Raw genomic sequence first — 111,465 nt, 5'->3', positions numbered from 1 at the left:
CCTATGCGCCGGTCGGAGGTATTTAGGAACCTTCCCCCACTGATTCGGGACTCGCAATAGCGTTCGGAACACCCTAAATGGCCAACCCGGGTCCAAAGAGACCCTTCGGAACAAAAATCAGAACAGCGGCATTGATCGATAACAGACAGGGCTAAGGCGTAAGACCATGATGGATCAGCAGAATCTCGGGACGATGCGGCCCGCTTCAGCCGATCCTGCAGCCATTGCCCTGGCCAAGGCCCTCGGACAATGGCCGAAACCGACCGGTTTCAGGCGCCCGAGCCCGAAGAAGACCTACGACACGGCGCCTGCGGCGACGGTCGAGGCCCTCGCCAAGGAGCTGGGCTTGCGGCTCGGCGACCAGAACGAGCTGACCATCCGCCGTATCAAGCGCGGCAAGGGCTATTCCTTCGTCCGTCCCAACGGCGCGCATATCCGCGACGCCCGCACCATCCGCCGGCTGCACGCCATGGCGGTGCCGCCGGCCTATCGCGAGGTGCGCTACTCCGCCGATCCCAACTCGCACCTTCAGGCGGTGGGCCGCGATGCCGCGGGCCGGCTGCAATATCGCTATCACGCCGATTGGGAGAAGGTCCGCGAGCAGCGCAAGGCGCATCGCCTGGCAAAGCTCGTCGGCGCGCTGCCGAAAATCCGGCGCAAGGTCTCGGCGTTCCTGTCCGGTGACGAGCCAACACGCGAGTTCGCGCTCTCGGCCGTGATCGAGCTGATCGCGCGTACCGCGATCCGTCCCGGCAATGAATCCTACGCCCGCCTCAACGGCACCCGCGGCGCGACCACGCTGCTGAAGTCCAACGTCACGCTGGAAGACGATTGCTTCGTGCTGACCTTCAAGGCCAAGGGCGGCAAGGCGGTGCGCAAGGAGTGCGACGCCGCCAAGCTGGTGCGCGCCATCGGCATTTTGCAGAGCGTTCCCGGCAAGCGTATGTTCCAGTATCGCGATGCCTACGGCATCGTGCGCGCGGTCAACACCACCCAGGTGAACGCGTTTCTGCGCGAGATCGCCGGCATCAAGATTTCGCTGAAGGATTTCCGTACGCTGATGGCGTCCGCCGTCGTGGTGGAATCGCTGTCGCGGATCACGCCGGCGAGCAGCCAGCGCGGCCGCAAGAAGCAGGTGCTGGACGCGATCCGCGCCGCCGCCGACCAGCTCTCCAACACGCCGGCGATCTGCCGCAAGAGCTACGTCCACGACACCATCGTCACCGCCTTCGAGGAGGGCATCCTCGAGCGCTTCGCCGCGACCATGAAGGGCCAGCGCTCGCAGGCGAGGCGTGAACAGCTGCTAGCGCAGGTGGTGGCGACCGCAGCGGTGTAACGGCGCGCCGCACTCTCGTAGGGTGGGCAAAGCGAAGCGTGCCCACCATTTGCTCATGGTGAAAGGTGGTGGGCACGGCGCGAAGGGCGCGCCTTTGCCCACCCTACCGAGCGCTACTTCTTTTCTGACACACCCTTGTCCGGACCGGGATCTCCGCCCGCGGCTGCGATCGTGAGCCGCTCCAGATAGTGCGCCCATCCCGTCGCATGCGCGGCGGCCTGCGCTTCGTTCGGCAGGCCGCTATGGGTCATGCGCAGCAGCGTGCCGCCGTCCTGCTCGATCAGGTCGATCTCGATCAGGCTCGAGCCGGGCGGAACTTCCTGGCCGCCCTCCCAGCCGAACGTGTAGGCCAGACGATGCACCGGCACGACCTCGCGGAAGACACCGCGGGCGACACCGCCGCGCGGGCTGACGCCCTTGAGCAAATAGAGCCCGCCGGGATACGGCTCGGTGGTCGCATCCGAGCCCATCCAGCTCAGGATCTTCTCGGGGTCGGTGAGATAGGCGAAGACGGTGGCGCGCGGGGCCGCGATCTGGGTCTCGCGTCGCACTATGAACGGCTCGGGCATCGGCGATCATCCCTGGTCTGACGATGGGACATGGCGGCGGCCCGGCGCTCCGTCAAGGATTGCCCGTGACAAAGACAGCCCGGCTTCGTCATCATCGGGCCATGCACCTCTCTTCGACCCTCGCCTGGCTCCTCGATGCCGCCTCGGATTGTCCCGGGGCCGACCGCCTGCTCGCGGAACTCGGCGCGCATCTGGTCGCCGACGGCGTGCCGCTCGCGGCAGGCGCCTTGACGCTGGCGGTGCCGCATCCCCTGATCGCGAAACGGACCTGGCTGTGGCGTGCCGATAGCGGCCAGGTGATCGAAGCGCTCGGCTTCGCGCCGGGCGGCCTCGCGCCCGATCCACCCAACGACGCCGGCCGTCGCTGGCTGCGCGACAGCGCGCGCGGGCAGGTGCATGAAGATGTCGCCGGACGGTCCGATGGGCCGCTGCTCGGCTGGATCGGGCCGCGTCCGTTCACGGCGGATGAGATCGAGCAACTACGTCAGGCCGCGCGTTTCGCCGCGACGCCGCTTGCCGTGCTCGCCGCGCGCGCCACCTTGCGGGCGACGCTCGATGCTTACCTCGGCACGCGCAGCGCGGAGCGGGTGCTCGCGGCGCCTCTGCGCCGCGATCTCGGCGAGACCATCCAGGCCGCGCTGCTCTATGCGGATTTGCGCAATTTCACGAGCCTGTCGGAGACCACACCGCCGGCCGACGTCATCGCGGCGCTCGACGCCTGGTTCGATCGCATCGCCGGCGCGGTTCACGCCTTCGGCGGGGAGGTGCTGAAATTCATCGGCGACGGCGTGCTCGCGATCTTTCCGGTGCTCGAGGCGTCGCCGCGCCGCGCCTGTGACGCGGCTCTGCGTGCTGCAGGCGCAGCCGAGGCCGGGATGGCGTACCTCAACAAGGAGCGCCGCGCGCAAGGATTGCCGCCGCTGTCGTTTGGCGCCGCGCTCCATCTCGGCGAGATGCTCTGGGGCAATATTGGCGCCGCCAACCGGCTCGACTTCACCGCGATCGGCCCCGCGGTCAATCTCGCCAGCCGCCTGGAGGGATTGTGCAAGCCGCTGGGCCGGACCGTGCTGGTCTCAGGCGCGGTCGCTGCAGAGACGGAGATGCCGCTGGTCGCGCTCGGGACGCATAAGCTCCGCGGCATTGCCGCGCCGTGCGAGGTGTTTGCGTTGCCAGATATGTAGGATGGGCAAAGGCGCGCTTTACGCGCTTTCATCCTGAATGGTGGGCACGCTGCGCTTTGCCCATCCTACAGATCCAGGGCAAGATGCGACTAAATCCCACCCATCTTGCAGACGAGCTTCCACTCCTCGGCCGTCACCGGCTGCACCGAGAGGCGCGAATATTTCACCAGCGCCATGTCCGCGAGCTTCTTCTCGGCCTTGATTGCGGCCATCGTCACCGGTGTCTTCAGGGGCTTGTCGGCCTTGATGTCGACGCAGACGAATTTGCCGGTCTTGTCGGTCGGATCGGGATAGGCCTCCTTGATGATCTCGGCGATGCCGACGATCTCCTTGCCCTCGTTGGAATGATAGAAGAACGCCTTGTCGCCCTTCTTCATGTTCACGAGGTTCTGGCGTGCGGTGAAATTGCGCACGCCGGTCCAGGCTTCGCCTTTGGCGCCCTTTGCAACCTGCTGGTCCCAGGACCACACCGACGGTTCGGATTTCACGAGCCAGTACGCCATGCTTATTCCTCTGCCTTGAAGGGGCGCGTCATCAGCCCCGAGATCGCGGCATCGATCGTGCTCCGGCCGCTCAGGATGGATGCGACCGCCTCCGATACCGGCAACTCGATGTTTTGCGAAGCGGCGAGCTCGATCAGCACAGGGGCGGTGAACTCGCCCTCGGCGAGCTTGCCGGCGGGAGGCTGCTCGCCGCGCCCGAGCGCGAGGCCGAGGGCGAAGTTGCGCGATTGCGGGCTCGAGCAGGTCAGAATGAGATCACCGAGGCCAGAGAGGCCGGTGAGCGTCTCCCTGCGTGCGCCGAGCGCGCGGCCGAGGCGCGTCAGCTCGGCAAAGCCGCGGGTCGTGAGCGCCGCCTGCGCGGAGGCGCCTAGCTTGCGTCCGACCGCGATGCCGACCGCGATCGCCAGCACGTTCTTGGCGGCGCCGCCGATCTCGACGCCGCGGATGTCGGTGGAGTGATAGGGGCGGAATGTCGGCGAGCCCAGCGCCTGCACCAGGCTGCTGGCCAGCGCCTCATCGCTTGCCGCCAGGGTCACTGCCGTCGGCAGGCCACGTGCGACGTCGTCGGCAAAGCTCGGCCCCGACAGGATCGCCGGCTGCGCGTGCGGCGCGGCCTCGGCGATCACCTCGGTCATGAACTTGTGGGTGCCGTGCTCGATGCCCTTGGCGCAGGCGATGATCGGCATTGGCTTCGTGATGTGCGAGGCCAGCATGTTGACCGCGCCGCGCAAATGTTGCGCCGGTGTTGCGATCAGCAGCATGTCCGCACGCGCGGCAAGCGACAGATCGCTCGTGACGACGATCTCAGGCGCGATCCGCACGTCGGGCAGCCGCGGATTGTCGCGCGTCGATGCGATCCGCGCGGCATGCTCGGCATTGCGTGCCCACAGCGTCACGTTTCGCCCGGCTCGCGCCGCCACCGCCGCCAGCGCCGTGCCCCAGGCGCCCGCGCCGATTACTGCGACGGATTGCGGCGCGGTCATCGCTAATATCCCGCCCGCGTCTTGCCGTAACCCGCGGGCGCCGTCGCGTTGGCGTCGAGCAGCCAGCGTGCGCGCGGCTGCGCGTCCATCGTGTCGGTCAGGCCGAGCGCGAGGCGCTCGGCGCCGGCCCAGCCGATCATGGCGCCGTTGTCGGTGCAAAGCGCGGGCGGCGGCATGATCAGCTGCGTCCCGGCCTGCCTTGCGACATCATCAAGGGCGCCGCGGATCGCCTGATTGGCGGCGACGCCGCCGGCGGCGACCAGCGCGCGCGGTGCGCCGAACTGCTCGCGGAAAAGCCTGAGGCCGACGCTCAGCCGGTCGGCCGTCGAATCCAGCACGGCGGCCTGGAAGCTCGCGCAGAGATCGCTGATGTCCTGCGGCGTGAGCTCGGTCAGCCGGCTCGCTTCGGTGCGCACCGCCGTCTTCAGTCCCGACAGCGAGAAATTGGCATCCGGGCGTCCCTGCATCGGCCGCGGAAACGCAAAGCGCGTGGCATCGCCGCCTGCCGCCGCGCGCTCGACCTGCGGGCCGCCGGGATAGGGCAGGCCCAGCATCTTCGCGACCTTGTCGAAGGCCTCGCCGATGGCGTCGTCGACCGTGGTGCCGAGCCGCACATATTGGCCGACGCCGGTGACCGCGACGATCTGGGTATGGCCGCCGGAGGCGAGGAAGAGGCAATAGGGAAATTCGATACCGTCGGTGAGGCGCGGCGTCAGCGCATGCGCTTCGAGATGGTTCACGGCGACCAGCGGCGTGTCGTGCACCATCGCGATCGCCTTCGCGGTGGTGAGCCCGACGATGACGCCGCCGATCAGCCCGGGCCCCGCGGCCGCCGCGACGCCGTCGAGCTGGGCATAATCGATGCCGGCCTCGGCCATGGCACGGTCGATGATCCCGTCGAGCACGTCGACATGCGCGCGCGCGGCGATCTCCGGCACCACGCCGCCGAAACGGGCATGCTCCTCGATCTGCGACCGCACGATGTTGGACAGGATCTTGCCGCTGCCGTCGGCCGCGCGTTCGATCACGGCCGCAGCGGTCTCGTCGCAGGTGGTTTCGATGCCCAGCACCAGCATTGGCGAATTGTTATCCAATTTGCGCCCTTGCGCTCATCCGTAAAGCAGAGTTCTGGTACGTCCGGTAGCATCCCGGGGTCGTCTTGCGCAATCGTCACGCGCAGCCGTTCTGGTCAATGCGTCACCGCCAAATGGTCCGGGAACACCAGCGATGTCCATTCTCGTCACACGGCCGCATCCCGACAACGAGGCGACGGCGGACAATCTGCGCGCACGCGGGCATGCGGTGCTGCTTGCGCCGGCGCTCAAGCTCGAGCCGGTCGCCTTCCATGGCGAGAGTGACGTTTCCTATGATGCCGTTCTCGTCACCTCGGCCAACGCGATCCGCACCGTGGCGCTGCAATTGCCCGACCTCGGTCTATTGCAGCTGCCTTTGTTCGCGGTCGGCGAGCATACGGCTGCTGCGGCGCGCGAGGCCGGTTTTGCCGAGGTGATCGTCGCCAGCGGCGATGCCGCGTCCTTGCGCGACAAGGTGATGCAGAGCGCGCGCGCCAAGGTGCTGAAGAAAAAGAGCGCGCTGCTGTATCTCGCCGGCGCGGATCTGTCGCGCGACCTCGGCGGCGAGCTCGGTGCGGAAGGTTTTCGCGTGGTGACGCGGACGACCTATCGCATGGCGCCGGTGAAGCATTTGCCGCGCGAGGTCTGCGAAGGCTTTGCCGCCCATGGGATCGAGGCGGTGCTGCACTACTCCCGGCGTAGCGCGCGTGCGTTCCTCGATGCGGCGCGGGACGAAGGTGTTGAAATTTCGGCGCTGGCGATTCCGCATTGCTGCCTGTCCGAGACCGTTGCGGGTGTGCTGCGCGAGGCCGGCGCGTCGCAGGTTCTGGTGGCCGCAACGCCGGACGAAACTGCCTTATTCGACTCCTTGGAGCGTGCGTTGCGCACCCGTTTGGCGTAAAGGTCGGGCCGAATCCGACGCAATCTGATCCACCCTGGTATGGAAGTGTGAGGAACCGTCACGATGGCCGACGACAAGCCTGAAGACGCTGGATTGGCGCCCGATCCGGGTCGTGCCAAGCGCACCCCGCCCACCATCGACCTCGAGGCGACGGAAGTCTCGACCCAGCCGCAGCAGGTCGCCGGCGAGCCCGAGCCGTCCGAGCATGTCGCGCAGGAGCAGGCCAGGGTGGAAGAGCCCGGCTCGGAAGAGCTCAAGGCCGAGCCTCAGCCCGAATCGGCAGAGCAGCGGGCGTCGGCGGCGGCGCCCGTATCGGCGCCGATCTCCCCCTGGGTCGTTGCACCGTTCTCCGGCGCGGTCGCAGCTGCGGTCGTGATCGCGGTCGGCTGGATGCTGGGCTGGCCGGCGGTACAGGCCCCGCCGGCCGCGCCGCAGGTCACCAGTGCGACCGTCGATGCGCTGAGCGGACGCGTTGCCGCGGTCGAAGCCAAGGCCGCCAAGCCCGCGGCCGATCCGGCCCAAGTGGCGCGAATCGATGCGTTGGAGAAAGCGGCGAGCGCCCTGCGCGGCGACATCGCCAATTTGCGCGCGCAGTTCGACAAGACGGCGAGCGCGCTGAACGATACGAAATCCGCGCCGCCGACTGCCGCGCCCGATCTTGCCGCGCTCACCGACCGCATCGCTCAGCTCGAGCGCGCCAGCAAGACCGAGCGGGCCGAGCTCGCGCAGCAGGGCGAGAAGATCGCCGAGGCCAAGACGATGGACGACAAGCCGCTCCGTTATGTGGTGGCGGCGTCGCTGCTCGACGTTGCCGTTCGCCACGGCGATCCCTATCAATCGCAATTGGCCGCGGCGCGGTCGCTGACGGCCAAGCCCGACATGCTCAAGCCGCTTGAGGCGTTTGCATCGTCCGGCATCCCGACGTCGGCTGCGCTGAGCCGCGAGCTCCTCAACATCGTGCCGAAGCTGTCGCCGCCGGCTGAAGCTCCGTCGAGCGAGGCCGGCATTGTCGAGCGTCTCCAGGCCGGCGCCTCAAAGCTCGTGCGGATCGAGCGCACCGACGGCGTCGGCAACGATCGCGGCGCCATCGTGTCGCGCGTGACGGCGGCGGCGCTCCGCAGCGATTTCGCCGAGGCGCGGCGCGAGCTGAAGACGCTGCCCGTGGCAGATCGCGCCGCGGCACAGGCCTGGCTCGACAAGGCCGACGCCCGCGACGCCGCGCTCGCCGCGTCCCGCAAATTCGCCGACGATGCCATGGCGGATCTCGCCAAATCTACTCAATAAGATTCGCGCAACAATCGGCGCGTATAGGGATCGACCATGCTTCGCATCGTCCTCTTCCTCGTCTTGATCGCTCTGGCGGCGGCCGGCGCGGCCTGGGTTGCCGACCAGCCCGGCGATCTCGTCCTGACCGCGGGCAGCTTCCGCATCTCGACGACACTGCCGAGGTTCGTGTTCCTGCTCGGCCTCTTTGCCGCTTCCGTCGTGCTGGTCTGGAGCGTCCTGACGATGGTCTGGCGCATGCCAGGGCGCATGCGCCGCCGGCGTCATGACAAGCGCCATGCCCGCGGCCGTCACGCCATCACCCATGGCCTGCTCGCGATCGGCCACGGCGATCCCGCGCTCGCGCGGCGGCACGCCGAGGCGGCACGGCGGCATGCACCGAACGATCCGCTCGCGCTGCTCTTGCACGCGCAGTCGGCGCAGCTCGAAGGCAATCGCGACGAGGCGCAGCGCGTCTTCCGCGTCATGGCCGAGCGCGAGGATACGCGGCTGCTCGGCCTGCGCGGTCTGTTCATCGAGGCGCAGCGCGCCGATGATGCGGTCGGCGCCGTGATGATCGCGGAGGAGGCGATCAAGCTGTCGCCGTCCGCGACCTGGGCCTCGCACGCGGTGCTCGGCTTCCGCTGCGCGCGCGGCGACTGGAGCGGCGCGCTCGCGATCCTCGATTCGAATCTCTCCGCGGGCCTGATCGACAAGCAGACCTATCGCCGGCAGCGCGGCGTGCTGCTCACCGCGCGTGCGCTGGAGCTGGAAACGATGGACCGCGACGTCGCGCGGGAGAGCGCGATGGAAGCGGTCAAGCTCGCCCCGACCCTGGTGCCGGCGGCCGTGCTCGCGGCAAAATTCGAGAGCGAGGCGCATCAGGTGCGCCGCGCCATGAAGATGGTGGAAGCCGCCTGGCTCGCCAATCCGCATCCCGATCTTGCGGAAGCCTATGCGCATGTGAAGCTCGGCGATACCGCATGGCACCGCTTGCAGCGGGTGGAGACTCTCGCCGCGAAGACCCCCGCCGACAAGCCCGGTTATGTCGAAGGGCAGCTCGCCATCGCGCGCGCTGCGATCGAGGCCTCGGAGTTCGCCCGCGCGCGCGAGGTGCTCGCGCCTTATCTCAAGGATCCGACCCAGCGCGTCGCGCTGCTGATGGCCGAGCTCGAGCGCACCGAGTATGGTGACGGCGGCCGAGCCCGCGCCTGGACCTTGCGCGCGGTGCGCGCCCGCCTCGATCCCGCCTGGACCGCGGACGGCTATGTCAGCGACCGCTGGCGTCCGGTCTCCCCGGTCACCGGCCGCCTCGATGCGTTCCAATGGCAGACGCCGGTCGCGAGCCTGCCCTCGGACAGGGGCCCCACGCTCGAATCCTCGGCGTTCGAGGAAGCCATGCTGGCCGCTCCGCCGCCGAGGCGGGTGACTGCGGTTCCCAGCGAGGCCTCGGTGGAACCGCCGGAGGTGGCCCCGGTGCCGGCACCGGCCGCGCAGGACAATTCACCCCCTCCGGCCAAGGAGGCCGCGAAGGAGGTTGTCAAGGAAGCTGCCAAGGAAGCTCCCAAGGAAACCGCGGAGCAAGCTGCGAAGGAAACTGCGGAGGTCGACGAGCCGGCCGTCACACCCGCTGAGCCGGCGAATCCGGCTCCGCCGCCCGCCGAATCATCGCCTCCGGCGGCAACGCCCGTCTTCCGAACCCGGGCCGACCTCAGTAAGCCCGCATCGGCGCCGATCCAGACCGTCATTCCGATCGTCCGTGCACCCGACGATCCCGGGATCGACGACGAGGGCCCAAGCGATGAATTTACGGAACAAATCGGCACGCCCAAAGCCCACGCAAAGGCGCAGGCGGGCGGCTGGCGCGGATTCTGGTCCCGCTGGGGCGCGTGAGCCGCATTTCGCCCCCGGCTTGTCCTTGCCAATTCGGGCCATGCCCGATATCAGGAGCGCGCGTATCGGGGCCGGCATTGCTTCGGTCTCGGCAGGTTCGCCGCAATAGCTCAGTCGGTAGAGCACGTCATTCGTAATGACGGGGTCGGGGGTTCGAATCCCTCTTGCGGCACCAGCGCCCGATTCGGATCCCGCAATCTTGCTGTCATGCCTGGGCTTGGGCATCCACGTCTTCGCCTGATCCAGACACGCAAATGGCCGGGACAAGCCCGGCCATGACGCAAGAGTTTGGATTGATCGCGCTTACTGCGAGACCGTCTGCACCACGCTCGCGATCGGGCGGGTGTTCGTGCCCGCGGTCGGCACCTTCATGTCCTTCATCAGCGCCTCGTCATATTCCGGCAGCGTCTGGAAGGTCGTCTTGGCCTTCATCTGCACGACCTTGTAGCCGCCGGCCTTCAGCCGCGCGAGCAGCGTCGGCAGGGCGAGGCCCGTGTTCTTCTGGAAGTCGTGCATCAGGATGATGCCCTTGCCGAGCTTGTCCAGCCTCGTCATCACGGTCTCGACGATCTTCTCCGGCGTCGCGCCCTTCCTGAAGTCGAAGGAATCGATTTCGGTCGAGAACATCGCGACGTTGCGGGTGCCGAAATAGCTCACCATCGCGGGATTGTGCTGCAGCTGCGGAAAGCGGAAGAACGGCGCCGGATTGGTGCCGAGCGCGAATTTCACCGCGCTGAAGCCTTTCTCGACCTCGTCCTTGACCTGCTGCTCCGTCAACTTCTTGCTGTTCAGATTGACATGCGACCAGGTGTGCGTGCCGACCGTGTGGCCCTGGGCCAGCACCTGCTTCAGGATCTCCGGATGGTAGGTCGCGTGCTTGCCGACCGAGAAGAACAGGCCCTTGGTGCATTCGTCCGCGAGCGCCTTCAGCACCGTAGGGGTGTTGACCGGCCATGGACCGTCGTCGAAGGTCAGCACGACCTCCTTCTCGGTCAGGAAATCGAACTGCTTGAAATGCTCGAAGCCGAAGCCGGGGCCGCCCGTCGTGTCGATCTCGACGACGCGGGACACACCCAGCGCGTTCGGATTGGCGCAGACCTGTTTCGGCTGCATCGGCATGACCGGCGCAGGTGCCGGAGCGGCTGGCTTGGCCGCGACGGTCGCGGTGGTCTCGACGTCGTCCTTCGCGGCGAGCTTCGCCTGTGCCGGCAATGGGTCGGCGACACGGGCGGCAACTGTCTTCGGAGCGCCTTGGTCGGCGCGCGTGGAATAATAAAACCAACCGCCGGCGGCGATCACGACCGCCGCAACTACACTGGCCAGCATCAGGCCCAACGCATTACGCATCGCTAATCTTTCCAATTACGCAACCAAACCGGCGGAATTTCCCGCGCGACGAGCCATTAATGCGAACCAAGAGTTAACGTGACACCAACACGACAGCGGTTGCGGTGGAATTTCAGTAGGGTGCGCCAAAGTGACCGAGATCACAGAGGGTGGGTCTCCCGTGACTGTCATCACAGTGGAAACGGTTTTGCCGGAGCATCGTAGCTCCCATCGATAACGGGCCCGCTGAGGCGGTGCCAATGGGAGCTTCAAATGACCAAGTCGTTTACCAGCAAGATCCGCGACACCAGCCTGGCCCTGGGCTTTGCCGCCATCGTCTCGATCGCTTCGACGAGCGCGAGCTTCGCCTTCACGGCTGAGGCGCAGCAGATGTGCACGGGCGATGCCTTCCGTCTCTGCTCGGCGGAGATCCCCAACATCCCGAAGATCACGGCGTGCATGATCAAGCATCGCTCGGACCTCAGCGCCGGCTGCCGCGCGGTGATGGACAAGGACCTCGCCAAGGGCGCCTCGCGCAAGGTCGCTGACGTCCGGGACAGCCAGTAAGAGCGCACGCAACAACGATCGTCGCGCTGGTCAGCTCCCCCTCGCGATGTGCCCCGGTGTCACGCCGGGGCCACGCGGTGGCTTGCCTCCAGCCCGGCAATAAAGCCGTTGCAGCCTCCGGATCGTCGCACTAGCTTCGCCCGCACTTTCTTCCGGGTAGAGGCATTCCGCGATGACCAGGTTTCTTTTCATTCTTCCTTTGCTCTTGTGCGCATCGGCAGCATCAGCGCAACAGCAGCCCGGCCATGATGCCTGCGCGCGCGATGTCAGCCGCTTCTGCCGCGCCGTGATGAACAATGGCGACGGCGCCGTGCTCGCCTGCCTGAAGCAGAATCGCACCCGGCTCAGCAAGGGCTGCGACAAGGTGCTGACGGATCACGGGCAGTAGTCATCCCCATCTACGGATCGGCAAAAACCTACGTACTGCTCCCGGCCGCGACCACCGGCAGCACCTCGCTGTTGGCACGGTCCGGCGTCTCGTCCTTCCAGCGCACCGAACCGAATGGCCGCTCCAGCATGCGGCGGATCCGCACCGGCTCGGGGCCGATGTGAAAATCGATCGCCTGCTGATGCAGCGCGCGTTCGGATTGGGTCGAGCGGTTGCGCTGACGCAAATAGTCGAGCCAGGTCGGGCAGTGATAGCGCTCGGTCCACAGCTCGGGGTCGGCGATGTCGCGCGCGATCGACCAGCCATAGGCGCCGTTCCGCTGGCGGGAGAGCTGCACGTCCTGCATGACGTTGTGGAACGCGCGCGCATTCTCTTGCGCGACCCGGTATTCGATCTCGACCACCAGCGGCCCGCTGCGTCCGGTCAGCGACAGCTTCACCTCGGGATCGGCCAGCACGTCCGCATCCTCGTTGCGCGCGCCGACGCGTGGCATCGCTAGCCAGATGCCGAGCAGCGGCGAGATCAGCATCAGGCCTGCCGCGGTCAGCAGCGCGATCTCGACGCCGGCATAATCGGTGAGATGGCCCCAGCCCCAGGCGCCGATCGCAATGCCGCCGGAGATCGAGGCCTGGAACGCGGCGAGCGAGCGGCCCGCGACCCAGCGCGGCGCCGAGAGCTGCACGCCGATGTTGAACAGCGCGATCGCAGCCATCCAGACCGCGCCGGCCAGGACCAGCGCGGTTGCCGTCAGCACCGGCTCCGTGCTCAAAGCGAGGGCGGCCATGGCGAAGGCCATCGAGATGGTGCATGCACGGATCGCGGCCTCGCCGCTCATGCGCTTGCGCAATTCGTGGATATTGAGTGCGCCGATCACTGCGCCCATGCCGAAGGCGCCCAGCATGATGCCGTAGGTCTGTGCGCCGCCATGCAGGAGGTCGCGCGCGACCAGCGGCATCAGCGCCATCACCGCGCCGCCGATCAGGCCCATCACCAGCGTGCGCAACAGCACGATCTTGATCGGCGGCGAATTCGTGATGTAACGCACGCCCGAGACCATGGCGCGGTTGAGCTTTTCCCGCGGCAGGCGCGACGGCTCGTTGCTGCGGCGCCAGAGCAGTAGCACCACAAGCAGCGGCAGATAGAGAATCGCATTGCAGGCGAACGCGGCCACCGCGCCGAGTGCAGCGACGATGACGCCGCCGACCGCCGGACCGAAGCTGCGCGCGATGTTGTAGCTGATGCCGTTGAGCGCCACCGCGGACGCCAATGCCTCGGGCGGCACCTGTTCGCTGACCGAGGACTGCCAAGCCGGGCCGAACAGCGCATTGCCGCTGCCGACGACGAAGCAGAAGGCGAGCAGCAATTCGGGGGTGATCAGGTTGAAGCCGGCCAGCACGGTGAGCGCGCTCGCGCCGATCAACGCGACCGACAGCGAAATCACGCTGACGATGCGACGGTCATACATGTCGGCGATGGCGCCGGCGGGCATCGAGATCAGCATGATCGGCAGCATCAAGGCGGTCTGCACCAGGGCCACCTTGTCTGCCGAGGCCGCCATCTGCGTCATCGCCCAGGCCGCGCCCACGCCCTGGATCAGGAGGCCGAGATTGGAGAGCAGGCTGGCGAGCCAGATCCGCCGGAACACGGTGTACCGCAGGGGCGCAGTGATGCCGTCGGCGGCCATTTTCGGGCGGTTCGGCTGCTCGGTCATATCCCCTTCCATGTCGGATGGCAGAAGTGGTCGTGGTGATTCCGGCCAATTCAGTGATGCCCGCGAAAGTCCTTCGCTGTCCAGTGCTTAGGCCGCTATAAGCAGTGCAAAGAGGCGGGCTGCCGGGAGGAACAGATGAAGCTGTCGCGACGGACGATTTTGCAAGGGGCTGCGAGCGTGCCTTTCGCACTTGCGAGCTTGCGGACGGACGCGCTTGCCCAGACCGCGCCCGTCGCCGCGGCGGGCACCGAGCTGCCGCCGATTCTGTTCGTCCACGGCAATGGCGATTACGGCGCGCTCTGGATGACCACCTTGTGGCGGATGGAGTCGAATGGCGTCGCACGCGATCGCATGATGGCGATCAATTTCACCGACCCCCTGGCGCGCAACGACGACAAGGTCGAGCAGGCGGGCCGCTCCTCGACCGAGGACCAGCGCCGTGAGCTTGCTGCCGCCATCGCTGAACTGAAGCGCCGCACCGGCGCGCCTCGCGTGGCGCTGGTCGGCAGCTCGCGCGGCGGCAACGCCATCCGCAACGTCACCAGGAGCGGCGGCGCCGGCGATGTCAGCCATGCCGTGCTGTGCGGCACGCCCAATCACGGCGTGTTCGCGACCGACGACCAGCCCAACAACGAGTTCAACGGCCGCGGCACGTTCCTGCGCAGCCTGAACGAGGGCGAGAGCGAGGTGACGCCGGGCGTTGCTTTCCTCACGCTGCGCAGCGATGGCATGGACAAATATGCGCAGAGCGACGGCCGCTTCATCGGCAAGCCCGGCACGCCGACCAATGTCACGGTCGAAGGACCGGAGCTGAAGGGCGCCACCAATCTCGTGCTCGGCGCGCTCGACCATCGCGAGGTGGCTTTCCACCCGCGCGCGTTCCGGGAGATCTACAAGTTCATCGCCGGCCGTGAGCCTGCGCGCATCGCGATCGCGCCGGAGACCAGTGTGACATTGAGCGGCCTGGTCACCGGCACGCCCGGCGGCGCGCCGACCAATCGCCCGGTCGCGGGTGCAACTGTCGATGTCTTCCGTGTCGATCCTGATACCGGTGAGCGCAAAGCCGGTGTGCTGCACAACTCGAAGACGGGCTCCGATGGCCGCTGGGGGCCGGCGCAGGTCGATCCCGCCTGGTCGCTCGAATTCGTGCTGACCTCGCCGGATGCGCCGACGACGCACATTTATCGCTCGCCCTTCCCGCGCTCGTCCGAGGTCGTGCATCTGCGGCCTGCGCGCCCGCTCGGGCCGGCCGACAAGGACGCCGGCGCCGTCGTGATCATGTCGCGTCCGCGCGGCTATTTCGGCCTGCCGCGCGACGTGGTGCTGCTTGACGGCAAGGAGCCGGCCGACGTCAAGCCGGGCGTGCCCACGGATGCGGCAGCAACCCTGCGGCTTCCCGCCAGCGAGGTTGGACGTAACATCGTCGCCCAATTCGGCGAAGAACGAATTGTGGCACGCGCCTGGCCTGCGTCCGAGAACCGGATTGCCATTGCCGAGCTGACTTACTAGCTATTTACCTGCGTCCCACCCTGCGGGAGAGAGCCATGAACATCGCCAGCGTGCGTCGGCCCATCATCCCTCCGGCTCCCCCGCGTGCGCCCGACGATATGTCGTTCTTCGGCCGGCTCGCGGTTATCCGGCAGAACATGATCGCGACCTGGGGGCAGCGCGCCTATGAGGAAGAGGTCATCCCGGGCCGATTCTTCTTTCGCAACAGCTTCATCTTGAACCAGCCGGACGCGATCCGGCACGTCCTGCTCAGCAATTACGAGAACTACACGCGCACGCCGGCCGGCATCCGCATGCTGCGCCCCGTGCTCGGCGACGGCCTTCTGATCGCGGAAGGTCATTCCTGGACGTTCCAGCGCCGCACACTCGCGCCGGCCTTCACGCCGCGCGCGACCGCGAACCTCGTTCCGCATATGACGGCGGTGCTCGACGAGACCATCGCCAGGCTGGACGCGAAAACCGGGGAGCCGGTCGACCTGCGCCAGATCATGCAGCGCATGACGCTGGAGATCGCCGGGCGCACGATGTTCTCGTTCGGCATGGACCAGCACGGCGCGACGCTGCGCGACTTCATCATCGAATATGCCGCGCGGTTGGGACGTCCCTATTTCCTCGACATGGTGCTGCCGGTGTCCTGGCCGAGCCCGATGGATTTTGCCCGCGCCCGTTTCCGCAAGCGCTGGACCGAGTTCGTGGCCATGCTGATCGCCGAGCGGCGTAAGGCCGGCAAGAAGGACGGCGCGCCACCGCGCGACCTGTTCGATCTCATGGACGAGGCACGCGATCCCGAAACGGGCAAGGGCTTCTCGGACGAGCAGCTCGTCGACGAGGTCGCGACCATGATCCTCGCCGGCCACGAGACCACGGCAACGGCGCTGTTCTGGGCGCTCTACCTGCTCGCGCTCGATCCTGAAACGCAGGAGGAGGTGGCGTCCGAGACCCGCGGCGAGCATCTCGACAGCATGGCCGACATCGATCGCCAGAAATTCACCCGCGCGGTGATCGACGAGACGATGCGGCTCTATCCGCCGGCCTTCCTGGTCGCGCGTGCCGCGCGCGACAAGGACAACGCGGCGGGCGTCGAGATCGGCAAGGGCGACATCATCATGATCGCGCCCTGGCTGTTGCACCGGCACGAGAAGCTGTGGGATCAGCCGAACGCCTTCATTCCAAAGCGCTTCATGTCGAAGGAGGCACCGGACCGTTTTGCTTACCTGCCGTTCGGCGCGGGTCCGCGCGTCTGCATCGGCGCGCCGTTCGCCCAGGCCGAATCCGTGCTGGCGCTGGCGCGGCTGATCGGCGCATTCCGTGTCGAGCTCGCCGACCCCGCGACCGCCGTGATCCCGCTTGGCGTCGTCACCACCCAGCCGGACCACTCACCCATGTTCCGCATCACGCGTCGGTGACAGGCGCGCGTCTGGCCGTTGGCGTGACCCACCCTAGATAGAGTTTCGCCATGAGCGACATCCAGGCCCAGTTCTCCGTTCTGAAGCAGACCGCCGACCCAGAGGTGGTCGATGCGATCGCGCAGCTGATCGCCAATGGTGATGATCGCGATCTCAACCGTATCAATGTGCTCGATTTTGCCGATCGTACCGGGCTCGATCAGGAGAAGGTCATTTCCGGATTCCTGCATGCCTCACGGCTCGGCCTGTTTGACATGAGCTGGAACGTGCTGTGTCCGGGCTGCGGTGGTGTCTTGGGCGCGCATGCAACGTTGAAATCGCTGAAGCACGAGGACTACAACTGCGCTCTCTGTGCGGCCGGATACGAGGCGTCCGTCGACGAGATGGTCGAAGTCGCCTTCACCGTCAGTCCGCGGGTCCGCCGCATCGGGGCTCACGATCCCGACACGCTGCCGATCTGGGAATATGTGCGACAGATGTTCTGGAGCTCCGGTGTCGACATCAACGAGGAATCGTTTTCACGCCTGATCAACGAAGTGACGCTTGAAGCGCTCGAACTGCCTGCGGGAGAAAAGGCGATCCTCTCGCTGAACCTGCCCAGCCAGTTCATCATCGTTTTCGAGCCGGTCACCCATTCCGCCCACTTCCTGGATGTCCAGGGTGAGCCGACCAGCGAACGCCAGCAGCTTTCGATCATGTTCAACAAGCTGGAGGCGCCCACGGGGACCACCGTGATGCGTCCCGGACCGCTGCGTCTCACGCTCGAGAACCAATCAGGCAATCGCGTGTTGCCGTCGGTCTGGATTGCCGCCGACGCGTTGCATGAGATGATCGGCAAGCGCAAGCCGATCCTGACCGCCAAGCGGATGCTTTCCAATCAGACCTTCCGTGACGTCTTCAAGGCCGACAATCTCAACGTCGACCAGCGGCTGAAGATCACGTCCCTGACGTTCCTGTTCACCGACCTGAAGGGCTCGACGGCCTTGTACGAGCGCGTCGGCGATCTCAGTGCCTTCGATCTCGTGTGAGCGCATTTCCGTGCGCTGCTGGAGATCATCGCGGCCGAGAAGGGCGCGGTGGTGAAGACGATCGGCGATGCCGTCATGGCGACCTTCGTCAGGCCCGAGCACGCCATCACCGCGGGACTGCACATGCGTGCAGCCATGGACGAATTGAACAAGCAACGCGGCGCCAACGATCTCGTTCTCAAGATCGGCATCCATGAAGGCCCCTGCCTTGCGGTGATGCTCAACGAGCGGCAGGATTATTTCGGCCAGACCGTCAACATCGCCGCCCGCGTGCAGAGCCTGTCGACCGCGCAGGAGATCCACATCACCGGCCCGGTGCTCGACGTGCCGGCGGTTGCCGAAATCCTTCAACAGCGCGAGATCAAGCCGATTCAGAAACAGGCCGCGCTCCGCGGCATCGCCGACAAGATGGTGGTGTACGAGATACCGTGAGACCAGCGGAATTTGCCACCATCTCCGTCATTGCGAGGAGCTCGCGACAAAATTGCGAAGCAATTTTGCGCTGATGCGACGAAGCAGTCCAGGCTGTCTCCGCGGAAAGAGTTCTGGATTGCTTCGCTGCGCTCGCAATGACGCTGTAGACGCAGATGGGTGATACATCCTCCATCGTCATGGCCGGGTCGGCCCTTGTCATGAGGCCGAAGGCACCTCCCAGATTGCCGAAACGTAATGCGCGCGCGGAACTGACGCACGTTGCGGCGGTTGAGTTTCCCGCTCATATAATGCTGGTAACGGCCGCGCTCCTTGCGGCGTCATCGATCTCGGTAGGACCTATGCTCGACGGCTTGCGCCAATTCATCGCCGACATTGTCGGTCCCCAAGCCCAGGACCGCGCCTTCGGCGACAGCGATTATCGGCTCGCCGCGACCGCGCTGCTGGTCCATGTGGTCTCGCTGGACGGCCAGCCCAGCGCGGTCGAGCAGCGCAAGCTGCACAGCCTGATCGAAAGCCATTTCGGGCTCGACCGCGGCACCGCTGACCGTCTGATCGCGGATGCCATCCAGGTCGAGGGTGAGGCCGTCGACCTCTATCACTTCACCAGCGTCATCATGCGCTCGCTCGACGAAGCGGGCCGCAAGCGGATCGTGCAGATGATGTGGGAGCTGGTCTATGCCGACGGAGAGGTCAGCGAGTTCGAGGACAATGTAGTCTGGCGCGCGTCCGATCTGCTCGGCATTTCCCAGCGCGACCGCATCGAGCTGAAGCACGCCGTTGCGGAGCGTGCCGGTGGCCAGGTCAAGGATCGCGCCGTCGGACCCGTCCCCGGCGGATTGCCTGGCCTGCGCGCCACATGACGAAACTTTAATGTAAGCCGGGCGGCCCCGCTTTTGTGGATTCGGCTGCAAATACCGGTCTTTCCTGATCCCCTGTCGCCTTCTCAAGCAGCCATGCTGCCTGCGCCGCTTGCATGGCGCGCACGGCCTATGCTCTCGTTCAGCCATTGCCGGGGCCACAGACTTCAATTCAAGAGACTTCGATCGTGACTGAGCGGGTAACGTTGATCACCGGTGCCTCGGCGGGCATCGGGATGGAGCTGGCGCGTGTGTTTGCCGCCAATGGACATCGCCTCGCATTGACCGCGAGACGGGTGGATCGGCTCGAAGCGCTCGCGAGCGAGCTCGCCGCCAGGGGCGGCAAGAAGCCGATCGTGATCGCCTGCGACCTCGAGAACGCGGATGCCGGCGAGAGGATCGCCGCAGCACTTGCCGCCGAAGGCGTCGAGCTCGATCATCTCGTCAACAATGCCGGTTTCGGCGTGTTCGGCGATGCCATCGAGCGCGATCACGACACGCAGCTCGGCATCGTCGACGTCAACGTCCGGGCCCTGACGGATCTGTCGCTGCGCTTCGCCGATCAACTCGTCCGGAACAAGGGCGGTCTTCTCAACGTCGGCTCGGTTGCAGGCTTCCTGCCCGGCCCCGGCATGGCCGTCTACTACGCGTCCAAGGCCTATGTGATCTCCTTCACCGAAGCATTGCGGGCGGAGCTCGCGCCCCGCGGCGTCCGCGTCACCGTGCTCTGCCCGGGCCCGGTGCCCACGGAATTCCAGGCCCGCGCTGGTGTTGGCTCGCAACATGATACGGCCATGCTCAACGTTTCTGCCGCCGAAGTTGCGCGGGAGGCGTATCGCGGCCTGATGGCCAACAAACGGGCAGTGCTGCCGGGTTTCGGCATCAAGATTGTGCCGCTCGCGCTGCGCTTCTTTCCGCGTGGCTTCATCCTGGCCGCCACCAGCCGGTTCCAGAGGCAGCGGCGCTGAATAACGCCGCCCGCGTCCGTAGTGGCCCGGAGCTTGCTTCAAGCACGCGGCGTGTGTGCGCAAACTCACACGATGTTAACTATCGCTTAGCTATGCTGGCGGTCTGAACCGATAGCACTCGCAGAGGCCATGTCGTTCCGGACGGACAGGTTTGGTGGCGCAGAGGTGGTCGCCTTCCCTCAGAGGGCGCCGCGCGCCGCCGCCGCTGAAACCCGGCTGCCGGTTCTGATCGTCCTGCATCAGGAGTGCTCGACGCCCGGCCGCGTCGGCAATGCGCTGCGCGCGCTCGGCCATCGCCTCGACATCCGCCGTCCCCGCTTCGGCGATCCCCTGCCCGAGACGCTCGATCAGCACGCCGGCGCCGTGATCTTCGGCGGCCCGATGAGCGCCAACGATCCCGACGATTACATCCGTCGCGAGATCGACTGGATCGAAATTCCGCTCCGCGAACAGCGGCCGTTGCTCGGCATTTGCCTCGGTGCGCAGATGTTGGCGATGCAGCTCGGGGCCCGTGTCGCGCCGCATGCGCAGGCGCTGACCCAGATCGGCTACTATCCGATCAGGCCGACCGCCGCAGGCCGCGCGCTCTGCCCGCATTGGCCGGCGCAGGTCTATCATTGGCATCGCGAGGGCTTTGAGCTGCCGCTCGGTGCCGACTTGCTCGCCGAAGGCGATGATTTCCCGGTGCAGGCGTTCCGCGCCGGCAATGCTTTCGGTGTGCAGTTCCACCCCGATGTGACCTTCGCGATGATGTGCCGCTGGACCACGCGCGGCTACGACGGCTTCAGCGCGCCTGGGGCGCGGCAGCGGCATCATCATTTCGCGGATCGTGCCGTCTACGATGTCGCCGAACGCGCCTGGCTCGATCATTTCATCGACGGCTGGCTGGAGCGCCGGCCGGTGCTGGCGCAAGCCGCCGAGTGATCGCGCCTTCGCGCAAGTCCTTGCCTCTTCCCTGGATATGCTAGGCTCTCTTCAAACGATCGCGCACCAATGCGTGCCGGCAAGCAAGGGAGAGCGCCGTGGCCTACGAACACATTCTCTATGAGGTGAGCGACAAGATCGCGACCATCACGCTCAATCGCCCCGATCGAATGAATGCATGGACGCCGATCATGGAGCGCGACGTGCGCCACGCGATGGAGGCGTCGAACGCCGACGACAATGTCCGCGTCATCGTCCTCACCGGCGCGGGCCGCGCCTTCTGCGCCGGCGCCGACATGGATGCGCTGAAGGGCCTCGATCCCAACGACGTCAGGCGTGCCTCGAACCTGCCGCCGTTCGACATGAATCGCCGGCCGGACTGGCAGACGCGGTACGGCTACTATCCTTCGATCAAGAAGCCGGTCATCGCGATGCTGAATGGCGCCACGGCCGGCATCGGTCTCGTGCATGCGCTCTATTGCGACCTGCGCTTTGCCGCCGACAACACCGTGTTCACCACCGCCTTCGCGCGGCGCGGCCTGATCGCCGAGCACGGCATCAGCTGGATGCTGCCGCGCATCGTCGGCCACGCCAATGCGCTGGATCTGTTGCTCTCGGCGCGGCGCGTCTCCAGCGATGAGGCGTTGCGGATGGGCTTGGTCAACCGGCTGTGTTCGCCGGAGAAGCTGCGCGAGGAAACCTATGCTTACGCACGCGATCTCGCCGATTTCGTCTCGCCGAGCGCGATGGCCGTGATCAAGCGCCAGCTCTACGAGGTGCCGTTCCAGACGCTGGCCGAGGCGACGATCGAGGCCAACCGCGAGATGATGGTGGCACTGAACGGGAGCGATTTCCGCGAGGGTGTAGCGAGCTTCATGGAGAAGCGGCCGCCGAGGTTTACGGGGAGGTAGGGGGAGCAATCTGGCGTCTTCGCCCTTTGGGCTACGCCGGACACCACGCTTCGTCCTTCGGGCTCCGACGTGGCTGCGCCAAGCGTAGCCCGAAGGGCGAAGCGTGGTGGAGCCAGGCGGGATCGAACCGCCGACCTCGTCATTGCGAACGACGCGCTCTCCCAGCTGAGCTATGGCCCCTTTGCTGGCCGCTCTGGTGAACGCGGCCGACAACCGGGCGCCATTTAAGTCTCCGCCAAGGTCAAGTCAAGGACGCGTGTAACCGGGTTTTAGCCATCCGGGCGCCGACTTCCCTTGTTTGGGCCGGGGGGAACCGATATCTAGCAAACGGGGCGTCAATCCCGACCGAGCCAGAGTTTTCAAAAGCCAGAGGCCTCAAAAGCCATGCGTGCCGTTCTCGACATCGTCATCATCGTGCTCGATCTCTACGTCTGGCTGCTGATCGCCTCCGCGATCCTGTCCTGGCTGATCGCCTTCAACGTGGTCAACACCCGCAACCAGTTCGTCTCGGCGGTGGCGGAGTTCCTGTACCGGATCACCGAGCCGCTGCTCGCGCCGATTCGCAATTTCCTGCCCAGTCTCGGCGGTCTCGACATCTCGCCGATCATCCTGATCCTGATCATCATGTTCATCGAGCGGGTGATTCTGTACTACATCTACCCGAACGTGATCTAAGCGGGCGGGAGCGCCTTGGTTGCCAACAAGGAGCCTTGTTGTCAGGAGGCTTGGCGCTACTCGGCCGCAGGGATCAGCATTGCGCTGCGGGTGACGCCGCGCGGCGGCCGCGACGACATCGACGGGATCGAGCAACTTTCGGATGGCCGCAGCGTGCTCAAGGTGCGGGTGCGCGCCATCGCCGATGGCGGCGAGGCCAACAAGGCCGTTCTGCTGCTGCTGGCGAAATCACTCGACGTGCCCAAGGCCAGCGTGAAATTGCTATCCGGAGCCACGTCGCGGCTGAAGCAGATCGCAGTCGACGGCGATCCGGCGCGGCTCGGCGAAGCCCTGCGCCAGCTTGTATCGGCCAAATCGAAGGACTGAGGGAACTGACATGACCGCTGAGATCATCGATGGAAAAGTCATTGCGGCAGAACTCCGTGGCCGCGTCACTGAGGAGGTCGCCCGCGTCAAGCGCGAGCACAACCTGGTGCCGGGCCTTGCTGTGGTCCTGGTCGGCAATGACCCCGCCAGCGAGGTCTATGTCCGCTCAAAACACACCCAGACTCAGGCCGCGGGCATGGCCTCGTTCGAGCACAAGCTGCCGGCCGACGTCTCGCAGGCAGATCTGCTGGCGCTGGTCGCAAAGCTCAACCGCGATCCCGCCGTGCACGGCATTCTCGTGCAATTGCCGTTGCCGAAGGGATTGAACACCGAGGCCGTCATCAACGCCATCGATCCCGGCAAGGACGTCGACGGGCTGCATCCGAACAATGCTGGCCGGCTCGCCGGCGGCTTCGATGCGCTGTCGCCCTGCACGCCGCTCGGCTGCATTATCTTGACCAAGAGCGTGCATGCCTCGCTGGAGGGCATGAACGCGATCGTCATCGGCCGCTCGAACCTGGTCGGCCGCCCGCTCGTGCAATTGCTGCTGAACGAGAACGCCACGGTAACGATCGCGCATTCGCGCTCGCGCGATCTGCCCGGCCTCGTGAAGAAAGCGGACCTCGTCTATGCCGCGGTTGGAAGACCAGAGATGGTGCGCGGCGACTGGCTGAAGCCGGGCGCGACCGTGATCGATGTCGGCATCAACCGCATTCCGAAGGAGGACGGCAAGACGCGCCTCGTCGGCGACGTCGCCTATCAGGAAGCGCTTGCCGTTGCCGGCGCGATCACGCCGGTGCCGGGCGGCGTCGGCCAGATGACGGTGGCGTGCCTCCTGGTGAACACGCTGCGCGCGGCGTGCGCCATCGCAGGGCTGCCGAAGCCGGCGGTGTAAGCAAGCTCTCGCGTCCCGGACGCGGCGCGGCATAAAGTGACGCGACGCTGAGCCGGGACCCATGGCGCCGCTGTGCTGGGCCCCGGCTCAGCAGCGCATCGTTTCACGCTGCGCTGCGTCCGGGGCACGGAAGCCTAGCCCTTCTTCTTCTTCTCGCGCTCGATGCCTTCTTGGATCAGCTTGTGCGCCTCCTCCGGGCCGCCCCAGCGCAGGATCTTCACCCACTTGCCCTTCTCGAGATCCTTGTAGTGCTCGAAGAAGTGCTGGATCTGCTGCAGCGTGATGTCGGGCAGGTCGGAGTACGATTTCACCTTGTCGTAGCGCTGCGTCAGCTTGGACGACGGCACCGCCAGGATCTTCTCGTCGCCGCCGGCTTCGTCTTCCATGAACAGCACCCCGACCGGGCGCACGCTCATGACGGCGCCGGGGATGATGGCGCGGGTGTTGATGATCAGCACGTCGCAAGGGTCGCCGTCATCCGACAACGTGTGCGGGATGAAGCCGTAATTACCGGGGTAACGCATCGGCGTGTAGAGGAAGCGGTCGACCACCAGCGTGCCGGCCTCCTTGTCCATCTCGTACTTGATCGGTTCGCCGCCCACGGGGACCTCGATGATGACGTTGACATCGTGGGGGACGTTTTTTCCGATCGAGACCGCATCGATACGCATTCAAGGCTCCGTTGTTGCCGAGGATAAATCGCGCCCGGCAGCGATTTTGGCGCTGTCATACGCGGGCTTGGCCCGCTGATCCATCGCGTTTTTGTGAAATAATGAATCCGGCGATCACCGGCTCGAGCGGCCGGCGGTATCGACGGATGGGAACGCTGCCCGATTAGGGTTTCAGCAGCTCAATTGGTCCAAGCGAAGGCAACCTTGTCGAGCGCCTTCGGCCCGAACCGCTCCGACGAGCGTGCCACCATGCGGCCACCCAAGGCCCGGTAGAACTCGGTGGCGGGGTCGTTGTCCGAGAGCGCCCACACCACCATGCTCTTCAGGCCGCTCTGCATGAGGTCGCGGCGGGCGGCGGCGAACAGGCGGCGGCCGAAGCCGAGGCCCTGAAATTCGGGCCGCAGATACAGCTCGTAGATCTCGCCGTCGAAATGCAGGCTGCGGGCCCGGTTGCGACCGTAATTGGCGTAGCCTGCGATCTTGTCGCCGAACACCAGCACGCTGACGCGGCTGCCTTTGCGGATCGCGCTGTCCCACCACTGCGGACCGCGGCGGTTGATCAGCTTCTCCAGCTCGGCCCCGGGAATGATGCCCTGATAGGCCGAACGCCAGGCTTCGTCATGGGTCGACGCCACCGCAGTTGCATCTGCGGCTTTGGCCGGCCGGACCTCGATCAGGGTTGTGCTCATGGACGCGATCAAACCAAGTCGCCGCGTCGGCGGCAAGACCTATCGTTAATTATCGGTTAACCTGTGGACTTTCTGCATCAGTATTTCGGCCATGTTGTGCCGAAAGAGGACAAGCCGCCATGTCAAACGCCAACCGCAGGGCCGGCGTCGGTGCAAAACTACGTCGCGGCAACGAGGGGACGGCAATGGCACCGCAGAAAGTCGGCCGATAATGATTCGTTCCTACTAATCTGGCTGTCGCTGTTCGCGCTCGCTCTCGGCAATTCATGCGGCTCCTCAACATCATCGCGCTCCTGCCTCTGCTGGCTTTGCTGACTGCGCCGCCTCTGTGTGCGCAGGTCAGGTTTGGTCCATCGGGAGAGGAGGGCGCGCCGTTGCGTCGGCAGGACTGGCGCGTGCCCACGCCGGATACCGACCTTGCCGCGCATGCCGTGCTGTTTCGCCCCTCCGGCCCAGGTCCGTTCCGGCTCGCGGTGATCGCCCACGCCTCGACGCAGAACACGTTGCGTCGGGCGCAAATGCCGCAGCCGGAATACCGTCCGCTTGCCGCCTATCTCGTCGCGCGCGGCTTTGCCGTGCTGGTGCCGGAGCGGCCCGGCCATGGTGCAACCGGCGGCCGCTACCTCGAGGATCAGGGCGGTTGCGACGAAGCCGATTACGCACGCTCGGGCCGCGCAACGGCCGACGCAATCTCGCGGGCGCTGGTTCATCTGCAAAAGCAGGATTTCATCCGCAAGGATGGCGCGATCGTGATCGGCCATTCCGCCGGCGGATGGGGTGCGCTGGCGCTTGCCAATGCCGATCCGAAGGTGATCTCCGCCATCACGGTGTTTGCTCCGGGACGCGGCGGCCATGCCAATGATGAGCCGAACAGAATCTGCGCGCCGCATACGCTGCTCGCCGCGGCAGCGGAGTTCGGCAAGACCGCGCGCATTCCCGTCACCTGGCTTGTTGCGCGCAATGACAGCTATTTTGCGCCTGCATTCTCGCACAAACTCGTCGATGCGTTTCGCGGCACTGGCGGCAAGGCCGAGTTTCGCCCGCTGCCGGCCGTCGGCAGCGAAGGCCATTGGCTGATCGAAACCGAAGCCGGCGTCAAAGCCGCCGGCAGCGAGCTCGCGCGCGTGCTGAACCCGCCCAAGCCTGTGGCGACCAAGAAGCCATGACGCTGTATTTCCTGGTCAAATTTGTTCACGTGCTCGGCGCCATCGTCATTCTCGGCACCGGGACCGGCATCGCCTTCTTCATGCTGATGGCGCATCGCACGCAGGATCCGGAGTTCATCGCCCGTACCGCTTCGGTCGTCGTCATCGCGGACGCGATCTTCACGCTGTCGGCCGTGATCCTCCAGCCGGTCAGCGGCGGCGTGCTGATGATGCTGTCGGCGACGTCGGTCGCGGAGCGCTGGCTGCTGGCCTCACTCGCGCTCTATGCGATTGCCGGGTTGTTCTGGGTGCCGGTGGTGTTCATGCAGATCGAGATGCGCGACCTCGCGCGCAAGGCTGCTGCGCAGCGCAGTGCGCTGCCACAGCGCTATTTCGTGCTGTTCTGCCGTTGGTTCGCGTTCGGCTTCCCCGGCTTCGGCGCGACCGTGCTGATCCTGTGGCTGATGATCGCGAAACCGTTTTGAGACACGTGATGAACCAGCGCACCATTCTCGTGCTCGGCGCCTCCGGCCTGATCGGCCGCTTCGTCACCGACGATCTGCGCACGCGGGGCTTTCGCGTCGTCGGCGTGGCGCGGAGCCTGTCGCCGGCGCAGAGGATGAGCGCGCTGGACATCGAGCTGCCGATCCTCATCCTCGACGCGGCCGCGCTGATGCGTTTCCTCAGCGAGCATGCGGTGGACGTCGTCGTGAACTGCCTCGGCGTGCTCCAGGATGGCCCCGGCAGCAACACGAGCGCGGTGCATCGCGATTTCGTCGCGCGGCTGCTTCAGGCGATCGGCGGCTGCGGCCGCGCAATCCGACTGGTGCACATCTCGATCCCCGGCGCCGCGGAGGCGGATCGCACCGCCTTCGCCACGACCAAGCGCGAGGCCGAGCGCCTGATCGGGGCTAGCGGCATTCCCCATGCCATCCTGCGGCCCGGCTTCGTGGTCGCACCCTCAGCCTATGGCGGCAGCGCCATGCTCCGCACGCTTGCTGCCTTTCCGATCGATTTGCCGGCCAAGGAAATGGCAACGCCATTCCAGCCCGTGGCGATCGAGGATATTTCGGTGACCATCGCCTGGCTCGCGGCATGCGACATCGACGGTGCCTCGTTAAGGGCGGTGAGCTGGGACCTGATGGCGGCCGAACCGGTCACCATGGCCGGCGTCATCAAGCCGTTTCGCCTTGCATTCGGCACGGCCGGCTGGCCGCGCATCGCGATGCCGCGCCTCATGCTCGATCTCGGCGCGAAACTCGGTGATATCGCCAGCCATCTCGGCTGGATGCCGCCGATGCGCTCCACCGCCATTGCCGAGCTCCGTCGCGGCGTGACAGGCGATCCGTCAGCGTGGATCGCCGCGACGGGCATCGCGCCGAAGACGCTGCCTGAGACGATCGGACGCCATCCTGCCAGCATCCAGGACAAATGGTTCGCGCGCCTGTTTCTGGTCAAGGCACTGATCTTCGCAAGCCTGGTCGCGTTCTGGGTCGTCTCCGGTTTCATCGCCTTGTTCGTGTCCTATCCTGCCGCCGCCGGCATCTTGAGCGCGCACAATTTTCCGCCCGCGCTGGTCGATCCCATCACCATCGGCACCAGCCTGATGGACATGAGCATCGGCGTATTGATCGCCTTCCGCCGCACCGCGGCGGTCGGGCTCGTCACGGGAATCGTCGCCTCGCTCGGGTATATGGTGGGCGCGGCGATCCTGACGCCCGACCTGTGGATCGAACCGCTCGGCGCGCTGGTGAAAACCGGGCCGGCGATCGTGCTGATGCTCGTTGCGTTGCTCATCCTGGATAATCGATAGCGTTTTCGAGCGAAGTGGATTCCGGTTCGCATGAAGAAAACGCGTCAAAAAGAGAGTCTGATGCCAAAATGGCCCGACGATGACGTTATCCTGTTCGACGGCATCTGCATCTTCTGCTCACGCTGGGTACGGTTCGTTGCGGCGCGCGATGAGGCGAGGCGCTTTCGCTTCACGCCGATCCAGTCGGACTATGGGGCGCGGTTGGCGCGCACGTTCGGTATCGACCCCGATGATCCCGATACCAATGCGGTGATCCATGGCGGCGAAGTGTTCATGAAGTCGGATGCTGCGCTGACGGTGCTGTCGCAACTCCCCGGCTGGGGCTGGGTGCGTGGGCTGTTCGCCGTGCCGAAGCCGCTGCGGGACTTCGTGTACAGTCTCGTCGCGCGCAACCGCTATCGCATCTTCGGCAAGTACGATGCCTGCTTCGTGCCCGACGCGGATTTGCGGGCGCGGGTGATCGAATAATTCGTCATTGCGAGCGCAGCGAAGCAATCCAGAATCTCTCCGCGGTGGCAGTCTGGATTGCTTCGCTACGCTCGCAATGACGGAAGTGTGGAGCTACGACTTGCCCAGAGTCGCGAGCACTTCCCCCGCCGCCCGCTCGCCACTGTCCCGCGCGCCATGCGCCGTCGTGAAGAACGTTGGGGACGTCGCTTCCCCCGCAAAAAATAATCGCCCATCCACCGGCGCGGCCAGCACAGCGCGATCTCCGGCATGCCCCGGCAATGCATGCGAATACGACCCCCGCGCAAAGGGATCGCGAGCCCAGCGGGACTCGCAGAGCGGCTTCAGCTTGCGCCGGATATCGTTGCCGAGGAAACCCGCGATCTCGTTGATAGCTTGCGCGGCGATGGCGCCGTCACCGGCATCTTCCAGCTCGCGGGCAAAGCTGCCGCCGAAAAAGCCCTCGATGCAGGGCTGGCCGAACGGGCGGATGTGGTAGGTGCCCATGTCGGTGCGCATGGTGGCGCCGCGTAAGTTGCCCTCCTTCGGGAAAGCCTCGGCGTCGTCGAGCCCCAGTGTCACCTTGTCGTCGACGCCGAGCGGCAGGCCGGCCGCTGCGTTCACCTTTGCGGGGAGCGGCGGTGAGAAGCGGATCGCTTCATCGGCGATCAGATTGGTCGGCACGGTGACGATCACCTTGTCCGCGGTCAGCGTGCCCTGGGACGTCTCGATGCGGATGCGCTTGTCCGAGTGATCGATCAGCGTGACGTTGCAGTTCAGCGCCACCGGGCAGGGCGCACCATAAGCCGCAATCAGCGCGCCGTAGCCGCGGCGAACGCGCCAATTGAAGTTCGTATCCTCATAAGCGTCCCAGTCCAGCGTCGACATATCCTTCAGCTCGCAGCCGTTGATATAGGTCGAGATCGCGTCGATCATCGGATTCCAGCGATTGCCAGGCTCCAAATGCGAGCTCGTGGGCTCGTCCTTGCCCGTTTGCGCGGCCTTCCACACGCGCTGGTAAAAGGCGTCCATCGCACGCATGAAATCGTCGCGCTCGCTTTCCGGAAAGGCGTTGCCATAGGCACGCTCGCGCCAGGGCGGCAGGTCCTTGTTCAGCTCGAAACCGAGCTGTCGCGCGATCGGCACGAAGGAGTTCTTGTCCGCCGAATGCAGCCAGCCGCAGCCGACGTCGAAGGTCACCTCGGGCGAGGCTTGCACCGTCCAGGCCCGGCCGCCGAGCCGGTCACGGGCCTCCAGCACGATGACGGAGAGGCCGGAGCCGTGCAACGCATGGGCTGCGCCGAGACCGGCGGCACCAGCGCCGATGATCGCAACGTCGACGGAGGAGGGGAGAGAGGTCATGGACGGGCTCTAGCACGTTCGCCGGGTGTGCTGAAGCCGCCACAAGTCGGCTGTCATCACCCGCGCAGGCGGGTGATCCAGTCTTCCAGAGGCAGTCGTTATAGAGCCGAGAAGCCGCGGCGTACTGGATGCCCCGGTCAAGCCGGGGCATGACAGTCGTTGGGTTTCGTAGGGTGGGCAAAGGCGCCCTTGCGCCGTGCCCACCATTGCCTATGGGGATCTCGATTGGTGGGCACGCTTGCGCTTTGCCCACCCTACGGCACTGGATTCCCCGCCTTCGCGGGGAATGACAGTTAGAGCAGCGACCTTACGCCACCGCTTCCTTGGCCTTTTCTGCGCGCTTGCGCTCGTTCGGGTCGAGGTGCTTCTTGCGCAGACGGATCGACTTGGGGGTGACCTCGACCAGCTCGTCGTCCTCGATATAGGCGAGCGCCTTTTCCAGCGTCATGCGGATCGGCGGGGTCAGGCGCACCGCTTCGTCCTTCGAGGTCGTGCGGATGTTGGTGAGCTGCTTGCCCTTGAGCACGTTGATCTCGAGATCGTTGTCGCGGGTGTGCTCGCCGACGATCATGCCGCGATAGACCTTCCAGCCCGGCTCGATCATCATCGGGCCGCGGTCTTCCAGCTTGAACATGGCATAGGCCACCGCCTCGCCCTGGTCGTTGGAGATCAAGACGCCGTTGCGGCGGCCCTGGATCTCGCCCTTGTACGGGGCATAGCCGTGGAACAGGCGGTTCATGATCGCCGTGCCGCGGGTGTCGGTGAGCAGTTCGCCCTGGTAGCCGATCAGGCCGCGGGTCGGCGCGTAGAACACCAGGCGCTGGCGGTTGCCGCCCGAGGGCTTCATCTCGATCAGCTCGGATTTACGCTCGCTCATCTTCTGCACGACGACGCCGGAATGCTCCTCGTCGACGTCGATCACGACCTCCTCGATCGGCTCCATGGTGGCGCCGGTCGCTTCGTCCTTCTGGTAGACGACGCGCGGACGCGACACCGAGAGCTCAAAACCCTCGCGGCGCATGGTCTCGATCAGGATTGCGAGCTGGAGTTCGCCACGGCCCGACACTTCCATCGCGTCCTTGTCGGCGGATTCGACGACGCGCAGCGCGACATTGCCCTCGGCCTCGCGGAGCAGACGGTCGCGGATCATGCGGCTCGTCACCTTGTCGCCTTCGGTGCCGGCGAGCGGGGAGTTGTTGACGATGAACGACATCGACACGGTCGGCGGGTCGATCGGCTGCGCCGGCAGCGGCACCTCGACGGTCGGATCGCAGAAGGTGTCGGCGACGGTGCCCTTGGTCAGGCCCGCAATCGCAACGATGTCGCCGGCTTCGGCTTCGTCGAGCGGGGTGCGCTCGAGGCCGCGGAACGCCAGGATCTTGGTGATGCGCCCGGACTCGACCAGCTTGCCGTCGGCATGCAGCACCTTGACCTGCTGGTTCGGCTTGAGCACGCCCGATGAGATGCGGCCGGTGATGATGCGGCCGAGATAGGGGTTGGCCTCGAGAATGGTGCCGATCATCCGGAACGGACCTTCCTCGACCTTCGGCGGGGCGACGTGGCGCAGGATCAGGTCGAACAGCGGCTCCATGCCCTTGTCCTGTGGACCTTCGGGGCTGTCCGCCATCCAGCCCTGCTTGGCCGACCCGTAGAGGATCGGGAAATCGAGCTGCTCCTCGCTGGCATCGAGCGCAGCGAACAGGTCGAACACCTCGTTGATGACTTCGGTCGGGCGCGCGTCGGGGCGGTCGACCTTGTTGATGACGACGATCGGCTTGAGGCCGACCTTGAGCGCCTTGGAGACCACGAATTTGGTCTGCGGCAGCGGGCCTTCGGCGGCGTCGACCAGCACCAGGGCGCCGTCCACCATGTTCAGGATGCGCTCGACCTCACCGCCGAAATCGGCGTGGCCAGGGGTGTCGACGATGTTGATGCGGGTGTCCTTCCACTGCACCGAGGCCGCCTTGGCCAGGATGGTGATGCCGCGCTCGCGCTCCAGATCGTTGGAGTCCATGGCGCGATCGGTCACCTTCTGGTTCTCGCGGAACGTGCCGGACTGCTGCAGGAGTTTGTCGACCAGGGTCGTCTTGCCGTGGTCGACGTGGGCGATGATGGCGACGTTACGAAGATTCATGAGTGAGCTTCTTTGCGGTCGAACAATGGGTTAAGCGCGATCTCGCCGGTCGGACCGGGACCTCTTCTCGAAACAACGCTGGAAGACTGGAAACGGGGCGCTTTGCGCCCAAAAAGGAAGCCCGGCCATCGGACCGGGCGCCCTGCGCGTTGCGGCGCAATATATGCAAAAACGGCCAAAAAACAATGTGTTCTTTGGCCGTTGGTTGACTGAATTTTGTCCGGGAATCCCCGGGGCTTAGGGCTGGTTCGGGGGATGGGCGGGGGCCTTGCGCCCCTTGATCGCCGCCCAGATCATGGCGACCCCGCCGATGCCGATGACTAGTCCCAAAAAGACCAGCGACGCGATGTCGGAGGGGATCTTGCCGTCCTCGACCACCGACATTCCGCCGAACAGCAGTGCGCAGAGGCCCGGTAGCAGCATGAAGATCCCGGCGATCGCCATCAGGGCGGTGAGGCAGCCGCCGCGCTGTTGCGGGGCCTGCGGAGGCACTGCAGGTGGGTTGGCGCTGGAATCGCTCATGATTTCTTTCTCGCGGCCCCAATCAGCAACACGCCGGCGAATGCCGCCAGTAGTGCAAGGACGAGGACGGGGATGAAACGGCTATCGACGTGGAACGACGAGTCGGCGACGAAAATCAAGGCGCAGATGCCCGGCAACAGCAGAATCACCCCGAACATCACCATGAGCGCGGTGGCGCATCCGCTTCGCGACGGTGGAGGTGACGACGTCTCGCTCAACGAGGCATCTCCTCGCTCTGCCTGGCGTCTCGATAAGTGTGGCCGGCCAGCGCGGCACGGATGCCGTCGATCTGCCCGTTGCGGTAGAACAGATTGTAGGTGTCGAACGGAATGATCGCGCCTTGCTCGGTCACGAAATGGATGCAGCTGCGCTTGACGTTGCCGACGCAGAAATTGAAGCGGTCGAGAAACTGCACGATGGTGACGCGGAAGACGTTCTCGTAGGTGAGCCCGTCCGGCACCTGAAAGCTCGGCAGGCAGCACAACAATTCGCAGACGCGCTCGGACGTGTTGAGGGGGCCTGAGGACAGCGAGAACAGGTCGATGAACTTTTCCCGCAGCATCGGATATTTTTCCGGGCTGATGGTGTTGGGCATCACCGCCACCAGCTGCTCCTGCGGGATCAGTGACGTCAGCGGCAGCACCTTCTCGCCGTTGCGCAGGCCATAGCCTATCGAGATGCTCTCGGGGTTGCAGGGCAGCGGGATCATGTCCTTGTCGCCGAACACGCCGGTTTCGACGACGCGCTTGCGGATCTCCGACAGCATGATGCGGTCGGTATTCTTGTCGAAACTCTCGTTGCGGCCGGCATCCTGGACCGGCTGAAGGGTCACGCCGCGCACGCATGTCCAGGTCAGTGCGTGGCGCACGATGTCGCCGATCTCGGCATCGTTGACGCCGCGCTTGATGGTCGCGACCAGCGTGGTCGAGATGCCGTAATGCTCGAGATTCTCCAGCGCCTGCTGGCGGATTTTTCGCAAGTCGGCGCCGCGGAGGTTGATCAGCGCATCGCGCTGCAGCGAATCGAACTGGAGGTAGACCTCCAGCCCGCGCCTGTTCTCGGCAAGCCGTGCCACGAAATCCTTCTCGCGGGCGATGCGCAGGCCGTTGGTGTTGATCATGACATGGCGAATCGGGCGGGCGCGTACCGCGTCCAGGATCTCGAAGAAGTCAGGATGCAGCGTCGGCTCGCCGCCGGAAATCTGCACGAGATCGGGCTCGCCTTCGCTCGCAACCAGCGCGTCGAGCATCTTCTCGACCGTCGCGAGCGGCGTGAATTTCGTTCGTGCCGGCGAGGATTCGGCGAAGCAGACCGGGCAGGTGAGATTGCAGTGCTCGGTGATCTCGATCAGCGCCAGGCAGGAATGCTGCTCGTGGTCGGGACAGAGGCCGCAATCATAGGGGCAGCCGAATTGGGTGCGCTCCTGGAATTGCAGCGGCCGGTCGCCCGGCTTGATGAAATCCTTGCACAGCCGCCAATAGGCGGCATCCGTCGACACCAGCGTCGATTGCACGCCGTGCTCCCGGCAGCGCTTTTCGTACCAGACCTCGTTGTCCTGGATCTGGATCTTGGTCGGCACCAGCTTCAGGCAGGTCTCGCACAGGGATTGGGTCTGGCCCCAGAAGATGTAGGGACGCGACTTACGCAACGGCGCGTTCATGCACGGGTCTCGCTTTGGGTGCCGTCGCCAGCATGAAAGCGGCGTAGAGCAGGATCGACAGCGACAGCAGGTGAAACAGGGTCAGGGGCCCGACCAGCGTGCCATAGGGCTTGAGGAATTCCCATAGGAAGCGTTGCGCTCCGTAATAGGCGAGCACCAGGTAGAAACCATTGGTGATCGCGAACGCGTTCCGGTTCAAAACCGCCAGCGCATAGACGAGCGCGAACAGAGCCATGGCCGCGCTCTCGTAGAGCTGCACGGGATGGCGGCGAACGCCATCGCCGAAATCATGGCCGAAGGGCAGGGCCGTCGGCGTGCCATAGGTGAAATCGTCGAGACCCGCGAGGTAACAGCCGATCCGGCCGATCGCGATGCCGAGCGCCAGCGGCAACGCGAACCGCGCGCCGGTTCGCACCGTGATCCCTGCGGACCATTTGTAGAGCTCGATTGCCACGATGCCGCCGGCCAGCGCGCCCTCGACCGAGCGCGCAATGCCGTTTTGCCCTGACAGCCACAGATTGGCGGAGCCGAACAGATAGGCGCCAAGGCCTGCGCCAAACACCAGCGCGGCGACATAGGGCAGCACGAAGGATTGCGCCGGAAACTGCAAGCCCCGTCGCGACAGCCAATAGACGGCGGCCGCCGCCGCCAGCCAGGCCAGGATGTCGAAGAGAGTGTGAAGGAAAGCCCCGCTCATGCGGGGGCAGTATAGCACGACCGCGGTTAGAACGGCGCGCCGCGCATTATCGCGCCACAAGGGAGAAGCAAGAAGCTACCCGGCCTCCCGCTCCTCGGTCGGATAAACCCCGCGCAGCACCTCCTCGAAATGCATCTTCACGGCATCGTTGCACAGGCAGGCGCGCAGCCTCAGGCCGTCGCGGCTGCGGACCAGGATCGAGCCGCGCCTCGTGTCGAGCACGCCTTCGGCCTTGAACGACTGAAGCACGCGGCTGGCATAGGAGCGGCCCACCCCGAGCAGCGTCGCGAGCTGTTCATGGGTCAGCGGCACGCTGGTCTCGTCGCCGGTCCGCTCCATCGCAGCCAAAATCCATTTGGCGGTGCGCTGCTCGATCGAATGGATCGCGTTGCAGGCGGTCGACTGGAAGATCTGGGCCAGCATGCAATCGGCATAGCGGGCGAAGACGTTGCGCAGTGATGCCGAGCGCAGCTTGGCTGCTTCCAGCTTGGCGACGTGAATGCGCGCAAACGGTCCGCCGAATTTCACGCAGATCCGGGTATAGGCCGGCAGAAACCCCTCGCTGACGATGCCGCCGACCGCGCCTTCGCGGCCGACCAGAATGGTTTCGACGTCGCGGCCGTCCTCGTTGGGGACGAGGAAAGTCGCGAGCGACGGGCCGCAGGGGAAGTGGACGACCTGCACGTCATCGCCGGGATTGTAGAGCAAGTGGCCTGCTGCAGACTCCTCGACGGTCACGTGCGGTGCCAGGAGGCCGTAATCGACCTGGCTCAAGCGCCGCAGCAGATTGTTGGCCGGCCGGCTCTCAACCTCGGTGACCTTGCCGATACGCGCATCCATCCTGAACTCCTACCCTTCAATTCACCTTAGCGAGTTCCATCCGTTTCCTGTGTGCACAAGTGGACAGACCAGAGAACGACGATGTGGTGAGTTTCGTTCCGGGAACCCTCCGATGCGCTGGGCGCAGGCATCGTGTCGCGGCAGTCCTGATCCAAAAACCCCCAAACCAAGATGCGATCATGGCACCCGCACCCTCCAATGGCACAGGCTTGCCGGCCGATGTTCTAATCGTCGAGGACGATCCGATCATCGCGATCGATTTCGAGGATCGCCTGCTCGGATTTGGTGTGGCTGCCGTGCGGACCGTGGGTTCGGTGACGCAGGCGCTAAACGCCATCGCGAAACGGACACCCGATTTCGCGCTGCTCGATGTCGAGCTGATCCGGGAGACGAGCTTTGCGATCGCCGAGCGGCTGATCGCGCTGAAGATTCCGTTCGTCTTCGTCACCGGCTACGGCGCCGAAGCGCGTATTCCGTCCGAATTGGCGGGCCGGCCGCGGCTGCAGAAGCCGTGCTCCAGCGAGGCGCTGGAAGCGGCGCTTCAGGCGCGCGCCGCCGATTAGCGGTCAGCTCTGCTTCGGGTCGAGCGTGGTCGACCACAGCGCGACGTCGGCGCGGTCGCGCAGGGTCACCGTCATCTGGCCGGAGGCGCCGTCGATCTTGACGTGGCCGAAGAACTGCATGCCCGCTGACGGCGGCAGGTTCTGGCTGTCTTTGCCCGGCGCCTTGACGAAGCGCACCTCGGGGCCAAAGGTGTTGTCGAGCGCGTTCGGACCGAACGTGCCGGCATGCAGCGGGCCCGAGACGAATTCCCAGAACGGCTCGAACTCCTGGAATTGCGCCTTGTTCGGATCGTAATAGTGCGCGGCGGCGTAATGCACGTCTGCCGTCAGCCACACCGTGTTGCTGATCGGCGCCATCTTGATGAAGCACAGGATGTCGGCGAGCTCGAGCTCGCGGCCGCGCACCGGGCCGTCGCCCTGCGCAACGGCTTCCGAGCCGCCGTTCGGCGTGTCCGAGACGATCAGGCTGATCGGCATGTCGGACGCGATCACCTTCCAAGTCGCGCGCGAGTTCAGCAGGCCGCGCTTGAGCCAGGCAATCTGGTCCGGGCCGAGGAAATAGCTGGCAGGGCCATAGGCGGTTTCGAGATTGGCGCCGTTCGGCCCGCGATAGCTGCGCTCGTCGAGCACGAACACGTCGAGATGCGGGCCGTAGGAGATCTGGCGATAGACGCGACCGGGCTCGGTGATGCTCTCCCGCAGCGGGTACATCTCGTGGAAGGCGCGGCCTGCGCGGGCCGCGAGCAGCGAGATGTCGCGCACTTTGTAGGCGGCCGGCAAGTCTTTCGACAGCGACCAGTTGTTGGTGACCTCGTGGTCGTCCCACTGCACGAAGATCGGCACCTCGGCATTGAAGGCGCGGAGATTGTCGTCGGTGAGATTGTATTTGTGCGCCGCGCGGAACTCGTCCAGCGTCTCGGCGACCTTGGCCTTCTCCGGGATGGTGAGGTTCTTCCAGATCTTGCCGTCGGCGAGCTTCACCTCGGGTTGGATCGGGCCATCGGCATAGATCGTGTCACCCGAATGCAGGAAGAAGTCCGGCCGGTGCTTGCGCATGGTTGAGAAGGTGAACATGCCGCCGTCGTCGGGATTGATGCCCCAGCCCTGCCCTGCGACGTCGCCGCTCCAGACGAAGCTGACGTCGCGGCGGTCGGCGGGCGCGGTGCGGAAGCGGCCGGTCACCGGCTCGCCCTCGATCGCGCTGTGGGAGAAATCGCGAAAGCGGACGCGGTAAAAGATGTCCTGGCCGGCCGGACAATTTTCGACCAGCAGCTTCGCGGTGAAGTCGCTCTCGGGCAGCGCCGCGATCGGCGGCAGCGCGCGGGCATCCTTGAACGACTCGGTGGTCGCCACCTCGACCAGCATCTGCGATGGACGGTCGGCGCGCGCCCACACCACGCCGCCGTCCACGGTGACGTCGCCCGATTGCACGCCGTGGGTGACCACCGGCCGGTCGGCCGCGCGGGAAAGATATGGCATCGCCATCGTGCCGAGTGCACCCGCGCCGGTGGCGAGGAAGCGGCGGCGGGAGAACCTAATGTTCATGAAGATGGCTCCGAACCCGAGCTTGCAGGAAGGCACCTCATTCCGGGGTTCGCGCGTTACGCGCCCGGGACGACGGGGCAAGCTATATTGAGACAATGTGACGCAGCAATAACGCGCAAGCGCAGGCTCAGGCGTTGCCGGCGGCCCGGAATTGCGCGCCGGCGCGCTGCAGGTTCTGCGGCAGGCTCATCAGCAGGGCCTTGCGGTCGGCGACCGCCGAATGAAACTGGTCGAGGGCAATGTTGAAGGCGGTGAGCGCGCCTTCCTCGATCGCGCCGTGATCGTAACAGCGCAGCGTATCGCGCAGGATGTCGTCGGCTTCGGTCTGCATCTGGTCGAGCTCTTCGGTGGTCTCGCACTTGCGCGCGGCCGCGATCATGTCCAACAGCCGATCACGCAGATGGTTGTTGTTGTCGCGCTCGTCCTTCTTCAGATAGCCCGCAAACCACGCGCCGATCGAGCCCATGGCGGACAGCGCCATCAAGCCCCACCAGATGTAATCGCTGTATTTGTCGAGGAAGGTCTTCTCCTCGCCGTCGACGAAGGCGGCTGCACCGGGATGCACCGGGATCACGGCGTCCTTGTCGGTATCGGGCGTTTCGATCTTTGCCGCCAGCGGGAATTCCGTCACCAATTGCTGCCGCACGGCGAACAGCTGGCGCGTGAACGCCGCGATGGTGGTCTCGGACACGCCTTTGCGCGCCACGATGTGATGCGAAAAGCTGATGGTCTTGACCTCGTCCTCGGGTCGGGCGGGCGAGCCGCCATAGGTGCCGGCAGGGATCTCCGAGGCTTCGTAGACCGGGTGGTTCTGTGCGATTGCGTCCGCCGAATCGATCTCGAGGAAGGTCGGCGTGCCGCCTTCCTTGATAGATGCCGCGATCGCGTCGGCCGTGATCTTGCTGTTGACCGGGCCGGCCGCGAGATAGACGTCGGCCTTCTGCGCCTTGATCGCGTCGGCAACCTCGTTCGCTGGGAATTGCACGATCTCGACCTTGGCGGAATCGACGCCGTATTGCTGCAGGATCACCTTGAGGAGGTTGACGTTGGCTTGGGTGCGGCCGACGACGCCGATGCGATGGCCGGCGAGCTGCGCGATCTTGGTGATCTTCGCGCCCTTCTTCTTGCCCTTGGCGGGCACGGACCACAGCACCACGACGTTCTTGCGCAGGGTCGCGACCGCCTGTGCGTTCTTCGGCACCTCGAGGTCGCCGCGCACGATGGCGAGGTCGACCTTGCCGTCCGCGAGCGCACTGGCGCTGGCGATGGCACTGTCGGTCTGGATCGGGCGCAGCCGCACCTGGCTCTTGTGTTGCGCGAAGCCTTGCGTCAGCGTCTGCACGACCTTGACGTCGTCGCTGTTGGCAGGGCCGACCGCGATCCTCAGCGTCACCGGTCGCATCGCGAAATAGTAGCCGCCGGCTAGCGCGCCGATGATCGCGAGCACCAGGGCCAGAGACACGAGGGCCGTCTTCCGCGCCGCGGATCGCGGCGAAGGCGGAGGGGGCGCTTCGGCCAGGTCCAATCCCCCGGTCATAGATCTCCCAAACAGGCGCTTCAGGCTCAGTTTCATCTTGGCCGGCGATTTACGCCCGCAATTGTAGCAAATTTCTTGTCCGGCGGGGTTACATCTCCGTCATGGTTAGCGGATCGAGGAAATCCCCGTGTGAACCCGGGCGTCAGCGCGGTGCTAGGGTAAAGTTCCCCTGAAGGACGGAGATGGTCATGTCAGAACGGCTCTCGGCAGAGGCGCGCAGGCAGGCGCTGGGCGGACTACCCGGCTGGACCGACGTCCAAGGCCGCGACGCCATCGGGAAAACCTTTGTCTTCAAGGATTTCAACGAGGCGTTCGGCTTCATGAGCCGCGCCGCGCTGGTCGCCGAGAAGATGGACCATCACCCCGAATGGCGTAACGTCTACAAGACCGTGGAGGTGGTGCTGTCGACCCATGATGCCGGCGGCGTCACGGCGCGCGACATCGAGCTCGCCAAGGCGATGAACGCCATCGCCAAGCCGACGGCTTAGCTGACACCTAGCTGACATCTTGCAGCGCCCGGCCGCATCCCCATCTTGTGATCAGCAGGGCATGCGGCGATCCGCCGCCCCTTGCTGAACGGGGAGTTGCAGCATGGCTGCCGAGCACAGTGTTGGCTTTGAGCCGGCCGATCGGCTTGCGGAAGATCGCGAGAGCGTGCGCCGCCGCTTCTGGCGCAAGCTGAAGCGCGTCGCCGCACAACTGCCGTTCGCCGAGGATCTGCTTGCGGCCTATTACTGCGCGTTCGACCGGCAGACGCCGCGCCACGTCCAGGCCTCGCTGTTAGGCGCGATCGCCTATTTCATCCTGCCGTTCGACTTCGTCGCCGACGTCATGCCGATGCTCGGCTTCGCCGATGACGCCGCCGTGCTCGCCACCGCCATCCGCATGGTTGCCGGCCACATCACGAACGAGCACCGCGAAGCCGCCCGCGCCGCGCTGAAGCGCGGGGTGAGCGAGGCGGACGTGGAAGCGGCGTAGTCAAGGCGGATTCAACCACACGTTCCGCTGTCATGCCCCGGCTTGACCGGGGCATCCAGTACGCTGCGGCCTCTCGATTCAATCACTGACGTCACGGAGTACTGGATCGCCCGGTCAAGCCGGGCGATGACAGTGAGTGTGTGGCTGCTGCTGCCGCGAGCATCGTCATTGCGAGCGAAGCGAAGCAATCCAGACTCTTTCCGCGGAGGGATTCTGGATTGCTTCGTCGCTCCGCTCCTCGCAATGACGGCCGCTATTTCTTCTCCGCCCGCGCCTTCTCCGCGTCCCACGCCTGGAATTGCCTGAACAGCGTCTCCTTGTCCGCATCAGACACGGTTGCTGCCGCAGGGCTCTGCTTCAAGAACGCCTCGAAGCGCTGCCGTGTCACCGGCTCGATGCCGTGCTTGTCGAGCCATTGCTGCGCCACCGGCAATCTGTTCCAGCCGGAAAGCGGCGCCGCCAGCGAGACCTCCTTCCACTTGGGATGGAAGGGCGGGTTCTGCAGTGCCGTGAATTTCGTGAAGAACGCGTCCACGAACAGTGCGAGCTTGCGATAACGCTCGGTGTTGGGCGCCCAATTGTAGGCCGCGAGCACCGCGGGCACCGCGATCGTGTCGACGCTCTCACCCTCCTTGATGAGATTCGGGTAGTCCTTGGCGGTCAGGGTTGCCGGCAGATAGTCGCTCTGCAGCGGCTTTGCATAGTCCACCTTCGCGAGATGGAAGCGGCCGTCATTGCCGAAGGTCGAGACCGATTTGTACGGCTTGCCTCCGACCACGATGACGGCATCGATCTGCCCGGCCTTCAGCTTCTCCATCGCGATGCGTTGCTCGACATAGACGAAGTTCGCCTTGATCCCGAGCCGCTCGAACACCGTCAGTGCGGTGACGAAGGTCCCGCCATTGGGCAGATCGACGCTGACCTTCTTGCCCTCGAGGTCCTTCAGCGTTGCGATCGATTTCGGCGCGATGACCTGCATCTCTTCATTGTAGAGCTTGGTCACGTAAGTGAACTGTTTCTTGATGTCCTTGGCGAAGCCCTTGCGCTCGAGATAGTCGAGCGTGTCTGCGCGCACGATGCCGAGATCGACGCCCTGCAGGAACAGGATGTCGGCGACGCTCTGCACCGAGCCGCGGCCGACGATCGGCAGCACGCGGATCTTGTTGCCGTCGTCGAGCACCGAGGCGAGGTCGGCGCCGAACTGCACATAAGTCCCGCCGATCGTGCCCGTGATCAGCGTGACGGTGTTGGCGTTCAGCGCCTGCTTGGTCGAGTTCGAGCCGAACTGGAAGATGGCCTTCAGGCTGTCCGAGACCTTGGCCGGATCATATTCGGCCTGCTCGGCGTGGGCGGCGAAGGCACAGATGGTCGTGATGGCGGCAAGCGCCATTTTCAAAGTATTACGCATGATGTCCCCTCTGAATTGGCCTAATTCGAGAATTGGGCGAGGCGCTGGCGCGCTTCCGCCGATCCGAGACTGGCAGCCTTTTGATACCAGTCGCGCGCGGCGGTCGCGTCAGCGGCGATGCGCCGCGAGTCGCTGGTGCCAAGCACGGCCGGGTCATAACTCTGCGCCAGCAGAAACGCAGCCGTGGCATCCTGTGCATTGGCCGCGCGTTCAAGCAGCAGGCGGGCAGCAACAATATCGCCGACGCCCAACAGGCTCTTCGCGCGCGTCATCAGCGCGGCCAGCGTGTCAGCATCGAGCGTCTTCGCGGGCGCAGGCGGTGCGGGCGGCGCCGCGACGGGCGCGGGCGCTGGTTGGGTTTGTTCTTGGGCTTGCAGCGCGGTCTGATAGGCGGTCGCGATTGCCTCTCGGCTCGGTGTGGCAGGTGCAGAGAGAGCCTGCATGTCGGCGCTCGCCAGCCTCGTGTCGCTCACGCGAGCCGCATCCTTGGGCGGGATCTGCGGTGTGGTCGGTGCGCTGGCCGACGCCATAGCTGGGTCCGCCATGATGCGGACCCAGCTATCGGCATGAGTGGCGAAGAGGCCGCGCAAGTCGGACTGAAACAGTGTGACCAGAACTGCCAGAGTGGATGCCGCCAGAACGGCCGCGAGCACACTTGGGACCATTCTGGAGCGCAATGTCACCGGTGCATATTCGCTCGGGTCCGGCGCACCGAGCGGATCGGACAGAAACAGTGGAATTGGATCGTCCTGCGCGAGCTCGGCGCGCTTGGCGCGTGCACGGATATAGGACGCGATGGGCGGATGTGATGCCGATCGATCGGAATCGTGCGCGTGCGATTCCTTCGACAGACGGTAGGCCGTCGTCTCCATGGTGTGATGCTCCCCTTTACTGACGCAACGCAGGGGCAGTCCCGGCTTCAGTCTTCTTGTTGTTGTCCAGAGGTCCCCGCTAACTGGAACCGGTAAATCGCCGTCCGATTCAGCCCAAAAAACGACGGCGGTTTGCGCGAATCTGGAAATATTTGGGTTTGATTACGGCGGCGCGGCGGAATGCACCGCAATTTTGCTCGCGATGGTTGAGAGGATTTTACGATGCGGCGGCAGGCGCAGCTTTGCGATGTCGCGGTCGTCGACGCTGCCCGTCTCGCCCGCCGCTGTCATTCCCCGCGACCCGGCTACGCCAAGGCTTCGCCGAGGTTTCGGTCTTGGGCACGCCGAAGCTTGAGCGTAGGCGGCAAGCGGGGAATCCAGTACACCGCGGCGTCTCGGCTAGATCACTAACGTCTCTGGAATAATGGATCGCCCGGTCGAGCCGGGCGATGACAGCTGTGGATGTTGAAACAGCGTCGCGATGACATCGCGATCACGGATGCAGGATCACCTTGCCCATAGCCTGACGGCCCGCGAGCACCTTCAACGCATCCGCGGTCTGGGCCAGCGGGAAGGTGCGGTCGACATGCGATGAGATCTTGCCTTCCGCGGTCCACTTCACCAGCTTCTCGAGATTGGCGCGATTTTTCGCCGGGTTGAGCCGCGTCCAGGCGCCCCAGAACACGCCGCGGATGTCGCAGCCCTTCAGCAGCGCGAGGTTCAGCGGCATCTTGGGAATGTCGCCGGCCGCAAAGCCGATGACGAGGAAGCGGCCTTCCCATGCGATCGAGCGCAGCGCCTGTTCGGCGTAAGCACCACCCACCGGATCGAAGATGATGTCGACGCCCTTGCCATTGGTGAGCTTGCGCAGGCCTTCCTTCAGATCTTCCTTGGCGTAGTTCAGCGTCAGCTCGGCGCCATGCGCTTTGGCGAATTCGAGCTTCTCGTCCGACGAGGCGCAGGCGATCACCTTCAAGCCCATCAGCTTGCCGAGCTCGCAGGCCGCAAGGCCGGTGCCGCCAGCTGCACCCAGCACGGCGAGCGTCTCGCCCGGCTTGGGGCTGGCGCGATCCTCCAGCGCGTGCAGCGCGGTGCCGTAGATGATGATGATGCCGGCCGCGCGGTCGTAGTCGAGACTGTCGGGGATCTTCACGATCGATGCCGCCGGCAGCGCGATCTTCTCGCGGGCGCCGTTGTGGCCGCAGGAGGCGACGACGCGGTCGCCGACCTTGAGGTCAGTGACGCCGGCGCCGATGCTCTCGATCACCCCGGCAACTTCCGCCGCCGGCGAGAACGGGAATGGCGGCTTGATCTGGTACTTGCCCTGGATCATCAGGATGTCGAAGAAATTCAGCGCCGCCGCCTTGATCGCGATGACGGCTTCGCCGGGCCCTGCCACCGGATCCGGCACCTCAGTCAGAACGAGGTCGTCGGGCTGGCAATATTGCGAGCAGAGGATGGCTTTCATGGCGGCACCTTGAGAGCGTTTCGAGTGGAATTATAGTTGGGTCGTTTCTGCCGGATTTACTGCGGCCGGACAATCCGGATTCTTTGTCTCGGACCACGCGACGGCCTAACCTCCCGTCATTGCGAGCGCAGCGAAGCAATCCAGAGTCCGCACCGCGGAAATAGTCTGGATTGCTTCGCTGCGCTCGCAATGACGAAATTCGCGGAGAAAGGATTCAAACGATGTTTGAAACAAGCCTGCTCGAGACCAAGCGCATCCTCATCACCGGCGGCGGCTCGGGCCTGGGCGCCGCGATGGGCCGCCGCTTCCTCGCGCTCGGCGCCGAGCTCGTGATCTGCGGCCGCAAGCTCGATCGCCTCGAGGCAACGGCGCGCGAGATGCGCGAAGAGACCGGCGGCAGGGTCACCGCGATCGCCTGCGATATCCGCGACGGTGCGGCCGTCGACAACATGATGGATGCGATCTGGCGCGAGGCGCCGCTCGACATTCTCGTCAACAATGCCGCTGCCACCTTCATCGCACAAAGCGAGCATCTCTCCTTCCGCGCCGCGGATGCGATCCTGGCGCCGACGCTGCACGGCGCGATGTATTGCACGCTCGCCGCCGGCCGGCGCTGGATCGAGGCCAAGCATGCCGGCGTCGTGCTGTCGATCCTGTCGACCTCCACCATCACCGGCCGCGCCTTCACGGTTCCCTCGGCAATGGCGAAGTCGGCGCTGCTGGCGATGACCAGGAGCCTTGCGGTGGAATGGGGCCCGAAGCGCATCCGCACCGTCGCGATCGCGCCGGGCCCGTTTCCGACCGCAGGGGCCACCGGGCAGCTCCGTCCCGAAGGCCGCGACGAGGGCTGGTCCTCGCGCAACCCGCTTGGGCGCACCGGCGAGCACAGCGAGCTGGCCGATCTCGCCAGCTTTCTGGTCTCGGACCGTGCCGCCTACATCAATGGCGAGATGGTGGTGATCGACGGCGGCGCGCATTTGCGCAGTTCCGGTGCCGAGGATCTGCTCGGCTGGACCGAGGCGCAATGGGCCGCTCAACGCGCCGCCAGATCCAAGGCGTAACCGCCGCCGATACCGCTAACTGCCTTCCCAAATTGGACTTTCCCGGCTATCCCTGGCCGGGGACAACGCGCGCTCGGGCCATCTTCCAGTCACAATATTGAGGGAACCACTGCGGCATGTGGCGGGTGCTGATTTTAGCTTTGACGACTGGCGTGGCGGCCGGGGGAATCGCCGTTTCTGCGCGGGCGCAGACGGCGCAACCGGCGCCCAAGTCCGGTTCTGCTCCGAAAGAGGCGACCCCCAAGCCGGCGGCGCCGCCGGCCAACACCAACGCAAAGGCGACCCCGAAGCCCGAGAGCAAACCGGCGGCCCCGGCTGCGGCAGTTGCGGGGGGCGCGGAGCCGACCCTGATCGGGCAGTTCGGCACCTGGGGCGCCTATTCGGCGACGCCGAACGGCAAGAAGGTCTGCTTCGCGCTGGCCAAGCCGTCGTCGTCGAAAACCAACCCGCCGAACCGGCCGCGCGATCCCGCCTATGCCTTCGTCTCGACCCGGCCGGCCGAGAAGGTCAACAACGAAGTCTCGGTCATGATCGGCTATGCGCTGAAGCCCGGCTCGGAATCGACCGTCGAGGTCGGCGGCGCCTCCTTCGCCATGTACACGCAGGGCGACGGGCTCTGGATCAAGAACGCGGCCGAGGAGGAGCGGATGGTCGAAGCCATGCGCAAATCCGCCGATCTCGTCGTCAAGGGCGTCTCGGCCAAGGGCACCGAGACGACCGACACGTTTTCGCTGAAGGGCCTCGCCCAGGCGCTCGACAAGATCGCGCAGGACTGCAGGCGTTAAGACTGCGGGCGTTAAGTCTGCTGGCGATAAGGTCGCAATCGGCGGTTCCGGTTGCTATATAGGGGTATCCCAAAGGTGCTGCCGTCATGGCCGGGCTTGTCCCGGCCATCCACGCGCTGGTTCCGGCGGGGAGAACGTGGATGCCCGGGACAAGCCCGGGCATGACGAGACAGCAGCAATCTCAGGCAACCGATGACCGAGCCGCACAACGCCATCCTGGTGGAGAAGACTCCGCTCGAAACCTATGTGCCGCCGGCAAAACCGTCGCTGATCGGCCTGTCGCGCGCCGAGCTTGCCGATCGCCTCGGCGAGATCGGCGTCGCACCGGCCCAGCGCAAGATGCGGGTGCAGCAGCTGTGGCACTGGATCTATTTCCGCGGCGCCCAGAGCTTCGATGACATGACCTCGATCTCGAAGGGCATCCGCGCCGATCTCGCCCAGCATTTCACCGTGGACCGGCCCGAGGTCGTGGCCGAGCAGATCTCCAACGATGGCACCCGCAAATGGCTGCTGCGTCTGCCGAGCGGCGACAATGTTCAAAAGGCGCACGAAGTCGAATGCGTCTACATCCCCGAGACCGACCGCGGCACGCTGTGCGTCTCCTCGCAGGTGGGGTGCACGCTGAACTGCGCCTTCTGCCACACCGGCACCCAGCGCCTGGTGCGCAATCTCACCGCCGGCGAGATCGTAGGCCAGGTGATGGTCGCGCGCGATCGCCTCAACGACTGGGCCGATCGCGAGGACGGCACGCGCCGCGTCACCAACATCGTGATGATGGGCATGGGCGAGCCGCTCTACAATTTCGACGCGGTGCGCGATGCGCTTCTGATCGTCGGCGACAACGAAGGCATCGGCATCTCCCGCCGCCGCATCACGCTGTCGACCTCGGGCGTGGTGCCGAACATCGTGCGCGCCGGCGAGGAGATCGGCGTCATGCTCGCGATCTCGCTGCACGCGGTGCGCGACGAGCTGCGCAACGAGCTGGTGCCGCTCAACCGCAAATATCCGATCAAGGAGCTGCTGCAGGCCTGCCGCGACTATCCCGGCGCCTCCAACGCGCGCCGCATCACCTTCGAATATGTCATGCTCAAGGGCGTCAACGATTCGCTCGACGATGCCAAGCTGCTGGTGAAGATGCTCAAGGGCATTCCGGCCAAGATCAATCTGATCCCGTTCAATCCCTGGCCCGGCACCGCCTATGAATGCTCGGACTGGGACCAGATCGAAAGGTTCTCCGAATACATCTTCAACGCCGGCTATTCCTCGCCCGTGCGCACCCCGCGCGGCCGCGACATCCTCGCCGCCTGCGGCCAGCTCAAGTCGGAGACCGAAAAGCTCTCGGCGCGCGAACGCCAGGCGCTGCGCGCCATGGCGATGACGGATTGAGTTGTTCATGCCGTCGCTCTCGCATTCCTGTCATTGCGAGCGCAGCGAAGCAATCCAGACTGTCTCCGCGGCGGCAGTCTGGATTGCTTCGTCGCTGCGCTCCTCGCAATGACGACTGAGTTGGCATTTTCGTCATGTCCCTGATCGGCCGCCTCGTCGTCATCTTCATCGGCTTTCTCGCCGCCTGTTTCGTCGGCGGCATGATCGTCGTCGTCGCGCTGCTGTTTCCGGAATTCGCCGATCTCGGCGCCGGTCCGGTCGATCAGGGCACGATCGACATCCTGCTCGGCTTCGGCTTCATCTTCGTCTCCGGCTTCGCGCTGGTGCCGGCGGCGGTGATCGTCGCGATCACCGAAGCGCTCTACATCCGCAGTGCGATCGCCTATGCCGTCGGCGGGGGCCTCGTCGGGCTCGCCTGCTATCTCGGCCTTATTCCCTTCCACGCCGACACGCTGCAGTTCGAGGGCATCGTGCGGCGTCACCTGGAAATCATGACGGGTGCCGGCATCGTTGCCGGCGTGGTCTACTGGCTGATCGCCGGCCGCAATGCCGGCGCCTGGCGCATCCCGCCGCCCCCGCGCAAACCGCCGCCGCCATTGCCGTCGAATTCGCGGCCGGATTGAGACGCCGTCATTGCGAGGAGCGAAGCGACGAAGCAATCCAGGGTCCTCTGCGGAAAGATTCTGGATTGCTTCGCTTCTGCCTTCGCTCTTCGAGCTACGGCGGACAAGTCGCTCGCAATGACGGATTCCGGGGTTTCCATCCCCTTCCCACTCCGCTAAACCGCGCGCCATGAACCGGACTGGACTCTTCATTGCCCTGGCGCTGTGGCTCGTCATCGGCGTCGCCTTCGGCCTTTATCCCGAGCTCGACCTCAAGCTCGCTTCGCTGTTCTTCGACCCCGAGACCAGGACTTTTCCGCTCAAGCTGAACGAGTGGGCCGGCTTTGCGCGCGATGCGGCGATGTGGATCGCCTGGGCGTTCGCCCTTCCCTCGATCGTCGCGCTCGTGGTCAAGATGGTCCGGCCCGACCGGCCGCTGATGGTGCCCGGGCGCACGATCATTTTCCTGCTGGTCACGCTGATCATGTCGGCCGGCATTTTGACCAACCTGACGTTCAAGACTTATTGGGGCCGCCCGCGCCCGGTGGTGGTGACCGAGTTCGCGGGCGACCAGCAATTCGTGCCGTGGTGGGATCCGCGCGGCGGCTGCGGGCGCAATTGCTCGTTCTTCTCCGGCGAAGGGGCAACGGCATTCTGGACGCTGGCGCCGGCCGCGCTGGCGCCGCCGGCGTGGCGGCCGCTCGCCTATGCTGCCGCCGTGGTGTTCGGTGCCGTCACCAGCACCCTGCGCATGGCCTTCGGCGGGCACTTCTTTACCGATGTCTCGATCGCCGGCCTCGTCACCTTCGTCGTGATCTGGTTCGCCTACGCGCTGATTTACCGCTGGCCGCGGACGCGGTTCTCGGACGAGGCGGTGGATGCCGCCTTGACCCGGCTGAACATGCCCGCCTACCGGCTCCGCCAGCGCCTGTTCGGCCGCAAGACCGGCCCCGAACCCTCGGTTTGAGCCATTAAAGGGGTGCCGAGCCCCGCGAAATTTGATATTCGCGCGGTCAAACCCGCCTGTCACCTCAGCTTGAGACCCGATTGGAAGCCCCATGACCACGATCCTGAAAAGCCTGCCCAAGGGTGAGAAAGTCGGCATCGCTTTTTCGGGCGGCCTCGACACCTCTGCGGCGCTGCTCTGGATGAAGCAGAAGGGCGCGCGCTGCTACGCCTACACCGCCAATCTCGGCCAGCCCGACGAGGCCGACTACAACGAGATCCCGCGCAAGGCGATGGAGTTCGGCGCCGAGAAGGCGCGCCTGGTCGACTGCCGCACGCAGCTGGTCCATGAAGGCATCGCCGCGATCCAGTCCGGCGCCTTCCATATCTCGACCGGCGGCATCACCTATTTCAACACCACGCCGCTCGGCCGCGCCGTGACCGGCACGATGCTGGTCGCGGCCATGAAGGAGGACGGCGTCAACATCTGGGGCGACGGCTCGACCTTCAAGGGTAACGACATCGAGCGCTTCTACCGCTACGGCCTGCTCACCAATCCCGGCCTGAAGATCTACAAGCCCTGGCTCGACCAGCAGTTCATCGACGAGCTCGGCGGCCGCGCCGAGATGTCGGCGTTCATGACCGCGCAGGGCTTCGCCTACAAGATGAGCGCCGAAAAGGCGTATTCGACCGACAGCAATCTGCTCGGCGCCACGCACGAGGCCAAGGATCTCGAAAGCCTCGACAGCGGCATCAAGATCGTCAACCCGATCATGGGCGTGCCGTTCTGGCGCGACGATTGCGCCGTCAAGGCCGAGAAGGTTGTGGTGCGCTTCGAGGAAGGTCAGCCGACGGCTCTCAACGGCCAGACCTTCTCCGATCCAGTCGCGCTGTTCCTCGAAGCCAATGCGATCGGCGGCCGCCACGGCCTCGGCATGAGCGACCAGATCGAGAACCGCATCATCGAGGCCAAGAGCCGCGGCATCTATGAGGCGCCCGGCATGGCGCTGCTGCACATCGCCTATGAGCGCCTCGTCACCGGCATCCACAACGAGGACACGATCGAGCAGTACCGCATCAGCGGCATGCGCCTGGGCCGCCTGCTCTATCAGGGCCGCTGGTTCGATTCGCAGGCCCTGATGCTGCGCGAAACCGCGCAGCGCTGGGTTGCCCGCGCCGTCACCGGCGAGGTGACGCTGGAGCTGCGCCGCGGCAACGATTATTCGATCCTCAACACCGAGAGCCCCAACCTCACCTATGCGCCGGAGCGGCTCAGCATGGAGAAGGTCGAGGACGCCGCCTTCACGCCGGCCGACCGCATCGGCCAGCTCACCATGCGCAACCTCGACATCGCCGACACCCGCACCAAGCTCGGTCTCTATTCGAAGACCGGCCTGTTGTCGGGCACTGAAGGCTCGCAGATATTCCGGCTCGAGAGCGACAAGGGCTGACGCTCTCGCTGTCGTAGGCTGGGCAAAGCGAAAGCGTGCCCACCATCTTTCCGCAACCGAGATAGTGGTGGGCACGGCGCTCTCGCGCCTTTGCCACCCTACGATTACTGACGTCCCGTAGCCCGGATCGAGCGAAGCGAAATCCGGGGCCGCTGCCAAGCCGATGAGATTCCCGGATTGCGCTTCGATCGATCCGGGCTACGGGCTTAATGACGGTGTCATGCTCGATCGCTAGCTTCCTGTGTCCATCGGAACGGAATTGCGGAGCATCAAACATGGTCACGAGATCGGCACTCGCCTCTCTCATCGTCCTTTGCTGGACATCGTCGCTGCAGGCGCAGACGATCTATCCGATCGATCGTGCCGAGATCCTCACTGGAGCCAAATTCGACTTCAAGGTCGAGCTTCCCGGTCTGGTCGATCCCGCCAAGTTGAAGGTGACGGTGAACGGCGCGGATTATGCGGCCGCGTTCGGCCGTTCCGGGAGCTTCATCGAGCGCGAGGACGGCAAGGAGCAGTCGGCCCTGATCCTGCGCGACGTCACGCTGACCAAGCCCGGCAGCATCGTGGTCGACGTGAACGACGGCACGCGCCAGCGCAGCGTCACATGGACGGTCTACGACACCGGCGCGCGCAAGGCGAAGAACGTCATCCTGTTCATCGGCGACGGCATGTCGCCGGCGCATCGGGTCGCCGCGCGAATCCTGTCCAAGGGGATTTCGGAAGGCAAGAGCCGCGGCAAGCTCGCCATCGACGACATGCCGCATATGGCGCTGGTGGCAACCGCCGGCTCGGACTCGATCATCACGGATTCCGCCAACTCGGCGAGCGCCTATGCGACCGGGCACAAGAGCGCCGTCAATGCCCTCGGCGTCTATGCCGACCGCACCGCAAGCCCGCTCGACGATCCCAAGGTCGAAACCATCACGAGCCTTGCCAAAAGGCAGCTCGGCATGGCGATCGGTATCGTCACCAATACCGAGATCGAAGACGCGACGCCGGCGGCGATGGTCGCGCACACCCGTCGGCGCGCCGCCTATGACGACATCGTCGAGCAGTTCTTCGCGGCGAAGCCGGATGTGATGATGGGCGGCGGCAGCGCGAATTTTCTGCCGAAGTCGGCTACCGGCTCCAAGCGCAAGGACGAGACCGACTACATCGCGAAGTTTCGCGATGCCGGCTATCAGATGGCGACCACCGCGGGCGAGCTCAGCGCCGCTGCCGCAAAACAGGAGACGAGCCGGCTGCTCGGCCTGTTCGCCACCGGCAACATGGACGGTGTGCTCGACCGCAAATTCCTGAAGGGCGGCGGCGTCAGGAAATTCCCCGAGCAGCCAGACCTGACCGAGCAGGTGCAGGCGGCGCTGAAGATCCTCGCGAAGAACGAGAGCGGCTTTTTCCTGATGGTCGAATCCGGAATGATCGACAAATACGCGCATTTGCTCGACATGGAGCGCGCCGTCTACGACACGATCATGCTCGACAACGCCGTGCGTCAGACGCGCGAATGGGCGCGCGCACGCGGCGACGATACTCTCATCCTGGTGCTGGCCGATCATAATCATCCCAACAGCCTCGTCGGCACGGTGAATGACGACATGGGCACGACGCCCAACGTGCCCTTGCGCGAGCGCGTCGGAGTCTACGATCAGGCCGGATTTCCCAACTATCCCGCGCCGGATGCGGAAGGTTATCCGTCACGCGTCGACGTGAGCCGGCGGCTTGCCATCTTCTCGGCGAGCCTGCCCGACCACTACGAGACGTTCCGTCCGAAGCTCGACAATCCCAACGAGCCGACCGTCAAGGCCGGCGACGACGGCACCTACAAGGCCAACGACAAATACAAGGAGGTCCCGGGCGCGGTGCTGCGCCCCGGCAATCTGTCGGCGCTGGTCGGCGCCAGCGTGCATTCGGGCGAGGACGTCATCCTGACCGCGACCGGACCGGGCAGCGAGCGCGTGCACGGCTCGATGGACAATACCGACGTGTTCCGTGTCATGGCCGATGCGCTGGGATTGGCTGCGCGACAATGATGACGGGTCGACTGCCAATCTGGGCACAACTACATGCCTGCCGCACGCGAGCGCGGCAGGGCGGCCGCCCTGGTTCGCTCACGCTCTATGAATTTACGACGAGTGAGGCGGCGTGAAGACCAGCTTCACAAAGCTGCGGAAGAGCAGGATCTGTCGCTCCAGCCGCTTCGGGTCGTTGAGCGTCTTCGACATGATGATTGCGCCGTCGACCACGCACGAGATCATCTCCGCGAGATCGTCAAGGTCCATCGGCTCGCGGGGCGGATAGACGGCGGCGATCCCGTCGAGAATTTCGCGGAAGTGCGCATTCCAGCTCCGGACCGATTGCGCGGTCAGATTGCGAACATCGCGGTCGAACAAGCGCTCCTGATAGCAGATGCTGGCGATCAGGCAGCCGGGATGGCCGTTCGGCAGATCGGCCATGACTTCGGCGAGCAGTTTCAGCGAGATCAGGAACGACTGCAGCGGGTCGTCGGAGAGCTCACGTCCGCGCCTGAAGATCTCGTCGAACAGGCGATCATTCGTATCCACGTAGCGGCGCAGCATCTCCCGTGCGAGCGCGTTCTTGTCCTTGAAGTGATAGAAGAAGCCGCTCTTGGTCAGTCCGGCCTCGGCAATGACCTCCTCGATCGAGGTGGCGCCGAAGCCCTTTGCGAGCACCGCCGCTTCCGCGATTTCGAGAATGCGCTCGCGCGTCGCATCGCCCTTTCCCATCGATGTCTCCAGAACTGTACCGACGGTGCGGAAATTGGCCCTTGGGACCAAGCACCTCTCCGAGTGACTCGTGCAAATCTTTGATTTGTCTACGCTTGCCGGTGGAAGTTCAGCCGCACCACGGGGCTTCTAGAGCGACGCGACATTATGCGGCACCAAATGCCGCGACCGAACACGGGCATGGCGCGACCGAATGAAGAGAGCGGGCCCGTCCAAATGATGGAGCGATCAATGGCCAGATACAGGCATGGTCTGCCGCAGCGCGGCGGCGGCATTTTCCTGACCGACGGCGGCATGGAAACAACCCTTATCTTTCACCACGGGCTGGAGCTGCCCCACTTTGCGGCATTCGTGCTGCTCGACAGCGCGGATGGCCGCGCGCACTTGAGGCAGTACTACGAAGCCTATCTGCGTATCGCGCGGCAGCATGGGCTCGGCTTCGTGCTCGACAGTCCGACTTGGCGCGCCAACCCTGATTGGGGCGCCAAGCTCGGCTATGATGCGGCCAGGCTCGAGGCCATCAACATGCGCGCCATCCGCTTCCTCGACGAATTGCGCGGTGCTTGGGAGGCCCCCGGCACGCCTTGCGTCATCAACGGCGCGATCGGTCCGCGAGGCGACGGCTACAAGGCCGGCAACATGGACGCGGCGGAGGCGGAAGCCTACCACTTGGGCCAGATCGCGGCCTTTGCCGAGGCCGGCGCCGACATGGTGACTGCATTCACGCTGAACAGCATCAACGAAGCCGTGGGCGTGGTCCGTGCAGCCCAGAGACAGAACATTCCGGTCGCGATCTCTTTCACGGTCGAAACCGATGGCCGCCTCGTCCGGGGAGAGTCGCTGCGCGAGGCGATCGAGGCGGTCGACGACGCAACGGAGCGGGCTTGCGAATACTTCCTGATCAATTGCGCACACCCAACGCACTTCGAGAGTGCACTCGCTACAGGCGAGGCTTGGGTCCAGCGCATCCACGGCATTAGAGCCAATGCATCGGTCAAGAGCCACGCCGAGCTCGATGAATCGGAGGCGCTAGACAGTGGTGATCCCGCAGATCTCGGCCGCCGCTACCATTTGCTCAGGCGCGCATTCCCCGGCATGCGCATTCTCGGCGGCTGTTGCGGCACTGATCACCGGCATGTTGCCGCGGTTTGTGAGGCATGTCTGCCGTCGGAAGCAATGACGGCGTGATAAGAAAAATGGCCGGGATTGCTCCCGGCCATTTTCTTTTTGCGAAGGTCCTACTGGCGCGGCGGAGGCGCCGCATTGGCCTGGCCGCCGTTGAGCAACGGCGTGATACGTCGGACGGTGACGCGCCGGTTGATCAGGCTCGGCCCCTGCGTCTGCTCCTTCAGGTATTGCTCGCCATAGCCCTGCGACGTCAGGTTTTCCGCGGGCACATTGAACTGCTGCGTCAGCAATTCGGCTGCGGCCTGCGCGCGGCGGTCCGACAGCGACAGATTGTCGACCTCGTTGCCGACCGCATCGGTGTGGCCCTCGATCAGGAACACCTCCTGCGGGTTGGCCTGGAGCGCCTGGTTGATGCCGTCGGCGATCACTTGAAGCCGCGCCGCCTGGTCCGGCGGAATGGTCCACGATCCCGTCTCGAAGTTGATCGTGTTGACGTCGATGCTCGGCATCTGCATGCGAACGTTCGGGCTGTAGCGGATCTCGTCGAGCGAGTAGCGCCGATCGATCCGCTGCACCGGCGGAGCCCGCATCGTTTCGTAGATCACCTGCGGCGGCGCCTCCTGGGCGTCGACGATGTAGCGATCGTAGGGAATGCTGACCACCGGCGGCGGCACGTCGACGTAGAAGCCGCCGACCGCCCGCGGATCGCGGTAGGTGTTGTCGATGATCACGATCTCGCGTCCGCGCGGGTCCCTGCGGATACGACGGAGCAGCGAGCCGTCCGGCCCGACCACGGTGATCACCTCGCTGCCATCGGGACGGATCACGACGGTGCGGGTTTCGCCGCCGACGGTGTCGGTGCGGATGTCGCGGGCGCCGTAGCGGAAGCGATAGAGATCGTTGCCGCGGACATAGGCCTGGCCGCCCGGATCGCGGATGATGATGCGGTCCGGCTCGGTGTAGACGGTGCGGCCGCCTTCGACGACCTCGCGTCGCTGGCTATGGAGATCGGCGATGGTGGCGCCGATCACGGCGCCGGCCACCACGCCGGCACCGATCGCGAGCGGCGTCAGGTCACGCTGTTGCGGACGCGGCGGCGGCGGCAAGGGCGCTGCGACCGTCGGCGCGGCGCGGAACGCGGGCGCGACCGTCGGCGGTCTGTATTGTGCCCTGTCGGGCGGCGGTGCTGCGGCGGGCGTGCCGGGGACCACGGTCGGAGCCGCGGCGCCGGCGGGAGGTGCCGGCGGCCGGGCAGGGGCACCCGCCTGCGGGGGCGCAGCCGGAGTCCCGGCGGCGGGCGCGCCGGCAGGAGGCGTTCCACCCTGTTGTCCCGGGGCTGGCGTCGCCGTCGGAGCCGGGGTGGCGCCGGGTGCGGGCGTTGCCGACCCCGGTCGTCCGGCCGGCGGCGGAGTGCTGCCGGGCGCCGGCGTGGCCGTTGGCGCGGGCGTGGCGCCGGGGGCCGGTGATCCTTGCGGGGGTGGCGGCGCGCCAGGACGTACGCCGGGCGGAGGTGCGCCGGGGCGACCAGCCGGCGGTGCGCCGGGCGTGCTGCCCGGAGCCGGCGTTGCGGTCGGTGCGGGTGTCGCCGTCGGAGCCGGCGTTGCTGCCGGCGCGGGCGCGCCGGGGCGTGCCGTGGGCGCAGCTGTCGGAGCAGGCGGTGTTGCCGTCGGCGCAGGCGCGGGCGTCGGCCGGGCCGGCGGAGCCGCTGCCGGAGGCGGCGGCGGAGGGGGCGGGGTCGGGCGAGCCGAAGGCGGCGGCGTGGTCGGGGCCTGCTGCTGCGGCGCCGCCGCGGGAGGCGGCGGGGGAGCCGGGCGTGCGGCAGGCGGCGGCGCCGGCGGTGTGGGAGCGGGCCGCGCGGCAGGGGGCGGCGGAGGCGGCGGTGTCGGGGCGTGCTGCTGCGGCGCCGCGGCCGGAGGCGGCGAAGGCTGCTTCGGAGCAGCAGGCGGCGGCGGGGGCGGCGGAGGTGCCGGACGGGCCGCAGGGGGAGGCGGAGGCGGTGGCGGCGCTGCCGGGCGCGGCGGGGCAGCTGCCGGCGGGGGCGCCGCAGGCGGGTGCGGCGGTGCTGCCGCGGGCGGCGGAGCCGCGGGGCGCGCGGGTGCTGCAGGCGGCGGGGCTGCGGGCGGTCCCTTCGGCGGCTGCTTCGGTTTTCCGTCAGGGCCCGTGTCTTGCGGCTGGGCCTGCGCGACCACGAGCGGCGCGGCGTCTTGCGCATGCGATGCGGTGTTGGCCAATTGCATCGCGGTCAGAGCCGTCGTCGCAAGCAGCACGAAACGAAGGTTGGTCATGGTGGTGAACTTCCCCGGAAGGTTCTTTGTCGAAGTGTCGTGATGAACGGCTACGCGTTAGGCCGCATTGTGGCGGGCGATGCAACCGCGGCTCGATTTATTTCTGCACGCAAATCATCTCACTATGGCAACGTTCATTGCGCATTCAGAAGCTGGTTGCAATCGCCTTGCACTCGTTGGCCCTTTCACACGTGATCCCGCGGCGGAATTGCATCCGTCGCAGGATTGGGCGTAAGCGGTCCATGCGGGCCGCGCGATGGAATCTCTTCAGGCATGCGGCCCGGCAATTCGTCGGGCCGCGGCGGCGAGCCGGGCTCGCGCACCGGCGGCGTGATTTCGGGCTGCGGATTGCCGGGCGGGATTCCGGGCGGTGGCTCAGTTGGCGTACCGGGCGTCGAGGGCGGAATCTCGGGCGGTTCGATCGGCATCGGCACCATCGGGATCGTTGTGCAGAGAACAACAACGACGGCGCAGCGCCGATGTTCCGCGCCACCCGCTTCGAAGCCCGGTTTATTCCGGCGTGTGGCAGACCGCCTCGATATTGTGGCCGTCGGGATCGAGCACGAAGGCGCCGTAATAGTTCGCGTGATAATGCGGGCGGATGCCGGGCGGACCGTTGTCGCGGCCGCCGGCCGCCATCGCCGTCTTGTAGAATGCATCGACCGTGCCGCGGTCCTTGGCGCGAATAGCGACATGCACGGGCTTGTTCATCGCGCCCTCGCCGCCGATCCAGAAATCGGGCTTGCCCTCGGCGCCGAAGCCCGCGGCCGCAGCGTGACCGGTCTGCTCGGCCGTGACTTCCATGATCAGGCTGTAGCCGAGCGGCGCCAGCGCATTCACGTAGAACGCTTTGGCGCGCTCATAGTCGGAGACGGAGAAACCCAGATGGTCGATCATCGCTAACCTCCCTTGTTCGTCCCTGTCAGCGGGACAGAAACGTATTGCTTCGTGTCTTCCGCACGATCGTAAAGCCGCGCCCGACCATGTCGGCAATACAATCCTGCTGCCATTCGTTTTGTGACAGATGCTCGATCACCACCGCACGCGGCCACAGCGATTGTGGCGCGTCGCGGAAGAAGCCGATCAGCACGCGGTCCTCGAAGCCCTCGACGTCGATCTTGAGCGAATCGACCTGCCCGACGCCGGCCTCCTCCAGAATGCGCATCAAGCGCAGCGACGGCACCTTGATCGCCTCGGCACTGGCCGTGCCGGTGACGACGTGGGTGGCGCCGAGATTGCCGCCGCCGCTCTCGATCATCAGCTCGCCGTCGCTGTCGCCCGCGGCGGCCTGGACCAGGCGAACCTGCGGCGTCTTCGATGCGGCGTGGTTGAAGGAGAGCCGTGCGAAGGTCAGCGGATGCGGCTCGATCGCCACCACTTTTCCTGATGGCCCGACCTGCCGTGCCATCACCAGTGCGAACGTGCCGACATTGGCGCCGACATCGACGAACACGCCGCCCGCGGGGGTGTGCTGGCGCAGGAAGTCGAGCTCGTCGAGATTGTAGTCCGGATTGAACAGCGCGCCGCGCTCGGTCGCGCTGCCCTGGTGATGGAGGCGGAACGAGGCGCCCTGGTATTGCACGTCGACAGGGCCGCTGCGCAGCAGGTTGACCAGCCGCGACATCCAGGGCCGGAACGCGCCGCGCTTCAGCCCGGATCGTTGAGCGAGGCGGATGATTGCGGCCTGCGCCGCATTGGGCGCGAACGCGCCGAACGGCGCGGACGAAGGGGCATTGTCGGACGTCAAGCAGCAGATCCTCGTTGCAGGCGCATGCATAGCCGGTTTTGCGGGGGACTCCAACGCTCGATCACCGGTGTCGTCCCGGGGCGCGAAGCGAATCCGGGACCCATAACCCCAGGGAGGAGTGTGATGCGACACGCTCACTCCGAGTCTTCGTCAAACTTCCTTCCTGTGGGTATCGGTCCCGGATCTGCGCGCTTGGGGCGCGCTTGTCCGGGACGACGGAGAGAGCCTCACGCCGCCTTCCTTGGAGCCTTGCGCTGCCGCAAGAATCGCCCGAGCAGCCGGCGCCTGCCCTTGCGCGGAATCAGGTCGATATCGCTGACGAGCTTGGCGCCGCCCTTGCGCCGCTCCAGCACGATCTTGCGGCTGTGGAAAGCCTCCAGCTCGGCGCGGTGCGCGACGCTGACGATGGTCGCCTTGGGCAACGCGTCGGTGACCATCTTCATCATCTTGTCCTGGCTCTTCTCGTCGAGCGCGGAGGTCGCCTCATCGAGCACGACGATATCGGGGTTGTGCAGCAGCAGCCGCGCAAAGGCGAGGCGCTGCTTCTCGCCGCCCGACAAGGTCTGGTCCCATGGTCCTTCCTCCTCGATCTTTTCCTTGAGATGATCGAGGCCGACCTTGTGCAGGGCTTCGCCGATTTCGTCCAAGGTCCAGTGGTCGGCCGCGCCGGGATAGGCGACCGCCCGCCGCAACGAGCCGGAGGGCACATAGGGCCGCTGCGGCAGCATGAACAGTCGGCGGTCGGCATGGAAATTCACGCTGCCGCCGCCCCAGGGCCATAGGCCGGCGATGGCGCGCACCAGCGTGCTCTTGCCGGTGCCGGATTCGCCGGCGACCAGGAGCCGCTCGCCGGGCTCGATCACCACCTCGGTCTCGCCGACCACCGCGGTGCCGTCGTCGAGCGTGACCGAGAGATCCTTCAGCTCCAGCATGGCCTCGCTGCTGGTCTCGCCGCGCTTGATGCGGCCGAGGCCATCGCCCTGCTCGGCGCGCTCGAGGCCGTCGAGCGACATCATCAATGAGGCGATGCGGCGCGCGCAGGCGTTCCAGTCGGCGAGCCGCGGATAATTGTCGACGAGCCAGCCGAACGCGCTCTGCACGATGGTGAAGGCGGATGCGGCCTGCATCACCTGCCCCAGCGTCATGGAGCCGTCGAGGAATTTTGGCGCGCAGAGCAGAAGCGGCACGACCGGCGCAACGAGGCTCGATCCTTGCGACACCAGCGTGGTGCGCATGTGCTGGCCGGCGAGCCGCGCCCATTGCCGCAGCACGTTCGTGAAGTTGCGATCGAGGCCGTCGCGCTCCTCCTCTTCGCCGCCGAGCAGTGCGATGCTTTCGCCGTTCTCGCGTACGCGTGTCAGGGTGTAGCGGAAATCGGCCTCGGCCTGGTTCTTATCCTCCGAGACTTGCACGAAGCGCCGGCCGATCACGGTGATCGATCCGGATGCGATCGCGGCGTAGAGCATCGCGGCGATCACGAGGAAGCCGGGAATGGTCACCGACGAGCCGCCGAGCGTGACGGTGAGCGCGCCGCCGATGGTCCAGAGCACGACGATGAAGGTCGCGGCCGACAGCAGCGCGGAGGTGACGCCGGCAATGAAATCGACCGGCGCGTCGGTGGCAATGCGAAGATCCTCCGCGATCCGGTATTCCGGATTCCCGTGATCGCCGCCGACGAGGTTGAGCTGGTAGTAGCGCCCGTTCTTGAGCCACCGTGTCAGCACGCTCGCGGTCAGCCAGGCGCGCCAGCGCCGCTGGATGCCCATGCGCGCGAACACCTGCACGACTGCGAGCACGATGCTGCCGATCGCGAGCGGGAAGAACATTGCGGTGAGATGGAAGACACTCGCCGCATCGCGCTTCTCGATGGCGTCGAAGATCGCACGATTCCAGACATTGATGCCGTATTGGAAGCCGACGGTCAGCACGATCAGCAGGACGAGACCGATCGAGAACGGCCAGGCTAGGCGGTCGCCGTTGCGGCCCCAGAAACCGCGGGCGCTGATCCAGAACCGCGTCAGCAGATAATCCTTGCGGACCTGCTCGGCTTCCTCCGGTGACAGTTCGGGGTCGGGTTCGACCAGCTCGGGCGGCGGCGGTGTCACGTCGTCGCCGTTCTCGCCTTGGATATCGATGATGGGCGGCTTCTTGCCCTGTTCGCGCGTCGCGGCCGGTTTGTGCATGAGCGGACAACGCGAAGGGAACTCAGCCGGTTCCCGTGAGGTTCCGCGGGCCCCTATTCGGCGGCGCCGTCCCTGACGCGCCTGATCCGGGCTGCCCGATGCAGAACGCGCGACAATTCCTCGATCGAATAGGGCTTTTGCACGAGATCGAAGCCGGCAACGCCCTCTTGCGACAGGGCTTGGCTGTAGCCGGTGGTCAGCACGACCGGCACGCCGATGCTGCGGTCGCGGATCGCCTGCGCCAGATCGAGCCCGGTCATCCCGGGCATCACCACGTCCGAGAACACGACGTCGAAGCGGTCGGCGTCCACGACGAGCTCGGCGAGCGCATCGGTCGCGTTGTCGATCAGAGTGATGCTGTAGCCGAGCTCGGTGAGGCCGTCGGCGGCGAAATTCGCCAGCTCGATATTGTCCTCGACCACCAGGACCGACATGCCGCTGCCGGCCACCGCCGGCGCCGTGTTGGGCGCCTGGCGCTGCGGCAGCAGGTCCGGCGGCACGCGCGGTAGATAGAGCGAGAAGGTGCTGCCGCGCCCCACCTCGCTCGTGACAGTCACTTCGCCGCCGGACTGTCTGGCGAAGCCGAACACCTGGGACAGGCCAAGGCCGGTGCCGTGGCCGACCTGCTTGGTGGTGAAGAACGGCTCGAAGATGCGCCCGAGCCGCGCGGCGGGAATGCCGACACCGGTGTCGCTGACGGTTACGCGGACGAAGCCGTGGCCTGCCATGCCCGGGCCAGTCGATGCCAGCGTGTCCGGAACGGCCGTCGTGGCCTCGACCTTGAAGACGATTCGTCCCTGGCCCTGCATGGCATCGCGCGCATTGGTCGCCATGTTGATCAGCGCCGTCTCGAACTGGCTGGCATCGGCATTGACGAGGCACGGCTCCGCCGGCGGCTGCATGACGATCTCGATCGCGGGGCCCAGCAGCGTGGCGAGCATGTCGTGCAGCGACTGCACCCGCGCGCCGACGTCGAACACCTCCGGCTTGAGGGTCTGGCGCCGCGCGAAGGCGAGCAGCTGCGAGGTCAGCTTGGCCGCGCGCGCCACCGAATCCGCAATGGCCGTGATGTAGCGCTGTCGCCGCTCCTCCGTCAGCTGCGGGCGGTTCAGGAGATCGACGGAAGCGCGGATCACCGTCAGGAGATTGTTGAAGTCGTGCGCGACGCCGCCGGTGAGCTGGCCGAGCGCTTCCAGGCGCTGGCTGTGCTTCAGCGCCTCCTCGGCCTCGCGCCGCTTTGCAGCCTCCGCCTGGAGGTGCTGGGTGCGCCGCAGAGCGAGCGCCAGCAGCAGGAACAACAGCGCGGTGGCGGGAATGCCGAACACCAGATGCTGGCCGATGGTCGCGAGCCAGCGGGCGCGGATCGCCGAGGTCTCGAGTCCGGCGCTGACATAGATCGGATATTCGGCGACGCGCCGGTAGGCGATGCGCCGCTCGATCCCGTCCGAGGGCCAGGCGACGGTGATCAGGCCGTGCTGGGGCTGGGCCGCGATTTTCTGGCCCACCGGTCCGGTCGGATCGAGCCGAAGCTCGTGGTCGAGTCGGGGAAAATGCGTGAGCATCGCGCCGTCGGTGCGGCCCATCGCAAGGAAGCTGCCGGGATCGGACCCGATTCTGGCGTAGAAGCTCTCGAAATATTCCGGCAGCACCGAAGCCTGGATCACGCCGATGAAGCGGCCGTCGTCGGACTCGCGGCGGCGGCTGACCCCGAAGAAGCGGGCGCCCTGATAGGGCGGCCGTGGCGTCAGGGCCGTGCCGATGAACGTGCCGATGCTCTGGTCGACATGGGCATAGAAGTAATCGCGGTCGGCAAAGCTCAGGTCCGGCGGCGGCGAGACGAGGCTGTTGACCAGCGCCTTCCCGTTCGCATCGAAGATCCAGGCCGATTTGAGCTGCGGCAGCGAATCGCTCAGCCGCTTCAGCCGGCGATGCAGCGTCGGCTCCCGGGCGCGGATGACGTCGTCGGGCAGGCCGCGCACGACCTCGTTGAGCTCGGCGAGGCTGCGATCGATGGTCTCGAACACCTTGAGCGCGTGCTCATGGGCGACATCGACCGTGCGCTCGATCTCGCGGTCGGCGGTATCCTTGGTCGATGTGTAGGAGATCGCAGCGGCGACGGCGAACAGCGCAATCGGCAGCGCCAGGGATGCCGCCATCATCCACTGCAACAGCCTCAGCGAGTTGCGTTGCGCCCTCTGCACAGTCGCTCCGTCCCTGACGGGAGCTTAACTGAATCCCGCGTGAGGAAGGAAGCAGCTTGTGCTGGAACCGCTGGTTGTGAGCCGGAAACTTGCGCGCCCAGCGGGTCAGAGAAAATTCTGCTCGAATTGACGGCAAATGCAGGACACCCCGGCCGGTTTGGCCGGGGCGCAAAGGGGGGACTTCGCCTCAGATTTGCCGTTCGACCATCTTGAGCTTGAGCTCGGCGATGGCTTCGGCCGGGTTGAGGCCCTTCGGGCAGGCCTTGGCGCAGTTCATGATGGTGTGGCAGCGGTAGAGCCGGAACGGATCCTCGAGATTGTCGAGCCGCTCGCCAGTCGCCTCATCCCGCGAATCCGACACCCAGCGGTTGGCCTGGAGCAGCGCGGCGGGGCCGAGATAGCGCTCGCTGTTCCACCAATAGCTCGGGCAGGAGGTCGAGCAGCAGGCGCAGAGGATGCACTCGTAGAGACCGTCGAGCTTCTCGCGGTCCTCGTGGCTCTGGCGCCATTCCTTCTGCGGCGTCGGCGAGGTGGTCTTCAGCCAGGGCTCGACCGAGGCGTACTGCGCGTAGAAATTGGTGAGGTCAGGGACGAGGTCCTTCACCACCGGCTGGTGCGGCAGCGGGTTGATCTTCACCGCGCCGTCCTTCACGTCGTGCATCGACTTGGTGCAGGCCAGCGTGTTCTGGCCGTCGATGTTCATCGCGCAGGAGCCGCAGACGCCTTCGCGGCAGGAGCGGCGGAAGGTCAGCGACGGGTCGATGTGGTTCTTGATCCAGATCAGGCCGTCCAGCACCATCGGACCGCAATCATTGGTGTCGACGTAATAGGTGTCGACGCTCGGATTCTTGCCGTCATCCGGATTCCAGCGATAGACCTTGAACTCGCGGAGCTCGGTCGCGCCCGCAGGCTTCGGCCAGGTCTTGCCGCCTGATATCTTGGAGTTCTTCGGAAGTGCGAATTCAACCATTCGATTAAGGCCTTCGCTGTTCGATCAATACAAGCGCGACGTTTAGTAAACGCGAGCTTTGGGCGGGATGTACTGAACGTCGTTGGTCATGGTGTAGTTGTGAACCGGGCGATACTCGATCCTGACCTTGCCGGCATCGTCCAGCCAGGCCAGCGTGTGCTTCATCCAGTTCTTGTCGTCGCGCTCCGAGAAGTCCTCGCGGGCATGGGCGCCGCGGCTCTCGGTGCGGTTGGCGGCCGAGTTCATCGTCACCACCGCCTGCGAGATCAGGTTGTCGAATTCCAGCGTCTCGACGAGGTCCGAATTCCACACCAGCGAGCGGTCGGACACGGCGATGTCGGTGATGCCGCTGTGGACCTTCGCGATCAGGTTCTGGCCTTCGCTCAGCACCTCGCCGGTGCGGAACACCGCGCAATTGTTCTGCATCACGTGCTGCATGCCTTCGCGCAGCTTTGCGGTCGGCGTGCCGCCCGAGGCGTAGCGGTAATGGTCGAGACGGCCGAGCGCCATCTCGGCCGAGTTCGCCGGCAGCTCGGGCTGCTCGGCGTTGGGCGTGAGCTTTTCCGCAAGGCGCAGCGCGGCGGCGCGGCCGAACACGACGAGGTCGATCAGCGAGTTGGAGCCGAGGCGGTTGGCGCCGTGCACGGAGACGCAGGCGGCTTCGCCGATTGCCATCAGGCCGGGGATCACCGCGTTGTCGTCGCCGTCCTTCTTGGTCAGCACCTCGCCGTGATAGTTCGTGGGGATGCCGCCCATGTTGTAATGCACGGTCGGCACGATCGGGATGGGCTCGCGGGTCACGTCGACATTGGCGAAGATCTTGGCCGATTCCGAGATGCCCGGCAGGCGCTCGGCGAGCACGGCGGGATCGAGATGGTCGAGATGCAGGAAGATATGGTCCTTCTTCTTGCCGACGCCGCGCCCTTCGCGGATCTCGATGGTCATCGCGCGCGAGACCACGTCGCGCGAGGCGAGGTCCTTGGCCGACGGCGCGTAGCGCTCCATGAAGCGCTCGCCCTCGGAGTTGACGAGATAGCCGCCTTCGCCGCGCGCACCCTCGGTGACGAGACAGCCCGAGCCGTAGATGCCGGTCGGATGGAACTGCACGAACTCCATGTCCTGCATCGGCAGGCCGGCGCGCAGCACCATGCCGCCGCCGTCGCCGGTGCAGGTGTGCGCCGAGGTGCAGGAGGCATAGGCGCGGCCGTAGCCGCCGGTCGCCAGGATCGTGGTCTGGGCGCGGAAGCGATGCAGCGTGCCGTCGTCGAGCTTGAGCGCGATGACGCCGCGGCAGGTGCCCTGGTCGTCCATGATCAGGTCGATGGCGAAGAACTCGATGAAGAACTCGGCCGCGTGGCGCAGCGACTGACCGTACATCGTGTGCAGCATGGCGTGGCCGGTGCGGTCGGCGGCGGCGCAGGTGCGCTGCGCCTGGCTCTTGCCGAACTCGGTGGTCATGCCGCCGAACGGACGCTGGTAGATCTTGCCGTCCTCGGTGCGCGAGAACGGCACGCCCCAATGCTCGAGCTCGTAGACCGCGTCGGGCGCGTTGCGCACCATGTATTCGATCGCGTCCTGGTCACCGAGCCAGTCCGACCCCTTCACGGTGTCGTACATGTGCCAGCGCCAGTCGTCCTTGTGCATGTTGCCGAGCGAAGCGGAGATGCCGCCCTGCGCCGCGACCGTGTGCGACCGGGTCGGAAACACTTTCGTAATGCAGGCGGTGCGGAGGCCGGCCTCGCTGCAGCCGACGACCGCGCGCAGGCCTGCGCCGCCGGCGCCGACCACGACGACGTCGTAGGTGTGGTCTTCGATCGGATAGGCTTTTCCGTTGGTGGCGGGAGCGCCGTTGCCCTTGCCATTCGTCTCAGCGGCCATGGGTTACACTCCGGAAGAAAGCTTCAGGATCGCATAGGTCGAGGCGAGCGCCACGGCGACCGAGAAGAAATTGTTGAGCATGATCGCGGTGAGCTTCAGCTTCTCGTTATGGACGTAGTCCTCGATCACCACCTGCATGCCGATCTTCATGTGCCAGGCGCTGGCGAAGATGAAGAGGAGCAGGATCACCGCAACGGGAATGGAGCTCAGGGTCTGCGCCGCGTAGACCTGGTTGCGGCCGAGCAGCATCATGATGATCACCAGCGCGGGGATCATCAACAGCGTCATGGCAACGCCGGTGATGCGCTGGCGCCAGAAATCGGTCGTGCCGGAATGCGCGGCGCCGAGATTGCGGACGCGCCCGAGCGGCGTGCGCATCGAGGGCCGCTTCGGAGAGCCGTGGGATTCGTCGAAGCTCATCGGCCGCCTCCGTTCGCATAGGCGATGATCCAGATCAGCACCGTCAGCGCGATGCCGCCGATCAGGGCGCCCCAGGTCAGCGCTTCGCGCTCATTGGCCTTGAAGCCGTAGCCGAGATCCCAGACGAAATGCCGGATGCCGCTGAGCATATGGTGCATCAGGGCCCAGGTGTAGCCGAACACGATCAGCCGGCCGATGATGCTGCCGGAGAAGGCCTGGACATGGGCATAGGCGGCCGGGCCGGAGGCCGCGGCAACCAGCCACCAGACCAGCAGCAGGGTTCCGACATAGAGGGCGATACCGGTGGCACGATGGACGATGGACAGGGCCATCGTCAGCGTCCAGCGATAGGTTTGGATGTGCGGCGAAAGCGGTCGTTCGATCCGTGCGGTCATGGGCGGCTTTTGATGTTTGTTGCGGCCCAGCATGGGGCGCGCGGGGATCGCGAGAGGTTGGCTCTATTTACGGAGTCGATTTGGCCTGCGCAATCACCAATTCGCCATAAACGGAACCCGGGTTCAGCTCTATGGCCTTGATGAACCAAGGCCAATCAAGGTCTTGGTATACCAGCATATGGGTCCGCCAACGAAAGTGTGAATATAAGTTCGCTCTTTGATCCCGAGCGTATGGCGCATTGAAATCACTATTGGAACGCCTCTAAGCCGCCTCGGGCCCTCGTGATCGCAACTCGCGAGGGGCATCGCCGAGGGTGAACCAGCCCGGCTGCCGCCCCATCGCGATGCTCGCCGCGCGCCACGGTTCCTGCAGCGCGGGCGGATATGCGCAGCCTGCATTCCACCCCAGCCGGGCCCCGCGACGCGTCGACCGCCGAAATCGGATCGCCTACAGCTGCCGATGCGGCCGTGCTCCGAACGTGAGTATCGGGCGGGCAGACCGGGCGCCGGGCAGGTCTGAGGTGATTGCAGGTCTTGATATCAGGGACATTGTCGAGCTCGCGCTGTTGCTGATCGCAACCGGCGCGCTCTCGGGATTTCTGGCCGGCGTGTTCGGCATCGGCGGCGGCGCGATTCTCGTGCCGGTGTTCTACGAATGCTTCCGCATCGCCGGCGTGCCGCTGGAGGTGCGGATGCCGCTCTGTGTCGGCACTTCGCTCGCCGTGATCATCCCCACCTCGATCCGCTCGTTCCAGGCGCATTACAAGCGCGGCGCCGTCGACATGGCGATCCTGCGGGTCTGGTGGCTGCCGATCCTGATCGGCGTCATCGCCGGCAGCGTGGTCGCGCGCTTCGCGCCGGAGCGGCTGTTCAAGATCGTATTCGTCGCCGTCGCCTGGTCAGCCGCGGTCCGGCTGATCTTCGCCCGCGAGATCTGGAAGCTCGGCGATGATCTGCCGAAGGGCGGATTGATGCGCGTCTACGGCTTCTGTGTCGGCATCCTCTCGACCCTGATGGGCATCGGCGGCGGCCTGTTCTCGAACCTGCTGATGACCTTCTACAGCCGTCCCATTCATCAGGCGGTCGCGACCTCCTCGGCGCTCGCGGTGCTGATCTCCATCCCCGGCGCGCTCGGCTACATCTATGCCGGCCGGCCTGCTGCCGCGAACTATCCGGCCGTCGCAGCGCTGCAAGTGCCATTCGCGCTCGGCTACGTCTCGCTGATCGGCGCCGTGCTGGTGATGCCGATGAGCCTCGTCACGGCGCCGCTCGGTGTGAGAGCAGCGCATGCGATGTCGAAGCGCGCGCTGGAGATGGCGTTCGGGTGCTATCTGTTGATCGTCGGCAGCCGGTTTGCGCTGAGCTTGATCGGCGGGCTGTAAGGGGTTGGGGCGCGCGCCCCACACACTCAGTGTCATTCCCCGCGAAGGCGGGGAATCCAGTATTCCAGAGGCGACAGTGATTGAACGAGAGGTCGAGGCGTACTGGATGCCCCGCCTTCGCGGGGCATGACAGCGAGCGGGTGGCGCGCCTAAAGCCCGCGCCCCTCACTTCCTCGCGTAGATATCCTTGTACGTCTCGCGCAAGACGTTCTTCTGCACCTTGCCCATCGTGTTGCGCGGCAGCTCGTCGACCACGAACACCCGCTTCGGCATCTTGAATTTCGCGAGGCGCCCTTCGAGGCCCTTCAGCACGGCTGCTTCATCGATGCTCGCGCCGGGCTGGCGCACCAGCACCGCGGTGACGCCCTCGCCGAAATCGGCATGCGGCACGCCGATCACGGCGGACTCCACCACGCCGGGCATGGCGTCGATCTCGCTCTCGATTTCCTTCGGGTAGACGTTGAAGCCGCCCGAGATCACGAGATCCTTGCCGCGGCCGAGGATGTGCACGTAACCCTTCGCATCGATCTTGCCGAGATCGCCGGTGATGAAGAAGCCATCAGGCCGGAACTCGGCCTTGGTCTTCTCCGGCATGCGCCAATAGCCCTTGAAGACGTTCGGCCCCTTCACCTCGATCATGCCGATTTCGTCGCGCGGCAGCTCTTTCCCCGTCTCGGGATCAGTGACGCGCACAGAGACGCCCGGCAGCGGGAAGCCGACCGCGCCGGGCACGCGCTCGCCGTCATAGGGATTCGACGTGTTCATGTTGGTTTCGGTCATGCCGTAGCGCTCGAGCACGGCATGTCCCGTGCGCGCCGACCATTCGCGATGCGTCTCGGCCAAGAGCGGCGCCGAGCCCGAGATGAACAGCCGCATGTGCTTGGTCGTCTCATGCGACAGCGCGGGGCTCTGCAGCAGGCGGGTGTAGAAGGTCGGCACGCCCATCAGCACCGTGGCGCGCGCCATCAGCTTGATGATTAGGTCCGGATCGAGCTTCGGCAGGAAGATCATCGATGCGCGCGCGAACAGCGTCACGTTGGTCGCCACGAACAGGCCGTGGGTGTGGTAGATTGGCAGCGCGTGGATCAGGACGTCCCTATCGGTGAAGCGCCAATAGTCGACGAGCGAAAGCGAGTTGGACGCCAGATTGTCATGCGTCAGCATCGCGCCCTTGGAGCGGCCGGTGGTGCCCGAGGTGTAGAGGATCGCGGCGAGATCGTCGTTTTCACGCGGCACCGTCGTGAACTCGCGGCTCGCTCTGTCGGCGGCCTCCGTCAGCGAGCCCTTGCCGTCAGCCCCGAGCGTCTCGACCTTCGCCTTCACTTTGGCGGCGATCGGGGCGAGCCCTTCCGCCTTGGCGGGATCGCAGACCACGAGCGACGGCTCGGCATCGCCGATGAAGTAGTCGAGCTCGTTGAGCGTATAGGCCGTGTTAAGCGGCAGATAGACCGCGCCGGCGCGCACCGTGCCGAGATAGAGCACGATGTTGGCGACCGACTTCTCCACCTGCACCGCGACGCGGTCGCCGGGTTTCACGCCACGGGCGACCAGCACGTTCGCCATCTGGCCCGCGCGCGCGATCAGATCGCCATAGCTGATATGGGCGCCGTCATGCGTCTCGATCGCGAGCCGCTTCTGATCGGCGAGGGCCTCGAACAGGCGGGAAAACAGGTTGGCGTTGGCAGCTTGGTTCATGCAACATTCCTCGCCGGCACAGGCCGGTCAAAACCGAGGGCTGGATTAGCAAAAACCGCCCCGATGAAGCAACGGAGACAGTTTGCATGTCAAAAAGCGGAAAACGCGTGGCCTGGGTCACGGGCGGTGGCAGCGGGATCGGGGAGGCCGGCGCCGAAGCGCTAGCGGCCGACGGCTGGATCGTTGTGGTCTCGGGCCGGCGCAAAGACGCCCTGGAGACCGTGGTGGCGAAGATCACTGGGGAAGGTGGGGCGGCCGAGGCCCTTGCGCTCGACGTCTCCAGCGCGGCCGCAGCCCAGAAGGCAGCCGACCAGATCGTCGCAAAGCACGGCCGCATCGACCTCCTCGTCAACAATGCCGGCATCAATGTTCCCAAGCGCAGCTGGAAGGACATGGAGCTGGAAGGCTGGGACAGACTGGTCCAGGTCAATCTCAACGGCGTGCTCTATTGCATGCGCGCGGTGCTGCCGACGATGCGCAAGCAGCAAGACGGCGCAATCATCAACGTCTCGTCCTGGGCCGGCCGCCACGTCTCGAAGATGCCGGGCCCGGCCTACACCACTACCAAACATGCGGTGCTGGCGCTGACGCATTCCTTCAACATGGACGAATGCGTCAACGGCCTGCGCGCCTGCTGCCTGATGCCGGGCGAGGTGGCGACGCCGATCCTGAAGCTGCGTCCGGTGGTGCCGAGCGAAGCGGAGCAGGCGAAGATGCTGCAATCGGAAGACCTCGGCCGCACCATCGCCTTCATCGCGGGCATGCCGGCCAGAGTCTGCATCAACGAAGTGCTGATCAGCCCGACGCATAATCGCGGATTCATCCAGACCCCGAACAACAGGGATTGAGGCGAGGCGGAGCCGCAAACTCGTCATTGCGAGCGAAGCGAAGCAATCCAGAAATGTGCCCGCGGAGACAGTCTGGATTGCTTCGTCGCAAGGGCTCCTCGCAATGACGGCGGATGGGCCCCCACGAACATCCCCGCCGATAGTTTCACCCATCACAAAGAATTTTTCCTCGAAACCGCACCACAAACCCTCCCGTAGTTCGGTCCAACGACGGCACTGCTGCATCACCCCTCGACTGTCACAGGCGCCGTTGTTGCCCCAACTCAACGCCGGCCATCGCCGGTCTCAATTCAATCGGGAGACTTTCTCATGTCGAAGCGCATTGCCTATCTCGCTGCCGCCGCCTTCAGCGCCCTGGCCATCACTGCGACCGTCGTCGCGCCCGCAAGCGCCGAGGAAAAGACCGTCATGGTCGGCGGCGCCGCGATGTTCCCCTCGAAGAACATCGTCCAGAACGCGGTCAACTCCAAGGACCACACCACGCTGGTGGCGGCGGTGAAGGCCGCGGGCCTCGTGCCGACGCTCGAAAGCAAGGGCCCGTTCACCGTGTTCGCGCCGACCAACGCCGCCTTCGGCAAGCTGCCGGCCGGCACCGTCGACAGCCTCGTCAAGCCCGAGAACAAGGCGACGCTGACCAAGATCCTCACCTACCATGTCGTGCCCGGCAAGCTCGAAGCCTCCGACCTCACCGACGGCAAGAAGCTGAAGACGGCGGAAGGCGAGGAGCTGACGGTGAAGAAGATGGACGGCAAGGTCTGGATCGTCGACGCCAAGGGCGGCACCTCCATGGTGACGATCTCCAACGTCAACCAGTCCAACGGCGTGATCCATGTGGTCGACACCGTGCTGATGCCGGCCTCGTAACACCGCGCGATCCTGTTTCATCCCCGAACAGGATGGTCTCAGACCGCGAGCCGGGGATACCCGGCTCGCTTTTTTGTGACCACAATAGCCTCGCGGCATCGATTCGATGGCGGGCGGGATGTAACGAAAGCCGAAACACCGGCGTATAATTGCTGTCACACGACCTCAGAATGGAACCCGCCATGGCGAGCCTCACAGTCACCGACGAGCAGGTCACGGCTATCAAGTCCAAAGTGATCCAGCCGACCTGGGTGCGGGTCATGCACTGGGTCAACGCTTTCGCCATGATCCTGATGATCCTGTCGGGCTGGCAGATCTACAACGCCTCGCCGCTGTTCGACTTCCGCTTTCCGCGCGAGTACACGCTCGGCGGCTGGCTCGGTGGCGGCCTGCTCTGGCACTTTGCGGCGATGTGGCTCTTGATGATCAACGGCCTCGCCTATCTCATCACCGGCTTCGCCACCGGCCGCTTCCGCAAGAAACTGCTGCCGATCACGCCGTCGGGCGTGCTCCACGACGTCAGGGCTGCCCTGACCTTCAAGCTCGGCCATGACGATCTCACCGTCTACAATTACGTGCAGCGCCTGCTCTATGCCGGCATCATCGTGGTCGGCGTGCTGATCGTGCTCTCAGGCCTCGGCATGTGGAAGCCGGTGCAGCTCTATTATCTCGTGATGTTGTTCGGCGACTATCCGACCGCGCGCTACGTGCACTTCTTCTGCATGGCCGCGATCTGCGCCTTCCTCGTCGTTCACGTCCTGCTCGCGCTGCTGGTGCCGAAGAGCCTGCGCGCGATGATCATTGGCCGCTGATTAGGAGAATTATCATGGCCAAGCGTCCGTTTCTGATCCCCGGCGTCGACAAACGATTGCTGATCAAGGACTCCATCAAGACCATGCCCGACGTCACCCGCCGCCGCTTCATCGCCGGCGGCGCCAGCCTGGGCGCGCTGACGCTGCTGACAGGCTGCGACGTCGTCGACTCGTCCTCGGCCGAGGAGATGCTGAAGAGCGTCTCGAAGTTCAACGACGCGGTGCAGGCCTTCATCTTCAATCCCGACGCGCTGGCGCCGACCTTCCCCGAGAGCGCGATCACAAAACCGTTCCCGTTCAACGCCTATTACGATCTCGACGACGCGCCCGAGGTCTCGGCCGCGGACTGGAAGCTCGAGGTGCGCGGCCTCGTCGACAACAAGAAGTCCTGGACGCTGGAGGAGCTCTACAAGCTGCCGCAGGTGACGCAGATCACGCGACACATCTGTGTGGAGGGCTGGAGCGCGATCGGCAGCTGGACCGGCACGCCCTTGCGCGATTTCCTGAAACTGGTCGGCGCCGACACGCGCGCGAAATATGTCTGGTTCCAGTGCGCCGACAAGGACGGCTACAACTCGCCGCTGGACATGCGCGGCGCGCTGCATCCGCAGACGCAGATGACGTTCAAATACGCAAACGAGATCCTGCCGCGCGCCTACGGCTTCCCGATGAAGATCCGCGTGCCGACCAAGCTCGGCTTCAAGAACCCGAAATACGTGGTCTCGATGGAAGTCACCAACGACTACAAGGGCGGCTATTGGGAAGACCAGGGGTATAATTCGTTCAGTGGGAGTTGAGGCGAACTCCACTGCCGTAGGGCGGATTAGCGAAGCGTAATCCGCCATGCGTCCGCGCTTGCCGAACGAAGTTGGTGGATTACGCTTCGCTAATCCACCCTACGGCACCGTCTATTTGGCTGGGCCCACCTTGCGCTGGCACAGCGCCGCTACCGCCCCCAGCGCCAGCAGCGCCGCCGACACATTCAGCGCGTAGCTCAAGCTCCCCAGCGCATCGGTGATCGCGCCGACCACGATCGGCCCGAGCGTCTGGCCGACGCCGAACGAGATGGTCATCGCCGCGATGGCGGTCGGCCACACAGGCGGCGCATAGTTGAAGCGGACGAAGGCGGTGGTCGAGCCGACCACGGCGAAGAAGGCGACGCCGAATACAACCGCGGAGACCGCGAGCCAAGCCGGCGAATGCCCGAGCATCGGCAGGGCTGCGCCCAGCGCGTTGGTGCCGAGGATGATGGCGGTGGCAAGTCCGCCGCGATCGAGCGCCAGCACGGCGCGCCAGGCCCAGGGCGTCACGAAGGCGGACAGGCCGATCAGGCTCCAGAACGCCGCCTGCGCCGCGGCTCCGCCGCCGCCGTCGCGCACATAGGCGATCATGAAGGTCATGTAGGCGATGTAGCCCGCGCCGAACAGGAAATAGGCGGCGAGATAAATCAGCACGGGCAGGATCGCGAACGCGGTGTGGCCGCCTTCCGAGAAGCGCGCGCCGCTCTCGATGCGGATCAGGAACAGCGGCACGGTCATCGCGACCGACAGCAGCGTCAGCGCCCACCAGACGATCCACCACGAGCCCGGCCCGAAATATTGCAGCGTGAACGGAGCGATCAGCCCCGAGGACAGAATGCCGATGCCGGGCCCGGCATAGAACAGGCTCAGCAGGAAATTGGCCCGCTCCGGACGCGACTGGGCGATGGTGGCGGCAAGCGCGCCGCCGGCGACGAAGCCGGCCGCCGCGCCCAGGCCCAGCACGAGGCGCGCCAGGCTCAGTGCCACGAAATTGCCGGTCAGTGCGCAGGTCGCGAGCGCGGCGACGCAGGCGAGGGTTCCGCCGCGGATCGCGGCGGCCCAGCCGACGCGCTGGATCAGGCGGGAGGCCACCAGCGCGCCGACGAGATAGCCGACGGCGTTGATCGTGTTCATGAAACCGGCCGCCGAGTAGGACCAGCCGAGGTCCTCCCGCATATCCGGCAGCACCAGCGCATAGGCAAAGCGGCCGATGCCGAGCCCGACCGTCGCTGCCAGCGACAGGGTCAGGATCAGCCGCGCGGGATGCGCGTCGGGCAGGGGGCGATCAGGCGCGTGCAAGGGGTACTCCGGCCTGCCCAGTGTGGCAGGCCCCGCCCCCCTTGCACAGCCGCACCCCGGCAATGGTGTCTTGCCAAGCGTGCAACGCCGCTCTAGCACTCCGGCCGACCTGTCATTCCGGGGCGCACGCGAAGCGGGCGAGCCCGGAATCCATAACCCCGGCTGGTGGTTATGGATTCCGGGCCCGCGCATCCAAGTCGGCTGTTGCCGACTTGGACAACCAAGATGCCGAACTCGGGTAAACCCGAGGTCGGCGGCGCGTCCCGGAATGACGAGAGAGGATCAAGAAGGACACGACCATGGCGACCCACAAATTGCTGCTGCTCCCCGGCGACGGTATCGGCCCCGAGGTGATGGGCGAGGTGAAGCGGCTGATCGACTGGCTCAATGCGGCCGGGATCGCCAAGTTCGAGACCGACACCGGCCTCGTCGGCGGCTCCGCCTATGACGCGCACAAGGTCTCGATCTCCGAGGGCGACATGGCCAAGGCCAAGGACGCCGACGCTGTGATTTTTGGTGCGGTCGGCGGCCCGAAGTGGGATGCCGTGCCTTACGAGGTGCGCCCGGAAGCCGGCCTCTTGCGCCTGCGCAAGGATCTCGCTTTGTTCGCCAACCTCCGCCCGGCCGTGTGCTACCCGGCGCTGGCGGATGCCTCGAGCCTGAAGCGCGAGGCGGTCGAGGGCCTCGACATCGTCATCGTGCGCGAGCTCACCGGCGGCGTCTATTTCGGCGAGCCGAAGACCATCACCGATCTCGGCAACGGCCAGAAGCGCGCCATCGATACCCAGGTCTACGACACCTATGAGATCGAGCGCATCGGCCGCGTCGCCTTCGAGCTTGCCAGAAAGCGCAAGAACAAGGTGACGTCGATGGAGAAGCGCAACGTCATGAAGTCGGGCGTGCTCTGGAACGAGGTCATGACCCAGGTCCACAAGCGCGAATATCCCGACGTCACGCTCGAGCATCAGCTCGCCGATTCCGGCGGCATGATGCTGGTGAAGTGGCCGAAGCAGTTCGACGTCATCGTCACCGACAATCTGTTCGGCGACATGCTGTCCGACATCGCGGCGATGCTCACCGGCTCGCTCGGCATGCTGCCCTCGGCCTCGCTCGGCGAGGTCGACGTCAAGACCAAGAAGCGCAAGGCGCTGTACGAGCCCGTGCACGGCTCGGCCCCCGACATCGCCGGCAAGGGCCTCGCCAATCCCATCGCGATGATCTCGTCCTTCGGCATGGCGCTGCGCTATTCCTTCGACATGGGCGATCTCGCCGACAAGGTCGACCAGGCGATCGCCGCCGTGCTCGCCAGCGGCCTGCGCACCGCCGACATCAAGTCGGAAGGTACCACGTCCGCCTCGACCACGCAGATGGGCGAAGCGATCCTGAAGGAATTGCAGAAGCTGCACGCGTAAGCGGAAAGCACAGAAACGTAGGGTGGGTTAGCCATGCGGCCTGCGCGAAGCGCAGACTGCAAGGCGTAACCCACCTCTTCTGTTCTCCGCGGAAACCAGAGTGGTGGGTTACGCTGCGCTAACCCATCCTACGCACCTGTTCTCGGAGCCCGCTCATGGATGCCTCACCCCGCCCCAAGATCGCGGAAACCATCATCCATGAGACGGTGCGCTTGCGCGAGGCGCAGATCGGGCGGCGCTGCGAGGTGCTCGCGGGCACGCGCATCGAATATGCTTCGCTCGGCGACTACTCCTATCTCGGCGAGAATTGCGACGTCGCCGACGCCGTGATCGGCAAGTTCACGGCGATCGCCAATTCGGTGCGGATCGGTGCGCCGAACCATCCGATGGGCCGTCCCTCGCAGCACCGCTTCACCTATGTCCCCGAATATTACGAGGCGGGCGCGACGCGCGACCGCGACTTCTTCGCAGGTAGGCGCGGCGACCGGGTGATCGTCGGCAACGATGTCTGGATCGGCCACGCCGCCATCCTGCTGCCGGGCGTGAGCGTCGGCGACGGCGCGGTGATCGCCGCGGGCGCGGTCGTCAGCCGCGATGTCGCGCCCTACACCATTGTCGGCGGCGTTCCCGCCCGTCCCATCCGCAAGCGCTTTGACGATTCCGTTGCCGCAAGCCTGCGCCGCATTGCCTGGTGGGATTGGCCGGATGAGCTGATCTTCGAGGTCCTCGGCGATTTCCGCTCGGAAGCGATCGAGGAGTTTTGCAGGCGCTACGATCCGGCTGCGAAAGCGTAGCCTCAAGCCGTCATTGCGAGGAGCGAAGCGACGAAGCAATCCGGAATCTGCCCGCAGAGAGTTCTGGATTGCTTCGCTGCGCTCGCAATGACGAGGGAGAGGCAGGTGTGCCCTACGGCATCTCGCCAAAACAAAAATGGCCGGACTTCGGCCCGGCCATTTTGACTTCAAGTCGACCCGCCTCAGTACAGCGGGAAGTTCTGCGGATAGCCGCCGACATCCTGCGGCGGCGAGAGCGGCTGGCGGTCGATCGGACGGTTGAGGTTCTCGCGGGCGAAGGACGGATAGCCCACGGCCGGCGGGAAGGCGTAGTCGGTGAACTTGCGGTCGCCCGGATTGACCTCGGTGCCGCCGTCGAGCCAGGAGCGCTTGCTCACATAGATGCGGGTGCGGCCCTGCTGGTAGACCGCGTTGGGGCCGCTCGGGCCGTAATAGGGCCGGCCGCGCTCGTCATAGCGCTGCTTGGTCCTGGTCTCGGCGGAAGCCGGGGTCGCGAACGCGATGGCAATCGCGGCGCCCGCCGCAAGCAATGTCGCCAGTTTGTTCGCGGCAGAAAATTTCAAGCTCATCACGTCCCCTTCAGGCGGCAGGCCGCCAGTCGATTTCACCCCATACTAGCCCGGCCAGGGCGGATGCAACTAGGTCAATTGGGTCACACCAGCGCGGAATAATCGTGCGCGCCGGCAAAAGTTGCATGCAAACCAGCCACTTGAGCTTGATGCAGAATCCTTGATGCAGGTCAAAGCGCTCCGCGCAATTGCGCGTTCGCGGCGCCGAGCAGCCAGTCCGGCGAGCCCTGCGGGGCACAGCCGCGGCGCCTGAGCTCGGCATGGGCGAACAATTCGGCCAGCTTCGGCTCGTTGCCCGAGGCCAGCAGCGTGAGCCGGTTCAGCGTGCAGGCGATCGCCGCGCGGCGGGCGGGCAAGCTGTCGCCCTGGCAAGAGAAGCCGGAGATCTGCAAGCCTGGCTCCTCATAGCGCTTGAGATAGCCGAGGCAGGCCCGCGTCCCCTCCGCCGCGCCGACCGGTCGGAACAGGGCAACGGGGCCTAATTTGGTGTCGATCAGGCCGGCCTGCTCGAGCGGGGCATCCGCACCCAAACCCATCTGAGCGGCCAAGCCTGCGGCTGCCGGCCGCGTCACGTCGAATTCGGCGCCCTGGCGGTAGATTTCGAGCTCGGCCACCGGCTTGTCCGCCGCGTCGGTCCAGCGCAGCACGTCCCTGCGGCCGCCTTCGGGATGCCGAAAGATGGTGTAAGAGGCTGTTTTCTCTGATGAATCGATCCGACTGACGGCGAAGCGCGGATGCGAGCGGTCTGCCGTAGTCCAGCTTGGCTTGTCCGCGGGACCGTCACCGCGCAGGTCAGGCAGCTGTCCCAGGCCTGCGAGGGCGAGGATGGCAAACAGGGCGAGCGCCCCCACATACACGACCAGATGCGCGAGCGTGCCGACCACCTCATCGGCGATAGCCAAAAGCCTCAGCTGGATCTGGGTAGGGCTAACGGCCGTGCTGGCCTCAGGCGACTGCATCCACGTCCCTAAGGCATGGTCTTGACGTTGTCTTGAGGCCGGTTCTCGCATAGAAGCGCTGCTCTTCCTGTTTAAGCGTCAGCTTCGGGAACGGGCTTTTTCATCGGAGAGTGAACGATGGGTTACAAAGTCGCAGTCGTCGGCGCGACCGGCAATGTCGGTCGGGAAATGCTCAACATCCTGGATGAGCGCAAATTCCCCGCGGACGAGGTCGTGGCCCTGGCGTCGCGCCGCAGCGTCGGCGTCGAGGTCTCCTATGGCGACCGCACCCTGAAGGTCAAAGCGCTCGAGCATTACGACTTCTCCGACGTCGACATCTGCCTGATGTCGGCGGGCGGGTCGGTGTCGAAGGAATGGTCGCCGAAGATCGGCGCCGCCGGCGCCGTGGTGATCGACAATTCCTCGGCCTGGCGCATGGACCCGGACGTGCCGCTGATCGTGCCCGAGGTGAATGCGGCCGCGACCGAAGGCTTCAAGAAGAAGAACATCATCGCCAACCCGAACTGCTCGACCGCGCAGCTCGTGGTCGCGCTCAAGCCGCTGCACGAGAAGGCGACGATCAAGCGCGTCGTGGTCTCGACCTATCAATCGGTGTCGGGCGCCGGCAAGGACGCGATGGACGAATTGTTCTCCCAGACCAAGGCCGTCTACACCAATGACGAGCTGGTCGCGAAGAAATTCCCCAAGCGCATCGCCTTCAACGTCATTCCCCACATCGACGTCTTCATGGAGGACGGATACACCAAGGAAGAGTGGAAGATGATGGCGGAGACCAAGAAGATCCTGGATCCCAAGATCAAGCTCTCCGCCACCTGCGTGCGCGTGCCTGTGTTCGTCGGCCATTCCGAGGCCGTCAACATCGAGTTCGAGAATCCGATCACCGCCGATGAAGCGCGCAACATCCTGCGCGTGGCGCCGGGCTGCCTCGTCATCGACAAGCAGGAGCCCGGCGGCTACGCCACGCCGTATGAAGCGGCCGGCGAGGACGCGACTTACATCAGCCGCATCCGCGAGGACGCGACGGTGGAGAACGGCCTCGTGCTCTGGTGCGTGTCCGACAACTTACGCAAAGGCGCTGCCCTCAACGCGATCCAGATCGCGGAAGTGCTGATCAACCGCAAGCTGATCACCGCGAAGCAGAAGGCAGCGTAAGGGGCTTACATCGGCCGGACTTCGACCACGTCAGGCACGAAGTGCTTGAGCAGGTTCTGGATGCCGTGCTGGAGCGTCGCCGTCGATGACGGGCAGCCGGAGCAGGCGCCCTTCATGTTGAGATAGACGACGCCGTCCTTGAAGCCGCGGAAGGTGATGTCGCCGCCGTCATTGGCGACCGCCGGCCGCACCCGGGTCTCGATCAGGTCCTTGATCATGTCCACGGTCTCGGCGTCGGCTTCGTCGAAGAACACGTCCTCGTCGTCGAGATCGGACTCGCTTGTGGCCGTGCCGTCGGCCAGCAGCGGCGCGCCCGACATGTAGTGCTCCATGATGGCACCGAGGATTGCGGGCTTGAGCTGCTGCCATTCACCGCTCGCTTTGGTCACGGTGATGAAGTCCGATCCGTAGAACACGCCGGTGACGCCGGGCACCTCGAACAGCTTTTCGGCCAGCGGCGAACGCACGGCTGATTCGCGGCTCGAAAATTCCATGGGGTTGCCGTCGGTCACGACGCGGCCGGGAATGAACTTCAGCGTGGCGGGATTGGGGGTCGCTTCGGTTTGAATGAACATGATTTTCTCCAGACGTCGCCGGTTCAAGGCCGGCGCGTGCTCTATCCCCTAGCAGATGGCGACGGCGAACGCACGGTCAAGGGGAGGCAGGATATTAGCTCATAAAAATCAGAGGGTTGGCCCGACCTCTCCTGGAGGGGGAGGGTCGATCGCGCGCAGCGCGAGCGGGGTGGGGTGATCTCTCCCCACGGGCAGCGTTCGAGGTGGAGAGACTGTCACCCCACCCCGTCTCATGTCTCGCTTCGCTCGACACGAGCCGACCCTCCCCCTCCAGGGGAGGGTAAGAGCAGCGCAGCTACGACAGCGAATCCACGCTTTGGTCGCTGAGGGCGCCCGAGATGATCGTGACCGGCACCGGGAACGTGCCGAGCGCATGGGCGAGCAGCGAAACCAAAGGACCGGGTCCTTCCGCGCCGGGATTGGCGGCGAGCACCAGCATGGCGATATCGGGGTCCTCGTCGATGACAGCGAGCAGCTGCTCCAACGCTTCGCCTTCGCGGATCACCCGTTCCGGCGTGATGGCGGCGATGCCGTTGGCGCGCCCGGCGGCGCGGTCGAGCGCGGCTTCGGCGGCTTCCTGCGCCTCGGCGCGCATGATGTCGGCCACTCCGAGCCATTCCTGGCTCTGCTGTTCCGGCTCGATGATGCGCAGCATGACCACGCCGCCGCCGGCGCGGATCGCCCAGCGGCTGGCGTAATAGACGGCGCGATCCCATTCGGCGCTGTCGTCGACGATGACGAGGCATTTGGGCTTGTGACCCGGCTCGTAGCAAAGTCGCTTGCTGGTCATGCATGTCCCGGATTGTGCACGGCAAGCATGCTGCCACACTCCCGCAACGTTTGGGAGAGGAGAAGCGGCCGGCGCCGTGGCGCCAGCCGGTCTTGCAATGGCGGCTCTAGCGCCGGCGGATGAAGCCGACGATGTCCTTGGAGAGCTTCATGGTCTCGTCGGCGATCGCGCGCGCCCGGTCGGATCCCTCGTTCAGGATCGCGTCGATATGGCCGGGATCGGCGACGAGGCGCTTCATCTCGCCGGCGATCGGCGCGAGTTTTGTCACGCACAGCTCCGCCAGCGCGTTCTTGAAGCTGGAGAACTGGCCGTTGCCGAATTCACGCAGCACGTCCGCCTTCGACCGGCCGGACAGCGCGGCGAAGATGCCGACGAGATTGTCGGCCTCGGGCCGCGCTTCCAGGCCCTTTTCTTCCGTCGGCAGCGGCTCCGGATCGGTCTTCGCCTTGCGGATCTTCTGCGCGATGGTGTCGGCGTCGTCGGTGAGATTGATGCGCGAATTGTCGGAGGCATCCGACTTCGACATCTTCTTGGTGCCGTCGCGCAGGCTCATCACGCGCGTCGCCGGACCCGTGATCAAGGGTTCCGGCAGCGGGAAGAACAGGCCGTCATTGGTGCCCTGCGCGCGGATGGAGTCACCAAAGTCGTTGTTGAACTTCTGCGCGATGTCGCGGGAGAGCTCGAGATGCTGCTTCTGGTCCTCGCCCACGGGAACGTGGGTGGCGCGATAGAGCAGGATGTCGGCGGCCATCAGCACGGGATAGTCGAACAGGCCCACGGAGGCGTTCTCGCGGTCCTTGCCGGCCTTCTCCTTGAACTGGGTCATGCGGCCGAGCCAGCCCATGCGCGCGACGCAGTTGAAGATCCAGGCGAGCTCGGCGTGGCCCGAGACCTGGCTCTGGTTGAACACGATGTGCTTCTTGGGATCGATGCCGGCCGCGATGAACGCCGCGGTCACCTCGCGGGTGTTGCGCGCGAGCTCGACCGGTCCGCCCCAGACGTCCACCCCTTGCGTGATCGCGTGCATGTCGACGACGCAATAGATGCAATTGTGGGTTTCCTGCATCTTCACGAAGTTGACGATCGCGCCGAGGTAATTGCCGAGGTGCAGATTGCCCGTCGGCTGGACGCCGGAAAAGACCCGTTCAACGAATGGCATGGTCAGCCTTCCCATAGGTATTCGGCCGTCGTTTCCAACAGCGGCGCTGCCCCGTCAAGGGTCTTTCGCGCGGGCCGTGGGTCAGCCGGGTCGTTTCAGCGCGTTAACCGCCTCGCGCCAGGAGGCGGCACCGAGGATCTGCAGCAGCAGGCCGTAGACCGCGATCCCGGCCGCGATCTGCGCACCCAGCACGACGAAGCGGATCAGGCCATGCGCCTCCGCAGGCATCAGATCCGCGGACAGCCAGAGCAGGGCGCCCATCGCGGCCGCGGCGAGCACGATCCGCGGCAGCCGTCTTCGCGCGGCATCGTCCACCGAGAAGCCGAACTCGCGCGTGCCCTTTCGGAGCAACGAGAGCGCGCTGCTCCAGGCGCCCGCCGCGATGCTCGCCGCGATCCCGCTCGCGCCGAAGAGATGGCCGAGCAGGACCGCGAGGGCGACCGCGACCACAAAGCCTTTGGCCGTGGCCATGAGCGGCGTCATCGTGTCGCCGCGGGCATAGAACGCCGGCGACAGCGCCTTGATCAGCACATGGGCCGGCAAGCCCAGCGCCAGCCACATCAGCGCGCGCGCGGTGGCCGTGCTGTCCTCCGCACCGAACGCGCCATGTTCGAACAACAGCCGCACGATCGGCTCGGCCAGCACGATCAGGCCGAGCGTCGCCGGCAGCGCCAGCCCGGTCGCAAGCTCCAGCGCACGGGATTCGGCGTGCGCCACCGCGTCGCGATCGGAGCTAGCCACCGCGCGCGTCAGCTCCGGCACCAGCACCGTACCCATGGCGACGCCGACGATGCCGAGCGGCAGCTCGATCAAGCGGTTGGCGAAATAGAGCCAGGACACGGCGGACGGCGTCGCGGAAGCGATGATCGCGCCCGCCACCATCAGCCATTGCGGCCCTGAACTTGCGATCATGCCGGGGATCGCCTCGGCGAAGAAGCCGCGCATCTCCTTGTCGAAACTGGCGCGCAGCGGTGTCGCAAGCCGCCCGCTTCGCTGCGACAGCAGCATCAGCAGCTGCAGCAGGCCGGCGAGGCCGACGGTCGCCGCCAGGATCCATGCGGCGAAGCTGGCCTCTGCCCGCCCGACCAGCAGCACCGCGATCGCGGCGATCAGCGCGATGTTGAACAGCAGCGGCGAGAACGCCGTCAGCGCGAAACGTCCCTGCGCGTTGAGCAGCCCCATCAGCACGGTGACGGGACCGGCGAAGGCGAGATAGGGCAGCATCAGCCGCGCGTTCTGAACGGCGAGATCGAGCGTGCCGCTGCCGAGGAATCCCGGCGCGATGACCGTCATGATCAGCGGCATCAACAATGCGATCAGGAGCGAGATCGCGACCAGCGCTGCGCTGACCGTGCCGAGCACGCGCCCGGCGAACGCCGCGGCTTCCGCCACCCCGTCGCGGTCCCGCACCCGCAACCAGGCCGGGATCAGCGCCGCGTTCAGCGCGCCCTCGCTGAGCAGCCGCCGCACCACGTTGACGAGCTGGAACGCCGCCAGAAACGCGTCCGCCACGGCGCCGGTGCCGAGCAGCGCCGCAATCAGGGAATCGCGGGCAAAACCCAGGAGGCGCGAGGCCAGCGTTCCCGTCGAGACGGTCAGGAAGGAGCGGATCATGCTCTCGAAAATACCGTTGCTTGCCCGCCAAGGCCCGGTCGTGATAGGCCGCGAGCTTCGATTTCAGGCCGACAGGAAGCGGATTTCCGTAAGGTCCGCAATCCGGCAAACAGGATCAAGGTGAATGGCTGACGTGAAATATGACGTTCTCGGCATCGGCAACGCGCTGTTCGACGTGCTGGTTCGGACCGACGAGGCCTTTCTGGCCAAGCATGGCATGACCAAGGGCAGCATGTCGCTGATCGACGAGGCGCGGGCGGCGGCCATCTACAAGGACATGGGGCCGGCCACCGAAGTCTCGGGCGGCTCGGCCGCCAACACCATCGTCGGCATCGGCAGCCTGGGGGCACGCGCCGCCTATGTCGGCAAGGTCAAGGACGACCAGATCGGCAAGCTCTACGTTCACGACATCCGCTCAGCCGGCGTCGCCTTCAACACGCCCGCCGCCAAGGACGGCCCCGCCACCGGCTGCTCCTACATCCTGGTCACCGGCGACGGCGAGCGCACCATGAACACCTATCTCGGTGCGGCGCAGGATTTGTCGCCCGCCGACATCGATCCGGACGAGATTGCTGCTGCCGGCATCGTTTATCTCGAAGGCTATCTCTGGGACCCCAAGAACGCCAAGGAGGCCTTCGTCAAGGCGGCCAAGATCGTCCATGACGCCAAGCGCAAGGTGGCACTGACGCTGTCGGATTCCTTCTGCGTCGATCGCTATCGCGACGAGTTTCTCTCGTTGATGCGGGGCGGCACCGTCGACATCGTGTTCGCCAATGAGTCCGAGCTGCACTCGCTCTACATGACCTCGGACTTCGACACCGCGCTGAAGCAGCTGCGCAACGACGTCAATCTCGGAATCGTCACTCGCAGCGAGAAGGGCTGCATGGTCGTGTCCGTGGAAGACGCGGTCGCAGCGCCGGCCTTCCCGGTCGAGAAGGTGGTCGACACCACCGGCGCCGGCGATCTCTTCGCTGCCGGTTTCCTCTACGGCCTCGCGCGCAACTTCGGCTACAAGCAGTGCGGCGAGCTCGGCGCGCTCGCCGCTGCCGAAGTCATCCAGCACATCGGCGCCCGCCCGCTCGTGTCGCTTAAGGAGCTGGCGGAGCAGCGCGGGTTGACGGGGTAGAGCAAGGCTCTCTCCCCGTCATTGCGAGGAGCGCAGCGACGAAGCAATCCAGAGTCTCTCCATGGCGGCAGACTGGATTGCTTCGCGGAGCCTGTCATCGGGCCGCGCTTCGCGCGGACCCGGTGGCTCGCAATGACGATGGTGATGCAGATGCGCGCCTTGGACTCTGCTGTCTGCATGGCGTTCCTCGGGTTTGATTATTGTTTGAAGTAATCGACTGCCTTCCCGCGCGGCAAGCGCATCCATGCAGCTGCGCCGGTCGCGATGTCGTGACTTGACCGCCTTGGTCCCAGGCACGACGACAGCGGGACTGAACGGCGACGCTCTCTCACAATCTGCGGTGGATTGCCGGACGTCGCCTCACCTCGGAAGGGCTCGAGGCGATATAGTTTCGGCAGCTTGAAACATTTCGTGAGCTGCCGCGTTCAGCACCCGGCCCGGCTCATGGGCTGATTAAGATTTGATGCAATGTCGCCGCCCGCGCATGGGCGGCGAGGGGGGGACCTCAGATGATATCGACCTGGAGCGAATGGAAACGCTATCCCCGTGCCGGACGGGGCGAGAACCTGGAGGCGCCGATTTCGCCCGGGATTTACGAGGTCCGCATTGCCGGCACCGGCGCGCTCTATTCTTTCGGCGCGGTCGACAATCTGGCGCAGGCGCTGGCGCTGCTGCCGGTCGGCTCGAAGTCGTGGTTCGGCCGTCGCGACACCTCCCACGTTCCCGATCTCGAATACCGGACCTGCGCGACGTCCTCCAAGGCCGACGCCAAGGCGGCCGCCGAGCGCATGATCGGCCGGCGCGAGACCTATATGAGCGGCGCGGCGTAACCTCGCGGCTCCGAGTTTAATTCCCATCAGATGTGCGTTGCGGGGCGGTGCATTGCGCGCCGCCTGTCCCTATATTCCGGGCCAATCCGATCGCCCGCAGGGAGAACGCCATGACCCCGACCGCCGCCGCCCGCGCCACTCAATCCACCGCCACCCTGCGCGACCGGTTGAAGGACCCCTCGCTGCTGAAGGAGGCCTGCTATATCGACGGCGCCTGGGTCGGTGCGCCGGTCTTCGCCGTCAACAATCCCGCCACGGGCGTCGAGCTGGCAAAGGTGCCGCAGCTTGGTGCTGACGACACCACCAGAGCGGTCGAAGCCGCAGAGCGTGCCTTTCCGGGTTGGGCCAAGCACACGGCCAAGCAGCGTTCCAACATCCTGCGCAAATGGTTCGAGCTGATCACCGCCAATCGCGAGGATCTCGCGCTGATCCTCACCTCCGAGCAGGGCAAGCCGCTCACCGAGGCGCTCGGCGAGGTCGATATCGGCGCCGCCTATATCGAGTTCTTTGCGGAAGAAGCCCGCCGCGTCTATGGCGAGACCATTCCGAGCCAGCGGCCTGATGCGCGCCTGCTCGCCATCAAGCAGCCGATCGGCGTCTGCGGCGCGATCACGCCGTGGAATTTCCCGAACTCGATGATCACGCGCAAAGTGTCTCCGGCGCTGGCCGCCGGCTGCACCGTGGTGCTGAAGCCCGCCAACGAGACGCCGCTGTCGGCGCTGGCGCTGGCCGTGCTCGCCGAGAGGGCAGGCATCCCCAAGGGGGTGCTCAACATCATCACGGGTGACGCACCGCCGATCGGCAAGGTGCTGTGCGAGCATCCGGCGGTGCGCTTTGTCGGCTTCACCGGCTCGACCGCGGTCGGCAAGATTCTCTATCAGCAGGCCTCGGTCGGCGTGAAGCGGCTCGGCCTCGAGCTCGGCGGCAACGCCCCCTTCATCGTGTTTGATGACGCCGACATCGAGGCTGCCGTCGAAGGCGCGATCGTCTCGAAGTATCGCAACATGGGCCAGACCTGCGTCTGCGCCAACCGCATCTACGCCCAGGACAAGATCTACGACGAGTTCGTGCAGAAGCTGTCGAAGAAGGTCGCGGCGATGAAGATCGGCGACGGCACCGAGAGCGGCGTCACGCAGGGCCCGCTGATCAACATGAAGGCGGTCGACAAGGTCGAGCGCCACATTGCCGATGCCGTCAAGCGCGGCGCCAAGGTCGTCACCGGCGGCAAGCGCAGCGAGCTCGGCCGTTCCTTCTTCGAGCCGACCGTGCTCGCCGACGTCAAGCCGGACTCGCTGGTGTCGCAGGAGGAGACCTTCGGCCCGCTCGCACCCGTGATCTGCTTCAAGGACGAGGCCGACGTTATCGCGATGTGCAACGCCTCGCCCTTCGGCCTCGCCTCGTACTTCTATTCCCGCGATCTCGGCCGCGTCTGGCGCGTCGCCGAAGCGCTGGAATCAGGCATGGTCGGCGTCAACACCGGCCTCATCACCACCGAGGTCGCGCCCTTCGGCGGCGTCAAGGAAAGCGGCCTGGGCCGCGAAGGCTCGCGTCACGGCATGGAAGAATATGTCGAGATCAAATACGTGATGATGGCGGGGGTGTAAGCCACCATCATCTCTCCACGTCATTGCGAGCGCAGCGAAGCAATCCAGAATCCCTCCGCAGAGGCAGCCTGGATTGCTTCGTCGCAAGGGCTCCTCGCAATGACGGAGCTGACGTCGTAGCCCGGACCGGCGATTTGCGTTCGCCGGCGCGAATGGCATCAGCGGCAGACGTAGGCGCCGTTCACATAGACACGGACGCATGCCGCGCCGGCAGCTGCCGCACCCACCGCCGCTCCCCCCACGACCGCGCGTCGCGTGGTTCGACGTGCGACGCCGGCAACGCTCACGGGGGTTGCCGGCCGGCCGACCCTGGCTTCAGCGCTGGGAACGCCGAACGCGATGACGGTGTCGTTTGACCAGTTGGTCGAGCCGAAAATTCCGCAGCCCAGGACGGCTGCAAAAAGTAACATTCGCTTGGTGCCGACCATGGCGATCTCCCTCGTTGTTGTATCAAGCCGAGGTGATCAGCTTTCTCTAATCGTTGGCTCCCGGCTTGATCTGGATCAATGGAGGCGAGATCGCAGCCCCAGAGCCCTTGGGTCGGCGCAAAGCGTCAAAGGCGTGTCCATACTTTGCTGTTGTCCTGCCGCGAAGCGCGACAATCCAGACATGCATTCGTCAGTAAACCGCGCCTAAATCCTCAGCTCCGCTCCGGTCACGCGCCGATACGCTTCCAGATATCGCTTGCTGGTCGCGTCCACCACGCTGGCCGGCAGCGGCGGCGGCGGGGCGTCGCCGTTCCAGCGGCCGGCGCGGCGCTCGACGTCGAGATAGTCGCGCAGCGGCTGCTTGTCGAAGCTCGCCTGCGGCTGGCCCGGCTTGTAGGCATCCACCGCCCAGAAGCGCGAAGAATCCGGCGTCATCACCTCGTCGATCAGGATGATGCGGCCGTCCTTGTCGCGGCCGAACTCGAACTTGGTGTCGGCGATGATGATGCCCTGCTCGCGGGCGAGCTCCTCGCCGAGCGTGTAGATCGCCCGCGTCATGCTCTCCAGCGTGTAGGCGACCTCGTCGCCGACCACCGCGCGCATCTTCGCGATGGTGATGTTCTCGTCATGGCCGCTCTCGGCCTTGGTCGCCGGGCTGAAGATCGCCGGCTCCAGCTTCTCGCTCTCGACGAGGCCCGTCTTCAGCTTCTCGCCGGCGAGCGTGCCGCTGGCGGCGTATTCCTTCCAGGCGGAGCCCGAGAGGTAGCCGCGGATCACGCATTCGATCGGAAACACGGTGGTCCGCTTGCACAGCATGGCGCGACCCAGGATCTCGGCGTGATGCGGCTGCAACGCCGGCACGGCCGCGACGATCTCGTCGGTGTCGGCGCTGATCATGTGATGCGGCACTACGCCTTCGAGCTCGTTGAACCAGAACGCGCTGATCTGCGTCAGCACCGCGCCCTTCATCGGGATGGTCTCGCCCATCACGACGTCGAAGGCGCTGATGCGGTCGGTGGTGACGAGCAGCAGGCGGTCGTCGTCGACGGCGTAGATATCGCGCACCTTGCCGCGTCCGATCTTGGATAGAGGCAGGTCGCTGGAGAGCATGGTGGTCATCGGCAAAGCCTTCGCGCAGGACATCCGGCCGCGTCTGACGGCGCGACCGGAGACCGGATTAGCCTATTCCGGCAGCGGAATGAACTCGTGTTCCTGCGGAACTGCCGCGAAGCGGCCGGTTTTCCAGTCCTGCTTGGCCTGCTCGATCCGCTCCTTGCTGGAGGAGACGAAATTCCACCAGATGTGGCGTGGGCCTTCCAGCGCATCGCCGCCGAGAAACATCATCCGCGTCGCTTTCAGCGCCTTCACGGTGATGCGGTCGCCGGGCCGGAAGATCAGGAGGCGCGGCCCCTCGTAGCGCTCGTTCGCGATCTCGACCACGCCGTCGACCACATAGATCGCGCGCTCCTCGTGATCGGGATCAAGCGGCACGCTCGCGCCCGCCGCCGCCGTGACCTCGGTGTAGAACCAGGGCGAGACCATCGACACCGGCGAGGCGATGCCGAAGGCGGAGCCCGCGATCACCCGCGCGGTGAAGTCGCGCTCGGAGATCATCGGCAGGTCGCCCGCCGCGTAATGCTGGAACGATGGCGCGATCTCTTCGGAGCCCGCCGGCAGCGCGATCCAGCTTTGCAGGCCGAGCATCTTCTGGCCCGAGGCGCGCTGCGCATCCGGCGTGCGCTCGGAATGTGCGATGCCGCGCCCCGCCGTCATCAGGTTCATCGCGCCGGGCGCGATCTCCTGGACGTTGCCCTCGCTGTCGCGATGCATGATCGCGCCGTCGAACAGATAGGTGACGGTGGCAAGCCCGATATGCGGATGCGGCCGCACGTCCATGCCTTTGCCGGAGACGAACTGCACCGGGCCGAAATGGTCGAAGAAGATGAAGGGCCCGACCATCTGCCGCTTGCCGTGCGGCAACGCGCGGCGCACCGCGAACCCATCACCGAGGTCGCGCGTGCGCGGCACGATGACGAGATCGAGCGCATCGCAGGACATGGGATCGCCGAGCACGGGATCGTTCGAGGGCTGCCAGCTCATGGTGGACTCCTTTTAGCTTTGTTGAGCGCGATCGTAGCAGGATTTCGCATCGCCGTCGCGACAAAGGCCGAACCACATACTCCCCTGTCATGCCCCGGCTTGACCGGGGCATCCAGTACGCCGCAGCCCGTCGATTCAATCACTGGCGTCTCGGTGTACTGGATCGCCCGGTCAAGCCGGGCGATGACAGCGGTGGGCGCCGCTAACCCTTGCGTACGGATGGTCCTTGAAAAAACGAGCGCAACGAACGATGTTCGGCTGCCTTCAACCGCACCGTCGCATCACCCGATGACACTTGCCACAACCGAGCTTGCCTTCCGCGCTGCCAGCGTCGCGCTGCTGCTGGTGCTGGCGGCATCATTGCTCTCCGAGTTCCGCAATGTGCTGGCAGCCCGGCTCGGTGCGGCCTTCGCGCTCGGCTCGGCGGCGCATGCCGCGAGCTATTCCATCGGCGTGTCGTCGCTCGTTCCGATCTGGCACGCGCCGCTGATTGCGCTCTCGACCGGAAACATCGTCGTATTCTGGCTGTTCACACGCGCGCTGTTCGACGACGCCTTTCGCCTGCGCTGGTGGCACGGTTTGATCTGGGCTGCGGTGACCGCCTTCAGCTTCGTCGGGTGTCTCTGGATCGCGCCCGGCGGCAACGCGCGGTTCTCGGTGACCGTAGTGAACCTGATCGTGCTCGGTTTCATCGCGCTTGCAGTGGCGCAGACGATCCGATCATGGTCCGCCGATCTGGTCGAGCGTCGCCGCCGCGTGCGCGTCTTCATCGTCTGCGCTGCCGCGCTCTATGGCGGGTTGAATGCGGTGCTCCAGATCCTCGTTGCCTTCAGCGCGGGCGATGTCGCCAACACGATCAACACAGGGGTGCTCGCCTGCATCGTTGCAGCGATTGCCTACACGATGATGCGCGTGGATGGCGCCGATCTGTTTCCGCTTGCGCCAGAGCCTGCACCGGCGATCGCGCTGGTCCAGCCCGTGGTCGAGGACGCCGCCGACCAGAAACTCGTCGATGCCCTGATGCGCCTGATGGCGGAAGAGCGGATCTATCGCCAGGAGAACATCACCATCGGCGTGCTGGCGGGCCGGCTGAAGATTCCCGAATACCGGCTGCGCCGGCTGATCAACCAGCGGCTCGGCTATCGCAACTTCAATGTGTTCCTGAACAACCATCGGATCGAGGAAGCCAAGGCCGCGCTCGCCGATCCCGCCCAGGCCGAGGTCCCTGTCATCACCATCGCCATGGACGCCGGTTTCCAGTCACTGGGGCCGTTCAACCGGGCGTTCAAAGCGGTGACGGGCGTGACGCCGACGGAGTACCGGCGGCTGAAGACAAGTGCGGCCTGATTTCCAAGCCATTCTAATCACACCGAAATTCTGGAATCGGCGAGGTCAGTTCGGTTTCAACAAGGCCATTTTCCAAATCCGGCGAGCGCACCTCCGGCTGCTCCGGCTTCCTCCAGCCATACGCCCCAGCCGGAGAAAGCCCGTGACCCGCCGCAAGATCCTCCTTCTCACCACCGCCATCGCCGCAGCCGGCCTCGCGCTCGGCGCGGCCCGGGCCCGCGACGTGCCGAAGGTCGCCACCGGCTTCGTCGCCGACATCCTGTGCGCCGAGACGTTCGTCTCCGGCCTCGATCCCAGCCGCAACTTCGCCGAGACCACCGACGCCATGCCCGGAGCGAGCCTGATCAGCTGGGCGATGGAGTACAAGGTCGATTCCGTCCGCAAGGACGTCGCGGTGACGCTGTTTGGCCTCGGCCGCAGCCGTGCCGTCTATCGCGAGGGCCTCGGCTGCACCCTCGAGCACGGTGCTGGCATGACTGCCGTCGCGCCGCCGCCTGGCGACAAACGGCCCGCCTTGCTGCCCGAGATCGCCGGCCCCGCGATCGTGTCGCCGCAAAACCCCTCACTCGCCGCCGCGCTCGACCGGGCCTTCGCCGAGCCCGCGCAGCCGCCTCACCGCCGCACCCGCGCCATCGTCGTGATGAAGGCCGGCCGCGTCGTCGCCGAGCGCTACGCCGACGGCATCGGCCCCGAGACGCCGCTGCTCGGCTTCTCCATGACGAAATCGGTGATCTCGGCGTTGATCGGCGTGCTGGTGCGCCAGGGCAAGCTGAAGCTCGACGGTCCCGCGCCGGTCGCGGCCTGGAAAGATCCCGATGATCCCCGCCATGCCATCACCGTCGATCAGCTGCTGCGTCACACCGCGGGCCTTGCGCTCGGCAGCTCGCTACAGGCTTCGCTCGGCTCCGCCTTCGAGCCCGTCAACCGGATGAAATTCGCCGAGAAGGACATGGCCGCCTATGCCGAGACCATCCCGCTTCGGACCGCGCCCGGCACCGCGTGGAATTATCACGACGGCAACGTCCTCATCCTCTCGCATCTGATCCGCGATGCGGCCGGTGGCACGCCGGAAGACGCGCTGCGCTTTGGCCGCCGCGAATTGTTCGCCCCGCTCGGCATGCGCCATGTCGTGCTCCAGCTCGACGGCGCCGGCACGATCGAAGGGTCGAGCGAGATGCTCGCCTCTGCGCGCGACTGGGCGCGCTTCGGCCAGCTCTATCTCGATGACGGCGTCGCCGGCGGCAAACGCATCTTGCCGGAAGGGTGGGTGAACTATTCGGCGACGGCCACGCCGAATGCCTGGGTCGGCATCGGCGCCGGCTTCTGGACCAACCAGGGCGACAGCTTTGGCGCAAACTTTCGCGTGGAACATGGCTGGCCGCGCGATGCCTTCTTCGCCAAGGGCACGATCGGGCAATACGCCATCGTGATCCCGTCTGAGCAACTGGTGATCGTGCGGATGGGCCGCTCGCCGAACGCGCCGCCGCAAGCCGACGGCGTATTCGATCTCGTGCGGGACGTGGTCGCGGCAACGCGCGAGAAGGGGAAGCTGGCGGGAGTGGATTAGCTCAACCTCTCCCCGCTTGCGGGGAGAGGTCGGATCGCTCTTGCGATCCGGGTGAGGGGGTACAGGTCCCCCTCGACGATCTCACGTGTGGAGAGAGGCCCCTCACCCCAACCCTCTCCCCGTAAGAACGGGGAGAGGGAGAAGAGAGAGCCCTACCTCCCCAATTCCGTCGCCTGCGCCACGCGGTCGAACCGCTCCAAGGTCATGATCGCATCCGCAAACTTCTCCGCGCGGGCGTTCAGCACGGGGCGCGCCAGCGTCAGGAATTTCTGCTGCATCGCCTGCGTGTCCGGGAATGAGGTCGGCTCGCCCGACGGGTCGGCATAGAGCCGCTCGTGCACGCCGTCATCCGTCGTGATGCTCACGCGCGCGCCAAAGGGATGGGTGCGGCCGATCTCGAGCCGATCGTCCTGCACCACGTCGAACTTGTCGGCGAGCGCATCGATCGCGGCATCACCGAGCCGGTTGTAATCGTCCCAGCCGAACGAGCCCTGGTCGAGCGCGAGCGCGCCGGTGAAGAACATCGAGAACTGGCCGCCGACGATCGAGCGCGGATGGCGCTTGGTGGCGGCATCGCCGGTCAGCGTGATGCCGTTGCGGTGCAGGCCGATCTCGACGCGCTTGACCTGCTCCGGGGTCAGATTGTGCTCGCGCCGCATCGCGATCAGCGCATCGATCGCGGCATGGGTGTAGCGGCAACTCGGATAGGGCTTCACGCCGATCTTCATCGTCTCATAGGTCTTGCCGAGCTCGGCGACCGCCTTGTCCGGATGCGCATCGTCGGTGTAGCCGGCGAGCAGGCCGTGCTTGCCCTCGACCGACTCGGTCGCGCCGACGAAATCGTTGCGCGCCAGCGTCGCGGCGATCACGCCGTTCATCGCGGCGGCACCGACCTGGTAGCGCTTGTTCCAGGCGCCGTTGACCAGAAATTGCAGCGAGCCTGCGGCCTGGCTGCCGGAGACGCCGAACGCGGCGATCAGCTGCTTCTCGGACAGGCCGAACAGCTTTCCGGCCGCCGCGGCGGCGCCATAGGTGCCGGCGGTCGCTGTGGGGTGGAAGCCGCGTGCATAATGCGAGGTCGGGTCGAGTGCGTTGCCTAGCCGGCAGCAGACCTCGTAACCGGCAACGATCGCCGTCAGCACGTCGCGGCCCGACGCGCCGACCATCTCGCCGACGGCGAAGGCGGCCGGCACCACCGGTGCGCTCGGATGCAGCGAGGAATCGGCGTGGGTGTCGTCGAAATCGAGCGAATGGCCGAGCGCGCCGTTGAGCAGCGCCGCGACCGCCGGCGTCCAGGTCTTGGTATCGCCGAACACGGTGGACTCGCCCTTGGTGTCCAGCGCCAGCGCCTCCAGCATCTTCAGCATCGACGGGGTCGATTCCGCCTCGCGCCGCGCCCTGATCGCGCTGCCGAGGAAATCCAGCGTCAGCACTTTGGCGCGCTCCAGCACCTCGGTGGGAATATCCTGGTATTTCAGATTGAAGACATAGGCGGCGAGCGTTGTGGTTTCGTGAGCCATCGTGTTTCCTCGTTTTGGCGCGCAAGTTAGGCGGGTCGATTTGGCCTTTCAAGCGGCCTTGCGGGGGCGGGGATCAGCCATGCTTTTGGCTTGGCGCAAAGGATCGGGATATTCCGTATGACGCGCGCAAGGCAGCTGTTCGACCGGGTTCGAGCGCGGCGGACGCAATTGGGGCTGGCGATCCGGGTCACGGTCGCCGCGACCGCGGCCTATGCGATCGCCACCGCGCTGCATCTGTTGTTGCCGCTCTGGGCGGTGCTGACCTCGCTGATCGTGACCCAGATGAGCGTCGGCCGCTCGCTGAAGGCGACGCGCGACTACATGCTAGGCACCATCGGCGGCGCGATCTATGGCGGCGCCATCGCCATCCTGATTCCCTATTCCAGCGAGGCGGGCCTGCTCGGCCTGCTGGTCCTCTCCGTCGCCCCGCTCGCCTTCATCGCCGCGATCAATCCGAGTCTCAGCGCCGCCACGGTCACCGCCGTGATCGTGCTCCTGGTTCCGACCCTGCATCATGCCGATCCCCTGACCTCGGCGATCGATCGGGTCAGCGAGGTCGGCGTCGGCGCCGTCACGGGATTGCTGGTCTCGTTCCTGGTGCTGCCCTCGCGCGCAGTACGGCAGATCCGCGCCAGCGCGGCGGTTCTGCTCGAGCTGATCGCCGATGCCTTCACCGAGCTGCTGGCAGGCCTCACGCGCGGCCGCGACAACGACGCGCTGCACCGGATCCAGGACGGCATCGGCTCCGCGATGGTCAATCTGAATGCGATCGGCTCCGAGGCCGAGCGCGAGCGCGCCGCGCGGCTGTCGAGCGGCCCGGACACCGGTCCGTTGTTGCGAACGATCCTGCGGCTGCGCCACGACGTCGTGATGATCGGCCGCGCCACGGTGGTGCCGCTGCCGGTCGAGGTGCAGATGCGGCTGGCAGCGCCGCTGACGGAAGTCTCGACCGTGATCGCGCGCTTCCTGCGCGCGGCCGCTAGCGCCTTGCGCGAAGGCGCCGGCGCGCCGCCGATCCATCCCGTGCATGTCGCGCTCCAGCACTACGCCGAGGCGGTCGCGTCCGTCCGTCAGGACGGCCTGATCCGCGGCCACGCAAGCGACACCGCCGAGCGCTTCTTCGCGCTCGGCTTCTCCTTGGAGCAGATGCACCAAAATCTCTGCGACCTCGACCGCGTCGTCGGCGAATGGTCGGAAACCGCAACCGACAAGTCAGTTCGGGTGGCGGAGTGAGTCGAACACATCCTCGTAGACTCGTTTCGACCGCGATGCATACGTCGCGCCATTCAGCCGTGATCGCTGCCTGCGTCTCCTGACGCTGCACGCGCCAGGTTCCATCGGGTCATGTTGCTGACGCAATCTCTGTCTTAACCGGTAAATACGACGTGAGGACCACGCCGGTTCACACAACGGTTCCGTAGCCAGGGGTTGGCTCGAATCCGCAAACGATTGGCGCAAGTTGATGAACGCTGCTGCGTTCGCTTGACCAGTTTTGTGGTTCTGGAACCGGACAATCTAAAAAATCACAGGACTTATGATGCTCTTCCGTTCGAGCGCCGCAATTTGCGGCGCCCTGGTTACGCTTGCCTTCTCTGTTGCCGTTGCTCGATGTGAAACGCGTGGGGATCACTCAAGTGCCGTCGTCGATGCCGCTTCCGGTAATGCGATCGTTGGCGCGGCGTCCACCTACAATCCGTTCAAGCCCGGCAAGGAGGAGGGAGGTCCGAAGACAGCCTCCGGCGAGCGTTATGATCCCTCTGCCTGGACGGCTGCCATCAAGACGAGCCTGCGTCGGAAATTTGGTGGGGTCGAATTTGGCGCGAGGCCGAAATATGCCCTCGTCGAGGCTGTCGGCAAGAAGGTCATCGTCAAGATAAATGACGTGGGACCGCTCAGACCCGGCCGCATCATCGACCTCAATGAGCGGGCGATGCGCCATTTCGATCCGAGCATGGACCGCGGTGTCATTCCTGACGTGAGAGTCAGTCCGCTCGCGGGAGACAATTGGACCCCGGGGCCGGTGGGCTGAACGCGGACGTGTTCATCAATGTCGGCCCGCACAGTTCAGCGGGCCGGCGCCACGATTCGTCCCATCATGTTGCGGACCACGAGCTTGTGGAAGGGCATGATCAGCGCGAGATAGGTCCGGCCGAGCAGATTGTGCGTGCGCACCAGCGTGGTCGAGGTCACCTGCCGGCTCGCGGCATTGCCTGAAACGTCGACCACGATGCGGAAGTCGAGGTGATGATCATCGAAGCCCGCCACCAGCCGCTCGGGCGTTTCGTCGACCACCGGAAACAGGCCGATCATGCCGCCCGGCGCCGGCTCGCCTTCGCCGGAGGACTTCAGCCCGAACGGCCTCACCAGAATGTTGCGCAGGCGCAGCAGCGCGTCGATCCAGCGCGGCCCGTGCAGCACCATCCTGGTGCAGGCTTCGCGGGCATTCACCGCCGCAGCGCCGACGTCCACGCGAAACGCGTCGATGAACTGCGCGCCGGCGAGCAGCGCATCGGCATCGACCTCAGGCGCGACTTCGCGGACCGTCCCGATCATTCCGCCAGTTTGCGCGCCAGCATCCGGAAGCGCAAGATCAACAGCCCGGCATAGACGAACGTGCCGACCGAGAATCCGATCCAGACGCCGACCGCGCCGAGCCCTGTGTGGAACGCCAGCATCCAGCCGATGGGAAAGGCGACGCCCCAATAGCCGATCGCGGCGAATAGCAGCGTCATCCTTGTGTCATTGATGCCGCGCAGTGCGCCGCCCATGATGGTCTGCAGGCCGTCGGCGATGAAGAAGCTGGCCCCGACCAGCAGCAGCGTTGCCGTCAGCTCGACCGTTGCCGCGCTTTCGCTGCCGCTGCCGAAAAACAGCCGGCCGAGCTGATAGCGACCGATCACGATGGCGATCGTCAGCGCGGAGACCAGCGCGACGCCGAGCACGGCTGCGACGAGCCCTGCGCGCTTCACCGCCTCCGGATCCTTGCGGCCGTAGGCGTGACCGACCCGCACCGTCGCCGCCATGCCGATGCCGAGCGGCACCATGAACAGCACGGCGGTGACCTGGAGCGCGATCTGATGCGCGGCAATCGCGGCGGTCGAGATCAGTCCCATCAGCAGCGCCGCCGAGGAGAACAGACCATATTCCAGCAGCAGGGAAAACGAGATCGGCGCACCGATCGCGATCAGCTGGCGCATCAACGGCCAATCGATCCGCCACAGGCGGGCGAGCGGATGATAGTCCGCGAACGGTTTTCGCCATGCGGCAATAGCGAGTGCGGCGATGAAGGTGCCGAGATTGACCAGCGTGGTCGCAAGCCCCGCGCCGAACAGGCCGAGCTCCGGCAGGCCGAACAGGCCGTGGATCAGCGCGTAGACCAGCGCGGCGTTGACCGGGATCGCCGCCAGTGTGATCCACAGCGGCGCCTGCGGCCGGTTCACCGCGCTCATCATGCCGCGCAGCGCGATGAATCCGAGCGCCGGCGCGATGCCCCAGGCGAGGCCGTTCAAATAGTGCTGCGCCAGCGCGGCGGCTCGCGGCATTTGACCCAGCGCGAGCAAAATCTGCTCGCCATAGAGCGGCGAGGCCATCATCGGCAGCGAGATCAGCAGCGCGGCCCACAGACCGACGCGCAACGAGCGGCGAATGCGCCTGGCGTCGCCGGCGCCGAACGCCTGCGCCGCCAGCGGCGACACTGCCGAGGTCAATCCGAGCCCGAACGTGAAGCTGACGAAATAGACCGTATGGGCCAGCGCCGCCGCGGCCACCGCCTCCTCGCCGAGTCGGCCGATCATCGCGAGATCGGTGGTGATCATCGCGATCTGCCCGAGCTGGGTCAGCATCATCGGCACGGCGAGGCGCAGCGTCTCGACGAATTCTTCGGCAAGATGATTCGGCGGCACGCCGGCATGCGGCTGCGCATGATGTTGGACGGTGTCGAGCATGGCGCTCAATAGCACAGCCGCGCGACGAAAACATGGCTCGTGTCCCGGACGCGCGAAGCGCGAGCCGGGACCCAGAAGCCGCGAGCGTGGCGCGTAGTCGCATGGGCCCCGGCTCAGCAGCGCATCGCTGAAGAAGCGCTGCGCTGCGTCCGGGGCACGAAACCGATGTACGATGCGAGAGGCTTACCTCTTCCCCTCTCCCCTTGTGGGAGAGGGTGGCTCGCCGCGAAGCGGCGAGACGGGTGAGGGGTTTTATCCACGAGTCCAACTCTCACCGGAATTTGTGGAGGCATACCCCTCATCCGGCGCTTCGCGCCACCTTCTCCCACAAGGGGAGAAGGAAGAACGCCTCAGCCCTTCCGCTCCGGCACGCGCTTGATCTTCGCACCCAGCGCGTTCAGCCGTTCCTCGATGCGCTCATAGCCGCGCTCGATCTGGTCGGCATTGTTGATGGTCGAGGTGCCCTCGGCGCAGACGGCCGCGAGCAGCATCGCCATGCCGGCGCGGATGTCGGGCGAGGTCATCGTCGCGCCGTGCAGGCGGCTGGGGCCGGCGATGATGGCGCGGTGCGGATCGCACAGCACGATGCGCGCGCCCATCGCGATCAGCTTGTCGACGAAGAACATCCTGGATTCGAACATCTTCTCGAACATCAGGATCACGCCCTCGCATTGCGTGGCGGTGACGATCGCGATCGACATCAGGTCGGCCGGGAAGGCCGGCCAGGGCTGGTCCTCGAGCTTGGGCACATGGCCGCCGAAATCGTCCTGGATCTTCAATGTCTGGTTGGAGGGCACGATGAGGTCGTCGCCCTCGATGCGGCAGACGATGCCGAGCCGCTCGAAGCCCATGCGGATCGAGCGCAGATGCTCGACGCCCGCGCGCGTGATGCGCAAGGGCGAGCGCGTCACGGCGGCGAGCCCGATCAGCGAGCCGACCTCGATATGGTCGGGCTGGATCCGGTAGGTGGCTCCGCCGAGCGTCGCTGGTCCATGGATGATCATGGTGTTGGTGCCGATGCCTTCGATCCTGGCGCCGAGCGCGACCAGGAAATTGGCGAGGTCCTGCACATGCGGCTCGGAGGCCGCGTTGCGCAAATAGGTGGTGCCGTCGGCGGCGACCGCCGCGACCAGCGCGTTCTCGGTCGCGGTGACGCTCGGCTCGTCCAGGAATACGTCCGCGCCCGCAAGCTTGGGCGCGCGGAATTCGAGCCGGTCGGTCGCGGTGACCTTTGCGCCGAGCTGCTCCAGCGCGAGCACATGTGTGTCCAGACGCCGGCGGCCGATGACGTCGCCGCCCGGCGGCGGCAGCATCACCTCGCCGCAGCGGGCGAGCAGGGGCCCGGCGAGCAGGATCGAGGCGCGGATGCGCACGCACAGCTCGGGGTCGAGATCGGCGGCACGGATGCTCTTGGCGTGGATGTGGAGCGTGTTGCGCGCGGACCATTCCGCCGACGCGCCGACCGAGCGGACCAGCTCGACCAGCGTCTCGGTGTCACGGATCCGCGGCACGTTCTCCAGCACGACCGGATGTTCGGTCAGCAGTGCGGCGGCGATGATCGGCAGCGCCGAATTCTTGTTGCCGGACGGCTCGATCGAGCCCGAGAGCCGGTGACCGCCCTCGACGATGTATTGGATGGGCGCCACGAGGTTCTCGCTGTCCTGTTGGGTGGGCTGTTTCGGGCGGAAACTACAGAGATTTGACCGCGGGAGCAATTGTGCTGGCTGGGACCCGCACCCGTCAAAGCGCCCCTCAAAACAGCCCGATGATATTCCCGATCACGTAGAGGATCGCGATCAGGATCAGGGCCCCCATCATGAAGAAGGAGATTTCGATGGCGATGGCGCCGGTGCCGAGTGTGGCGGCGACCGCGGCGAGGAGCCGCTCCTCCCGGAAGATCAGGGAGAGCACCGAGAGCAGGATGGCGAGCAGGCCGAGCGAGATTGCCGTGACCGATGCGGTTTCACTCCAGCTTCGTCCGGCCGATTTCTCGACCTTCGGAGCCTGATACTCCACGCCCTTCACCTTCGCGACGATGCGGTCCTTGATGCGGTGTCCGGTGTCGACGATCACCTTGTCCGCCGGCGGCGGCGGAAACACGATCGGCACGACCCAATGCGGCAGCACAGCCGCCATCAGTGCCAGCACGCCGACGATGCTGCCGATGATGCCGAGGCGGCGTGAGGGCGCAGCGGAGCTGGTCGTAGCAGAGGCGGTCATGGCGCGACACTTCCCGGCCGGAATGGGCCTTGCGGGTTCATGCCATTTCGTCGCGATGGCGGGTGGGGAGGTTCAGGAGCGGCCTAGAGTGCAGTGGGGCTCGTAGCCAGGACGGCGGTGCGCTCCCTCCCCCGCTTGCGGGCAGGGCAATCGCATTTGAGAGCCCTTCCCCGCGGCCATCCTTCGAGACGCCCGCTTGAGGCGGGCTCCTCAGGATGAGGACGGAGTGCGTGGCTACGGTTCAAGAGGCACTGACGCTGATGAGCCTCATCCTGAGGAGGCGCGCCAGCGCCGTCTCGAAGGACGAGGCGTGCGCACCGGCCGCCGCGAGAAGTCATATGCGATAGCCCTGCGCTTGCGGGGGAGGGCGGGGGAGAGGGTGTCTCCGCAATGGGACAATCCCCTAGAGGAGAAAGCCCTCACCCGCCACGCTCTGCGAGCGTGTCGACCTCTCTCGCAAGCGGGAGAGGTGCAGCGAGTGCTTGGCTGGCACCGAGAGCTACGAGCTTGGGAGGCGATCAAATATCGATCGTCGCGCTCAGCGAATGTTCCTGGATGAAATCGCGGCGCGGCTCGACCACGTCGCCCATCAGCTTGGTGAAGATGTCGTCGGCCTCGTCGACCTCCTTGACCTTCACCTGCAGCAGCGAGCGCGCCTCGGTGTCCAGCGTCGTTTCCCAGAGCTGCTCCGGATTCATCTCGCCGAGGCCTTTGTAGCGTTGCAGGGTGATGCCCTTGCGGCCCGCGTCGGTCACGGCCTCGAACAGATCGACCGGACCGTGGACCATGTGCTCTGTATCCTTGCGCCGCAGCTTGCCGGAGCGGGCATAGACGTCCTGGAGCCTGGTCGTGTACTCGTCGAGCTTGCGGGCCTCGGCGGAGCCGAGCAGCGCGTCGTCGATGACGGCGGCTTCCTTGACGCCACGCACGGTGCGCTCGAACAGGAAACCCTGGCCCTCGACGAATTGTCCGACCCAGCCGCGCTCGACCTCCTCGGCCTGGTTGTCCAGCCGGCTCGCGATGTATTGCGCAGCGGCCGCCGCCTTCTCGGGATCGCCGTAGATTTCCTTGTTCAGCACGCCGGTGATGGCGGCCTGCTCGACCACCTTGCGGTTATAGCGGCTGTGCAGGTTGCGCAGGATGCTGCGGACTACGCGGGCGTCGTCGACCAGCGCGCGCAGATCGCGCCCGGAGCGGTCGCCGCCGGTGCCGGGGATGTACACGCAGTCGTCGAGGCCGGCGTCGATCAGATAATCTTCCAGCGCGCGCTCGTCCTTCAGGTATTGCTCGGACTTGCCGCGTGAGACCTTATAGAGCGGCGGCTGGGCGATGTAGAGATAGCCGCCGTCGATGATGTCGCGCATCTGCCGGTAGAAGAACGTCAGCAGCAGCGTGCGGATGTGGGCGCCGTCGACGTCGGCGTCCGTCATCACGATGATCTTGTGATAGCGCAGCTTCTCGACCGAGAACTCGTCGCTGATGCCGGTGCCGAGCGCGGTGATCAGCGTGCCGATCTGCTCGCTCGACAGCATCTTGTCGGGACGCACACGCTCGACGTTGAGGATCTTGCCGCGGAGCGGCAAGACGGCCTGGAACTCGCGGTTGCGGCCCTGCTTGGCGCTGCCGCCTGCGGAGTCGCCCTCGACGATGAAGAGCTCGGACTTGGCCGGATCCTTTTCCTGGCAGTCGGCGAGCTTGCCCGGCAGCGAGGAGACCGAGAGCGGGCTCTTGCGCGTCAGCTCGCGCGCTTTTCGTGCAGCTTCACGGGCCGCCGCGGCCTGGATCACCTTGCCGACGATCATCTTGGCTTCGCTCGGGTGCTCCTCGAACCAGGCCTGGAGCGCCTCGTTGAGGACGTTCTCGACCACGGGGCGCACTTCCGAGGACACCAGCTTGTCCTTGGTCTGCGACGAGAATTTCGGGTCCGGCACCTTCACCGAGAGCACGGCGGTGAGACCTTCGCGGCAATCGTCGCCGGTCAGCGCGATCTTTTCCTTCTTGGCATTGGCCTCGGCATAGCCGTTGACCTGGCGCGTCAGCGCGCCGCGGAAGCCGGCCAGATGGGTGCCGCCGTCACGCTGCGGGATGTTGTTGGTGAAGCACAGCACGTTCTCGTGGTAGCTGTCGTTCCACCACAGCGCCGCCTCGACGCCGATGCCGTTGGCTTCCGAGCGCACCATGATCGGGGCGGGCACCAGCGCCTTCTTGTTGCGGTCGAGATATTTGACGAACTCCTCGACGCCGCCGGAATAGTGCATCTCCTCGCGCTTCTCGACCGCGTGGCGCATGTCGGAGAGCGCAATGTTGACGCCGGAATTGAGGAAGGCGAGCTCGCGCAGCCGATGCTCGAGGGTAGCGAAATCATATTCGATGTTCTTGAAGGTCTCGGTCGAGGCCAGGAACGTCACTTCGGTGCCGCGCTTGCCCGGGGCGTCGCCGACGACCTTCAGCGGCGCCACGGCATCGCCGTGGGCGAACTCGATGTAATGCTCCTTGTTGTCGCGCCAGATGCGCAAGCCGAGCTTGCTCGACAGCGCGTTGACGACGGAGACGCCGACTCCGTGCAGGCCGCCGGAAACCTTGTAGGAGTTCTGGTCGAACTTACCGCCGGCGTGCAGCTGGGTCATGATGACCTCGGCCGCCGAGATGCCTTCGCCCTTGTGGATGTCGACGGGAATGCCGCGGCCGTCGTCGCGCACGGTGACGGAATTGTCGGCATTGAGGATCACGTCGACACGCGTGGCATGGCCGGCGAGCGCCTCGTCGATGGCGTTGTCGACGACCTCATAGACCATGTGGTGCAGGCCCGAGCCGTCGTCGGTATCGCCGATATACATGCCAGGGCGCTTGCGGACGGCGTCGAGACCCTTGAGCACGCGGATCGATTCCGCGCCGTAATCGCTCGCGTTGGAGGGCTCGTTTTCGGCAGCGTGCTGCCGAGCAGGTTCTGTCATGAGAGGCCTTCGAGATGTCGCCCGAATCAGCGGCGCAAAAGGCGCTGATTTGCGAGCTATTTGTGCCATGAAAGACCGCTTGCGCCTAGCGCAAAGTATCTCCCGGCAACCCTTTGAGCAGATAGGGTTTTTCGGCAAGTTTTCAAGGCTTTTGCCGGGCGATTCCGGGCGCTGCAAAAAGCCCGATTCGTGGGCGGTTTTCGGCCGTGGAAGGCGTGGTTTTTGCGGTGACATGGATGCCTGTTCCGAAGGCGCCGTGCTGCCCCGGAACGGGCGATCGGGTTCAGTAGATCTGGTCCGGCTTCTTATCCTCGTCCCCCAAACTGAGGGACCAGGCCTCGCCGGCGGCCACGGTGATGGTGTCGGTGTGCACCCGATGGCCCGACACCAGCAGCGCGTAGGAGTATGTGCCGGGCGGCAGATCCAGCGTTTGCGGATGGTTGACGCCGCCCGCGATCTCGATGGTCTGGCCGTTGATCGCGAGCGAGGCCACATCAGGTACGAGATAACCGAAGATCAGCCGCGCGTGTCCTGCGATCGGCAGGAAGTTGGCCTTGGCCGCAACCTCGGTATTTCGTTGCACGAGGTCGATTGTGGTCTCGCTTTTGACGCGGTCGAGCGTCAGCGTGCCCGGCCCCTTCGGGGAGGCGAAGACGAGCCGCGCGTGATCGGCGGCGACCATCGCGCCATCAGGCCTCTCCTGCCAGCCGCGCTTTCCGAGTTCTGTGCGGTAGAACGCCAGGACTTCGCTGAGCTCTGCGGGTACATGGGCTTTGAGCTCGCGTCGGAACGGGACATCGATGCCGGACGCGCGCATGGTGCTGAAGCTGGAGTGACTGGCTCGCGTCGGCACGGGCATGTCGGCGCGGGGATCTGCTGCGGTCAGGGGCTCCTGAGAGCAGCCTGCAAGAAGCGCGAGGCCGCACACCAACAGCCGCCACCGTGCCGGGACCTTCGCCCCGTGCCTTGCCGTCGTCATGCCCACTCTCCAGGAATACCGCGATCTCTGCGCGATGCAGCGGCTGCGACACGGTCGCCGCCGCCTTCTCGACGACTAGTCGCCCCACGAACCGGACGGGTTCAACGAGGCCCATACACCCGCGAACATGAGATCAGTACATCTGCAGCGGCAGCACGTCGCCGCTCGGGCCCACCAGCAGGCCCCAGGCCTCGCCGGCGACAACGGTGAGGGTCTCGGTGCGGGCCGGGCGTCCGGGCAGGCGTAGCGCGTATTGGTACTTGCCCGGCGGCAAGTCGAGCATCGGGCCTTTCGGTGATTGCGGGCCGCCGGCGCCGGCTGCGATCTTGACGGTTTGCTTGTTGATCGTGAGCGAGGCTTCCTTGTCGCCCATGTTGCCCATCATCACCCGGGCCTGTCCGGCCTTCGGCATGATGTCGGCCTTCGCCGCGGCATCCGCATTCTTCTGCGCCAGATTGACAATGGTCTCGCCCTTGGCGCGGCCGAGCTTGAGCACGGCCGGGCCTTGCGGCGAGGTGAAGTCGATCTGCGCGCGTTCCGCGGACGCGGCCGCGCCGCCGGTCTTTTCCTGCCAGCCGAGCTTTGCAAGCTCCGCACGGTAGAAGGCGAGGACCTCGTCGAGCGAAGCGGGGATGCTGGCCTCCAGCTCGCGGCGGAACGGCGTCTCGCTGCCCGGCATCTTCGAGGTGGCGAGCGATTTCGACGAGCGCTGCGTCGGCACCGGCAGCGGGGATTCGGGATCCGGCTTCAGCGGATCGGCGGATTTGGCCTGCACCTCCGGGACGGCCGCCGGCCTGGCCGCGGCCATCACCAGGCCCGATCCGCTGGCGCTCACATTCACCTTCGGTCCCATCTGCATCACGGTCATCGAGATCGACTTGCCGCCCTTGGAAAATTCCATCACCGCCATGTTGGGTTGGTTGATGACGGAAGGCTGCTCCTTCCAGCCGGTGGGCTTGAGCGATGCGCGATAAAACGCGGTGAGCGCCTTGACGCTCGAGGTGGAGGAGAATTCGAGATGGCCGTCGCCGCCTTCGAATTTCACGCCTTCGGCGCTCTCGGGCAGCGGCACTGGCGTGTTGCTGTCGGCGAGCGCACGGAGCGGCGCATCGGACAGGGAGGTGGCCTGCGCCTTGCGCCTCGCCTCGTCAGCGGCGATGAGCTGCTGAGCCGCACCAAGCGCATCGCCGAGGAACTTCGCGTCGGCCTCCTTCTTCGCCTTGGCGCGGGCGGCGAGCGCGGAGTCCTTCACCTGCGCGGTGAGGCTGACCATGGTGAAATCATATTTGCGGCCGAGCCGCAGCACGCCGGTTTCATCGGTGTTGGAGATCTTGATCGCCACCTCGTCGCCGGGTGCGAGCGGCGCGCTGCCGTCCTCCTGCCAGCCGCGTGCGGCGAGCTCGCGCTGGTAGAAGGCGAGCACGGCGGGCAGCTCGGCCATCGCGGCGGCCGAGATCTCGCGCTTGTTGGAGCTGGCGCTGCCGAGGCTCCGCGCGGATTTGGTCGGCTTGGGCCGCGGTAGGCCGGCCATCTCGCTGTCGGCCTCGAGCACCTCCGGCAGCGCGAACGGCGCGACCCGGATTTCGACATTGGTGCGGCCATCGTCACGGCGGGTCAGCGTCAGCATCACCGGCTTCTGCTTGGAGAAGCCGGTCTCCTGGTTATCAGGGTGCGCGTAATACGCGCGCAGACCGTTGGGGATGGTCTCATCCAGATTGCTGGTCCAGCGCGCGGCGGTCTCCGCCGTGAGCTTCTGCCAGCCGATCGCAGCCATCTCGCGGCCAAAGAAATCCGACGTCGCATCGAGCGCGGTGGGCGCGATGCAGCCGAGATAAGGCCTCGTGCCATCGAACATGATGTCGGTCGCGCCGTCAGGGAACGGCACGTTGCCGTAGATCCGGTCGGAGGCGTAGGTGACCATGGATTGATCCGGGCGGCCGACGCCTTGCGTGAAATGAACCGACAGGCCCTGACGTCCCTTCTTGAAATTCAGCGTCGTGCTCTTTTCGTCGAGCGGCCGCAGATAGGGCACCCAGCCGTCGGCGCCGAGGAGCTTTTTCAACGCCGGCGCCGTCACCGCTTCCGACGTCGGCATGCGATATTCGAGGCGCCAGGATTCGGACCGTGCGGTGTCCTCCACCGCACCCTCGAGCTTGGGCAGCGCGTGGACATCGACGATACCGCTGTCCGCGGCAGCCGCGATCGAGCAGCTCGCTACCAGGACGAGGCCGCAGGCCAACAGCCGCCATCGTGCCGGGACTTGCGTCCCGCGCGGGATCATCGACATCGTCAAGCTCCTGGATGGCGCGGGGTCGTCATGCCCGCGCATTTGCAGGCGACGCCCCCATCGGCGCGGCCTCAGACCAGAAGTCGCGGCAGGAACCGGCCAGGTTCAACAGCCATGGCCGAACAGCGGCTCAGTACAGCTGCAGCGGTGGCCACGCCTCGCCGTCGCGCCCGATCGTGAGCTCCCAGGTATCGCCGGCTGCGACCGTGAGCATGCTCGTTCTGGCCGGATGGCCCGGCACGCTCAGTCCGTAGCTGTATGTGCCGGGCACAAGGTCCAGCGCGACGGCGTTGGCGCCGGCGGGGCGCGGGATGGTCCGCTGGTTGATCGTGAGCACGGCTTCGTTCTCGCCGATATTGCTGAACACCAGCTTGGCCTTGCCGGGTTCAGGCAGGACGTTGGCGCGGGTCGCGGCCTGCGAATTCTTCTGCACGAGCTGCACCGCGGTGCTGCCCTCCTTGCGGTCGAGCTCCAGCGCTGCCGGCCCGATCGGGGAGACGAAGGCGAGGCGCGCGTGATCGGCGCCGACCACCGCGTCATCCTGCTGCTCCTGCCAGCCGAGCTTTCCAAGCTCGGTCCGATAGAACGCGAGCACCTCACTGAGCGCCGCGGGCACGCGGGCCTCTAACCTGGTCCGGAGCGGCGCCTCGATGCCAGGCATCACGGTGGTGTGGATCCCACGATAGCTATAGCGGGTCGGCGCGGGCAGCCTGGCCGCGGGATCCAGCGTCAGCGCGGCCGGGAACAGCGGCGGCAGGTTCGACACGAAGGCGCCGGCGCTTGCCGCGAGCAGGCAGCTTGCGAGGAGAGCAAGGCCGCACGCAATGAGTTGCCATCGTGCCGGAGCTTGCGCCCCACGCCCCACCGTCGCCATGACTCATGCTCCAAGGATATCGCGCCAGTTGTGAAATCCTGCGCGATGGCCGCCTCTTGCAGCCACAAGCAGCTAGTCGTGGCCGCAAACAAGCGGGTTCAATGCGGCGGCCTAGCTGCGGGCCGAGACTCGTCCGCTCTCGACGTCAAACACTTCGCCCCCTGCGCCGATCTCGGCGAAGGCCGCAGGATCCGCACCGGTCAGCCACACCTGCGCGCCGAGCTTCTTCAGCTCATCGAACAGCGCCGCCCGGCGGTTCGGATCGAGATGCGCAACCACCTCGTCGAGCAGCAGCAGCGGCACGATGCCGGTCATCTCGGCGACCAGGCTCGCATGCGCCAGCACGAGGCCGATCAGGAGCGCCTTCTGTTCGCCGGTCGAGGCATCGCGCGCCGGCATGCTCTTCGGCGCATAGAGGACCGCGAGGTCGGTGAGGTGCGGGCCGTCGGTGGTGCGGCCGGCGATGGCATCGCGCGGGCGGTTGTCGCGCAGGATCTGGCGGTAGCGGTCCTCGACCGAGGTCGCGGTCTCCGTCAGCAGCGCGTTCTCCATCCAGCCGTCGAGCGCGATTTGCGCCGACGGAAATGCGGAGGCTTGCGCGCGCGCGTTGAGCATGCCGGTCAGCCTTGCCGCGGTCTGGCCGCGCGTGGCCGCCACCGCGACTGCGAGCTCGGCGGTCTCGCGCTCGATCGCGTCGCACCAATGGTCGTCGTAATTGCGCGTCTCCAAGAGGCGGTTGCGCGAGCGCAACGAACGCTCGAGCGCGTTGATCCGGCTGGAATGCTCGCTGTCGATGGCGAGCACGAGGCGGTCGAAGAAGCGCCGGCGCTCGGAGGCCGCGCCCATGAACAGCCCGTCCATCGCCGGCGTCAGCCACACCATGCGGATGTGATCGCCGAAGGCGCTGGCCGAACCCACCGGCTCGCGGTCGATGCGGCAGCGCCGGCTCACGGCAGCGTCCGGGCGCGGCGCATCGATGCCGGTGCCGAGCGTGGCGAGCCCCAGCGCGCCCTCGACCTGCGCCGACACCGCCCAGGAGCCGTCGCCCTGGTTGTCGGCGACATCCTCCAGTGTCGCGCGGCGCAGGCCGCGGCCCGGCGACAGGAACGAGATCGCCTCGATGCAATTGGTCTTGCCCGCCCCGTTCGGCCCGACCAGTGCCACCAGGTCAGCCGCCGTCTCGAGCCCCGCCGCCCGATAATTGCGGAAATGCGTCAGCGTCAGGCGATGAATGCGGGAGGGGGTCATGAGTTCTTTGTCATGGACGCGCTTCTTCCCCTCTCCCCTTGTGGGAGAGGGTGGCGCCTCACGAAGTGAGGCGACGGGTGAGGGGTATCTTACCGCCCGGCAAGCTTTGCAAGGATATCCTCCAACACAGAGGTGGGCTGCTGAAGTACGTCGTTGTTCCAATAGCGCAATGTCCAAAACCCTTCGGCAGCAAGCGTCGCCTCGCGCGCCGCATCTCGCTGCGATTCCGCGTGTTGGCTACCATCGATCTCGATCACGAGGCGCTTCTCGAAGCAGACAAAGTCAAGGATGAAATTCTTGAACGGGACCTGCCGGCGGAACTTGAACGCGGACAGCCGGCGATCCCTCAGCAAGCGCCACATCGCAGCTTCAGCATCCGTCGGCTCATGTCGCATGTTCTTCGCGAACTGGCGGAGACGCTTGGCGACTGGCCGATGGGACGGCTCCTGCGGCACGAACCCCTCACCCGACCGAGTGTGTATCCGTCAGCGGAGATGCCCTCTCCCACAAGGGGAGAGGGCACAGCAACCTGCATCGCGCTTGTTCCGACGGAGAAGGCTGTCGCTTCACCCTCTCCCCCTGTGGGAGAGGGTGGCTTCGCGCAGCGAAGCCGGGTGAGGGGTTGTCTCCACACGGAAAGTGTCGCGCGAGGAAGACCACCCCCTCACACCCGCATCGGCATCAGCACATACAGCGCGCTCTTGTCGTCGCGGTCCTGCACCAGCGTCGGCGAGCCGGGGTCGGCGAGGCGAAGCGTTGCGACGTCGCCTTCGATCTGGGCGGCGATGTCGAGCAGATAGCGGGAGTTGAAGCCGATATCGAGGGCGTCGGAGGCGTATTCGACCTCGAGCTCTTCGGTCGCGCTGCCGGAATCCGGGTTGGTCACCGACAGCACCAGCTTGCCCGCCGACAGCGACAGCTTGACCGCGCGGCCGCGCTCGCTCGAAATCGTCGAGACGCGGTCGACCGCGTTCTCGAAATCCTTCTTGTCGACCACGAGCTCCTTGTCGTTGTTCTGCGGGATGACGCGGCCGTAATCGGGGAAGGTGCCGTCGATCAGTTTCGAGGTCAGCACGACGTTGCCGATGGTGAAGCGGATCTTGGCCTGCGACAGCTCGATCGTCATCTCGGCCTCGGTGTCCTCGATCAGGCGCTGCACCTCGCCGACCGTCTTGCGCGGCACGATCACGCCGGGCATGCCCTCGGCGCCCTTGGGCTGCACCAGGTCGAGCTGGGCGAGGCGGTGGCCGTCGGTGGCGACACCGCGCAGGGTGGCGGCCTTTGCCGTGCCGGCGGCATGCAGATAGATGCCGTTGAGGTAATAGCGCGTCTCTTCGGTCGAGATCGCGAACTGCGTGCGGTCGATCAGCCGCTTGACGTCCTTGGCGGCGAGCGAGAACGAGTGCGACATGTCGCCGGCCGCCAGATCCGGGAAATCGTTCTCCGGCAGCGTCTGCAGCGTGAAGCGGGAGCGGCCGGCGCGGATTGCCAGCACCGCGCGGTCGCCGTCGGCCTCCAGCACGATCTGCGAGCCGTCCGGCAGCTTGCGCACGATGTCGTAGAACATGTGCGCCGGCACCGTGGTGGAGCCCGCGGTCGCGGTTTCCGCCGGCAGCGTCTCGGTCACCTCGAGGTCGAGGTCGGTCGCCTTCAGCGACAATTTCGCGTTCTCGGCGCGCACCAGCACGTTGCCGAGGATCGGGATCGTGTTGCGGCGCTCGACCACGCGGTGGACATGGCCCAGCGACTTCAGCAATTGCGCGCGTTCGACCGTAACCTTCATTGCACTACTCGCCCGATCCCCAAGGAAAACACAGCGTTGAGAAGGCCGGGCGGCGGGACGCGCGCCACGGCATCGAAGACCCCGCAAGGCCGGATCATTCCTGCCGATATGACCAAAGCCGCCTGGGTCGCGCAAGGTGCCGCGGATGCCCCGGCGATTCAAGGGATGGGGGCCAGTTCCCCACGATTTACCGCCCCAAAACGAAGACCGCCGCCCAGGCAAGCCGGGGCGGCGGGAGCAGGGCGGGAGCCCTAGGCCTTTATTCCTGAAGCTGGCGCTTCAGCGATTCCACTTCCTCGGACAAAGCGGTGTCCTTGGAGACCAGCGCCTCGATCTTGCGCACGGCGTGCAGCACGGTGGTGTGGTCGCGTCCGCCGAAGCGGCGGCCGATCTCGGGCAGCGAACGCAGGGTCAGCGTCTTGGCGAGATACATCGCCACCTGGCGCGGGCGCACCACGTTGGCGGTGCGGCGCGAGGAGAGCAGGTCGGAGCGGCTGACATTATATTGCCGTGCCACCACGCGCTGGATGTCCTCGATCTTGATCCGCTTGGGCTCCTGCGGCCGCACCAGGTCGCGCACCTCGTGCTCGGCCATCTCCAGCGTCACCGGCCGGTTGTTGAGCTTGGAATGCGCGAGCAGGCGGTTGATCGCGCCTTCGAGGTCGCGGCCGTTATGGGTGATGGTGCGCGCCAGATAGTGCAGCACCTCCTCGGGCACCTCGAACGTCGCATGATGGGCGCGGGCCGCCGCGACGCGCGATTTCAGGATGCCGTGGCGCAGCTCCTCGCCGAGCGAGCCCATCTCGACCACGAGCCCGCCAGCGAGCCGCGAGCGCACGCGGTCATCGAGGCTTTCGAGATCGGACGGCGGACGGTCGGCCGCGATCACGACCTGGCGGCCGGCGTCGATCAGCGCGTTCAGCGTGTGGCAGAACTCGGCCTGCGTCGACTTGCCCTGCAGGAACTGGAGGTCATCGATCACCAGCACGTCGATGCCGCGCAGCGCTTCCTTGAAAGCCAGCGCCGTCTGCGTCTTCAGCGCGGCGACGAAGCCGTACATGAATTTTTCCGCCGTGAGATACAGCACCTTGCGCTCGTTGCCGGAATTGCCGGCCCAGGTCACCGCCTGCAACAGATGCGTCTTGCCGAGGCCGACGCCGGCATGGATGTAGAGTGGGTTGAACATCACGGGGTCGCCGCGACGTCCTTCGGCGACCTGGCGCGCGGCCGCATGGGCCAGCGTGTTGGAGCGGCCGACGACGAAGCTCGCGAAGGTCAGGCGCGGATCGAGCGGCGAGCCGCCGAGCGCGTCGTGATTGGCCGAGACCGGTGCGGTCGCGGTCGAGCGCAATTCCGGTGTCGGCGCGCGGCGCGCCTCGACCGGCGCGGGCGCCTCCTTCGGCTGCGCCGTCGGACGCACGGCGGACCGCACCGTGAGGTCGATGCGATGCACTTCCGGCATCTCGGCCTGCCAGCACGACAGCACGCGCTCGGCATAATGGGCCTGGATCCAGCTCTTCAGGAACCGCGTCGGCACCGACAGCCGCACACTCTCGTCCTGCACGCCTTCCAGATCCATGCGTGCAAACCAGCTCGTGTAGACGTCCTCGCCAACGCTCGAGCGCAACCGACCCTTCACGCGTGACCAGCGATCCTGTTCCATTGTCATCGTCAGAAAACTTCTCTTGAGAGATATAGTTGCGTTGTGAGCGCCATGCAGGGTTCTT

102 protein-coding genes, 2 tRNA genes and 1 pseudogene are annotated in these 111,465 nt (G+C 65.7%); 48 read left to right on the top strand and 57 right to left on the bottom strand.

Features of this window, described 5'->3' with window-relative positions; genetic code table 11:
• The first annotated feature begins 166 nt into the window (after positions 1–166).
• The gene (locus ACNJYA_RS00525) at positions 167–1,336 is read left to right on the top strand and encodes a DNA topoisomerase IB (protein ID WP_172787874.1); all 1,170 of its coding nucleotides are present in this window, start codon (positions 167–169) and stop codon (positions 1,334–1,336) included.
• 113 nt (positions 1,337–1,449) lie between these two features.
• Here ACNJYA_RS00525 and ACNJYA_RS00520 read toward each other — a convergent pair whose 3' ends face one another.
• Positions 1,450–1,905 carry an SRPBCC family protein gene (locus ACNJYA_RS00520; RefSeq protein ID WP_172787875.1) on the bottom strand — a complete coding sequence of 152 codons (456 nt, stop codon included), beginning with the start codon at positions 1,903–1,905 and terminating at the stop codon, positions 1,450–1,452.
• Positions 1,906–2,006: 101 nt separating this feature from the next.
• On the opposite strand from ACNJYA_RS00520, the gene ACNJYA_RS00515 reads away from it, so the two are divergent.
• A complete protein-coding gene (locus ACNJYA_RS00515; RefSeq protein WP_439403521.1) occupies positions 2,007–3,086 on the top strand; it encodes an adenylate/guanylate cyclase domain-containing protein in 1,080 nt (359 codons plus the stop codon).
• An 89-nt stretch (positions 3,087–3,175) separates the two neighbouring features.
• Here the strand turns inward: ACNJYA_RS00515 and ACNJYA_RS00510 are convergent, their stop codons facing one another.
• The 3 genes from ACNJYA_RS00510 to tsaD are packed head-to-tail and all read right to left on the bottom strand — an operon-like array spanning position 3,176 to position 5,642.
• Positions 3,176–3,589: an EVE domain-containing protein gene (locus ACNJYA_RS00510; RefSeq protein ID WP_439401822.1), complete on the bottom strand. Its 414-nt coding sequence runs from the start codon at positions 3,587–3,589 to the stop codon at positions 3,176–3,178.
• 2 nt (positions 3,590–3,591) lie between these two features.
• Positions 3,592–4,572, bottom strand: coding sequence for an NAD(P)H-dependent glycerol-3-phosphate dehydrogenase (locus tag ACNJYA_RS00505; protein ID WP_439401821.1), 981 nt, complete (start codon positions 4,570–4,572; stop codon positions 3,592–3,594).
• Positions 4,573–4,574: 2 nt separating this feature from the next.
• On the bottom strand, positions 4,575–5,642 hold the full coding sequence (gene tsaD, locus ACNJYA_RS00500) for a tRNA (adenosine(37)-N6)-threonylcarbamoyltransferase complex transferase subunit TsaD (protein ID WP_212260413.1): 1,068 nt from the start codon (positions 5,640–5,642) through the stop codon (positions 4,575–4,577).
• Positions 5,643–5,799: 157 nt separating this feature from the next.
• Here tsaD and ACNJYA_RS00495 point away from each other — a divergent pair, with 157 nt between their 5' ends.
• The 4 genes from ACNJYA_RS00495 (at position 5,800) to ACNJYA_RS00480 (ending at position 9,877) form a co-directional block, all read left to right on the top strand.
• Positions 5,800–6,546: a uroporphyrinogen-III synthase gene (locus ACNJYA_RS00495; protein WP_439401820.1), complete on the top strand. Its 747-nt coding sequence runs from the start codon at positions 5,800–5,802 to the stop codon at positions 6,544–6,546.
• A 63-nt stretch (positions 6,547–6,609) separates the two neighbouring features.
• Entirely contained in the window at positions 6,610–7,830 is a 1,221-nt protein-coding gene (locus tag ACNJYA_RS00490; protein WP_439401819.1) for a COG4223 family protein, read from the top strand.
• Between the two features lie 36 nt (positions 7,831–7,866).
• Positions 7,867–9,702 carry a heme biosynthesis protein HemY gene (locus ACNJYA_RS00485; protein WP_439401818.1) on the top strand — a complete coding sequence of 612 codons (1,836 nt, stop codon included), beginning with the start codon at positions 7,867–7,869 and terminating at the stop codon, positions 9,700–9,702.
• A gap of 99 nt (positions 9,703–9,801) precedes the next feature.
• A tRNA-Thr gene (locus ACNJYA_RS00480) sits at positions 9,802–9,877 on the top strand.
• Positions 9,878–10,005: 128 nt separating this feature from the next.
• On the opposite strand, the gene ACNJYA_RS00475 is transcribed toward ACNJYA_RS00480, so the two are convergent.
• A complete protein-coding gene (locus tag ACNJYA_RS00475; RefSeq protein ID WP_439401817.1) occupies positions 10,006–11,049 on the bottom strand; it encodes a polysaccharide deacetylase family protein in 1,044 nt (347 codons plus the stop codon).
• Between the two features lie 252 nt (positions 11,050–11,301).
• On the opposite strand from ACNJYA_RS00475, the gene ACNJYA_RS00470 reads away from it, so the two are divergent.
• Both ACNJYA_RS00470 and ACNJYA_RS00465 read left to right on the top strand, forming a co-directional pair.
• Positions 11,302–11,595: a hypothetical protein gene (locus ACNJYA_RS00470; RefSeq protein ID WP_439401816.1), complete on the top strand. Its 294-nt coding sequence runs from the start codon at positions 11,302–11,304 to the stop codon at positions 11,593–11,595.
• 172 nt (positions 11,596–11,767) lie between these two features.
• Entirely contained in the window at positions 11,768–11,983 is a 216-nt protein-coding gene (locus ACNJYA_RS00465) for a cysteine rich repeat-containing protein (RefSeq protein ID WP_172787883.1), read from the top strand.
• A gap of 28 nt (positions 11,984–12,011) precedes the next feature.
• On the opposite strand, the gene ACNJYA_RS00460 is transcribed toward ACNJYA_RS00465, so the two are convergent.
• On the bottom strand, positions 12,012–13,694 hold the full coding sequence (locus tag ACNJYA_RS00460) for an MFS transporter (RefSeq protein ID WP_439401815.1): 1,683 nt from the start codon (positions 13,692–13,694) through the stop codon (positions 12,012–12,014).
• A 135-nt stretch (positions 13,695–13,829) separates the two neighbouring features.
• Here ACNJYA_RS00460 and ACNJYA_RS00455 point away from each other — a divergent pair, with 135 nt between their 5' ends.
• From ACNJYA_RS00455 to ACNJYA_RS00425, 7 genes and pseudogenes are all read left to right on the top strand, one after another.
• A complete protein-coding gene (locus ACNJYA_RS00455) occupies positions 13,830–15,203 on the top strand; it encodes a hydrolase (RefSeq protein WP_439401814.1) in 1,374 nt (457 codons plus the stop codon).
• Positions 15,204–15,238: 35 nt separating this feature from the next.
• The gene (locus ACNJYA_RS00450) at positions 15,239–16,609 is read left to right on the top strand and encodes a cytochrome P450 (protein ID WP_439401813.1); all 1,371 of its coding nucleotides are present in this window, start codon (positions 15,239–15,241) and stop codon (positions 16,607–16,609) included.
• 50 nt (positions 16,610–16,659) lie between these two features.
• A pseudogene (locus ACNJYA_RS00445) lies at positions 16,660–18,069 on the top strand (adenylate/guanylate cyclase domain-containing protein).
• Positions 18,070–18,410: 341 nt separating this feature from the next.
• Entirely contained in the window at positions 18,411–18,932 is a 522-nt protein-coding gene (locus ACNJYA_RS00440) for a TerB family tellurite resistance protein (RefSeq protein WP_439403520.1), read from the top strand.
• A 185-nt stretch (positions 18,933–19,117) separates the two neighbouring features.
• Positions 19,118–19,897 carry an SDR family NAD(P)-dependent oxidoreductase gene (locus ACNJYA_RS00435; RefSeq protein WP_439401812.1) on the top strand — a complete coding sequence of 260 codons (780 nt, stop codon included), beginning with the start codon at positions 19,118–19,120 and terminating at the stop codon, positions 19,895–19,897.
• 129 nt (positions 19,898–20,026) lie between these two features.
• Positions 20,027–20,821, top strand: a complete 795-nt coding sequence (locus ACNJYA_RS00430; protein ID WP_212260384.1) for a glutamine amidotransferase — start codon at positions 20,027–20,029, stop codon at positions 20,819–20,821.
• A 98-nt stretch (positions 20,822–20,919) separates the two neighbouring features.
• Positions 20,920–21,732: an enoyl-CoA hydratase gene (locus ACNJYA_RS00425; protein WP_172787890.1), complete on the top strand. Its 813-nt coding sequence runs from the start codon at positions 20,920–20,922 to the stop codon at positions 21,730–21,732.
• A gap of 104 nt (positions 21,733–21,836) precedes the next feature.
• Here the strand turns inward: ACNJYA_RS00425 and ACNJYA_RS00420 are convergent.
• Positions 21,837–21,912: transfer RNA gene (locus ACNJYA_RS00420), tRNA-Ala, on the bottom strand.
• 204 nt (positions 21,913–22,116) lie between these two features.
• On the opposite strand from ACNJYA_RS00420, the gene ACNJYA_RS00415 reads away from it, so the two are divergent.
• From ACNJYA_RS00415 to folD, 3 genes are read left to right on the top strand one after another with little or no spacing between them, the layout of a single operon-like run.
• Entirely contained in the window at positions 22,117–22,407 is a 291-nt protein-coding gene (locus tag ACNJYA_RS00415; protein WP_018645113.1) for a YggT family protein, read from the top strand.
• A gap of 15 nt (positions 22,408–22,422) precedes the next feature.
• The gene (locus ACNJYA_RS00410; protein WP_212260387.1) at positions 22,423–22,773 is read left to right on the top strand and encodes a DUF167 domain-containing protein; all 351 of its coding nucleotides are present in this window, start codon (positions 22,423–22,425) and stop codon (positions 22,771–22,773) included.
• Between the two features lie 10 nt (positions 22,774–22,783).
• Entirely contained in the window at positions 22,784–23,668 is an 885-nt protein-coding gene (folD, locus tag ACNJYA_RS00405; RefSeq protein WP_260381424.1) for a bifunctional methylenetetrahydrofolate dehydrogenase/methenyltetrahydrofolate cyclohydrolase FolD, read from the top strand.
• A gap of 134 nt (positions 23,669–23,802) precedes the next feature.
• On the opposite strand, the gene ppa is transcribed toward folD, so the two are convergent.
• A complete protein-coding gene (ppa, locus tag ACNJYA_RS00400; protein ID WP_172787893.1) occupies positions 23,803–24,339 on the bottom strand; it encodes an inorganic diphosphatase in 537 nt (178 codons plus the stop codon).
• 179 nt (positions 24,340–24,518) lie between these two features.
• Entirely contained in the window at positions 24,519–25,028 is a 510-nt protein-coding gene (locus tag ACNJYA_RS00395; RefSeq protein WP_024338772.1) for a GNAT family N-acetyltransferase, read from the bottom strand.
• A gap of 266 nt (positions 25,029–25,294) precedes the next feature.
• On the opposite strand from ACNJYA_RS00395, the gene ACNJYA_RS00390 reads away from it, so the two are divergent.
• From ACNJYA_RS00390 to ACNJYA_RS00375, 4 genes are read left to right on the top strand one after another with little or no spacing between them, the layout of a single operon-like run.
• Positions 25,295–26,194, top strand: a complete 900-nt coding sequence (locus tag ACNJYA_RS00390; protein WP_439401811.1) for an alpha/beta hydrolase family protein — start codon at positions 25,295–25,297, stop codon at positions 26,192–26,194.
• A complete protein-coding gene (locus ACNJYA_RS00385; protein WP_439401810.1) occupies positions 26,191–26,658 on the top strand; it encodes a DUF2269 family protein in 468 nt (155 codons plus the stop codon). The genes ACNJYA_RS00390 and ACNJYA_RS00385 overlap by 4 nt, the downstream gene beginning before the upstream one ends.
• A gap of 8 nt (positions 26,659–26,666) precedes the next feature.
• The gene (locus ACNJYA_RS00380; protein WP_439401809.1) at positions 26,667–27,986 is read left to right on the top strand and encodes an SDR family oxidoreductase; all 1,320 of its coding nucleotides are present in this window, start codon (positions 26,667–26,669) and stop codon (positions 27,984–27,986) included.
• A gap of 60 nt (positions 27,987–28,046) precedes the next feature.
• Positions 28,047–28,454 (top strand): thiol-disulfide oxidoreductase DCC family protein, encoded by a 408-nt coding sequence (locus tag ACNJYA_RS00375; protein ID WP_439401808.1) that lies wholly within the window; start codon positions 28,047–28,049, stop codon positions 28,452–28,454.
• Positions 28,455–28,547: 93 nt separating this feature from the next.
• On the opposite strand, the gene ACNJYA_RS00370 is transcribed toward ACNJYA_RS00375, so the two are convergent.
• From ACNJYA_RS00370 to ACNJYA_RS00340, 7 genes are all read right to left on the bottom strand, one after another.
• The gene (locus ACNJYA_RS00370) at positions 28,548–29,795 is read right to left on the bottom strand and encodes a flavin monoamine oxidase family protein (RefSeq protein WP_212260392.1); all 1,248 of its coding nucleotides are present in this window, start codon (positions 29,793–29,795) and stop codon (positions 28,548–28,550) included.
• Between the two features lie 307 nt (positions 29,796–30,102).
• Positions 30,103–31,929 carry a translational GTPase TypA gene (typA, locus tag ACNJYA_RS00365; protein WP_212260393.1) on the bottom strand — a complete coding sequence of 609 codons (1,827 nt, stop codon included), beginning with the start codon at positions 31,927–31,929 and terminating at the stop codon, positions 30,103–30,105.
• A gap of 237 nt (positions 31,930–32,166) precedes the next feature.
• Positions 32,167–32,451, bottom strand: coding sequence for a hypothetical protein (locus ACNJYA_RS00360; RefSeq protein WP_212260394.1), 285 nt, complete (start codon positions 32,449–32,451; stop codon positions 32,167–32,169).
• Positions 32,448–32,669 carry a hypothetical protein gene (locus ACNJYA_RS00355; protein WP_212260395.1) on the bottom strand — a complete coding sequence of 74 codons (222 nt, stop codon included), beginning with the start codon at positions 32,667–32,669 and terminating at the stop codon, positions 32,448–32,450. Before ACNJYA_RS00355 ends, ACNJYA_RS00360 begins: the two co-directional genes overlap by 4 nt.
• Positions 32,666–34,111 carry a radical SAM protein gene (locus ACNJYA_RS00350; protein ID WP_212260396.1) on the bottom strand — a complete coding sequence of 482 codons (1,446 nt, stop codon included), beginning with the start codon at positions 34,109–34,111 and terminating at the stop codon, positions 32,666–32,668. The genes ACNJYA_RS00355 and ACNJYA_RS00350 overlap by 4 nt, the downstream gene beginning before the upstream one ends.
• Positions 34,092–34,808, bottom strand: coding sequence for a prolipoprotein diacylglyceryl transferase family protein (locus ACNJYA_RS00345; RefSeq protein WP_212260397.1), 717 nt, complete (start codon positions 34,806–34,808; stop codon positions 34,092–34,094). Before ACNJYA_RS00345 ends, ACNJYA_RS00350 begins: the two co-directional genes overlap by 20 nt.
• A gap of 75 nt (positions 34,809–34,883) precedes the next feature.
• Positions 34,884–35,648 (bottom strand): Crp/Fnr family transcriptional regulator, encoded by a 765-nt coding sequence (locus tag ACNJYA_RS00340; RefSeq protein ID WP_212260398.1) that lies wholly within the window; start codon positions 35,646–35,648, stop codon positions 34,884–34,886.
• Between the two features lie 179 nt (positions 35,649–35,827).
• Between ACNJYA_RS00340 and ACNJYA_RS00335 the strand changes: the two genes are divergently transcribed.
• Positions 35,828–36,211 (top strand): response regulator, encoded by a 384-nt coding sequence (locus ACNJYA_RS00335; protein ID WP_212260399.1) that lies wholly within the window; start codon positions 35,828–35,830, stop codon positions 36,209–36,211.
• A 3-nt stretch (positions 36,212–36,214) separates the two neighbouring features.
• Here ACNJYA_RS00335 and ACNJYA_RS00330 read toward each other — a convergent pair whose 3' ends face one another.
• Together ACNJYA_RS00330 and ACNJYA_RS00325 are read right to left on the bottom strand one after the other, a co-directional pair.
• Positions 36,215–37,756: an alkaline phosphatase D family protein gene (locus tag ACNJYA_RS00330; protein ID WP_212260400.1), complete on the bottom strand. Its 1,542-nt coding sequence runs from the start codon at positions 37,754–37,756 to the stop codon at positions 36,215–36,217.
• 127 nt (positions 37,757–37,883) lie between these two features.
• Positions 37,884–39,329, bottom strand: a complete 1,446-nt coding sequence (locus ACNJYA_RS00325; protein ID WP_212260401.1) for a TAXI family TRAP transporter solute-binding subunit — start codon at positions 39,327–39,329, stop codon at positions 37,884–37,886.
• A 152-nt stretch (positions 39,330–39,481) separates the two neighbouring features.
• Between ACNJYA_RS00325 and ACNJYA_RS00320 the strand changes: the two genes are divergently transcribed.
• Positions 39,482–39,781 (top strand): 4a-hydroxytetrahydrobiopterin dehydratase, encoded by a 300-nt coding sequence (locus ACNJYA_RS00320; protein ID WP_172789510.1) that lies wholly within the window; start codon positions 39,482–39,484, stop codon positions 39,779–39,781.
• Positions 39,782–39,884: 103 nt separating this feature from the next.
• The gene (locus ACNJYA_RS00315; protein WP_172789509.1) at positions 39,885–40,271 is read left to right on the top strand and encodes a YkvA family protein; all 387 of its coding nucleotides are present in this window, start codon (positions 39,885–39,887) and stop codon (positions 40,269–40,271) included.
• 253 nt (positions 40,272–40,524) lie between these two features.
• Here the strand turns inward: ACNJYA_RS00315 and ACNJYA_RS00310 are convergent, their stop codons facing one another.
• The 4 genes from ACNJYA_RS00310 to ACNJYA_RS00295 form a co-directional block, all read right to left on the bottom strand.
• Positions 40,525–41,679 (bottom strand): TAXI family TRAP transporter solute-binding subunit, encoded by a 1,155-nt coding sequence (locus tag ACNJYA_RS00310; RefSeq protein ID WP_212260402.1) that lies wholly within the window; start codon positions 41,677–41,679, stop codon positions 40,525–40,527.
• Between the two features lie 20 nt (positions 41,680–41,699).
• Entirely contained in the window at positions 41,700–42,551 is an 852-nt protein-coding gene (locus ACNJYA_RS00305; protein WP_212260403.1) for a hypothetical protein, read from the bottom strand.
• Positions 42,552–42,713: 162 nt separating this feature from the next.
• Positions 42,714–42,842, bottom strand: a complete 129-nt coding sequence (locus ACNJYA_RS00300; protein WP_283813647.1) for a hypothetical protein — start codon at positions 42,840–42,842, stop codon at positions 42,714–42,716.
• Positions 42,843–43,044: 202 nt separating this feature from the next.
• Positions 43,045–44,019 (bottom strand): NADPH:quinone oxidoreductase family protein, encoded by a 975-nt coding sequence (locus tag ACNJYA_RS00295; protein WP_260381408.1) that lies wholly within the window; start codon positions 44,017–44,019, stop codon positions 43,045–43,047.
• A 221-nt stretch (positions 44,020–44,240) separates the two neighbouring features.
• On the opposite strand from ACNJYA_RS00295, the gene ACNJYA_RS00290 reads away from it, so the two are divergent.
• The 7 genes from ACNJYA_RS00290 (at position 44,241) to ACNJYA_RS00260 (ending at position 52,282) form a co-directional block, all read left to right on the top strand.
• Positions 44,241–45,080, top strand: a complete 840-nt coding sequence (locus ACNJYA_RS00290; protein WP_172789505.1) for an SDR family oxidoreductase — start codon at positions 44,241–44,243, stop codon at positions 45,078–45,080.
• A gap of 116 nt (positions 45,081–45,196) precedes the next feature.
• Positions 45,197–45,865, top strand: a complete 669-nt coding sequence (locus tag ACNJYA_RS00285; protein WP_172789504.1) for an invasion associated locus B family protein — start codon at positions 45,197–45,199, stop codon at positions 45,863–45,865.
• A gap of 192 nt (positions 45,866–46,057) precedes the next feature.
• Complete coding sequence (rlmN, locus tag ACNJYA_RS00280) at positions 46,058–47,251, top strand: 23S rRNA (adenine(2503)-C(2))-methyltransferase RlmN (RefSeq protein WP_212260405.1); 1,194 nt, start codon at positions 46,058–46,060, stop codon at positions 47,249–47,251.
• 134 nt (positions 47,252–47,385) lie between these two features.
• A complete protein-coding gene (locus tag ACNJYA_RS00275; RefSeq protein WP_439365034.1) occupies positions 47,386–47,874 on the top strand; it encodes a hypothetical protein in 489 nt (162 codons plus the stop codon).
• Between the two features lie 169 nt (positions 47,875–48,043).
• The gene (locus ACNJYA_RS00270; protein ID WP_172789501.1) at positions 48,044–48,820 is read left to right on the top strand and encodes a phosphatase PAP2 family protein; all 777 of its coding nucleotides are present in this window, start codon (positions 48,044–48,046) and stop codon (positions 48,818–48,820) included.
• A 91-nt stretch (positions 48,821–48,911) separates the two neighbouring features.
• Positions 48,912–50,249: an argininosuccinate synthase gene (gene argG / locus ACNJYA_RS00265; protein ID WP_212260407.1), complete on the top strand. Its 1,338-nt coding sequence runs from the start codon at positions 48,912–48,914 to the stop codon at positions 50,247–50,249.
• Between the two features lie 275 nt (positions 50,250–50,524).
• Positions 50,525–52,282, top strand: coding sequence for an alkaline phosphatase (locus ACNJYA_RS00260; protein WP_212260408.1), 1,758 nt, complete (start codon positions 50,525–50,527; stop codon positions 52,280–52,282).
• Positions 52,283–52,375: 93 nt separating this feature from the next.
• On the opposite strand, the gene ACNJYA_RS00255 is transcribed toward ACNJYA_RS00260, so the two are convergent.
• Complete coding sequence (locus ACNJYA_RS00255; RefSeq protein WP_212260409.1) at positions 52,376–52,996, bottom strand: TetR/AcrR family transcriptional regulator; 621 nt, start codon at positions 52,994–52,996, stop codon at positions 52,376–52,378.
• A gap of 231 nt (positions 52,997–53,227) precedes the next feature.
• Between ACNJYA_RS00255 and ACNJYA_RS00250 the strand changes: the two genes are divergently transcribed.
• Positions 53,228–54,184 (top strand): homocysteine S-methyltransferase family protein, encoded by a 957-nt coding sequence (locus ACNJYA_RS00250; protein WP_212260410.1) that lies wholly within the window; start codon positions 53,228–53,230, stop codon positions 54,182–54,184.
• Positions 54,185–54,234: 50 nt separating this feature from the next.
• Here ACNJYA_RS00250 and ACNJYA_RS00245 read toward each other — a convergent pair whose 3' ends face one another.
• The 10 genes from ACNJYA_RS00245 to sdhC form a co-directional block, all read right to left on the bottom strand.
• Positions 54,235–56,409 (bottom strand): OmpA family protein, encoded by a 2,175-nt coding sequence (locus tag ACNJYA_RS00245; protein WP_439401807.1) that lies wholly within the window; start codon positions 56,407–56,409, stop codon positions 54,235–54,237.
• Positions 56,410–56,594: 185 nt separating this feature from the next.
• Positions 56,595–56,837, bottom strand: a complete 243-nt coding sequence (locus tag ACNJYA_RS00240) for a hypothetical protein (RefSeq protein ID WP_172788008.1) — start codon at positions 56,835–56,837, stop codon at positions 56,595–56,597.
• Between the two features lie 82 nt (positions 56,838–56,919).
• Entirely contained in the window at positions 56,920–57,306 is a 387-nt protein-coding gene (locus ACNJYA_RS00235; protein WP_439401806.1) for a VOC family protein, read from the bottom strand.
• Positions 57,307–57,331: 25 nt separating this feature from the next.
• A complete protein-coding gene (locus ACNJYA_RS00230) occupies positions 57,332–58,156 on the bottom strand; it encodes an FkbM family methyltransferase (RefSeq protein ID WP_172788007.1) in 825 nt (274 codons plus the stop codon).
• Between the two features lie 227 nt (positions 58,157–58,383).
• Positions 58,384–60,339, bottom strand: a complete 1,956-nt coding sequence (locus ACNJYA_RS00225; protein ID WP_212255552.1) for an ABC transporter ATP-binding protein/permease — start codon at positions 60,337–60,339, stop codon at positions 58,384–58,386.
• A gap of 53 nt (positions 60,340–60,392) precedes the next feature.
• Positions 60,393–62,540: an ATP-binding protein gene (locus ACNJYA_RS00220; protein ID WP_439401805.1), complete on the bottom strand. Its 2,148-nt coding sequence runs from the start codon at positions 62,538–62,540 to the stop codon at positions 60,393–60,395.
• Positions 62,541–62,727: 187 nt separating this feature from the next.
• Entirely contained in the window at positions 62,728–63,510 is a 783-nt protein-coding gene (locus ACNJYA_RS00215; RefSeq protein WP_172788004.1) for a succinate dehydrogenase iron-sulfur subunit, read from the bottom strand.
• A gap of 42 nt (positions 63,511–63,552) precedes the next feature.
• Complete coding sequence (gene sdhA, locus ACNJYA_RS00210; protein WP_212255555.1) at positions 63,553–65,388, bottom strand: succinate dehydrogenase flavoprotein subunit; 1,836 nt, start codon at positions 65,386–65,388, stop codon at positions 63,553–63,555.
• Positions 65,389–65,391: 3 nt separating this feature from the next.
• Complete coding sequence (gene sdhD / locus ACNJYA_RS00205) at positions 65,392–65,808, bottom strand: succinate dehydrogenase, hydrophobic membrane anchor protein (protein WP_246504571.1); 417 nt, start codon at positions 65,806–65,808, stop codon at positions 65,392–65,394.
• Entirely contained in the window at positions 65,805–66,203 is a 399-nt protein-coding gene (gene sdhC, locus ACNJYA_RS00200) for a succinate dehydrogenase, cytochrome b556 subunit (protein ID WP_172788002.1), read from the bottom strand. The genes sdhD and sdhC overlap by 4 nt, the downstream gene beginning before the upstream one ends.
• 521 nt (positions 66,204–66,724) lie before the next feature.
• Between sdhC and ACNJYA_RS00195 the strand changes: the two genes are divergently transcribed.
• Positions 66,725–67,585 (top strand): sulfite exporter TauE/SafE family protein, encoded by an 861-nt coding sequence (locus tag ACNJYA_RS00195; RefSeq protein WP_439401804.1) that lies wholly within the window; start codon positions 66,725–66,727, stop codon positions 67,583–67,585.
• Positions 67,586–67,750: 165 nt separating this feature from the next.
• Here ACNJYA_RS00195 and ACNJYA_RS00190 read toward each other — a convergent pair whose 3' ends face one another.
• Complete coding sequence (locus ACNJYA_RS00190; RefSeq protein WP_212255570.1) at positions 67,751–69,280, bottom strand: malonate--CoA ligase; 1,530 nt, start codon at positions 69,278–69,280, stop codon at positions 67,751–67,753.
• A gap of 86 nt (positions 69,281–69,366) precedes the next feature.
• Between ACNJYA_RS00190 and ACNJYA_RS00185 the strand changes: the two genes are divergently transcribed.
• The 4 genes from ACNJYA_RS00185 (at position 69,367) to ACNJYA_RS00170 (ending at position 72,601) form a co-directional block, all read left to right on the top strand.
• The gene (locus tag ACNJYA_RS00185; RefSeq protein WP_439401803.1) at positions 69,367–70,128 is read left to right on the top strand and encodes an SDR family oxidoreductase; all 762 of its coding nucleotides are present in this window, start codon (positions 69,367–69,369) and stop codon (positions 70,126–70,128) included.
• Positions 70,129–70,437: 309 nt separating this feature from the next.
• Positions 70,438–70,992 carry a fasciclin domain-containing protein gene (locus tag ACNJYA_RS00180; protein WP_212255572.1) on the top strand — a complete coding sequence of 185 codons (555 nt, stop codon included), beginning with the start codon at positions 70,438–70,440 and terminating at the stop codon, positions 70,990–70,992.
• A gap of 182 nt (positions 70,993–71,174) precedes the next feature.
• The gene (locus tag ACNJYA_RS00175; protein WP_439365022.1) at positions 71,175–71,804 is read left to right on the top strand and encodes a cytochrome b/b6 domain-containing protein; all 630 of its coding nucleotides are present in this window, start codon (positions 71,175–71,177) and stop codon (positions 71,802–71,804) included.
• Between the two features lie 14 nt (positions 71,805–71,818).
• Positions 71,819–72,601 carry a molybdopterin-binding protein gene (locus ACNJYA_RS00170; RefSeq protein WP_439365021.1) on the top strand — a complete coding sequence of 261 codons (783 nt, stop codon included), beginning with the start codon at positions 71,819–71,821 and terminating at the stop codon, positions 72,599–72,601.
• Between the two features lie 111 nt (positions 72,602–72,712).
• On the opposite strand, the gene ACNJYA_RS00165 is transcribed toward ACNJYA_RS00170, so the two are convergent.
• Entirely contained in the window at positions 72,713–73,903 is a 1,191-nt protein-coding gene (locus ACNJYA_RS00165) for a YbfB/YjiJ family MFS transporter (RefSeq protein WP_439365019.1), read from the bottom strand.
• 299 nt (positions 73,904–74,202) lie between these two features.
• Between ACNJYA_RS00165 and leuB the strand changes: the two genes are divergently transcribed.
• Positions 74,203–75,315 carry a 3-isopropylmalate dehydrogenase gene (gene leuB, locus ACNJYA_RS00160; protein ID WP_260381391.1) on the top strand — a complete coding sequence of 371 codons (1,113 nt, stop codon included), beginning with the start codon at positions 74,203–74,205 and terminating at the stop codon, positions 75,313–75,315.
• Positions 75,316–75,470: 155 nt separating this feature from the next.
• Positions 75,471–76,109: a DapH/DapD/GlmU-related protein gene (locus ACNJYA_RS00155; protein ID WP_439401802.1), complete on the top strand. Its 639-nt coding sequence runs from the start codon at positions 75,471–75,473 to the stop codon at positions 76,107–76,109.
• A gap of 182 nt (positions 76,110–76,291) precedes the next feature.
• Here the strand turns inward: ACNJYA_RS00155 and ACNJYA_RS00150 are convergent, their stop codons facing one another.
• A complete protein-coding gene (locus tag ACNJYA_RS00150; RefSeq protein ID WP_212255578.1) occupies positions 76,292–76,678 on the bottom strand; it encodes a hypothetical protein in 387 nt (128 codons plus the stop codon).
• A gap of 170 nt (positions 76,679–76,848) precedes the next feature.
• Positions 76,849–77,637, bottom strand: coding sequence for a hypothetical protein (locus tag ACNJYA_RS00145; protein ID WP_212255579.1), 789 nt, complete (start codon positions 77,635–77,637; stop codon positions 76,849–76,851).
• 117 nt (positions 77,638–77,754) lie between these two features.
• On the opposite strand from ACNJYA_RS00145, the gene ACNJYA_RS00140 reads away from it, so the two are divergent.
• Positions 77,755–78,789 (top strand): aspartate-semialdehyde dehydrogenase, encoded by a 1,035-nt coding sequence (locus tag ACNJYA_RS00140; RefSeq protein ID WP_036002717.1) that lies wholly within the window; start codon positions 77,755–77,757, stop codon positions 78,787–78,789.
• 5 nt (positions 78,790–78,794) lie between these two features.
• On the opposite strand, the gene ACNJYA_RS00135 is transcribed toward ACNJYA_RS00140, so the two are convergent.
• The 4 genes from ACNJYA_RS00135 to murJ form a co-directional block, all read right to left on the bottom strand.
• Positions 78,795–79,364, bottom strand: coding sequence for a NifU family protein (locus tag ACNJYA_RS00135; RefSeq protein WP_439401801.1), 570 nt, complete (start codon positions 79,362–79,364; stop codon positions 78,795–78,797).
• Between the two features lie 295 nt (positions 79,365–79,659).
• Positions 79,660–80,154 (bottom strand): universal stress protein, encoded by a 495-nt coding sequence (locus ACNJYA_RS00130; protein ID WP_172787987.1) that lies wholly within the window; start codon positions 80,152–80,154, stop codon positions 79,660–79,662.
• A gap of 106 nt (positions 80,155–80,260) precedes the next feature.
• A complete protein-coding gene (gene trpS, locus ACNJYA_RS00125) occupies positions 80,261–81,313 on the bottom strand; it encodes a tryptophan--tRNA ligase (RefSeq protein ID WP_212255583.1) in 1,053 nt (350 codons plus the stop codon).
• An 81-nt stretch (positions 81,314–81,394) separates the two neighbouring features.
• On the bottom strand, positions 81,395–82,927 hold the full coding sequence (gene murJ, locus ACNJYA_RS00120; protein ID WP_439401800.1) for a murein biosynthesis integral membrane protein MurJ: 1,533 nt from the start codon (positions 82,925–82,927) through the stop codon (positions 81,395–81,397).
• Positions 82,928–83,051: 124 nt separating this feature from the next.
• Here murJ and ACNJYA_RS00115 point away from each other — a divergent pair, with 124 nt between their 5' ends.
• The 3 genes from ACNJYA_RS00115 to ACNJYA_RS00105 all read left to right on the top strand — a co-directional run bounded on the left by ACNJYA_RS00115 (position 83,052) and on the right by ACNJYA_RS00105 (position 86,487).
• Positions 83,052–84,053 (top strand): adenosine kinase, encoded by a 1,002-nt coding sequence (locus ACNJYA_RS00115; RefSeq protein WP_439401799.1) that lies wholly within the window; start codon positions 83,052–83,054, stop codon positions 84,051–84,053.
• 509 nt (positions 84,054–84,562) lie between these two features.
• Positions 84,563–84,883: a hypothetical protein gene (locus ACNJYA_RS00110; RefSeq protein WP_172787983.1), complete on the top strand. Its 321-nt coding sequence runs from the start codon at positions 84,563–84,565 to the stop codon at positions 84,881–84,883.
• Positions 84,884–84,993: 110 nt separating this feature from the next.
• A complete protein-coding gene (locus ACNJYA_RS00105; RefSeq protein WP_439401798.1) occupies positions 84,994–86,487 on the top strand; it encodes an NAD-dependent succinate-semialdehyde dehydrogenase in 1,494 nt (497 codons plus the stop codon).
• Positions 86,488–86,645: 158 nt separating this feature from the next.
• Here the strand turns inward: ACNJYA_RS00105 and ACNJYA_RS00100 are convergent, their stop codons facing one another.
• The 3 genes from ACNJYA_RS00100 to ACNJYA_RS00090 all read right to left on the bottom strand — a co-directional run bounded on the left by ACNJYA_RS00100 (position 86,646) and on the right by ACNJYA_RS00090 (position 89,015).
• Positions 86,646–86,915, bottom strand: coding sequence for a hypothetical protein (locus tag ACNJYA_RS00100; RefSeq protein ID WP_439401797.1), 270 nt, complete (start codon positions 86,913–86,915; stop codon positions 86,646–86,648).
• Between the two features lie 204 nt (positions 86,916–87,119).
• Positions 87,120–88,034, bottom strand: coding sequence for a phosphoribosylaminoimidazolesuccinocarboxamide synthase (locus ACNJYA_RS00095; RefSeq protein ID WP_439401796.1), 915 nt, complete (start codon positions 88,032–88,034; stop codon positions 87,120–87,122).
• Between the two features lie 63 nt (positions 88,035–88,097).
• Positions 88,098–89,015 (bottom strand): pirin family protein, encoded by a 918-nt coding sequence (locus ACNJYA_RS00090; protein ID WP_439401795.1) that lies wholly within the window; start codon positions 89,013–89,015, stop codon positions 88,098–88,100.
• A 288-nt stretch (positions 89,016–89,303) separates the two neighbouring features.
• Between ACNJYA_RS00090 and ACNJYA_RS00085 the strand changes: the two genes are divergently transcribed.
• Both ACNJYA_RS00085 and ACNJYA_RS00080 read left to right on the top strand, forming a co-directional pair.
• Positions 89,304–90,362 (top strand): helix-turn-helix domain-containing protein, encoded by a 1,059-nt coding sequence (locus tag ACNJYA_RS00085; RefSeq protein WP_439401794.1) that lies wholly within the window; start codon positions 89,304–89,306, stop codon positions 90,360–90,362.
• Positions 90,363–90,504: 142 nt separating this feature from the next.
• The gene (locus ACNJYA_RS00080; RefSeq protein ID WP_439401793.1) at positions 90,505–91,929 is read left to right on the top strand and encodes a serine hydrolase domain-containing protein; all 1,425 of its coding nucleotides are present in this window, start codon (positions 90,505–90,507) and stop codon (positions 91,927–91,929) included.
• A 152-nt stretch (positions 91,930–92,081) separates the two neighbouring features.
• Here the strand turns inward: ACNJYA_RS00080 and ACNJYA_RS00075 are convergent, their stop codons facing one another.
• A complete protein-coding gene (locus ACNJYA_RS00075; RefSeq protein ID WP_439401792.1) occupies positions 92,082–93,449 on the bottom strand; it encodes an MmgE/PrpD family protein in 1,368 nt (455 codons plus the stop codon).
• A gap of 117 nt (positions 93,450–93,566) precedes the next feature.
• Here ACNJYA_RS00075 and ACNJYA_RS00070 point away from each other — a divergent pair, with 117 nt between their 5' ends.
• Both ACNJYA_RS00070 and ACNJYA_RS00065 read left to right on the top strand, forming a co-directional pair.
• On the top strand, positions 93,567–94,682 hold the full coding sequence (locus ACNJYA_RS00070; RefSeq protein WP_212255601.1) for an FUSC family protein: 1,116 nt from the start codon (positions 93,567–93,569) through the stop codon (positions 94,680–94,682).
• 301 nt (positions 94,683–94,983) lie between these two features.
• Positions 94,984–95,478 carry a septal ring lytic transglycosylase RlpA family protein gene (locus ACNJYA_RS00065; RefSeq protein WP_212255602.1) on the top strand — a complete coding sequence of 165 codons (495 nt, stop codon included), beginning with the start codon at positions 94,984–94,986 and terminating at the stop codon, positions 95,476–95,478.
• A 35-nt stretch (positions 95,479–95,513) separates the two neighbouring features.
• On the opposite strand, the gene ACNJYA_RS00060 is transcribed toward ACNJYA_RS00065, so the two are convergent.
• From ACNJYA_RS00060 to dnaA, 12 genes are all read right to left on the bottom strand, one after another.
• Positions 95,514–96,002, bottom strand: a complete 489-nt coding sequence (locus ACNJYA_RS00060) for a DUF2867 domain-containing protein (RefSeq protein ID WP_439401791.1) — start codon at positions 96,000–96,002, stop codon at positions 95,514–95,516.
• Positions 95,999–97,393: an MATE family efflux transporter gene (locus ACNJYA_RS00055; protein ID WP_439401790.1), complete on the bottom strand. Its 1,395-nt coding sequence runs from the start codon at positions 97,391–97,393 to the stop codon at positions 95,999–96,001. The genes ACNJYA_RS00060 and ACNJYA_RS00055 overlap by 4 nt, the downstream gene beginning before the upstream one ends.
• 350 nt (positions 97,394–97,743) lie before the next feature.
• Positions 97,744–99,039 (bottom strand): UDP-N-acetylglucosamine 1-carboxyvinyltransferase, encoded by a 1,296-nt coding sequence (gene murA, locus ACNJYA_RS00050; RefSeq protein WP_172787972.1) that lies wholly within the window; start codon positions 99,037–99,039, stop codon positions 97,744–97,746.
• A gap of 106 nt (positions 99,040–99,145) precedes the next feature.
• A complete protein-coding gene (locus tag ACNJYA_RS00045; RefSeq protein WP_260381373.1) occupies positions 99,146–99,613 on the bottom strand; it encodes a hypothetical protein in 468 nt (155 codons plus the stop codon).
• A 518-nt stretch (positions 99,614–100,131) separates the two neighbouring features.
• Positions 100,132–102,567 (bottom strand): DNA topoisomerase (ATP-hydrolyzing) subunit B, encoded by a 2,436-nt coding sequence (gene gyrB, locus ACNJYA_RS00040; protein WP_439364999.1) that lies wholly within the window; start codon positions 102,565–102,567, stop codon positions 100,132–100,134.
• Between the two features lie 283 nt (positions 102,568–102,850).
• On the bottom strand, positions 102,851–103,546 hold the full coding sequence (locus ACNJYA_RS00035; protein ID WP_439364997.1) for a hypothetical protein: 696 nt from the start codon (positions 103,544–103,546) through the stop codon (positions 102,851–102,853).
• 133 nt (positions 103,547–103,679) lie between these two features.
• Positions 103,680–105,833 carry a hypothetical protein gene (locus tag ACNJYA_RS00030; RefSeq protein ID WP_439364995.1) on the bottom strand — a complete coding sequence of 718 codons (2,154 nt, stop codon included), beginning with the start codon at positions 105,831–105,833 and terminating at the stop codon, positions 103,680–103,682.
• 130 nt (positions 105,834–105,963) lie between these two features.
• Entirely contained in the window at positions 105,964–106,707 is a 744-nt protein-coding gene (locus ACNJYA_RS00025; protein WP_439364993.1) for a hypothetical protein, read from the bottom strand.
• A 111-nt stretch (positions 106,708–106,818) separates the two neighbouring features.
• Entirely contained in the window at positions 106,819–107,955 is a 1,137-nt protein-coding gene (recF, locus tag ACNJYA_RS00020; RefSeq protein ID WP_439364992.1) for a DNA replication/repair protein RecF, read from the bottom strand.
• A gap of 89 nt (positions 107,956–108,044) precedes the next feature.
• Positions 108,045–108,410 (bottom strand): endonuclease domain-containing protein, encoded by a 366-nt coding sequence (locus tag ACNJYA_RS00015; protein WP_439364990.1) that lies wholly within the window; start codon positions 108,408–108,410, stop codon positions 108,045–108,047.
• A gap of 209 nt (positions 108,411–108,619) precedes the next feature.
• Positions 108,620–109,738, bottom strand: a complete 1,119-nt coding sequence (gene dnaN / locus ACNJYA_RS00010) for a DNA polymerase III subunit beta (RefSeq protein WP_172787964.1) — start codon at positions 109,736–109,738, stop codon at positions 108,620–108,622.
• Between the two features lie 259 nt (positions 109,739–109,997).
• A complete protein-coding gene (gene dnaA, locus ACNJYA_RS00005) occupies positions 109,998–111,407 on the bottom strand; it encodes a chromosomal replication initiator protein DnaA (RefSeq protein WP_172787963.1) in 1,410 nt (469 codons plus the stop codon).
• Between the last annotated feature and the right edge of the window lie 58 nt (positions 111,408–111,465).

Origin of the sequence: Bradyrhizobium sp. BLXBL-01 (genome assembly GCF_051853025.1) — a bacterium.
GTDB lineage: Bacteria > Pseudomonadota > Alphaproteobacteria > Rhizobiales > Xanthobacteraceae > Bradyrhizobium.
Note: the sequence above shows the minus strand (reverse complement) of the source record. Positions and strands in the feature narration are given on the sequence as shown.

Excerpts from the sequence above, each read along its gene's own strand:
- ACNJYA_RS00525 (WP_172787874.1), top strand. The coding sequence starts at position 167 with ATGATGGATCAGCAGAATCTCGGGACGATGCGGCCCGCTTCAGCCGAT.
- ACNJYA_RS00520 (WP_172787875.1), bottom strand. The coding sequence starts at position 1,905 with ATGCCCGAGCCGTTCATAGTGCGACGCGAGACCCAGATCGCGGCCCCG.
- ACNJYA_RS00515 (WP_439403521.1), top strand. The coding sequence starts at position 2,007 with ATGCACCTCTCTTCGACCCTCGCCTGGCTCCTCGATGCCGCCTCGGAT.
- ACNJYA_RS00510 (WP_439401822.1), bottom strand. The coding sequence starts at position 3,589 with ATGGCGTACTGGCTCGTGAAATCCGAACCGTCGGTGTGGTCCTGGGAC.
- ACNJYA_RS00505 (WP_439401821.1), bottom strand. The coding sequence starts at position 4,572 with ATGACCGCGCCGCAATCCGTCGCAGTAATCGGCGCGGGCGCCTGGGGC.
- ACNJYA_RS00495 (WP_439401820.1), top strand. The coding sequence starts at position 5,800 with ATGTCCATTCTCGTCACACGGCCGCATCCCGACAACGAGGCGACGGCG.
- ACNJYA_RS00490 (WP_439401819.1), top strand. The coding sequence starts at position 6,610 with ATGGCCGACGACAAGCCTGAAGACGCTGGATTGGCGCCCGATCCGGGT.
- ACNJYA_RS00485 (WP_439401818.1), top strand. The coding sequence starts at position 7,867 with ATGCTTCGCATCGTCCTCTTCCTCGTCTTGATCGCTCTGGCGGCGGCC.
- ACNJYA_RS00475 (WP_439401817.1), bottom strand. The coding sequence starts at position 11,049 with ATGCGTAATGCGTTGGGCCTGATGCTGGCCAGTGTAGTTGCGGCGGTC.
- ACNJYA_RS00470 (WP_439401816.1), top strand. The coding sequence starts at position 11,302 with ATGACCAAGTCGTTTACCAGCAAGATCCGCGACACCAGCCTGGCCCTG.
- ACNJYA_RS00465 (WP_172787883.1), top strand. The coding sequence starts at position 11,768 with ATGACCAGGTTTCTTTTCATTCTTCCTTTGCTCTTGTGCGCATCGGCA.
- ACNJYA_RS00460 (WP_439401815.1), bottom strand. The coding sequence starts at position 13,694 with ATGACCGAGCAGCCGAACCGCCCGAAAATGGCCGCCGACGGCATCACT.
- ACNJYA_RS00455 (WP_439401814.1), top strand. The coding sequence starts at position 13,830 with ATGAAGCTGTCGCGACGGACGATTTTGCAAGGGGCTGCGAGCGTGCCT.
- ACNJYA_RS00450 (WP_439401813.1), top strand. The coding sequence starts at position 15,239 with ATGAACATCGCCAGCGTGCGTCGGCCCATCATCCCTCCGGCTCCCCCG.
- ACNJYA_RS00440 (WP_439403520.1), top strand. The coding sequence starts at position 18,411 with ATGCTCGACGGCTTGCGCCAATTCATCGCCGACATTGTCGGTCCCCAA.
- ACNJYA_RS00430 (WP_212260384.1), top strand. The coding sequence starts at position 20,027 with ATGTCGTTCCGGACGGACAGGTTTGGTGGCGCAGAGGTGGTCGCCTTC.
- ACNJYA_RS00415 (WP_018645113.1), top strand. The coding sequence starts at position 22,117 with ATGCGTGCCGTTCTCGACATCGTCATCATCGTGCTCGATCTCTACGTC.
- folD (WP_260381424.1), top strand. The coding sequence starts at position 22,784 with ATGACCGCTGAGATCATCGATGGAAAAGTCATTGCGGCAGAACTCCGT.
- ppa (WP_172787893.1), bottom strand. The coding sequence starts at position 24,339 with ATGCGTATCGATGCGGTCTCGATCGGAAAAAACGTCCCCCACGATGTC.
- ACNJYA_RS00395 (WP_024338772.1), bottom strand. The coding sequence starts at position 25,028 with ATGAGCACAACCCTGATCGAGGTCCGGCCGGCCAAAGCCGCAGATGCA.
- ACNJYA_RS00390 (WP_439401811.1), top strand. The coding sequence starts at position 25,295 with ATGCGGCTCCTCAACATCATCGCGCTCCTGCCTCTGCTGGCTTTGCTG.
- ACNJYA_RS00385 (WP_439401810.1), top strand. The coding sequence starts at position 26,191 with ATGACGCTGTATTTCCTGGTCAAATTTGTTCACGTGCTCGGCGCCATC.
- ACNJYA_RS00380 (WP_439401809.1), top strand. The coding sequence starts at position 26,667 with ATGAACCAGCGCACCATTCTCGTGCTCGGCGCCTCCGGCCTGATCGGC.
- ACNJYA_RS00375 (WP_439401808.1), top strand. The coding sequence starts at position 28,047 with ATGCCAAAATGGCCCGACGATGACGTTATCCTGTTCGACGGCATCTGC.
- ACNJYA_RS00370 (WP_212260392.1), bottom strand. The coding sequence starts at position 29,795 with ATGACCTCTCTCCCCTCCTCCGTCGACGTTGCGATCATCGGCGCTGGT.
- typA (WP_212260393.1), bottom strand. The coding sequence starts at position 31,929 with ATGAATCTTCGTAACGTCGCCATCATCGCCCACGTCGACCACGGCAAG.
- ACNJYA_RS00360 (WP_212260394.1), bottom strand. The coding sequence starts at position 32,451 with ATGAGCGATTCCAGCGCCAACCCACCTGCAGTGCCTCCGCAGGCCCCG.
- ACNJYA_RS00350 (WP_212260396.1), bottom strand. The coding sequence starts at position 34,111 with ATGAACGCGCCGTTGCGTAAGTCGCGTCCCTACATCTTCTGGGGCCAG.
- ACNJYA_RS00345 (WP_212260397.1), bottom strand. The coding sequence starts at position 34,808 with ATGAGCGGGGCTTTCCTTCACACTCTCTTCGACATCCTGGCCTGGCTG.
- ACNJYA_RS00340 (WP_212260398.1), bottom strand. The coding sequence starts at position 35,648 with ATGGATGCGCGTATCGGCAAGGTCACCGAGGTTGAGAGCCGGCCGGCC.
- ACNJYA_RS00335 (WP_212260399.1), top strand. The coding sequence starts at position 35,828 with ATGGCACCCGCACCCTCCAATGGCACAGGCTTGCCGGCCGATGTTCTA.
- ACNJYA_RS00330 (WP_212260400.1), bottom strand. The coding sequence starts at position 37,756 with ATGAACATTAGGTTCTCCCGCCGCCGCTTCCTCGCCACCGGCGCGGGT.
- ACNJYA_RS00325 (WP_212260401.1), bottom strand. The coding sequence starts at position 39,329 with ATGAAACTGAGCCTGAAGCGCCTGTTTGGGAGATCTATGACCGGGGGA.
- ACNJYA_RS00320 (WP_172789510.1), top strand. The coding sequence starts at position 39,482 with ATGTCAGAACGGCTCTCGGCAGAGGCGCGCAGGCAGGCGCTGGGCGGA.
- ACNJYA_RS00315 (WP_172789509.1), top strand. The coding sequence starts at position 39,885 with ATGGCTGCCGAGCACAGTGTTGGCTTTGAGCCGGCCGATCGGCTTGCG.
- ACNJYA_RS00310 (WP_212260402.1), bottom strand. The coding sequence starts at position 41,679 with ATGCGTAATACTTTGAAAATGGCGCTTGCCGCCATCACGACCATCTGT.
- ACNJYA_RS00305 (WP_212260403.1), bottom strand. The coding sequence starts at position 42,551 with ATGGAGACGACGGCCTACCGTCTGTCGAAGGAATCGCACGCGCACGAT.
- ACNJYA_RS00300 (WP_283813647.1), bottom strand. The coding sequence starts at position 42,842 with ATGACAGCGGCGGGCGAGACGGGCAGCGTCGACGACCGCGACATCGCA.
- ACNJYA_RS00295 (WP_260381408.1), bottom strand. The coding sequence starts at position 44,019 with ATGAAAGCCATCCTCTGCTCGCAATATTGCCAGCCCGACGACCTCGTT.
- ACNJYA_RS00290 (WP_172789505.1), top strand. The coding sequence starts at position 44,241 with ATGTTTGAAACAAGCCTGCTCGAGACCAAGCGCATCCTCATCACCGGC.
- ACNJYA_RS00285 (WP_172789504.1), top strand. The coding sequence starts at position 45,197 with ATGTGGCGGGTGCTGATTTTAGCTTTGACGACTGGCGTGGCGGCCGGG.
- rlmN (WP_212260405.1), top strand. The coding sequence starts at position 46,058 with ATGACCGAGCCGCACAACGCCATCCTGGTGGAGAAGACTCCGCTCGAA.
- ACNJYA_RS00275 (WP_439365034.1), top strand. The coding sequence starts at position 47,386 with ATGTCCCTGATCGGCCGCCTCGTCGTCATCTTCATCGGCTTTCTCGCC.
- ACNJYA_RS00270 (WP_172789501.1), top strand. The coding sequence starts at position 48,044 with ATGAACCGGACTGGACTCTTCATTGCCCTGGCGCTGTGGCTCGTCATC.
- argG (WP_212260407.1), top strand. The coding sequence starts at position 48,912 with ATGACCACGATCCTGAAAAGCCTGCCCAAGGGTGAGAAAGTCGGCATC.
- ACNJYA_RS00260 (WP_212260408.1), top strand. The coding sequence starts at position 50,525 with ATGGTCACGAGATCGGCACTCGCCTCTCTCATCGTCCTTTGCTGGACA.
- ACNJYA_RS00255 (WP_212260409.1), bottom strand. The coding sequence starts at position 52,996 with ATGGGAAAGGGCGATGCGACGCGCGAGCGCATTCTCGAAATCGCGGAA.
- ACNJYA_RS00250 (WP_212260410.1), top strand. The coding sequence starts at position 53,228 with ATGGCCAGATACAGGCATGGTCTGCCGCAGCGCGGCGGCGGCATTTTC.
- ACNJYA_RS00245 (WP_439401807.1), bottom strand. The coding sequence starts at position 56,409 with ATGACCAACCTTCGTTTCGTGCTGCTTGCGACGACGGCTCTGACCGCG.
- ACNJYA_RS00240 (WP_172788008.1), bottom strand. The coding sequence starts at position 56,837 with ATGCCGATCGAACCGCCCGAGATTCCGCCCTCGACGCCCGGTACGCCA.
- ACNJYA_RS00235 (WP_439401806.1), bottom strand. The coding sequence starts at position 57,306 with ATGATCGACCATCTGGGTTTCTCCGTCTCCGACTATGAGCGCGCCAAA.
- ACNJYA_RS00225 (WP_212255552.1), bottom strand. The coding sequence starts at position 60,339 with ATGCACAAACCGGCCGCGACGCGCGAACAGGGCAAGAAGCCGCCCATC.
- ACNJYA_RS00215 (WP_172788004.1), bottom strand. The coding sequence starts at position 63,510 with ATGGTTGAATTCGCACTTCCGAAGAACTCCAAGATATCAGGCGGCAAG.
- sdhA (WP_212255555.1), bottom strand. The coding sequence starts at position 65,388 with ATGGCCGCTGAGACGAATGGCAAGGGCAACGGCGCTCCCGCCACCAAC.
- sdhD (WP_246504571.1), bottom strand. The coding sequence starts at position 65,808 with ATGAGCTTCGACGAATCCCACGGCTCTCCGAAGCGGCCCTCGATGCGC.
- sdhC (WP_172788002.1), bottom strand. The coding sequence starts at position 66,203 with ATGACCGCACGGATCGAACGACCGCTTTCGCCGCACATCCAAACCTAT.
- ACNJYA_RS00190 (WP_212255570.1), bottom strand. The coding sequence starts at position 69,280 with ATGAACCAAGCTGCCAACGCCAACCTGTTTTCCCGCCTGTTCGAGGCC.
- ACNJYA_RS00185 (WP_439401803.1), top strand. The coding sequence starts at position 69,367 with ATGTCAAAAAGCGGAAAACGCGTGGCCTGGGTCACGGGCGGTGGCAGC.
- ACNJYA_RS00180 (WP_212255572.1), top strand. The coding sequence starts at position 70,438 with ATGTCGAAGCGCATTGCCTATCTCGCTGCCGCCGCCTTCAGCGCCCTG.
- ACNJYA_RS00175 (WP_439365022.1), top strand. The coding sequence starts at position 71,175 with ATGGCGAGCCTCACAGTCACCGACGAGCAGGTCACGGCTATCAAGTCC.
- ACNJYA_RS00170 (WP_439365021.1), top strand. The coding sequence starts at position 71,819 with ATGGCCAAGCGTCCGTTTCTGATCCCCGGCGTCGACAAACGATTGCTG.
- leuB (WP_260381391.1), top strand. The coding sequence starts at position 74,203 with ATGGCGACCCACAAATTGCTGCTGCTCCCCGGCGACGGTATCGGCCCC.
- ACNJYA_RS00155 (WP_439401802.1), top strand. The coding sequence starts at position 75,471 with ATGGATGCCTCACCCCGCCCCAAGATCGCGGAAACCATCATCCATGAG.
- ACNJYA_RS00150 (WP_212255578.1), bottom strand. The coding sequence starts at position 76,678 with ATGAGCTTGAAATTTTCTGCCGCGAACAAACTGGCGACATTGCTTGCG.
- ACNJYA_RS00145 (WP_212255579.1), bottom strand. The coding sequence starts at position 77,637 with ATGCAGTCGCCTGAGGCCAGCACGGCCGTTAGCCCTACCCAGATCCAG.
- ACNJYA_RS00140 (WP_036002717.1), top strand. The coding sequence starts at position 77,755 with ATGGGTTACAAAGTCGCAGTCGTCGGCGCGACCGGCAATGTCGGTCGG.
- ACNJYA_RS00135 (WP_439401801.1), bottom strand. The coding sequence starts at position 79,364 with ATGTTCATTCAAACCGAAGCGACCCCCAATCCCGCCACGCTGAAGTTC.
- ACNJYA_RS00130 (WP_172787987.1), bottom strand. The coding sequence starts at position 80,154 with ATGACCAGCAAGCGACTTTGCTACGAGCCGGGTCACAAGCCCAAATGC.
- trpS (WP_212255583.1), bottom strand. The coding sequence starts at position 81,313 with ATGCCATTCGTTGAACGGGTCTTTTCCGGCGTCCAGCCGACGGGCAAT.
- murJ (WP_439401800.1), bottom strand. The coding sequence starts at position 82,927 with ATGATCCGCTCCTTCCTGACCGTCTCGACGGGAACGCTGGCCTCGCGC.
- ACNJYA_RS00115 (WP_439401799.1), top strand. The coding sequence starts at position 83,052 with ATGGCTGACGTGAAATATGACGTTCTCGGCATCGGCAACGCGCTGTTC.
- ACNJYA_RS00110 (WP_172787983.1), top strand. The coding sequence starts at position 84,563 with ATGATATCGACCTGGAGCGAATGGAAACGCTATCCCCGTGCCGGACGG.
- ACNJYA_RS00105 (WP_439401798.1), top strand. The coding sequence starts at position 84,994 with ATGACCCCGACCGCCGCCGCCCGCGCCACTCAATCCACCGCCACCCTG.
- ACNJYA_RS00100 (WP_439401797.1), bottom strand. The coding sequence starts at position 86,915 with ATGGTCGGCACCAAGCGAATGTTACTTTTTGCAGCCGTCCTGGGCTGC.
- ACNJYA_RS00095 (WP_439401796.1), bottom strand. The coding sequence starts at position 88,034 with ATGACCACCATGCTCTCCAGCGACCTGCCTCTATCCAAGATCGGACGC.
- ACNJYA_RS00090 (WP_439401795.1), bottom strand. The coding sequence starts at position 89,015 with ATGAGCTGGCAGCCCTCGAACGATCCCGTGCTCGGCGATCCCATGTCC.
- ACNJYA_RS00085 (WP_439401794.1), top strand. The coding sequence starts at position 89,304 with ATGACACTTGCCACAACCGAGCTTGCCTTCCGCGCTGCCAGCGTCGCG.
- ACNJYA_RS00075 (WP_439401792.1), bottom strand. The coding sequence starts at position 93,449 with ATGGCTCACGAAACCACAACGCTCGCCGCCTATGTCTTCAATCTGAAA.
- ACNJYA_RS00070 (WP_212255601.1), top strand. The coding sequence starts at position 93,567 with ATGACGCGCGCAAGGCAGCTGTTCGACCGGGTTCGAGCGCGGCGGACG.
- ACNJYA_RS00065 (WP_212255602.1), top strand. The coding sequence starts at position 94,984 with ATGATGCTCTTCCGTTCGAGCGCCGCAATTTGCGGCGCCCTGGTTACG.
- ACNJYA_RS00060 (WP_439401791.1), bottom strand. The coding sequence starts at position 96,002 with ATGATCGGGACGGTCCGCGAAGTCGCGCCTGAGGTCGATGCCGATGCG.
- ACNJYA_RS00055 (WP_439401790.1), bottom strand. The coding sequence starts at position 97,393 with ATGCTCGACACCGTCCAACATCATGCGCAGCCGCATGCCGGCGTGCCG.
- ACNJYA_RS00045 (WP_260381373.1), bottom strand. The coding sequence starts at position 99,613 with ATGACCGCCTCTGCTACGACCAGCTCCGCTGCGCCCTCACGCCGCCTC.
- gyrB (WP_439364999.1), bottom strand. The coding sequence starts at position 102,567 with ATGACAGAACCTGCTCGGCAGCACGCTGCCGAAAACGAGCCCTCCAAC.
- ACNJYA_RS00035 (WP_439364997.1), bottom strand. The coding sequence starts at position 103,546 with ATGACGACGGCAAGGCACGGGGCGAAGGTCCCGGCACGGTGGCGGCTG.
- ACNJYA_RS00030 (WP_439364995.1), bottom strand. The coding sequence starts at position 105,833 with ATGTCGATGATCCCGCGCGGGACGCAAGTCCCGGCACGATGGCGGCTG.
- ACNJYA_RS00025 (WP_439364993.1), bottom strand. The coding sequence starts at position 106,707 with ATGGCGACGGTGGGGCGTGGGGCGCAAGCTCCGGCACGATGGCAACTC.
- recF (WP_439364992.1), bottom strand. The coding sequence starts at position 107,955 with ATGACCCCCTCCCGCATTCATCGCCTGACGCTGACGCATTTCCGCAAT.
- dnaN (WP_172787964.1), bottom strand. The coding sequence starts at position 109,738 with ATGAAGGTTACGGTCGAACGCGCGCAATTGCTGAAGTCGCTGGGCCAT.
- dnaA (WP_172787963.1), bottom strand. The coding sequence starts at position 111,407 with ATGACAATGGAACAGGATCGCTGGTCACGCGTGAAGGGTCGGTTGCGC.